Origin of the sequence: Bacillus sp. SH5-2, assembly GCF_008368905.1 — a bacterium.
Lineage (GTDB): Bacteria > Bacillota > Bacilli > Bacillales > Bacillaceae_G > Bacillus_A > Bacillus_A luti.
The window spans coordinates 57,672-173,014 of record NZ_QOSD01000011.1 but is presented as its reverse complement, the minus strand read 5'-3'; the positions used below and the strand labels follow the sequence as shown (position 1 = coordinate 173,014).

The following is a 115,343-nucleotide window of genomic DNA, read 5'->3' as shown; positions in this document are numbered from 1 at the left end:
GCGTTAACGCCGCTGCTTTTGAAACCTTTGTCATTGTATCTGCTAATTTAGTTGGATCTACTGAACCGACTAAATCTTGAACACTTTTTAATTTATCATTTAACTCTGCTGCTGAATACGTCTTACTTAGAGCATTCGTTGTATTTTGTAAAACAAGATATCCGATTGCTCCGGCAAGTCCAGCTGCTCCACTACCGTCAACAGACAAACCGATTGCAACACCAATTGCAAAAATAAGTGCTAAATTATCAAAAATTGCTGCACCGGCCTGTGCCATAACAGGAATGTTAAATACATCATCTTGTCCTAAACGAAGCAATAATCCTGCTGCTGGTAGTACGGCGATTGGAAGCATCAATGCTTTACCAATACGTTGTAGAAACTGCAACATTTTAATTCCCCCTATCAAATTTATGAAATCGTTATCATTATAAGTACGCCTTAGAAAACGCTTTCTATTTACATAACCATAATAACATATAGTTGTATAGATGTGTAGTTTTTATTTTTGAATTTTTTATGGATAAATCTCCTATTTCCAAACTGTTATATAAAAGGAAAATTCTCCTTTTTTAATATACAGTAATCAAAATAAAAGACCCACTATATAACATGTAACTTTCGTTTTATCATTCCACTTTTTCATGTTATTATTTATTTCCGAGCATATCGGGAAAAGTAAACTTAGTTAATTCGAAATAGGAGCGTTGGTACTATGCAGTGCATTGAAACAAACAACTTACAACAGTTGTTGGAACAAGTAAAACCATATACAAAAAAAGGAAAGCTTGCTACTTACATCCCCGAACTAGGAAATGCAAATCCAGATGATTTAGGGATTGCCATTTTCCATAAAGAAACAGAATATATCCATGCTGGTAACTCACAAACACTATTTACTCTTCAAAGTATTTCCAAAGTAATTACACTTGCACTTGCCCTTTTAGATCGTGGAGAAGAATATGTATTTTCTAAAGTTGGAATGGAACCAACTGGTGACCCATTTAATTCTATTATTAAGTTAGAAACGACAAGCCCTTCTAAACCACTTAATCCAATGATTAATGCAGGCGCACTAGCTATTACAAGTATGTTAGCAGGAAAAAATAACGAGGAAAAAATGGAGCGTATCCTTCATTTTGTACGTGAAATAACAGATAATCCTACTATTAATTATTCTTCTAAAGTTGCTAATTCAGAATTAGAGACAGCTTATCTAAACCGTTCACTTTGTTATTATATGAAACAAAATGGAATTATCGATTGTGATATTGAAGAGCTTATGGATTTATATACTCGTCAATGTGCAGTTGAAGTAAACTGCATCGATTTAGCACGCATCGGTTTAATTTTTGCAATGGATGGATATGATCCATATAAGAAAAAACAAATTATCCCTAAACATATTACAAAAATCTGCAAAACATTTATGGTTACATGCGGTATGTACAATGAATCTGGTGAATTTGCAATTCGTGTTGGTATCCCTGCAAAAAGTGGTGTAGCTGGTGGTATTTTCGGCTGCGTAAAAGGCGAAATGGGAATCGGGATTTTTGGACCGGCTTTAGATGCAAACGGAAACAGTATCGCTGGTTTTAAAATTCTTGAACTTCTTTCTGCTCAAGAAGGTTGGAGCATTTTTTAATTCAGAGCTATCCTGCTATACTAGCAGGATTTTTTTATTTCATAAAAACCTCAACTTTATCAGCTATCCATGCCCTTACAAAAACCGTACTGAAAGTTTCTCTATATCATGCATATTTGCTCCCCCCTCCTGAATAATATAGTACAACCTAGCGCTATATGTGGAGGTGTGAAAGATGAAACTAATATTTCAAATGGGAAAACAGCCTGTTCTTGAAAAAACAATTCTCCTTTTTATATTGAGTATTGTAGAAAGCTTAAAGCTTAAAGTTGTTTCACTCGACGAAGCTCACCGATACATATTCAATTTAGAAGTACTTGAACTATTAATGGATCGGAACATCGATGATCAAGTACTTGAACTTATTCATTTCGGGATGGGACTTGAAGACATTCATCATGTGCTTCCTGAAGAACTTGAGCATACTATCGAGGAATTAAAATGGCTTTGTATCCAAGTATTAAGTGAGTACAGTATGCATGAAGAATCGGAACAATTAATTGAAGATATACGGTAAAAAAGCACCTATGTAGGTGCTTTTAATGTTTTTTCAAACTATTTTTATACGCCTCAATATTTACTGGTAGCTCTTCCTCTTCCAAAGTATGTTCATTTACATCTTTATGAATGAACGCACCTTTAGGTGGTTGATGATCATGCCCTTTTTTCTTATGATCAAATGCTTTCCCGCGTCCCATACAAATCCCCCTTTCTTAAAAGAAATCCGTATTAGTATGGAGAAAAGTACGTCGATATATGCAATCCCTTGCTGTATTTCCAAGGAAATACTCGAACCTTGTTTTCTACTCTCCTTACAACAACTGATCGATCCCAATAAAAATTAATAACACTCCTGCGATAACTGTCGCCCACTTTCCTAAGTATTCTGCTAAAAATCGTTTTCCTACATACGCAAATCCACTAATACAAATAAAACTAAACACCCCAGAAATAGTTGCTGTAAGCCATAGATTCAAGTTTGTTACCCCAGCGTCAAATCCACCTGCAATATTATTAATAGACAACGCAACCCCTAAAACAATCGCTTCTGAAAAACTAATTGTTTTAGAACCATCAAAATCTGCTTTTTCTGGATCACGTAAAATTCCCATAAGTACATTACCATCTTTAGAGCCTACGGTATTTCTTTCCCCCAAGAAAGGCTGGCACAAAATAAACACACCGATTATCCCTAAAACGATTGCTCCAATCAAGTTTGCTGTAAACTCTGAAATAAATAACGCAATCCAGTTCCCAAAAAATCCAGCTAATAAAGTAAATAAAAACCCAAAAAATGCGATGATAAAATTGTTGAACCACGAAATTCGAATTTTACGAATGCCATATGCAATCCCAACACCTGCATTATCTAAATTAGAAGCAATTCCAATTAAAAAAATTGAAAATAAACCTGCCGTACTCATAAACAGTCACCCCTTTTTCTCACTTTTCAATGCATCTTATGAAAATGTTGAGCAACTGTGCCTGTCTGTTTCATATACATGTAATAAATGCTCAACATTTTTTCAACAATAAAAAGGAGTGCCTTCGCTATGCCTAAAGAAAATCCAAATGAGCGGCTTAGTAAATTAATAAAAAAACTTTTAAAAGAACGTGCCCTATCTATGCGCCAACTCGGAATGCTTACAAATATTGATCCCGCAACAATCTCAAGAATTATGAATGGTAAACAACCGCCAAAACAAAAACATCTACAAAAATTTGCGGAATGTCTGCAAGTTCCACCCCAATTGTTATTTGATGAAATGTATCCGGATTCTCCTCACATTAATAAAGAAAAGATGGATATGTACACATCTCTTGATACAATTCAGCAAACTCTGCAATCTTCTAACTTATTCGATTTCGACTACACAACAACTCGTGTGAAACAAGAACTTGAAAACTATGAACGATATGCTCAAACAACAGAAGGTGAAAAGCGTATTCATGAAAGTTTCGCGAGCAAGTTAGAACAAATTGATAGTGCTGGTCCTTTCATTGAACAATTAACAGATATGTATCAACAATTTTGCAATGAAACTATTCCAAAAGAAGAGCGTGCAGTTCTTGGCGGCGCATTACTGTATTTCATTTTATCGACAGATATTATTCCCGACTATCTCTTTCCAATTGGCTATTTAGATGATGCAATTGCTGTTGAATTAGCAAAAGAGAAATTAATTGAACTAAAACGAAAGACATAGAAAAATAAAGAACTATTTCAGTTGTTTCTATTCAACTCTGAAATAGTTCACTAAAAAATCGTACAAGTATACATACCTGTACGATTTCAACATACTAATCTACTTCTTCGTATGACACCATTCATATATAAATGCTGTTATTACTTTTGTAAATTCGATTAACTGTTCCACTTCAACTTTCTCATTTATTGAATGAGCCTCTTCTAATGTACCTGGTCCGTAAATAACAGCTGGAATATGAAATTCACTAAACCAACCACCATCCGTTACCGTTGCAGACATATCTAAAATTGCATTTTTAGATAAAATTGATTCATGTACTGAGCTAAGTGTTTTTACAGCTGCATGTTCACTATCTACTTCTAAAGAAGGGAAAATTTCGCCACGATCCACAATCATTGATTCTCCGCCCCACTTAAATTGTGGTGGATTTTCACTTAGCCATGGATCAGCAGCTGCTACTTTCCCAATATATTCTTCAATTTCTTTTATTATTTGTTCATGCGTTTCATTTGGATAGAAGTGCACAGTTATCCACAATCGGCATTCATCTGCAATAAACGCCGCGTGTCTTCCACCTTCAATAACAGCTGGGTTTATTGTTGTTGTTCCAGATGGATAGCCTTCATATGTTTTCATAACCGCCCAATGACGCTCTAATTCTTGTAAGCTTTGCACAATTTTCATCATTTTTTCAATCGCACTTGCTCCAAATAAACGTCCGCCGGCATGAATCATTTGTCTACGTGTTGCATCATGAAACGTTTGCGGGCTTTTCACAGTAATCCATCCGGTGATTACGCCCCCCTGTCCTTGCATATGTAAATCACTTGTATCCACTACTACTGCAAAATCAGCATCGTAACCTCTTTTACAACATTGAAGCGTGCCCGCTTCTCCAACTTCTTCCCCAATTACTGATTGAAAGATTAAATCTCCAGGCAGTTCAATGCCTGCTTCTTGCAAAAGCTGAATAGCAAATAATGCTCCAGCTAATCCACCTTTCATATCAGCTGCACCGCGTCCAACTAACCAACCCTCTTTTATAAATGGCTCAAACGGATTTGTTTCCCACGCTTCCTCCGCTGACACTTCAGCTACATCCATATGCCCATTAATAATAAGACTTTTATGTGTTTCACTTTCTATGCCTTTTTTTATCCCAACAACGTTCGGGTCATTCGGATATACATCCCATTTATCAATGCTAAAATTTCGTTTTCTTAGAAACTCCGCAACAAATTCTTGCGCCTCATTTGTATTTCTCGCCGGTGGTGCAGGTGTTTCAAAACGAATTAATGTTTTTGTAAGTTCTAGCAATTCCTCTTTCCTTAAATCTATTTGTGTTAGCAACTGCGAAACTTCTGGATTCATCACTAAATTCCCCTTTGCATACGTAGTATGTTTCCAGCTTTATTTTCACAAAAAAAGAGACTGTTTACAATCTTACAGTCTCCAAATTACTCAATATTATAAACTTTCTACTTCTGTTGTATTTGTCTTTTCAGTATGTTCTACTTTCCGTGCCTTATTTCTTGTCGCACGGTAAAACAGTAAACAGACAATCATAAATGGGATACCACAATACAATGCCATTCTTTGTTCTGGAATAAAAGCCATACCAATGATTACCGTTACATTTAATACTAATGCAAGAAGTGGAACGAATGGGTACAATGGTGTTTTAAATTTCAAGTCCTTAACATCCCCGCCCTGCTTTACATATGTTCTTCGAGCCAATAAGTTAGACAAAGCGATAGACGCCCATACTAATATTGCCCCAAATCCAGCAATAGATAGTAGCCATAAATAAACTGTGTCTTCCGCATAAATGCCTGATAGCAATGAGAGACACCCTACAATCGTACTTACAATCAATGCATAAATAGGAACGCCGTTTTTAGATAACTTACCAAAAATCGGACTAATCATTCCTTGATTAGACATCGACCATAGCATACGAGAAGTTGCATATAATCCTGAATTTGCAACGGATAGTACCGCTGTAATAATAACGAAATTTATAATATCAGCTGCATAAGGAATACCAATTTTATCAAATACAACTACGAATGGACTTTCTATCACGCCTGCTTGCTGCCAAGGGAATAATCCCGCAAGAATGAAGATAGAGAGTACAAAGAACACAAGTATGCGCCAAACAGTATTATTAATTGCCTTCGGGATTGTTTTCTCTGGATTTTCACTCTCTCCAGCTGCAATACCAACTAGTTCCGTTCCTTGGAAGGAAAAATTAACTGCAATCATCGTAATTAAAATAGCTGATAAACCATTCGGAAACAGTCCACCGTAATCAGTAAAGCTAGAGAACATCGGTGCCGGTTCATTTCCTTTCATATCTAGAAAACCAAACATTGCTGCCCCGCCCAAAATAATAAATGCAATGATTGTAATTACTTTAATACTCGCAAACCAAAATTCCACTTCCGCAAAACTTCTTGAAGATAACGCATTAATAGCAAAGAGGAGCACCGCAAACACTACACACCAAATCCATGACGGTACATCAGGAAACCATCGTTTCATTAAAATACTAACTGCAATTAATTCAATGCCTATCGTAGCGGACCAGTTTAACCACGACATCCATCCGACTACATAACCCGCCGCAGGGGAAATGTGCTTTGTAGCATACGTTTGATAAGATCCTGCGTCAGGCATCGCAACAGCTAACTCTCCTAGACAGAGCATCGTTAAGTACATAACAAATCCTCCGACAAGATATGCTACAATCGCTCCTCCAGGTCCAGCTTCATGAATTGTATAGCCAGATCCTAAAAAAAGACCCGTACCAATAACGCCTCCAAGTGCAATCATAAATATGTGCCTACTTTTCAATTCCCTTTTTAATCCTTGATTTTGATCCATCATATAAATCCCCCCTTTTCACTTTGCAAATCTATTCAATGTAAGCGTTTTTAAATTTTTTATAGTAAAAATAATGATTTAAAAGAGCAAAAATACATATCACTTCTATTAATCACTTCCTGTTACTAAAAGGTCATCCCTCACTGTTATTAATAATTTTTGATCAGCGATGGCTTGTCCCTCTACTACTTCTAATGATTCGATATATCCACTGATTCCTATCTTAATTTCTACTTTCTGTTTATCTATTGTTTCAATGAGCGCTAATTTCTCCCACTCGTATACGTAAGAACTTTTTGTAACAAATAACTTCTCTACTTTCCCGTAACAAGGGCTATACACGCCTTCTATAACCGTCTTCACTTTATAAACTCCTCCTTCTTATTAATTGACACTGGAACGTTGCAGATTCTGTAAAGATTCCTACTCTCCCCTCTAGAGATTTTGAATATTATTTATGCAAAATACGTACCAATCTCTAATTCGCATATAAAATAAGAGTTTTGTACAAAAAAATCTGCATAACCGCAAAATTTTTCTATCATTTTAAAAGTTTTAAAAGAAAAATAGCAAAAAAATTTTGCGATTTTATGAGAATTTTAATAAAATTATAAAAAGTCAGTCTTCATAGGGTGAAACGAGGAGAAGATGATACATGCATACAGAAGAAATTAATTTCAAACAAATTATTGAAATGAATATGCTATATGAGACTTTACTCAATGAACTCGATATCGGGATTCATATTATTAATGAGGAAAGTAAAACAATTATCTATAACCGTAAAATGATGGAAATTGAATCAATGGATCGCTTAGATGTACTACATAAAAGTCCTTTAGAGGTATTTGCATTTGAAGAAAATAAAAATAGTACTCTCATAGAGGCATTAAAACTCGGAAAAACAAACAAAAATATAAAGCAAACGTATTTTAACAATAAAGGGCAAGAAATTACGACGATTAATGATACTTTCCCTATAATAGAGAATGGAAAAATTAAGGGCGCTATTGAAATATCAAAAGAGATAAGTCACTTAAAACAAACAGCAAGAATGGGCTCTTCTCGAAAACAAAATACTAAATTTACCTTTGATCACATAATTGGTGATTCTGGAGCCATTCAATCAATCATTGCGGAAGGAAAGAGAGTCATTCGTACATCCTCATCCATACTTCTCGTAGGAGAGACTGGGACTGGTAAAGAACTATTTGCACAAAGCATCCATAATGAAAGTCAGCGTTCAACAAAACCGTTTATTTCACAAAACTGTGCCGCTATACCTGATACCCTAATGGAAAGCTTATTATTTGGTACGAATCGAGGTGCCTTTACAGGAGCAATAGATAAACCTGGTTTATTTGAAGAAGCAAACGGAGGTACTTTGTTATTAGATGAAATCAACTCATTAAGTCCAACACTTCAGGCTAAATTATTGCGAGCTATACAAGAAAAAACAATACGAAGAATCGGAGGTACACAAGAAAAAGAGATTGATGTTCGTATTATTGCAACTATCAACGAAGATCCCTTCAAAGCCATTACACACGATCGATTAAGAGAAGACTTATATTACCGATTAAGCGTCGTTACTTTATGTCTTCCGCCTTTACGGGAACGAAAAGAAGATATTCCAGCTCTTGTTCATCACTTTATCGAAAAGTACAATATTCAATTCGGTCTCAATGTAACAGATGTAGATGTAAATACACGAGAATTCTTTTATGCATACGATTGGCCTGGAAACGTACGGGAGTTGGAACATATCATTGAAGGTTCAATGAACTTAATAGAGGATGAAAATATTATTACAGCGTTTCATATGCCCACTCGCTTTCGCGAACGAATAAAAAAGGAATTCAATCTGCAGCCTTCACTAACTGATCACAATACTGATGCACCTAAAACTTTAAAGCGCACAATAGAAGAAATGGAAAAGAACTACATCAATCAAATTTTGAAAGAGTATCACGGTAATATTTCACAAGCTGCAAAGTTTTTAGGATTAAGTAGGCAAAATTTACAATATCGAATAAAAAAACTGCATTTACACACTTAAAATGAACCTTTCTTATAGCGTTATAAATTGGTAAAATATGCTACAATAAACATATAACATACTAGAGAGGAACGATATATATGAGTAATGATAACAAGTTAAATCTATTACAATACTTATACTTTTTCCCTGCTATTCTATGTATGATTTTATTCATTAATACTGATACGAGCAGCTTTCCTTACGCAAAACTATTAGGAACAATTAGCGGCTCTTTTGCGGCTATTATGCTTGCTGCTTTTTGGAATTTGAAGCTACGTATGAAAAACGAGAAATCTTCTTAATTCCAAAATAATAAAAAAATCGAGCCTAATCAGCTCGATTTTTACTTATTATTAAAATTCAACATTCTCCAAGTACAACCCACTCGCCTCAGCAAGGCAATTAATTTGATTACGTTGTTTCGCTTCTAAAATGTTTGGAATTGCTTTCGCATCTAATTGTCCTAATCCAACTTCAATTAATGCCCCAACAATTTTTCGCACCATGTTATGAAGGAATCCGTTACCACTTACTCTAATTTGTACAAATCCAGCCTCTTCCATCACTTCAAGTGAATATACTTCTCGAACCATAGACTTTTTCTTTGATTTCGCATTTGAAAAAGCAGTAAAGTCATGTGAACCAACTAAATGTTTCGCAGCTTCTTTCATGCTTTTCACATTTAATTTTTTATTCACATGCATGCTGTATTTACGCATAAATGGATTCGTATGCTCTTCGTTCCAAATCTTATAAAGATATGTTTTTGCTTTAGAATTGTAACGAGCATGGAAGCGATCTTGTACTTCTTCTACATTCGTAATGCTAATATCATTTGGTAAATGTTGATTTAAATATTTTTTCACTTTATGTTCCACTAACTTCTCATCACTTTGAAAGTTAGCGACTTGATTCAAAGCATGTACACCAGCGTCTGTTCTACTACAGCCGATAATTTCAGTTTCTTTCCCGACCATTTCAGATATAACACTCTCAATTTTACCTTGAATCGTATTATCGTTATTACCGAGACGTTGCCATCCTTTAAAGCGAGCACCATCGTATTGGATCGTTAATTTATAATTGTGCATATTATTCTCCTTCATAGAAAATATTCCCTCATATCGTGAGGGAATATGAATAAACTCTACTTTCTAACAAGCTTCACTACATTTTCTACATGCGCTGTATGTGGGAACATATCAACTGGTTGCACATATTCCACCTCATAACTCTTCATTAACGCTTGTACATCACGTGCTAATGAAGAAGGATTACAAGATACATAAACAACTTGTTTCGGTTTCACCTTTAAAATTGTTTCCAATAATTTATCATCGCAACCTGTACGAGGTGGATCGACAACAATTACATCAGGACGCCATCCTTCTTTTACCCATTTCGGTAACCATTGTTCAGCTTTCCCTGCTTCATATTTCGTATTTGTGAATCCGTGGCGCTTCGCATTTTTTCTTGCGTCTGCAATCGCTTCTGGAATTACATCCATACCACGTACTTCTGCTGCATCATTCGCAAGCCAAAGACCGATTGTACCAACACCACAATACGCATCTACAATTTTCTCATTGCCTGTTAAAGCAGCTGCTTTTTTCGCTTCATCATATAAAACAACCGTTTGTTCTGGATTTAGCTGGAAGAATGCACGTGCTGATAATTCAAATGATAAATCACCAAGTGTTTCTTGAATTACTTCTTTTCCAGCTAATTTAAATGTTTTATCACCGAAAATAACAGATGTTTTACGCCAGTTTACATTTTGCATAATTGATTTAACAGCTGGCATCTGTTTTTGTACTTCTGCAATAAATTGTTCTTTATTTGGCAACTCTTCTTTTGTTGTAATAAGTGTAACTTGCACTTCCCCTGTTTGAACTGCAGTACGTGTTACAATTGTGCGTACTAAACCTTTTTGTTTTTTCTCATTGTAAATAGAAACATTTAATTTTTCTAATATACGTCTCACAACTTTTGTCGCTTCATTCGTTGCTTTATGTTGAATCATACAATGTGCAATATCAATTAACTGATGTGAATTTTGTTTATATAGCCCTGTAATAACCTTCTCGTCTTTACGCCCTACTTGTAATTGGCTCTTATTACGATAATGCCATGGATTTTCCATACCAAGCGTCGGACGAATTTTCTCTTCCAAACTGTTATTCATATACTTCTCAAATGCTTGTACAACGATATCACGCTTTTGATTTAATTGCTCTTTATAATCTAAATGTTGTAGCTGACAGCCACCACACTCCTCGTATACTGGACATGGTGCTTTCACACGATGTGGTGAAGCTTTACGAACTTTTTTCACTTTCGCTTCAGCGAAGCCACGCTGAATTTTCGTTGTTTCAGCAACAACTTCTTCTCCTGGTAATGCTCCTGGAATGAAAACAACTTGTCTCTTAAAATAACCAACGCCTTCTCCGTTAATCCCAAGACGTTTAATTGTCACAGGAAATGTTTGACCAACTTCCAACTTACTCTCATGTTGTTTTTGTATCATTATTACACCTCTACTCTATACTTTTCCATAAATATAACGCTGCATAACTGCAGTATGGTTCACATTCTTGTTTCACGTTTTCTAAAAACGCATCACTCGGTTTATCATCTAATTGAAATACACCTTGTACTGCACGCTGAATCCCGATGTCTGCTTTCGGAAACATATTTTTTCGTCCAAGCCCAAACATTAAAAAGTTTTGCACTGTCCATGCACCAATCCCCCTAATTGGTAACAATTGTGCTGCAACCCCTTCTTCGGTTTCGTTTTCTATTCTAGTTAAATCTAACTTACCACCTATAATACACTTTGCTAATCCTACCATATATTCAGCTTTTCGCTGACTAAATTTTTGCTCTCTCAATTCTTCAATTGAAATATTTGCTACTATTTCTGGAGTAGGGAAAAAGAATACACCGTTCTTCTCTGTTCCATATCGTTTTACAAATTGCTCTGTCAGCACAGTAGCAAATTTCAAATTTATTTGTTGATGAATAATACAGCGAAGTAAACATGCAAAATAATCGAATTCTAAAATAATTGGAGTATAAGCATATGTTTCAAATAGTGGACGTAATGATGTGTTTAAAAAATGATTTTGTATATCTTGAAACGAATCATTCCAATGAAAAATGGCCTTCATTCGTTTCATTACTTTCTCTGGATCTCCTGTCTGACTAGAAATCCAAAATTGTGGATTTTGCACAGTACCAATCCCTTGCAAGCGGACAACAATCTGTTCCTCATCTATACAAAGCGGGACATACATGACTTTCTCATCTAATTGAATGACGTTTAGTGGATCAAAAGATAAACGCTTTAACACTTCTTCAAAATGGTACGGATACTCTAGCGTAACATGTTCGCTCCACATACGTTTCCCCATCCTTTTTACACATCATTATAGCATGAGAAAACCGCAAGCATACATGCTTACGGTTGATTGCCTTTTACTAAGTCATCTAGACTTTTAAAATCATACCCTTTCTCGCGCAAATCATCAATGATTTTTGCAAGTGCTTCTGCATTATCTTTTGATATTGCATGAAGTAATAAAATAGATCCTGGATGAATCATCGTCATTACATTATTATGCGCATATTGCCATCCTCTTTGCTGATCCACTTTCCAATCTAGAAATGCGAGTGACCAAAATACATTATAATAGCCCATTTCTTTCGTAAGAGCTAATGTTCTTTCACTAAACACGCCTCGCGGAGGGCGTACATATTTCACTTCTTTTTGTCCAGTTACTTTTTTAATTTCTTCTGTTACACTCGTTAATTCTTCACGAAGTCTCTCATCATTTACCGCTGTGAAATCAGGATGACTCCACGAATGATTTCCAATAATGTGTCCTTCATTCTTCATTCTTAATAGCAAATCTTTTTGCGTTTTAATATAATGCCCTGTTACAAAGAAAGTTGCTGGTACTTTTTTCTCTTTTAATACATCTAAAATTTGGCCTGTGTATCCATTCTCATATCCATTATCGAACGTTAAATAAATATCTTTTTTCTTTGTATCCCCTAAATAAAATCCGCCATTTTTTTGTAGTAAATCTGTATATAATTTCCCTGCATCTGGTACTGTTTCATTTTTAGGACGTGGGATTCCCCAGTTATGTGGAGTATTTGTATAAGCCAATGCCGAAACTGGAACAAGTGCCATCATAATTGAAAAAATGAGACCTATATATAACCATTTATATTTCATAAATAGTCTCCTTTCCATATATAATCGTACCTGTAGTTTCTGTTGCTGTGCATTCTTTCATGCTGAACATGTTTTTCTATATATACCAAAAAATGCATCTCGAATCATTCGAGATGCATTTTTTTTACTTAAATACTGGTTCTTTAAAGCTCGCTAATTTTTCAAGTGATGTTTTATCAACATCTGCATGTAAGCTATTACCATGAGAGTCCATCGTTACAACTGCTTTAAACCCATCGATACGTAAATGCCACATTGCTTCTGGAATACCGAACTGTAAGAAATCAACATCTTTCACTTCTTTAATACATTCTGCATAATATTGCGCGGCACCGCCAATTGCATTTAAATATACGCCGCCATGTTCTTCCAATGCTGCTAATGTTTTTGCACCCATTCCGCCTTTACCAATTACAGCACGAATACCGAACTTCTTCATAATATCGCCTTGATATGGTTCTTCACGAATACTTGTCGTTGGACCTGCCGCTTTAATTTGCCAGTTGTCATTTTCATCTTTTACTACAACTGGACCACAATGATAAATAATTTGTCCATTTAAATCTACAGGACAATCGTTATCCATTAAATGCTTATGAATTGCGTCACGACCTGTATACATCATGCCATTAATCGTTACAACATCACCAACACGAAGTTCACGAATTTGCTCTTCTGTAATTGGGGCTTGCAATACAATCTCACGTTGCTCTGTTTTTTCTTGTACTTCTTGCTGAAGTGTATCTTCACCTTCTTGATATAGCCAATCCATAATTTCTCCTGTTTGAGGATGGATTTTCACACCTAGGCGACGATATGCCCAGCAATTATATGCAACAGATACATAGAAGCTAGCTGGCAGACGGTTATATACGCCAATTTTACAACCAAGTAAAGTTGTTTCTCCGCCGAATCCCATCGTACCAATACCAAGCTTATTTGCATTTTCTAATACGTACTCTTCAAGCTGTTTTAACTCTGGTACTGGATTGATGTCATCTAATGTACGGAATAATTGATTTTTTGCTAATTCGTAACCTGATGTGCGGTCTCCCCCGATACCGACGCCGATTACACCTGCACTACATCCTTGACCTTGCGCTTGATATACTGCATGAAGAAGACATTTACGAATCCCTTCTAAATCACGTCCTGCGCGTCCAAGTCCTTCTAATTCACACGGTAGGCTATACTGAATATTTTTATTCTCACAGCCACCGCCCTTTAAAATTAAACGTGCATCAATATAATCTTTTTCCCATTGCTCAAACTTAATAACAGGTGTACCTGGTCCTAAGTTATTTCCACTATTGTCACCAAAAAGAGAATCAACAGAGTTTGGACGAAGTTTACCATCTTTTGTCGCCCGCTCAAGCGCACTATAGATAGCTTCCTTCAGTTTTAGTTGATTCACACCAACTGGTGTATAAATTTTAAATGTTGGCATCCCTGTATCTTGGCAAATAGGCGAGATATTATCATCAGCCATTTTAATATTATTCGTAATTGTGCCAAGTGCCATCGCTGAACGAGTCCCTGCGTTTTCTCGTTCTTTCGCTTGTTGAATCGCACGACGAACATCTTTCGGTAAATTCGTTGACGTTTCAACAATTAGTTGATACATGCTTTCTTGAAGCTTTTCCATTGTTACTTCCCCCTCAATTGTGAACGCTACCAAAACGTTATGAGATGAAAATTCCATTGTTATACTCTTCAGCTTTTTATTTATTTCATGCTATTAAAGGATAAATGAAATTTTTCACAACTTGATTATACCTTTTTTTCTACCGTCCTTCTATTATCCGTACAGAAAAAGGCTACCAATTTTGTATTGGCAGCCTTTTTAATATATTATTCGTCTTTTTTAAATTGCTCACATTTTAATTCTAGTTCATCTAACATCGCAAGAAGACGATCCACATCTTCTAACTCTACTTCTTCAGGTTCAATTGTATCAATTACTTCAATGAACATATTTAAACGTTCTTTTAAATATACTAATTGTGTATCTTTATCTTGAATTGCTTTTCCCATGAAGGCACTCTCCTTTTAATTCGAGTTGCTTTTATTATACCGCAAAAATGATTGCTATGGGGATGAAATTTCATCAATTTTGTCACGGTCATCCGCTATAATGTAAGCCTTCTCTCTTTTTCCGCTAAAAAGTTTCACTTTATAAAAAGTACATATTCTTCTATTATAGAGAATGGACAAATTGTTATTTCAATAGTCAAAGGAGTATTTCATATGACGATATCACAAAAAATGAAGCCGATTACTCCTTCTTACGATCCATGGGAAGCGTATATGGACCTTGAAGAGTACGGCAAACTACTATTAACAAACGTTGAGTTTACAACGACGACGTTATGCAATATGCGTTGCGAGCATTGCGCTGTTGGTTACACATTACAGCCGAAAGATCCAAATCCGCTTCCGATGGAGCTTTTATTAAAACGATTAGATGAGATTCCTCATTTACGTTCTTTAAGTATTACTGGCGGAGAACCTATGCTTTCAAAGAAATCCGTCGATAACTATGTAACACCACTCTTAAAATACGCCCATGAACGAGGCGTTCGCACTCAAATCAATTCAAACTTAACTATAGATTTAGCACGTTACGAACAAATTATTCCTTATTTAGACGTACTGCACATTTCTCATAACTGGGGAACGATTGATGATTTTGTTGAAGGCGGATTTGCAATGATGGAGCGTAAACCTACTTATGAACAGCGTGCAAAATTATTTGAACGAATGATTACAAATAGTAAAGCTCTATCAGATGCTGGTGTACTCGTATCAGCCGAAACGATGCTGAATAAACGAACTCTACCACACATTGAACATATTCATCGTCAAATCGTTGAGGAAATGGGATGTAAACGTCATGAGGTTCATCCAATGTATCCAAGTGATTTCGCGAGTAATCTAGAGATTTTAACAAAAGCTGAAATTCGTGATGCAATTGAGCATTTACTAGAAATTCGCGATGAAAATGTATGGATGTTATTTGGAACTTTACCTTTCTATGCCTGCAGTGATGACGAACGAGATATTGCCACATTTAAAAAATTACAACAGAGCAAAAATGTAACAGTTCGTAACGATCCAGATGGCCGTTCTCGTTTAAACGTCAATATTTTTGATGGAAATATTATCGTAACTGATTTCGGTGACGTGCCACTTCTAGGTAACGTACAAACAAACACATTACAAGAAGCATACGACAAATGGAGCGCTTCAAAAACAGCAAAATCATTAAGCTGTCACTGTCCTGCAGTAAAATGTCTTGGACCGAATGTTCTTGTAAAAAACAGCTATTATCCGACAGAAGATTTCTTATCCAAAACAGCAAATATTACATTATAAAAAAACGTCAGCTTATAAGCTGACGTTTTTCACGTTATTGCGAGTGAGAAGATGAAATGAATTTAAAATATAAATGATCATGAATTGGAATTGCCGCTCCAATTCCTTGCGAAGTAATATTTTTCACAACAAGCCTTTTTTGATTTCCCTTTAATACAAGATATACTTCTCCGAATGTTACTTTCCCTTTTTCATTTACTGCTGGTGTATACGCATATAAATATCCAAGTTGACTCGGACTAATATTATACACACGCTCATGTCCTGTACCATAACCAATGGTCGTTTTAAATGAAAGCGGCAATTGTACCTTTTCAAGTGCTTTTAAAAGCATCATTTTTTTCACATCTGCAGCGTCTTTCATATCTGCTGTTAAATCGCCTTCAACCGTCTTTTGCGTTTCTTGCTTATAGCGTAGCGGATATAGGCGATCTCCTCCTCGATTATCATACACATTGCGATTTACTTGTTTATATTCCCAATTAATTGATGTATCTATCGATTCATAATTTAATGCCCATTGCCCTAAATAAATTTTTGCCCTGTACCCTACAGCAAGTGGTGCATTTGAAATTGTCGTTTCATTAAACATTCGAATTAAGTCTGGGTTTTCAATTTTAATATTTGCTGTTTTCAATAGTTCTTGAGCAAACTTACTCGGCTGCAAACGCGGTAAATCTTGTGCATCATTTGGAAACGTATTGTCTTTAGAAATATTTAAAACAGATGAAGGCATTTTTGTTTCTACCGTTGTCTTTGCAAAACTCATGTTAGGAAATAATAGAATAAACGAGACCATAGTTGAAAGACATATGCTGTATACTCGTTTCACCTGTCTGGCTCCTTCCTACGTAAAGGTATATATACTACTTTGTTTATTGTTTTCTCTGGGTACAATTGTTATGCCTATTTTTCATAATAAATAAAAACCAATTCCCATAATGACATATGCCGCCAATAAAGTGCCTCCTTCAAACCAGTTTGTATCTCCATCATTTGAAATCGCTATCGTTAAGAAAACAGCTGTAATCATAGAAACAAGTTCTGGTATCGTAAATACTAAAGGCATTTTTTGTGCAAAAAGCATCGAAAGAAGTACTAACACAGGAGCAACAAACATGGCAATTTGTAATGTAGAACCGACTGCAATCTCAACTGCAATATTTACTTTATTTTTATACGCCATAATAATTGCAGATGCATGTTCTGCTGCATTCCCAACAATTGCGACGATAATAACCCCTATGAATAGCTCTGACCAACCAAATGATTTTGCAACTGTCTCAAATGTATGCACGAGCGCCTCTGACACATAAGCTACCGCAATTGTTGCTATCGCTAAAATGAGTAGTGCTTTCCCTTTCGACCACTCTGGTTCTTCCTCATGAGCGACTTCATCACTTTTATGCTGATATACACCACGGTGCGTAACTAACTTAAATAGCAATGCAGCAAGGTACATAATAATCATAATGATCGAGACACCGATACTTAATTGATACGTCTTTCCAACGTCCATCTTCATTGAAAAAATCTCTGGAATAACAAATGCTACGACAACGGCAAAGATTAATAAAGCTGAATTATGCCTTGCATCATACACATTAAAACTTTGTCTTTTGTATTTAAGCCCTCCCACAAAGAAGGATAGCCCTCCTACTAATAATAAATTTCCAAGTACAGAACCCGTTAAAGAAGCTAACACCACCTCAATTAATCCTGCTTGAAGTGCAAAAATTGAAATGATTAGTTCAACAGCATTACCGAAAGTAGCATTTAATAATCCACCTATTCTAGGACCAGATACAATTGCCAAACTTTCTGTCGCTCTCCCCATAAAACCCGCTAACGCGATAATCGTAATACAATACACAGCGAACATAATTGTTTGAGGCCAATGAAGTGTTTTCCCAAGTACAGACAGTGGTACACCTATAAGCGCCACTATAAGAAATATTTTATTAAACATGCTTTTCATCCTTCCATCGTATGTATTTCTCCTCGATATTATTATTATTCTTCTCCTAACTTGTCCGATTTCATCACAATTGCGTTTAAAAAATCGAATTGAAGAAAACAGTATGAAAGATATTTAAATTATCTTGTTTAAACAGACAGAATTATAAATTGTGAAAAGGGGTTAAAATTATGCACTTAAAAGAAAAAATCGCAACTATTATTCAAGGTCAACGTACTGGTGTATTATCTACAGTACGAAATGAGAAACCTCATAGCGCCTTTATGATGTTTTTCCATGAAGATTTTGTACTGTATGTTGCAACAGATCGACAATCAAAAAAGATAACAGATATCGAAAACAATCCAAATGTACATGTACTACTTGGTCGTGAAGGAAAAAAATTAGATGAAGATTATATTGAAGTAGAAGGCTTAGCTTCCATCGAGGAAGACTCCACATTAAAAAACAAGTTTTGGAATAATGGCTTAAAGCGTTGGTTACTCGGTCCTGAAGACCCTAATTATGTACTAATTAAAATCAATCCCGATACAATTTATTACATCGATGGTGCCGGTACGACGGAGCCCGAGTTTTTACGACTATAAAATAAAACAAGCCCCCTTTAGGTGGGCTTGTTTTGTCGAAAAGTTCTTCTGAAAAAAACAATAAAATAGGTGGAACTTTCTAAAGATTCTGTTATATAATAGCAGTAACTTAAATAAACTGTATTAAAACAGATTGAGAGGAGAAATAAAATTGATGAAAAGAGAAGAACGCAAAAACATGATTGAGTTTATCGAAAAGAAAAAGGGGATTGAACGTGACGAATTATTATTTATGACGGACGATGAAGTAGAGCATATTTATAATGTAACGTACTTTTTATATGAAGAAATTGCAGAGTAGTATAATAATCCCCACCTTATGAAAAATATAAGGTGGGGATTATTTCGTTATCTATCCAGCTCTTTGCGAGGTGGTAAAACCCCATTCACTTTATACGTGAGAATGATTTTCATGTATAATAATGTACGATTGGAGGAATTTTACTATGAGTTCTTGGCTATTATTCGCACTACTATCAGCAGTTACCGCTGCCCTCGTATCTATTTTTGGAAAGATTGGTTTAGATGGAATCGATGCCAATGTTGCGACGACGGTTCGTTCTATTATTATGGCCTTATTTATGGTCGGAGTTATTATTATACAAGGTAAATTTCAAAATATCGGGGATGTTCTCTTAAATAAAAAAGCACTGCTATTTATCACATTAAGTGGGGTTGCAGGTGCTTCGTCATGGTTATTTTATTTTCTCGCCTTAAAAACAGGAAAGGTTTCTCAAGTAGCCCCTGTCGATAAATTAAGTGTAGTGTTTTCTATTATTCTCGCGATGATTATACTCGGTGAAAAGTTAAACTTTATGACCGGTATTGGTGTAATCTTCATTACAGCTGGTGTACTATTTATTGCTTTCAGCTAAAAAACCGCTATTAGCGGTTTTTCTTTTTCTTTATGTAAAACCATACAATACATGTAACAACTGCCGAAATGAGTAAAATCCATATTCCATAATGATGTAAACTATACTCAACGAAACGCCACTTCTCTCCTAACTTCCAACCAAGCCCGATAAAAACACTTATCCAAATGAGTGCACCACCGTAAGCATACAAACAAAAACGCCAAAGTGTTAAATTCGAAACCCCAGCAAAATATGCTGTTAAATGACGGACTCCTGGTATAAAATAACCAATCATTAAAAGAAATGGGCCGTATTTTTCAAATAAAACATGTGTTTTTTCAATGTGATGTTCTTTAATTCTAATTTTTGGTCCATATTTTTTTAAAACAGGAAGACCTAGTTTTAAACCTAATATGTAGCTTAATGTAATACCTAACATTGCACCAGCCATCCCACTTAGAAAAGCAGCAGTTCCTGACATAACTCCTTTTGAAACATTATAACCAACAAAGGTCAATAAAAACTCGTCTGGTATCGGTAATCCTACAATCCCACCAGCCAAAGCTATAATAATTCCAAAATACCCATAATGTGCGATTAACTCGCCAATATGTTGTTCCATTCGGAAGACACATCCTATGCACGATCGTTATTCCACATTGTGCCCTTTCTATCTTTAAGACAAACATGGTATACATATTCACTATACATTGTTTTTATAATGAACTCTACTTCTATTCATCTCTTTAAATGAGATAAAAAACGACTTTAATCAGTGAGAGTTTTGTTCATCTCCACTACTTAGTAGCTCCCACGAATCGAGCTGTTACGGACAGCCCAATTCCGACTTTATTCCCTTGTATTCACCTAATTTTGAGATGAAATTCTTACTACTTGCAAACAGCAGGATTAAAAAATAAAAATTCATATGCTTGTTTTTTTGTTACAATAAAGGAAAGTTACTTTTCGCAACGGTTTAACTCTCAGGAAAAATGATATATCTAGCAAAAACATAGTTTGGTCTATATAATGCAACTTCTACCTATAAAAAAACATGCGCCCTTTAACATACAACATCATTTTTCTAAATTATACAGGGGGAACGAACATGACCATTGAAAATCAATTTATCCAAAAGGTTTACTATAAAACATTTTTAACAGCAGAAACTTCTACTCCAGTATCGGAAGTACTTGGTGAAGCATATATAAATGAATCAAAAAATGAATTCTCAAACATTGCTAATGTCCGCTTTGCTCAAGGTGAATTTTATTACCAAAATAAAGACTTTGAAGCAGCCATATTTAAGTGGGACAAAGTAAATAACGAGCTTGCACTTTGGGCAACCAAAAATATTGCAGACGCTTATTTTGAACTAGGCTTCTTACCAAAAGCAGAAGAAATGTATCAATCTATTCAAACAGAAGATACGACTCTTACGATGGAAGTTTCCCTGCAACTCCTTTCTCTTTATATCGAACAAGATCGTTTAGGCCTAGCATTTAAAACCATTAGTGAGGCTGTTGCATTTCAACCTGACTATCCAAATATTACTGCCATTGCTCGCTCTTTCTATGAAAAACAGGAAGATTGGAATAATGCTATAGAGCTTGCAGTTCAAGAAGGAATTCGAACAAACTCATTACACTGGTTCGATACTTTAATTAATTATGTGAATCAAGGGTTTACGAAACAAATTAAACCAGAATATTTTTATGAGTCTTTAAAAGCTCTATATACAATTGATCAAGTACAATTTAAAGAACTTGTTATTACCCTTTGGAATAGCTACCAAGATGACACGTTGTATCTACCGTGGATTCAAACGATAAATCACTTATTCTTACATATTGAAACAGATAATAATGATGATTGGTCTGAAATTTCCTCTCGCTACCAAGAGACATACTTTGCATTAATTACTGGTGAGCATTTTATGCATGAATTACAAGGACTTGTACCAGATTTATTAACAAATTGGTTTAGCTTAACGAAAACAAAAGAGTCTCTAATTGTCACTGCGGCAGTGTTAGCATGGAATGAAGTTTCACCTACAACTTTAGAATCATTACTCGTAAAAAGTGCTGGCGCTTTACTTTCTAATTCATCCGCTGAAGAGAATGTAAATATGGAAACCGTTTCTCACTTATTCGAAACAATTGCTGTTTGGGCCGAGAAAAATGATGTAGATTTAAGCCATCAATTTACGCTACTCGTCCATGAACTATGCGATTTAAATGTTACACAACTACTAATAGCGGGCACTAGTGACCATGATAAAGCATCATTCGTCAATTCCATATTAGGAGAGAATATCTTAACTGAGACTTTAACAACTCCTATTCTATTTAAAGACGATAGCCAAACTGAAATAACAGAATTCAATGAGTTAGATGTACGAAATATACCGAACTTTGATGAGCTCCATCAAATAATGGCTACATCTTCCCAGTTAGAACTTGATAAAAAATGCATAGAAATTAAGCTACCAAGTAGATTTTTAAGAAAAAATAAGTTTGCATTTCTTGTTACACCATCTATTCAGGGGCAATTGGATAAAAATAGCTCCTATTTTGAATACTTACAAGCAGCAGATAGCCTCCTTTACGTATTGAATTCCGCTTCACCATTACATGGTGAAGAACTTGATACATTACTTTATTTACGTGAACAGGTGCCAAACTTAAAAATTCACTTCGTATTACATACGAATAATACGACTACTAATGAAAAACTAATTAGTAAACTTAAAGTTCATTTCCCAAATGCAAAACTCTTCCCATACTCTCCTTCACAAGAGAGTAGCCAGCAACTTGGGGATGTAACAGAATCTGTTCTCTCTAATCTTGCAAAACGCAATATGGAACAAGAACGTATAGAAAAACTAATATGGTTTACTCAAAAGACAATCACATACCTTGTGAATGAACGTGTGGAATTAGAAAATACATTAGTGAAAGCAGTACGCTGGAATAAGCATATCTCAGTAAAACTGAATGGATTTATTAACAATCTTACTGCTCTTGAAAAAGATAAAATTCGTTCGATTACAGAATCCTATCTATTAACGAAAGAAGAAATTACACGAGATATACATTCTCAAATCCCTGAATTATTACAGAGTTGCTCTGATCTTGTTCAAGAAGATAGTGATTTTAAATTAGTTCATGAAGAATTAAATACGGCAATGAACGAACGAATTCAAAAACATGTGCAACAAGTCCTTCTTCCTAAATTTACTGGGTCTATTCAAGAATGGATTGAAACAGCTCATAATGAATTTATTCAAGCACAAGCTTATTTAGATGAAATGAGCGAAACTTTCAATAAACTCTATAAAGAAGAACGTATGAAACTTCCTTGTGATTTCAAATTATTAGATGATTGGAATCGAGATGTTGTACGAATGACAAATCGAATTACAGTAACGGACATCAATATTTTATTACGCTTTACACCGACACAGTTTTTCTTAAAAAGTGCTGGAAAACTATTTGGTAATATGCAGAAAAACCAATCTATGCTCGCAAACAAATATAAACAATATATTGAAACAGAGGATTATACAGAAATTGCTCAAGCAATTTCAAAACAATTCTTCCTTCAATTTGAAGTATTTGAAGGGGCATTAGAACGTGATATCATGATGTTCTTTAAAGATCCACTTAGTATATTGAAACAAAATGTGGAAACAGCTCATCTTGAGATTGAAGCAGACGAACAAACATTGGCAACACTAAGAAGCAATCCAGAAACGTATCATGATCCTTTAGCATTATTTAAACTACAATTGCTACAACATAAGTTCGTTTTAAGTACTACTAAGAAACATGAACATGTCGTTGTATCCAACGAATCTCCTACTATTTAACAAAAAAAACCAAGCAAACTGCAATTTGCTTGGTTTTTTACTTTAATTTATTATTTTCATATGTTCAAATGGATAATAGATAGCTGCTAACTTTCCTAATACATCCGCTCTATCAATAAGCCCTAAACCATTCCTACTATCTCTGCTTATTAAGCGATTATCTCCCATAACAAAAATCTTATTTTTAGGAACTGTAATCGGTCCAAAGTCCTCTGTTAAATTCATAAGTTTTTTTTCCGCTTGTTTTTTATTACTATGTAAATACTCTTCATTTTTCACTTCATGATTCACATATAATTGATCGTTTCTCATCTCAATTATATCTCCAGGTAAGCCAATCACTCTTTTCACATAAAAATTATCTGTCTTCACAACAATAATATCTTCCCTTTCATAGCTTTCAAATTGTTTTGCTAACTTATTAACAATCACCTTATCCCCATCTTGTAGCGTTGGCCTCATAGATGCTCCTTTTACAGTCGTAGGAAAAAACACAAAAATTTTCGCCAAAAATACCAATAAACATGCAATTGCAATTGTTCCAAAGAATTCGCGCCAACGTTTTTTCTTTTGCATCATTCCACCATCTCATCATCTTTTTACTTTTATTATAAGTACTTCAACTAATAAATTTCCATAAAATTCTGAATTATATAATCATAATATTACAAATTTAAAAATAATAATATTCAAGAATGTATTATTCTGATATACTATAGCTTGCATTTATTCTATGTTTATGTACTTAGGAGGATTTTTTCTATGAAAGTTATGCTTAAAAATGAAAATACCGGCCAAATTAAACAAGCAAAAATTGGTTTTAGTTGGACTGTATTTTTCTTTGGTTTTTTCCCTGCTATATTCCGTGGAGACTGGAAATGGTTTCTAATCATTTTAGTCGCTGGCATGTTTACATTCGGATTCTCTAACCTAGTATTCTGCTTCATTTACAACAAACTTTACATCAATGATTTATTATCTAAAGGTTATAAAGCAGCTGATGAATATAGTCTTTCTGCTCTACAACAAAAAAATATAGTAGCATAGTAATAAAAAAGATACTCTCATATACAATACACATTTGAGCCGCGACATATGTAAACCAAATCCAAAGTGGTTCATACTTCAGTTTGCGTCCACCAATATCTGTAACACCAATAATGAAATCTGAAATCACAAACAATAAACCGCCAAACGCTGGTGCCCACCATATGCCTGAATTCCCGTAATATAAGGCGAATGCAAAACAAGCCATTCCTCCAACCCATAATCCGTATACAAGAGCTCCTATCGTAAACAGCTTATCCTGTTTTTCATTTCGGATAAAAAAGAACCATCCTATAATTAAAAAGAGTCCGTATACGAGTAAACCAATCCAAAAACCATTCCACGAAATTCCTGTTTGCAAAAATGCTTTTACATAAAAACAATGAGCAAGAGCAAAAGTAACCATCCCTCCAATTAGCCTGTGACCAATTGGAATCAACCCTGCCATAAACAAATCTCCTACAGTCGATAACGTCATACCAAGCGCAACCCACGTACTATATTCTGCCGATGGGTCTTGTAACCATATGAAAATGGCACTACCTGTTAAAGAAAAACTAAGAATAAGACGAATTGCTAAAGGCAACGGCATATTTTCCTTCGTTCTTTTTGTCTGCCGTATTGCATAAATCGCCCCCATGAAAAAAAGAATGATCTGTCCGATTAACACCATGTAAAGTACGTTCATAACATGTTCTCCTCAATAAATGCTTTTTGTATCTTTTTTCGCTATACCCAGCCTATTATCCTTTTTCTAAAAAAAGAAGAACAATACTGTTCTTCCATTTTAATCAATTTTCTATTCTCTACGCTACTTGTTTTTCTTCGTCCATCTTCTGCTTAGCTGGAGTACGATTTACTACAATAATTCCCGCTGCTACACATGCTAAACCGAATAACACAAATGAATGAATTGTTTCTCCTAAAATCATGCTCGATAATAATACACCAAATACAGGTATAAAGAACATATACATTGATACTTGTCCAACCTTGTTGTACTTCATAATTGTATTCCAAATGCAAAAACCAGCTGCAGATAAGAAAGATAAATAGATTAGCATAAGTATTGCATGTAAACTAAATGTAAATGGCATTGCCCCTACTTGAAATACTCCTATACATAACAAGCCTATTGACCCAAAAATCATTTGATATGCTGTCATATATCCGACATCTAACGTTTTGCTACCTTCTTTCGCCAATATATTCCCATATGAATACAGCATCGCTGCACTAAGAAGTAATAAGCTACCGATTCCGAAATGGAATGATAAACTACCATCACTTGGTATATTTACTAAAATGACACCACAAAAACCGATTGAAACCCCAATTATCTTTCTCATATTGAGAGCATCATCTTTATATAAAAAATGCGCGAGTAAAATTTGAAAGAATGATGATGTACCCGAAATAATAGCTCCTTCAATTCCTGAACTATAACTCATTCCAATATAAAAACATATATATTGAAGAAATGTTTGAAATAAACCAATTTGTACTAACTGTTTCCCCGTTCCTTTTTTGAAGTTCATATCTTTTCCTAACACTTTAAAAAAGCATAAGAGCATGACTCCTGATAAGAAGAAACGATAACCAGCGAATAATATTTGCTCTCCAACTTCTTGTGGCTGAATTCCAAGTTCAGCATAACTTAATTTAATGAAAGGGAATGCGCTCCCCCATAAAAAAGTTGCTACTATTGCAGCAATAAACACGCCAATCGGATGGGTAAAAAATTTCTCTGTCTTCACTTGTTGTCTTCCTTTCCGATCTTTTTATGAACAATATCCATATATACCAAAAGGACTGTGAAAACACAAGTTTTCTGTTTATACTTAAAACAAAAGCATACCATCTTTCAAAAACATATGTTATACTATAGAATAATTACAATATAATAACTATTAAAATTAGTTTCAACAGAAATGCTGCTATCCATTAATGGATGGCAGCTTTCGTCGTTTTATAGGGGTTTCGATTTTGATTCTTCTTCTCAATAAGAATTTGAAAGGGGCGAGTAATAATGAACTCGGAAGTAAAAACATTACCATCAAAACAAAACGTACCTACTCCATCTTGGATTCAAACATTAAAAAAGCACTATGAACTTATATTTGCAATCGCATCTGGTATTTTTATTTTAGTTGGCTGGTTACTCACAAAGAACGATGCAATACATGTGGGTATTACTTGCTATATCCTTGCTTATATAGTTGGTGGGTATGCAAAAGCGAAAGAAGGTATTGAAGATACCATTGAAGAAAAAGAGCTAAATGTCGAAATGCTCATGCTCTTTGCTGCTATTGGGGCTGCAGTAATTGGCTACTGGGCAGAAGGTGCTATTTTGATCTTCATCTTTGCACTAAGCGGTGCGATGGAATCTTATACATTAAGTAAAAGTCAAAAAGAAATTTCAGCGCTTCTTGATTTACAGCCTGAAGAAGCATTACGTATTTCAAATAGAACCGAAGAACGTGTTCCTGTTGGACAATTACAAATTAACGACATTATTTTAATTAAACCTGGCGAACGCGTTCCTGCTGACGGTACAATTCATAATGGTGAAACAAATATCGATGAAGCAGCTATTACCGGAGAACCTATTCCTAATGAAAAAAAACATGGCGATGAAGTATTTGCCGGCACTGTAAATTTACGTGGTGCTATCGAAGTTATAATTACGAAGCCGAGCGATCAAACACTATTTCAAAAGATTATTCGTCTCGTTCAAAGTGCACAAAGCGAAAAATCCCCATCACAACTATTCATCGAAAAGTTTGAAGGAACATATGTAAAAGGGGTACTAATCATTGTTGCGCTTATGATGTTCGTTCCACATTTCTTACTTGACTGGAGCTGGAATGAAACGTTTTATCGCGCTATGATCTTACTTGTAGTCGCTTCTCCTTGTGCACTCGTTGCTGCCATTACACCAGCAACGTTATCTGCAATTTCTAACGGAGCAAGAAATGGAATTCTCTTTAAGGGTGGCATACATTTAGAACGCCTCGCTTCAGTAAAAGCGATCGCCTTTGATAAAACAGGAACATTAACACAAGGTAAACCTACCGTAACAGATGTATATGTTCGAGAAGATATGACAGAAAAAGAAGTGCTTTCTATTACAGCATCAATTGAAAGTCACTCTACACATCCTTTAGCTGAATCTATTGTTAAATATGCACAACATGTGTATGACATTACATTAATAAAACCAGAAAATGTTGAAGATGTAACTGGTTTTGGGCTAAAAGGAATATTCGAAAACAAAGCTTATAAAATAGGTAAAGCTGATTTTATCGGTGAAGAAACAAAGACATTTCATAATGGTATTTCTGCCGCACTTGAAAAAGAAGGTAAAACTGTCGTTTATATTAGTGATGAAGAAGGTATTCTTGGACTTATCGCTTTAAAAGATACGCTTCGTCAAGAGACAATAGCTGCCATTCGTGATTTACAAAGCATTGGTGTTGAAGCCATTATGATTACCGGCGATAATGAGGAAACAGCAAAAGCAATTGCCTCTGAAAGTAATATAAAGGAATATTACGCATCGTGTTTGCCAGAAACAAAAGTTGAAACGATTAAAAAGTTAAAAGAAAAATACGGTACAGTAGCAATGGTCGGAGATGGTATAAATGATGCCCCTGCGCTCGCTACCGCTAGCATTGGTGTGGCAATGGGTGAAGGAACTGATGTAGCTTTAGAAACTGCAGACGTTGTACTTATGAAGAACGAATTATCTCGACTTTCGCAAGCAATCCGTTTATCAAAACGAATGAACCGTATTGTGAAGCAAAACGTAATCTTTTCGCTAGCTGTAATCGCAATGCTGATTTGTTCAAATTTCTTGCAATTTTTAGCTCTTCCATTCGGTGTTATTGGACATGAAGGAAGTACGATTCTTGTCATTTTAAATGGCTTACGATTATTAAAAGGAAACAAATAAAACGGGTCCCTCATAAAGGACCCGCTTTTTTTAATGGTAGCTATTATGCCCGTTCGCACTACCACTCGTTTTATGCTTTGGATGCGAACTGCTCTTTTGTTTATTGTTATTTTTATTGTTGTGGTTCTTTTTATTATTACTCATGAAATATCCCCCCTGTTCCCTTTTATTATGGAACAAGAGCTCATTTTTAATTACGGGAATTATTGTCACCCGTTCTATAATGATGGAGTAAACCATTAATTTCACCGCCAAGTAAAATTACCCATCCAGTTAAGTAAAACCATAACATTAAAATAATGATACCACCGAGACCACCATATGTATTGGCGTAATTCGCAAACTTATCTACATAATAAGCAAATGAGTACGATACCACAATCCACCCTACAGTAGCAAATGTTGCTCCTGAAATGACTTCTCTTCTTTTTAACTTTCGATCTGGTGCAAATGTATATAAAAAACTAAACAACGCAAATAGTACGAAGAAACTCGCTACTAATCGTGTAATACTCCACACGTAAGAAAAACTATCCGATAAACCAATTGCTTTAAATACCGCTGCCCCAATCACTTGTCCGAAAACTGGAACAATGAGTGCAAACACAATCATAAAAATGATCGCTAGTGTAAACACAATTGATAACGCTCTCGTTTTAATAAAAGAACGTGTTTCTGTTACATCATACGCACGGTTGAAAGCATTCATAACAGCATTCACTCCGTTTGAAGCAAACCATAGCATCGACAATAAACCAAATGATAATAAACCACCATTTTGCTCATTTACAACTTTATCTACGTTTACTTCAATTAAGTACATTGCATCTTCCGGTACGTACGGTTCTAATAAATTGAGCACACTTTCTGTTTGAAGGTCAATGAATCCAAGAAGCGTAATTAAGAAAACAAGCCCAGGAAAAATCGCAAGCAAGAAGAAATAAGCGAGCTGTGCTGCCAAGCCCGCTACATCATCGCGCATCGTTCGGTCATACAAATCTTTACCAAACGAATAAGTACGATGTCTCCTCACCTTTTCTAAGAATTTTTTCATATATGTTTAAACGCTTTTCTTCTCTTCTTTATCTTGCTTTAACTCAATGTACGCTTCAGTTTTTTTTTCCTCTACATTTGAGTCTTTCATAAATAATTCACGCGCTTCTTTCATACCACCATCTTCAGCTACTACTGGCTCTTCTTCTGCTTTCAGCTCATCTACCTTCGAAGATACAGCTTGAATTTCAATCGTTTCTGGCTTCTCTGCTGGCTCAACCTTTTTCTTACTAAAAATTTCTTTCGTTTCTTTTAACGTCTCTACAACAGACGGCGTTAATTTTTTAATTTCTGCTACTTTCGCTTTTACTACATTGAAGTCAGCAAGTTCGCGTCCTTTATCTGTAACAGTTTGCACTTTTTCTTTGATTTTTGCATTTTCACCGATTTCAATCATCTTTGTTTTTGCTTTTCCCGCAGTATTTTTTACTTTTTCACGGTTTTCTTTCTTCAACATAGATACAGCTACACCTGCAGCTACACCAATCGCAATGTTTCGAGCAATATTATTTTTCTTTGCCATATTCCTTCACCCTTTCATTTCTTATGTTAGAAAGTATTTCTTTCTAAGCTTCCTCATATTCCTTGTTCATTTCGAATGAAAGCTAATAGCTTTACACACCCTTCTGTTACAAGGTCATATACTTCTTGGAAATTCCCTGTATAGTAAGGGTCGGGAACGTCTGTCCAGCCACCGTCTGGAACAAAATCGGACAGCCTACCAATATAGCCTCCAGTTTTACCTAAACTTTTTAAATCTGCTATATTCTTGTTGTCCATGGCAATAATATAATCAAACTTTGTTAAGTCTTCTTTTTCTACTTGCCTTGCTTTAATTCCTTCAAAAGTGACTGCATTTTCTTTTAAAATTTTTTGTGTTCCTTTATGTGGCGGATGGCCAATATGCCAATCTCCAGTTCCTGCAGAATCAATGACAATTTTCTCTTCGAGTCCCTCTTTTACGACAAGATCTCGAAAAATCGCTTCTGCCATCGGAGAACGGCAAATGTTCCCAAGACAAACAAACAATACTTGAACCATATTTTTGTTTCTTCCCTTCTTGGTGCATTTCTTAATATATACTTATAGTATAAACAACCAATTATTAAATATAAAGGAAATCCCTACTAATTTAATAGGATTGAAAAGATTCATTAACGAAAATGATAAAAAATGTTAAGATAGCCTTATGTTATTTTAAAGGGGGACACTTCGGTGGATTTATCCGTAAAGTCAGAAGAAAACGTTGAATATATGGTTGAAGCTATTAAAGAAAAATTACGTATGGTTAATGCTGGAGCAATGAGAGCTGCTAGCTTTAATGAAGAAATGTACGAAGACTTACGTGACATTTATGAGCATGTTATGAAACGTGAAACATTCAGCATTAGTGAAATGCAAGCTATTACAGAAGAATTAGGTACATTAATTAAAAAGTAAAAAAGCCTCGCTTATGAGGCTCTTTTTTATTTCCAACAAATTCATGACAACTCTTCTCTTTCCCTCAACCAACTGTAAAATACTGTACAATAGAAGTAGAACCCCATCTTAGATTTTTCTCCATACATACTACTCACAAATAATAGCAACACTACCATTGCTAACTGTTTTTACTGGAGGTGCTTACTTATGAGCAATTGGTACAGTAAGACGAAAGATCAAATATTAACAGATTTTAAAACAAATGAACAAAATGGCTTAACAACCGAAAGCGTAGATGAACGTGTAAAGCAGTATGGATCAAATGAATTGACCGCAAAACAAAAGCGCACTTTATGGCAACGGATTTTTGCACAAATTAATGATGTCCTCGTATACGTCCTTCTTATCGCCGCCCTTATTTCTGCCTTTGTAGGAGAATGGGCCGATGCAAGTATTATCGCGCTCGTTGTCATATTAAATGCAGTTATCGGTGTTATCCAAGAGTCCAAAGCTGAGCAAGCTTTAGAAGCACTAAAGAAAATGGCAACGCCTAAAGCTATCGTAAAACGTGGCGGTGAGCTACAAGAAATTCCATCTGAACAAGTCGTTCCAGGTGATATTGTCATGCTCGATGCAGGACGCTATATCCCATGTGATTTGCGACTAATCGAAACAGCAAATTTAAAAGTTGAAGAATCAGCTCTCACTGGTGAGTCAGTTCCTGTTGATAAGGATGCACTTTATCATCCTTCTATGCAAACTGATGAACAAGTACCACTCGGCGATCAAAAAAATATGGCCTTTATGTCTACTCTTGTTACATACGGACGAGGTGTCGGCGTTGCTGTTGAAACTGGAATGAATTCACAAATTGGTAAGATTGCTACCCTTTTACATGAAGCAGACGATGATATGACACCACTTCAAAAAAGCTTAACACAAGTCGGAAAGTATTTAGGCTTTGTCGCTGTAGCTATTTGTATCGTTATGTTTCTCATCGGTTTTTTACAAGGACGAGATACGTTAGAAATGTTTATGACTGCTATTAGTTTAGCTGTTGCAGCTATTCCAGAAGGCTTACCAGCTATCGTTTCCATCGTTCTTGCAATTGGTGTGCAGCGCATGATTAAACAAAATGTTATCATTCGTAAACTACCAGCTGTTGAAGCACTTGGGTCTGTCACAATTATTTGTTCAGATAAAACTGGTACGTTAACGCAAAATAAAATGACCGTTACTCACTTTTATAGTGATAACACATACGATCGCTTAGAAAGTTTAAATGTAAATAACGATGCGCAGCGTCTATTGTTAGAAAATATGGTGCTATGTAATGATGCGTCTTATAGTAGTGAATCACAAACCGGGGACCCTACTGAAATTGCTCTTCTCGTTGCGGGAAGCTCTTTTAACATCCAGAAAGACGATTTAGAAAATAAGCATAATCGTGTTAACGAAGTACCTTTCGATTCCGATCGTAAAATGATGTCAACTGTACATACATACGATGAAAGCTACTATAGCATGACGAAAGGTGCTATTGATAAACTCTTACCTCGATGTACCCACATATTTAAAAACGGTAAAATCGAGGTTCTAACAGATGCTGATAAAAATCAAATATTAGAAGCTGCCGGGTCAATGTCTCAAGAAGCTTTAAGAGTACTTTCATTCGCATTTAAACAATACAATTCGAACGATGTGGATATAGAGCATCTGGAAGAAGACCTCATCTTTATTGGTCTTGTCGGTATGATTGATCCACCGCGTACAGAAGTAAAAGATTCCATTACAGAATGTAAAAAGGCCGGTATTCGCACAGTTATGATTACTGGTGACCATAAAGACACCGCATTTGCAATTGCCAAAGAACTTGGCATTGCTGAAGAAAAATCTGAAATTATGATAGGAACTGAATTAGATAACATTTCAGATACAGAACTAGCAAGCAAAATTAATCACTTAAATGTATTTGCTAGGGTCTCTCCAGAGCATAAAGTAAAAATCGTAAAAGCATTACGTGCGAAAGGGAATATCGTTTCTATGACTGGTGATGGCGTCAATGACGCTCCATCTTTAAAGCAAGCAGATGTTGGCGTAGCGATGGGTATTACAGGAACAGACGTTGCCAAAGGGGCTGCAGATGTAGTGTTAACAGATGATAATTTCTCATCTATCGTGAAAGCTGTTGAGGAAGGTAGAAATATTTATCGCAACATAAAAAAATCTATTCTCTTCCTACTCTCTTGTAACTTTGGAGAAATTATCACGCTATTTTTAGCAATTTTACTTGGCTGGGCGACACCGTTACGCCCAATCCACATTTTGTGGGTCAATTTAATTACCGATACACTTCCTGCACTATCACTTGGTGTTGACCCTGAAGATTCAGATGTGATGAAGGAAAAGCCACGACATGCGAAAGAAAGCCTATTTAGCGGTAGCATCCCTTTTCTTATTTTCAATGGGGCTGTCATTGGGCTTTTAACGCTAGTAGCCTTTATCGCCGGAGCAAAATTCTATACTGGAGATACAAATTTATTCCCTCTTTTCCCAGAGCAAATTGATGAAGATGCTCTATTACATGCTCAAACTATGGCATTTGTCGTTCTTAGTTTTTCTCAGCTCGTTCATTCATTTAACTTGCGTTCAAGAACGAAATCGATTTTTTCAATTGGGATATTTACAAATAAATATTTAGTCTTCTCCCTTCTTATCGGTGTTCTTATGCAAGTTTGTATCATCTCCATCCCGCCCCTTGCCAATATATTCGGTGTGCATGCATTAACGATGCGAGATTGGGGATTTGTTCTCTTATTAAGTATCATTCCGCTTGTTGTGAATGAAATCATTAAATTAGTGAAGAAAAACTAAAAGGCAATGAGGAATAGTCCTCATTGCCTTTTCATTTATCCTTGTAATTCTTTTTTGATGTTCTCTGTTAATGTAGCCATACGCTTGCGACTTTCTTCACGCTCACGTTTATTTTGCTCTTCAATTTGTTGTGTTTCTTGCATACCTCTTGAAATAATATTCCAAGTTTCCTCAAGTGTTTCCATCTTAATACTAGAAGAGCCTGATAATCTCGCCACTTCCACACTTTGCGTTGCAATATTTTGTGCATTTTTCTTAAGTAATTCATTTGTACGGCGATCCAGTTCAGCCATAGAATCTGCAACAAGCTTTTGACGCTTCGCATTTACCGCTTGAATGATACCATTTTTAAAGATAGGAATCGTTGTAATAAATGCTGTATTGATCTTACCAATTAATTTATTGTTACCACGTTGAATCATACGAATTTGTGGTGCTGTAAGTAAAGCAACCATACGTGCCTTTTCTAAATCATCAATACGCTGTTCTAAAATTTCAACAGAGTTTTTAAGCGACTCTAATTCAATACCTGCTAATTGATCATTATTACGTACACGCTCTTCATACATCGGAACTAGCTCTGTATTCAAACGATCTAATAACATTTCTCCTGCTACTACGTATTTTTCTAAGTCTAAGTAATATTTTAAGTTTTGCTCATATAAACCGTCTAACGTACCAATTGATTTTTTCATTTCATCTTGATACTTCGTAATTTCCACATACACTTTATCAATTTCACGGCCCATCGTTTGATACTTGCTAAAGATTTGTTCAATCATTTTATCTGCTTTTTTGAACATACGTGAGAAGAAACCACTTTTCTCTTCTGCAAAATCTTTGCTATCGAATCGGTCCATAATTTTACCAAGCTGTTTTAATAACTCACCAGAGTCTTCTATTTTTGATAGAGACATTGTATGTAAAATTTGATCTGCAAAGCGTGAAATTTCCATAGATGGTTCTTTTCCAAGCTCAATTAATTCTAATTGGTCTTTAATATCTACAGCATTATAAATACGCTGGACATCCGCATCTTGTCTAAGTTGCAAGCGAACATCTTGTGCTGTTTGCTCATTTAATTCTGTTTTCGAATCTAATACGACTGGGTTATTCATATGGTATTCTCCCTTTCCTTATAAAAATGGACGAAATAGTCCTTTTATTGTTTGTGATAAATTTTTATAGGCTGATGAACCATGAAACTCAAGATCGAAATTAACTTCTTCAAGCCAATGTGAATCAAATGCTCCCGCTTCAATATACGGTTCAATATCGTTTCTTCCCGTTGGATTGAAATGGAATACATCTACTCCAATTTGATTTAAAAATAGTAATAAAACAGCATCAGAACGAGTTAATTCTCCACTCTTCTCATTATTAAATATAACAATTTTCGGTACATCTTGTGAATAATCAAATTTCTCAAGCTGTTCTAAAATATTCGGTGGTATTTGAGAAAGTTGCGCGAAAACATATAGCGCTACATCTTGTTTCGTCTCTTTTGCAATTGGTTTACACATTTCACTTTCACACGTATGGATAATCGCTTCTGCAATACCATGTTGTAATCCTTCTGGCAATCGTTTATGCGGCCACCAATGACTATTCATAATTAAATCTGGATGTAATTTCCTCCCGCGGTCTAATGCATCTCGATAATGATATTGGAAATTCGCTTTTTGTTCTTTCGTAAACGGGAATGTATTGATTAATAAACTGTTATCAAATGATGTAACAGCTTTTAATCGTTGAAAATATTCTTTATCATTTTTTGACACACCTGATATTTTTGCAAATAAAGAAGGGATATAAATGTGTTTATTTTCAACAAAGAATGTCGGGCGTACAAACGCCTTTTCTTTCGTAATTAAAAAAAGTTCATCGTATGTTGTTTTTAACGTACGCGCTACAGGTGTATATGAACGGAATTGCCACGGTTTGTATAATAGTGAATTATCATGGTGAAGTACTTGCTCAATTTCCTTTGAAGCTTGATATGCTACCGTTGCAACGCGTTCACGACGGCGGTCGGGAAATGGTTCCAATGAAATACGACTTTGGTGTGATACGACAAAAGTTCTGCCGTCCTCATCCACATTCTCAAAGCCATCTTTTCCTTCTGGATGATAATAAAGTACATCGCAACCGAGCATAATAAGAAAATATAAGAAATATATACGACTCTCTGTCGCATCACCATACCAAACGATACGCGGCATTTGTTTCTTATAATTGATCGTAGAGAACCACTTCGCTACGTAATTTTCGCTTAATTTAATCATGTCGATTAAGAAACGACGGAAGCCTTCTGTCTTTAAAGATTGATTATGTTGTTTCTCATATAATTTCAATACTGAAATAAACGTCGTATGTATATAATGCTGTAAATCAGGATTGTCTACTTTCGGTAAAAGTTGTTTCCCAGATAAATGTGCCACTAACCTATTTACTGTTAGACCATTTGGTGCTTCTTGGTGTAATCCAAACACTTCTTGAATATGACGAAGTTTTTCCGAATCGATCACTTTGTTTAAATTTTGTTCATGTAAAACTTCGATTCCTTTCGTTTCACTATAATCAAATAGTTCATTAAAATATTCATCTACATCATTAGGAACGCCAAGGATTCGACATGCTATATAACTAAATTTCATCTCATTCTCTGTCAGCTCATATTGTGGACGTTTTTCTAAAAGTGTTTCAAATTGCTTTAAATCTGATTCATCTTTTAATGCATATGGTTGAAGTGTAAAACGTGAAAACACAACAGTTCACCTCCAAAAACATTTACGTTTTTTCTAAGTCTTTCTTCTATTATAAACTATTTTTGGTTATAAAAAATGGGCGCTCGTAAAACGAGCAAACCCATTTCAATTATTTATTGTCTTCTTTAGTAGCTGCAACTTCTTCTTTAGCTTGTCCAGAATTCTTCATGTAGTGAAGTATAAATGTTGCTCCGAATGCTACAACTAAAATAATGAAGAACACTGTATGGCTTATTTCAATATGAATAACAGACAATAACATTTTTGCTGCAATAATTAAGATTAGAATATATGCTGTCGTTTCAAGTTCTGGAATACGTTCTAACAATTTTAAGAATACACCAGCGATACCGCGCATCATTAAAATACCGAGCATTCCACCTAATAATAGAATCCAAACTTCATTTGATACACCAAATGCAGCAAGTACGCTATCTACAGAGAACGCGATATCCATTAATTCAACCATCGCAACTGTTCCCCAGAAGACACCAAACATTCTGAAGAGAATACTATTTTGGTTCATACCATGCGCTTCCTCTTCTTCTGCATTACCTTTTCTTTTATCAATGAAGTATTTAACTGAAAGCCAAGCTAAGTAAAGTGCACCTAACACCTTTACCCATGCTAATTTAATTAAGAACATCCCAATTCCAATCGCAATAAATCGGAATACATAAGCTCCAATAAGTCCATAGAATAATGCTTTTTTACGTTTTTCTTCTGGAAGGTGTTTTACCATTACCGCTAATACAAGTGCGTTATCAGCAGATAACAACCCTTCAAGTACAACAAGTGTACCGATTAATCCCCAAGATACTGGATCTTGCAACACTTTAATCCACATGTCCAAGTCGAAAAACTGAGCATACGTATCAAGGATTCCTTGCAAAATACTCATCTTACCTATATCCCCTATTCTTTGCTAGATTTATAGAAAGGTCAAAAAAAGGAAACGAATATCGTTTCCTTCCTATGCATCCAAGCCATACGCTCTTACAAGCGCACCTAAACCACCTTGGAATCCACTTCCTACTGCATTAAACTTCCACTGTCCATTATGACGGTATAATTCACAAAAGACAACTGCTGTTTCAATAGAGAAATCTTCCCCTAAATCAAAACGAAGAACTTCTTCATTCGTTTCTTCATTTGCTAAACGAACGAAAGCATTTCCTACTTGTCCAAAGTTTTGACTACGGCCTTCTCCATCATAAATTGTAACTGTAATCGCAATTTTATGAACATCTGCTGGAACCTTTTTCAAATCTACAACAAGTTGCTCATCATCCCCATCGCCTTCACCTGTACGGTTATCTCCTGTATGTAAAACAGATCCGCAAGGAGACTGCAAATTGTTATAGAAGATAAAATCAGTTTCCTTCGTACATTTTCCGTTCGCATCTAATAAAAAAGCAGATGCATCTAAATCGAAATCTGATCCACCATCATAAGATTTAATATCCCAACCAAGACCAATTACTGCTTTTGTTAAACCAGGGCTTGTCTTGCCTAAATCAATCTTCTGTCCTTTTTGCAATTGAATTACCATTTATATTCACCTCTATATTTTAATATTTAAAAATATATCCATCAGTAAACATCTGTTTCACCGATGGATATGTAAATCTATTACTCTACATCTAAACCGAAATTATTACATAGAGACGCTAATCCACCTTGGAATCCACTTCCGATTGCATTGAACTTCCAGTCACCTGCATGACGGTATAATTCACCTACTACAACAGCTGTTTCAATAGAGAAATCTTCTCCTAAATCGTAACGAATTAATTCTGCATTCTTTTCTTCATCTAAAATACGTACGAAAGAGTTAGAAACTTGTCCGAAGTTTTGGCTACGGCCTTCTCCATCATAAATTGTAATTGTGAAGCAAATACGTTCGATATGTGCAGGTACATTTTTTAAATCTACTTTAATCGCTTCGTCATCACCTTCACCGTCACCAGTTCGGTTATCTCCTAAATGCTCTACAGCACCATTCGCACCTTTAGGGTTATTATAGAAAATGAAATCCTCTGCACCTGAAACTTTACCGTTAGCACCTACTAAGAAAATACTAACATCTAAATCGAAATCGTTTTGTCCATCATAACGATTTGTATCCCAACCAAGTCCTACAAGAACTTTTGAAAGACCTGGATTCGTTTTGGTTAAGTCTACCTTTTGTCCTTTTTTCAATGAAATTGATGCCATATTCAATTCCTCCTCGGTTTCTTTTATTGATAACGTGATACAATCTCACTTAAGTTTTTATCTTGTGTGCCTTCTCCAACTGCTGAAAACTTCCATTCACTTCCGTGTCGATACATTTCACCTGCAATTAGAGTCGTTTTGCCAGCATAATTATCCGATAAATTATAGCGTGCTAATTCTTCACCAGTTTGCGGGTTTTGAATACGAATATATGCATTACGAATCATCCCGAAATCTTGACGACGATTTACACAATCATAAATATTTACGACGAATACTAAACGATTAATACGGCTCGGTACTTTATGTAATTCTACGAAAATTGTTTCGTCATCACCAGCGCCTTCACCTGTTAAATTATCTCCTGAATGAATAATACTACCACAAGTAGAAAGCTTGTTTCCGAAGTAAACTAAATCGTTTTTGTTTAAAAAACGATCCCCTTCTAACATAATAACAGATGCATCACAATCTACATTTGGTTTACTTCCAAATAATGAAGACAGAAACCCACCTGATTGCCCAATTGGATCCCAGCCTAAGCCAACCTGTAGTTTTGCTACTTTTGGTTGTCCTTTCGTTAAATCGATCTTTTGACCTTTTTCTAAAATAATAGGCATGCAGTTTCTTCCTTTCTACAAAGCATTTTCCAATACGGAAAATATTGTATTCTTCCCTTATATTGTAGCATTATTTACCTAGTGATAAAAAGGGTAAATTCTCAGTTATATGAAAACATTCATATAATTTACTTATGATGATGTAAGAAGTGGTAAATAGCACCAATCATTCCTGCACAATTACCGTTTTGTGCAAGTTCAATCTCACAATTACTATAAATCTCTTTGTTTAAATATTTTTCTACCTCTTCTTTTACTTCTTTTAAGAACTGATTTCCTCTATCAGTAATTCCGCCACCTATAACAATCATTTCTGGATTAAAAATATACGCAAGATTACTAATTCCAATCGCTAAATGTGTAAAGAAAACCTCAACTGCTTGCGTAACTTCCCTATCTCCTTTATCATACAGTTCGAAAATCGTTTTCCCATTCCAATCACCTTCTCCTTTATATTTTCGTACAAGATGAATTAATCCTGAAATGGAAGCAACCTCTTCAAACGTTTTCCCTTCTATTAACATATTTCCCCATTCACCAGCACTAAACGAATGCCCTCTATATAACTCTCCATCTATAAAAATTGCTCCTCCAATACCAGTTCCAAGAGTGAGCATAATAAAGTTTCTTTTATCTCTTCCAACACCGTTCCATTTTTCTCCGAACGCTGCACAATTCACATCATTGTCAATGGATACAGGAACTTTTAATACCTCTTGCAATCTATCAATAATAGGAATAGCAGCGTAGTTCGGAATATGATCCACTCCTCCCGTTACAACCCCTTTATTAACGTCAACAATTCCCGCCGTACTAATACCAATTCCCAAAATCGTATGTTCATTCATTAATTTTTTGGATAAAAGGATGAGTTTTTGAACGATTTGTTCCCCGCCCAAATGAATTTCTGTTGGAACTGCTTTATGCTTTAGTACTGTTCCTTTTTCTGAAACAATTCCATATTTAATTTGTGTACCACCAATATCAAATGCAATATATTCTTTCATCTGCTGTCACTTCCTCTACTGTAATGGGTGTAAAATTCCCACCACTCTACTATTATAAAGAATTTACACTAACTCTTTTCTCTCTTTAGAAATACACCACCTTTTTCTATATATAGTTTTTTTTGCATAAAACTCTTTTTCCTATGAAATATTACAAAGGGCTGTATTTTAGATGGAATATTAATTTTTCAGGAGGAAATCAATGACGAAAATCTTCATTTTAGCATCAACTCTTTCTTTATCTTTTTTTAGTGGTTTAAATATCGGTAATGCAGCAACGGAAAACTTCTCTCCAGCAACAAACGCGATTGTACAAAATAACGATCATTTCGCAGAAGGTAACTCAAAAGATAATAATAAACCACCAGGAAACGGTGGTTCTCAGGACGATAGTGGTTCTGGTGGCAATGGTTCTGATGGTAACGGTTCTGGCGGTAGCGGTTCTGGCGGCAACGGCTCTGGCGGCAATGGTTCTGATGGTAGCGGTTCTGGTGACAATGGTTCCGGTGGCAATGGTTCCGGTGGTAGCGGTTCTGGCGGCAACGGCTTTGGTGGTAGCGGTTCTGGCGGTTCTGGTGGCAGTGGTTCTGGCGGTAACGGTTCTGGTGGCAATGGTTCCGGTGGTAGCGGTTCAACGGTTCTGGTGGCAACGGTTCTGGTGGCAGTGGTTCTGGTGGCAACGGTTCTCGCGGCAGTGGCCCTCAAGGCGGCAACCGTGTTAAAGGCGATAGCAGTTCTCAGGGGGGAAATGGCTCTCAAGGCGGCAATGGTTCCCAAGGTGGTAACGTAAAAGATAACGCGAAAAAACAAGGCGATCAGTTACCTAATACTGCAACACATTATCCTGCATCTATTTTAATGGGACTTTCAACATTCCTAATTGGTATGTTACTATTTATTCGCCGTAAAAACGCAAAATAAAAACACATCCTTCCATCTAAAAAATACATGAAATAAATTGTAAAACTAAAAAGGACTTTGGATTGCATTTTATTATGCAGCCCGAAGTCCTTTTCATCATCCCTATCGAAAAGAGCATTAATACGCTTTTCCCCAATACACCATTTGTTTAGCTTCTTTACCACAACAAATACATTCATCAGCTAAATGTTCTTGCTCAAAAGGCATACAGCGAGAAGATACTCCAACTTCTTCTTTTAGTTTCTCTTCACAAGCCAATTCTCCGCACCACATTGCCTTAATAAATCCTTGCTTTTCATCAGCTACTTTTTTCATCTCTTCGAAATTCGTCACACTATACGTATTCTCATCACGAAATACTTTTGCCTTATTAAATAAAGAATTATGAATTTCCTCAAGTAATGATGGAATGCGTTCTTCTAATTGATCCATTGATATAAACTCTTTTTCCTTCGTATCTCTTCTTACAAGTACGACTTGATTCTTTTCTATATCCTTTGGACCAACTTCTAATCGAATTGGAATTCCCTTCATTTCATACTCATTAAATTTCCAACCAGGTGTTTTATTGCTAGCATCTACTTTCACACGTGCAACGTTTTGAATACGCCCTTGTAACTCTGTTGCCTTTTCTAACACACCTTCTTTATGCTGCGCAATCGGTACGATAACAACTTGTACTGGAGCAACTTTTGGTGGCATTACAAGCCCATTATTATCACTATGGACCATAATAAGTCCACCTATCATTCTTGTTGATACACCCCAAGACGTTTGGTGTACATATTGCCACTTACCGTTACGATCTAAAAATTTAATATCAAACGCTTCAGAGAAATTCGTTCCAAAGTTATGGGATGTTCCTGTTTGAAGTGCTTTCCCATCATGCATTAAGCTTTCAATCGTATAAGTTGCCTTTGCGCCCGCAAATTTTTCTTTGTCTGTTTTTTGTCCTTTAATTACTGGTATCGCTAAATAGTCTTCACAGAAAGAAGCATATAGATTTAAAATATTTAACGTTTCAGCTTGAGATTCTTCTGCTGTTTCATGAATTGTATGACCCTCTTGCCATAAAAATTCCGTCGTACGAAGGAATGGTCGCGTTGTTTTCTCCCAACGAACTACTGAACACCACTGATTATATAGCTTTGGCAAATCATTATAGGATTGCACAATTTTTGAAAAATGCTCACAGAATAAAGTTTCAGATGTAGGGCGTATACAAAGTCTTTCCGCTAACTTTTCATCCCCGCCATGTGTCACCCATGCTACTTCAGGAGCAAATCCTTCTACATGATCCTTCTCTTTTTGCAATAAGCTCTCTGGGATAAACATTGGCATATACACGTTTTCATGACCAGTTGCTTTTAACTTCTCATCCATAACTTTCTGTATATTTTCCCATAAGGCATAACCGTACGGACGTAGAATCATACATCCTTTTACACTCGAATAATCAACAAGTTCTGCTTTTTTCACAATATCTGTGTACCACTGTGCAAAGTCCTCTTCCATCTTCGTAATCGCTTGTACTTGTTCTTTTGCCATAGTCAGTCTTCCTCCTTCTAGAAAATACAAAAAAGCCCGCGTCCCTAAATAGGGACCGAGCTTTGCCGGCGTTACCACCCTGATTCATGCACAAAAATTGCGCATGCTCTCTTTTTGATAACGGGAAATTCCCGCTGCATATGCAGAACGCAAAGGTAGGTTCCATATCGCCTTTTTAAGAATCTTTCAGCCTAGCGGATTCTCTCTCTGCTAAAAAGGTTGAACATGTACTAGTCCTTTTTCATCGTTATAACGAAATAAATTTGTTGATTATCATAATACAAATTCTTTTTTAAAACAATAGCTAATTTTCTTACTTTTATATATTCTTTTCATTTTTTACAGTTTTATACGTAGCTTCTCCGCGTAATTTTCACAAGTTGATGTGCAATCATACCGATAAGTGTACCAATTAGGACGAAGAAACCAATAAATCCATATCCCATTCCTTCCCATCCACCAATAACCATCATTGTAACGGGAAAAGACGCTAAGCAAAGAAGTATTAAACTGAGTGCAAATATAATATCGAACTGCTTATCTGGAAACCGTTTCTTTAGTAAATACGAAATAGCAAATACAAGGATAATCGTAATTCCACCAATGATGTAAAAGATACTAAATCCATCTAGCCAATCCATAGCATTCCCTCCTTCCATTCATTCCCTTATACTTAATTATATGTTTAATTTTTCTGAAAATAAATAATAAATTTTATTCAAAAACATATTTTTATTACTAGGTATTAATAGTAATATATAGTAATAGGTTTTATATAATTAGGAGGATTACTTTATGGATAAAGCATTAACGAATCGTGTCATCATTTTATCATTCGACTGTTTATCAGCTTTAGATTTTCCTATACTACAAAAATTACCTCATTTCCAATCTCTAATAAAAAAGGGCGCAATTGTGGAAAAGGTAGAGCCCATCTATCCTTCTGTAACCTATCCAAGTCACTCAACAATCGTAACTGGTAATTACCCTAATAAACATGGTGTTGTTAGCAATACGTTACTTCAACCTGGACGTGAATCACCAGATTGGCATTGGTACCGAAAATCAATACAAGGAACAACATTATATGATGAAGCACATAAAGCAAATTTAACGACAGCTGCCCTTCTATGGCCTGTTACCGGCAAAGCAAATATTGATTACAATTTACCAGAAATCTTTCCAAATAGACCGTGGCAAAATCAAGTTTTAGTTTCATTATTTAGTGGTAGCCCGCTATATCAATTAGATTTAAATCGTCGTTTCGGCCATATACGAAATGGATTGTCACAACCTGAACTCGATGATTTCGTACTTGCTTCTGCTGTGCATACAATCCAGACGAAAAAGCCTAATGTCATGTTTGTACATTTCACCGATTTAGACACCCAAAGACACTATCACGGCTTTGAATCCAAAGAAACAATAGCCGCAATCCATAGACATGATGAGCGACTAGGGAAAATCATTCAAGCTTTAAAAGAAAGTAACCTATATGAAGAGAGCACTATTATCGCTCTTGGTGATCATAGCGCTTTAAGTGAAAACAAATCCATTCAATTAAATGTACTATTTCATCAAAAAGGGCTTATATCTATAAATTCAAAAGGAAAATTAGTAGACTGGAATGCTTATTGCCAAAGTTGTGATGGGTCCGCCTATGTATATGTGAAAGACAAAAACGATACAGATACGATTCGAGAAGTACAACTACTCCTTGAAGAACTGCTTCAAAATAAACAAAACGGTATTGAATTTATACTTCATGATGAGGATGCCAAAGAATGCGGTGCAGACGGTAATTGTTTATTCATGTTAGAGGCACAAGAAGGGTATTATTTCACTGAGAATTATACAGGGGATTTTATAAAAAAAATTACAGAAAAAGATGTTACTCCTAATAAAAAGTATACATTTGGAACTCACGGATACTCTCCAACAAAACCTAACTATGAAACAATTTTTATCGCTGCTGGGAAAGGTATTCAAAGCGGCGTTACCATCCCGTATATGAGACTGATTGATGAAGGTCCAACTATCGCTAGACTACTTGGTTTACACTTAGGTGAAACAGACGGATCAATTGTAGAGGATTTACTTCAATTGTAAAGAACTGTGTATATATGTAAACTTTACGTAAAATTCATCACTGTTTCTCTTTTTATAATTTTTATTTTTGTACACTGTTAGTAGAACAAATTTAAGGGGGGAACATTATATGAAAAAAATGTCCAGACAAGAAAAAAGCTGGATATTATACGATTGGGCGAACTCGGTATATTCGCTCGTCATTACAACTGCATTATTTCCAATTTACTTTAAAGCAGCTGCAAAAGAAGCTGGATTATCCGGTGCAACTTCAACAGCCTATTGGGGATATGCAAACTCGTTCGCAACACTTTTAATTTCTATACTTGCTCCTATTCTTGGCACAGTTGCTGATTATAAAGGATTTAAGAAGCGATTTTTCACATTCTTCTTTGGACTCGGCATCGTATTTACAAGTATGCTAGCAGTCGTTCCAACATCTCAGTGGTATTTATTACTAGGATGCTATATGCTCGCATTAGTCGGTTTTGCTGGAGCAAATATTTTTTATGATGCATTTTTAGTAGATGTCACTTCTGAAGATAGAATGGATCGAATTTCTACGAGAGGTTTCGCTTTAGGCTATATTGGGAGTACTATTCCTTTTATCGGTTGTATCGCTCTTATTATTCTTGCTCAAAAAGGAACTATTCCTTTATCCGTTGGCATTGCTAGTCAAATTTCATTCGCAATAACAGCTCTTTGGTGGGGATTATTTACAATTCCAATGTTAAAAAATGTAGAGCAAACGAACTATATTGAACGTCACCCTAGACCAATTACAATGAGCTTCAAACGCCTTGCTGATACTTTTAAAAATATTAAAGAATACAAAACTGTATTTATGTTCCTAATCGCTTACTTTTTCTATATTGACGGGGTCGATACAATTATTACTATGTCCACCGCTTACGGAACAGATCTTGGTATTAGTGCAACAAATCTATTAATCATCTTATTTGTCACACAAATTGTAGCTTGTCCATTCGCTTTATTATATGGAAAATTATCAGAAACATTTACAGGTAAAAAAATGCTATATGTTGGTATTATTATTTATATCATTATCTGCACATATGCTTATTTCTTAAAAACGACACTCGATTTCTGGATTTTAGCAATGTTAGTTGCCACTTCTCAAGGTGGTATTCAAGCACTTAGTCGTTCCTACTTTGCGAAACTAGTACCTAAAGAATCTGCAAATGAATTCTTCGGATTTTATAATATATTTGGCAAGTTTGCCGCAATTATGGGTCCAGTATTAGTCGGTGTTACAACCCAATTAACGGGAAAAACAAACGCTGGTGTCCTTAGCATTATTGTACTGTTCATTATCGGTGGATTCTTACTAACTAGAGTTCCTGAAAATAATACATCCGTTACACCACCTAGTCCAAAAACTAAAACGCTATAAGAAAAAGATCCTCTTCATATGAAAAGAGGATCTTTTTTATTTTTAACGATGCACCTTACAATGAAAGACTCTATTGCTTGTACAAAAATAATTTATCAACAGTTGTTCCTAATACTTCCGCTAAACGAAAAGCTAACGCTAAGCTCGGATCATATTTATTATTCTCAATTGCATTTATCGTCTGTCTTGAAACTTTACACTTATCAGCTAATGCACCTTGTGAAATATTATTTTCAGTGCGTAATTCATAAATTTGATTTTTCACATCTTTTCTCCTAACATGTAAAATCGTTTTTACAACATTAGTATATAGTCGGTACATTTCATTGTCAAAAGATCGTCATGAAAAAAGGGAGCAACTCCGCCCCCTTACAATAGCTATTTCGAAGCCAATGAATTCGTCATTTCCTCTCGATTAACAACATCTTCTTTCTTTATTTGCATACGTAAAACCGGACCTATTGCTAATAAAATAAGTGACATTGCTATACAAAATACGGTAACTAGTGAGGTCAGCTCCTTCAATCCTCCAGCTAGTGAAGTTCCAATTAACATTGCTCCCATAAACAACGGTAAAATCGTCCCATTTACTCTTCCAATCATATTTTCTGGTACAAGTTGAATCATAAGCGTACCGACAACGATATTAACACAAGCCAAACAAATACCTGTTCCAAATCTCATGAAACTAGTAATCCAAAATGATGTAGATAGCCCTTCTACTAAAAATGATATCGCTAATATGCTCATACCAAATACAAACATCTTTTTCGGATTCACTTTTGAAGCAAAAACTGCAGCAACAATCCCACCAATTAACATACCTATTCCATCAGCTGCTGCTAAATACTGAACTGCTTCCTTTTCCATTCCAAGGCGTTCTATTACAAGAAACACCTCTAATGGATTCGTTAGTCCAACTGCTAAACCCATAACAGTGAAAGTGATCGTAATCATACGTAAATTTCTCGTCTGAAGAACGTATTTCCAACCTTCTTTTATATCATTTTTTAATGAATCTCTCGCCACTTTCTCTTGTTCAACCCATTTTGGTAAAAATGAAAGGGCGATAGCAGATAACAAAAATAAAATAATTAAGCTATATAGTGACGTAAATAAACCAAGTTGTGTATACACAAGCGATCCTACCACTGGTCCAAAAATCATAAATAATGACTGTAATGTTTGGTTAAATGCAATCGCATTTGCTACCTGTTCTTCCTTTACATAGCGCTTAAATATACGCGAAGATGATGGCTGAGAAAACTGACCTACAATCGCGGAAATGAGTGTTGCAAAAAATATTGCTTGCCAATAATCCAGCTTTAACAACAAAACAATACCTATAATAGACAGTACACTTAACACATCTCCAGCAACCATCGTTCTTTTCGGATTCCAGCGATCAGCTAGCGCACCACCGATAAACGAGAAAATAAAAATAGGTGCATATTCCATAACCGATAACAACGAAACGGAAACAGGATCATTATTCGTTCGCTCCATTATGAAATACAAAAGGGCCATATTTCTGATCCAAATTGCAAATTGTTGTAAAATATCAGATGCCATAACGAGCATAAATGCTCTGTTTTTAAATAAAGCGTTCATTTTCATTCCCCTTCCACAAACCGACCGTCCGGTCTAATTTAATTTGTAAGAAAAGCAACTGACCTATTATTCAGCTGCCATTCCTTTTAACAATACATCTATTGCCTTTTTATAAATACGTTTCAACTCTTTATAATCTAACTCGTAGTAAAGTACTCCAAGCCCTGATAATAATCCATTCACAATATACATAAGATCGCGCGTATTATCTTCACGAAATTCTCCAGACTGTATGCCTGCTTCAATTAATTTCTCAAACATAACATATGATTCTCTAGTTAAAGCTAACAGTTCATCCAAAATCTCTTTACTTACAACTTGGCTCATAGAAAATTCCTCTATTGCATTTGAAATTGGTTGCTGTATGTCCTCTACATGATATTCCGCGAGACCATATAGTTTTTCAGTACTAGTACTATATAACTTCTCTTTTTCATTCCATTTTTCAAGCCAATCATACGTATGCTGTTTCACTACAAATAAAAATAATTCTTCTTTACTTTTAAAGTGATAATAAATACTGCCTTTACTTCGCTCTGTAATTTCACAAATCTCTTCCATAGATGTAGCTGCATAGCCCTGCTGTGAAAACAAACTTTCTGCTTTATATGCAATTTCTTTCTTTATCTCTTCTGCACTTCTTCTCATATTCACACCTCTTTAAACCGACCGTTCAGTCTAATGATAACAAATTAAAAACCTCTATTACAAGAGGCTATATTCCTTATTTAAGAAAACGTACTCTCAAACCACGTTCGGATCATATGTATTATTCCAATTTTAAATCCTAATTTAACAAGAAATATACCTCCCGCAGCTAATAAAAACAACATTACTTTCCCCTTGTTTTTCACTTTCGGTTCCCTTTTCATTTCCATTCCCCTTAGTATGTTAAAATTATTTAATCAAACGTTTGTTTAACTGTTTTTATGCATATGTAAGCCAACTAATCAAACGTTTGTTTAAAAAGAAATACGCCTATATAAGGCGCATTTTCATCAATCACCGCTACCACCGCAGCTTCCCCCACTATCTCCGCCAAAAGAACCTCCGCAATCATGTGAACCTCCATCATGCGAGCTATCATTATCAGATCCAGCAAAGAAAAATAGTGGCGATGAGTTGTTAGATGAGTTATGAATGCTATTTTGTTTTGTAAGATTTACCTTCTTTTTGTTTGATCGAACTGCTGTTACAATTGTTCCAACTACAACAAATAATAGTATGACAATAATAAATTCCATATAAAAGCCTCCCTTAGTCTTCGAATAATTGAATGGTTCTTTCTAGATTTTCAAGTGAAATGAAGCGCGATTCACGAAGGATTTCTTTTCCCTTATAAAATAATAAAACTGTTGGACCTGTAAATACGGCATATCGCCCCGCAATCTCTTGCATGTCTTGTAGCAATATCTCTATTTTCTCTACGTAATCATAATTCTCTAATACGTAATTTACTTTCCTTAACATAACATCACAAACACCGCAATTTTCCGTTTTAATAAATAGAAGTACTACTTGTTGTTTTTCAATATATGTCGCTAATTCTTCTATTGTTTCAAATGTATTCATCTTATCCCTCTTAGCGTAATTTACGAAATACTTTATCCTGATACATACGAAAAGCTGAACTATCTTTACTCTTTCTCTTTTCCATTACTTGCTGAAAACGTAGTGTTTTCGCTGTTAACTCTTCTTGTAACTTTTTTCTCTCCGCTTCATCATAACAGCAAGAGATTAAATCCTCTATTTTTAATATATCTTTTTGTAGTTCCATTTCTTGTGGAATCATTCCCGCGTTTTTTAAAATTTTATAGCTCATTCTAAGTTCTGGAGGTACCATTGAAAGGTCTTCTAATTGTAGTGGTTTTCCTTTTCCCGGAATATGATCGAGATCACCGTTCCGTATTGCTTGGCGAATTTTTTCTTCGGCAATGTTCAAAAACACATCCACATTACTCCCTCCCTTACATATTTTTACTATTATTTTACATGAAATTTCATTATCTTGCTACGCCATTCAAGATTGACTCCATACAGTTTTTTAAACAATATATAAAATTACTATTCCTTCTGATAAACCCGTTACAATCAAGGACGAAGTCAGAGGAATCCTAGCAAACATTATAATAACCTATTATAATTATATTCGATTTATAATATGAAGTTTATGTGAAGTTCATCTGAAGTTTACATGAATTTCCTTTTACTTCTATTGCCTTCCTATACTAATCACATTATCCTTTACATATAGGAATTATTTTCATTCCATTTCAAACTATCTATATATATAAAGAAAGATAGATAGTGGCCTATTAGGGAAAGGCATCTAGTATTATTACAAATATAAATATAACAAAAGAAAAAGCACGCTTATAAGCGCACCATAAGAGTGTTTCTTCATACACTTCTCATGTAAGAGTTCTCGAAAATCATGTTAATCACAAAGAAAAGGCATTAGCTTTTATAAGCTAATGCCTTTTCTTTATTCATATTGTTCAGCATTCCATTCTTCTATATTCCATATTTTCGTTATCCACGATTCATAGAAAGAAGGCTCATGTGAAACAATTAAGATCGTTCCTTTATATCGTTGTAACGCTTCCTGCAAAGCCTTCTTAGTTTCTATGTCCAAATGATTAGTCGGTTCATCTAAAATTAAAACATTACTTTTCGTTACGATCAATTCACAAAGTCGTACCTTTGTTTGTTCCCCTCCGCTTAATAAACAAAGCGGCTTTAATACATGCTCTTCTTTCAATCCACACTTCGCTAATGCTTGACGTACTTCTTTCTTTGTCATATCTGGTCGTTCTTCCCAAACTTTCTCTAACGGTGTTATTTCTGAAGCAAACTCCTCCTGTGCAAAATAGGCAGGATTTACTCGTTCCCCAATAGAAATTGAACCGCTTAGTGGCTTTATTTGACCTAATAACGTTTTTAACATTGTCGTTTTTCCGATTCCATTCTGGCCAACAATAGCTATCTTTTCTCCTTTCTTCACTTGAAAATCTAATTCTGGAAATAGCGGATTGCTATAGCCTATTCTCAATTTCTCACCCTGTAATATACGACTTACTGGCTCAGCATAAACATTAAAATCAAAACGGGACCGAGGTACATTATGAATCTTTTCAACCTTTTGCATTTTCTCCAATACTTTCTCTCGACTTTTGGCTTGTTTCGCTTTTCGAATTTTATTTTTTTGAATAAATGTTTCTAACTGGGCAATTTCTTTTTGTTGTTTCGCATACGCTGCTTGTAATTGTTTCTTTTGCAGTTCATAATTCTGTACAAAACTTCTATAACCACCTACATAACGCTTAACCTTTCGTTCTTCTAGATGATAAATAACGTTCGTAATATTGTTTAAAAATACTTCATCATGCGAAATGATGATATAAGCTTTTTCATACATTTGTAAATATGATTGCAACCATTCTATATGTGCCGTATCTAAATAGTTTGTTGGCTCATCTAACAATAAAACATCCGCTTTTTCTAAAAGAAGCTTTCCAAGTAACAACTTTGTCCGCTGCCCTCCGCTTAAATCTGAAATATCCTTCTTCATCCCTACTTCAAACAACCCTAAGCCTGTTGCCACTTCTTCAATTTCTGTATGAATTTGATAAAAATTAGAACTCTCCAATATCGTTTGTAATTCTCCATACCTTACTAACAATTTTGTTACTTCTTCTGCTTCAGCCATTTCCTCTGCGAGGTTTAACATTTCACATTCAATCGCATACAAATTAGAAAATGCACTTTGCAAGTATTCTTCAATTGTTATGCCTTCTTGTAAATCTATATGTTGCTGTAAAAACCCTACCTTCACATGCGGAAACCATTCAATGTTTCCGTCATCATGTATAATTTCTCCTGTTAACAGGCGTAACAGTGTTGATTTTCCAATGCCATTTTCTCCAACTAACCCAACATGTTCTCCCTTTAATAGTCGAAAACATGCATTATATAAGATGGTTTTCTCACCATACGAATGACTTACATTTTCTACTGTTAATATACTCATTTTTCTCTCTCCTTTACTTATCATCTATAAGCTAAATAGAGAGACCGACAGTATAAAGCCTTATTTAATTGTGTATATAAAAAATGGGTAAGGTGAATACACCTTACCCATTACATATTATCGTAAAAAAGGATTAAGGTTCTTTACCTGCTGTCTTCAATTTAGCTTAATTGTTAACAATGGGCAGACTTCTCCCGTCTTAAGCTAAAACCATTTGAAGAACAGTCGATAAAGTCATTTTATCCTTTCACTCCTTTAACATTTGTTATAGTAAGAGTATAAACTACTCTGTTATATTCTATTCTCTATTTTTTCTTTTGTTCCTTCTTCAAAATGATCTACTGTTAATGAATCCACTATTTTCTCGATAGATTTCAGCTTTCTCCTCCTATAAAAAAAGCCTCTTAACAGTAATTACACTAAAAACTGTCAAAAGGCTTTTTTCTATTTTTTCATATAAGGAGCTAATACTCTTAAAATCTCTTCCTTATCCTTCTTTAACTCAAGTGATGTTAACATATCCATCGTTCGCGGCCTAGGTAATTTCACTTGTACTTCGCCAACTATTGATGCTGGTCTTTGAGATAAAATAAATACGCGATCAGAAAGCAAAATGGCCTCATCTAAGTCATGGGTAACCATAACAATTGTTTGCTTTTCCTGGTGCCAAGAATTCAAAAGCCAACTGTGTACTTCCATTTTTGTAAATGCATCCAATTTTCCAAAAGGCTCATCAAGGAGCATAATCGGTTTTTCACATAAATATGTGCGAAGAAAGCTAATTCTTTGGCGCATACCACCAGACAATGCATCTGGGTAATGATCGGCATATTCATCTAACTCAAACTGCTTTAATGCTTCCATTCCTTCTGCCAGCCTTTGTTTTTTAGGCTTTCCTTCAATCTCCAACGGAAGAACAATATTTTGCAAAGCAGATCGCCACGGTAATAATAAATCTTGTTGCGGCATGTAGCTTACAACATCTTGCTCTCGTACGTGCTTATCATTATACGTGACGCTACCACTTGTTGGAGTTTCTACATGTGCAATCATGTTTAATAATGTGCTTTTCCCGCAACCACTCGGACCTACAAAGGAAACGAATTCTCCCTCTCGTATAGAGGCACTAATATTTGTTAATACATTCTTTCCATCGAAAGATTTTACAATATCTTTTATTTGTAATCCGCTCATTTTTCACTTGGAAGGAATTCATTTGTAAAGGCATCTTTTACATCGATTTTCTTTTTAATAACTTTGTTGTCATATAAGAAATTCATGTAATTTGTCCAAATTTCTTCCTTCTGTACTCCCCACGCTTTAGCATCATCTTGATACTTTGTGCTTAACCACTTTTGACTTTCTTGTACTAACTCTTTATTTACATCTGGGACAGCTTTAATTAAAATATCCGCGGCTTCTTTCGGTTCTTTAATTGCAAAATTATAACCTTCTGTCGTTGCAGTCATAAACTTTTTCACAAAATCTTTATCTTGCTTCGTATGTTTTTCACTCGTAATAATAATAGGACTGTAGAAATCAAGCGCTGGATCTAGGTCTTTTACCATAATCGTATTTAACTCTTTCCCTTGACGCTTCGCTTCAATTCCATCCCAACCGTAATAAATCCATTCGAAATCTGCATCTCGGCCAATTGATTTAAAGAAATCTGTTTGTCCTAAGATGATTTTTTCAACTTTATTAAAATCAGCTTGATGCTTATCCATAATTGTTTTTAACGTCGCTTCTTCCGCTGGTCCTCCCCAGCCTCCGTAACGTTTACCTTCAAAATCCTTCGGTGATGTCATATTATCTTTCTTAAGCGATGCAAAAGCTGAAGTGTTATGCTGAATAATTGCTCCTACAGACACAACAGGAATCCCTTCCACACGAGCTAACGTTACATTTTCTTGTGCACTTATTGCGAAATCAGCTTTTCCTGAAGCTATCATTTGTTCCGCTGTTACATTATCACCTGGCTGGATAATTTCTACATCTAATCCTTGCTTTTTATAATAATCTTTCGTTTGCGCTACATATAAGCCAGTATGATTCGTATTTGGAAACCAATCTAATACTACTTTTACTTTTTGATCTTTACTTGCACTTTCTTCTTTCTTCGCCGGATTACATCCAGCCACACCTACTGCTAATAAAGCAGCTAACATAACTTTTAAACCTTTTTTCATTTTCTGCCGTCCTTTCTATATATCCATGGTGCTGTTATTCTTGCCATAAACTCCACGATAAAATACAGACATAATGTCACCATGACGATAATCGCAGCAACACCAAATACTCGGGCAGTTAAAAAGGATTTTGTTGCTCTCGTAAGCATAACCCCTAACCCTTCACTTGCACCGAGCCATTCTCCGATAATTGCCCCCATTACGCTATATGTAACTGCAATTTTTAGACCTGAGAAAAAGTATGGGAGCACTGCTGGAAACTTTACTTTTTGGTAAACTTGCCATTTCGTTGCCTTCATTGTTTGCAACAATTTCAACATATTTTTATCCACTGTTTGAAAACCTTCTAAAATGCTAAGCGCAATTGGAAAGAAACAAACGAGTATGACTACCATTACTTTCGGTAACATCCCATAGCCGAACCAAATAATAAATAACGGTGCGAGTACAACGATTGGAATTGTTTGCGAAATAACGAGCAATGGATTTATTAAAATACGAAATAAAGGGATAACGTCCATAAGAATTGCAATGCTCGTCCCAATTAAAATCGCAAAAAACAGTCCGATTATAACTTCCTGCAGTGTTTGCATCGTATTTGGTAATAGTAAACCTTTCATTCCAATTAACTCTTGAACAATGGCAGAAGGCTTCGGTAAAATCCACGGCTCAATTTTAAATAATGAAACAGATCCTTCCCATATCGCAATGAGAAGGATAAGCCAAATAGTTGTAATAAGTTTAGATTGCTTCTGGTTTTGCATATTCATCACGGTACTTCCAAACCTTTTCATCTATCGTTACACCAGTGCTTGGACGATAGTGGATTTTAATCGAAGTAATCACTTCTTCTGCTCCAGCATCGACGCATGCTTGTTGTGCACGTTTAATGACATCAAGAAGTACATCTAATTCTCCTTCCAGCGTTGTTTCCATTGCTCCTACTTCATAACGAACTCCCGATTGTTGCACAACTTCAATTGCTTTATCAACAACAGAATATACATCTTTGTTCTTCGCTTGTGGTACTACTGAAAATGACATTGTAACTTGTTGTGACATAATAAAATCCCCCTTAAAAATAAGTTTTCAAAAAAAGAAAAGGCTTTCCTACCATGTAGGAAAGCCTTGTATACAAGTTATTCTATAATAACTTATGCTACATCACTTTAAAGTAACTCCCTACGCTGGCATTATCCAGATCAGGTTGAGGGTCGATGTATACTTACATCCTCTCAGCCAATTGGCTCCCCGGTTCTTAATTCGTTTTCATTGTAGCATGATTTATTTTATTGAACAAACAAAACCATGCATAATCATTTCATTATCTTTGAAAAATATCCAACTCGTTCACCATGAGCTAATAATTGCTGAATAAATTCTTTGTTAATTGCTGGCACTACCAGTTCTTTTTTCTTAATCCATTCATTCGTTCTACGAGTACCCATTACAATTTCGGATTGTTGTGCTCCATCACCTGCAACTTGCGAAGCAATTAGCTCTGCTATTACTTCATCTTCCTTTGCTAACTTAAGTCCAGTATCTATATATTGTGAGAGTGAAACCATTTCAAGATTATATCCACATTCCTCAATTAGCTGTATGAAATGTTCAAATTCAATTTGATTTGGATGGCATATATGTAGCGTTTCTCCTACAACTTTTGGATCTTGTAAATACGCTACAATTGATTTACTAGCAAAATCAATTGGTGTAAAATCGATTTTCCACTTCACATTTGGAGCTTGTCCAATGAGTAACATCGCTTTAATAAGACGGTAAAATGCATTCCCCTCAATATTTTGCTGGAATACACCTGTCTCTGAATGACATGCTAAATTACCTGCACGATAAATATTTCCTTGTACACCGCCTTTTAAAGCTCTACGTACAAGATTCTCTGCCTGCAATTTACTATCAGAATACACATTCTCTAACTCTACATCGTAATTAAAATCACCTGTTTCGATATATGTATCCCATTGCTCTATCGCTAATTCTATCGGAATACCAATTGTTGAAATAAAGTGGAATGACGCTCCTTCTTCTGTTAATGCTAGCATGCGGCTTGTTCCATGAACGTTTACATTTGTGAACTGAGCTACATCTCCAAAATGCCTTACATCTGCCCCACAATGAATTACCGTATCAATCTTAGAACGTATGAGTAGAAACTCTTCTTCACCCATACCAAGATACTCTTCTCCAAGATCACCAGGTACTGCCGTTATACGTTGTAACCAATCCTTACTTATATCATTAAAGTAACTTGTTAATGTATTAATAATTCTTTGTTGTATGTTTTGTGTCGGTCTTACTAAGCAATAAATATGCGCTGTTGTATCTTTTAGTAATTCATACAAAATATGGGAACCTAAGTAGCCTGTCGCTCCTGTTAAAAAGATTTTTGAAACTGTACCGCTTTTCACTTTTTTTATATGTGAAATTGGCCCTGGCTCATGAATTACTTTATATGCGCGAAACGCCTCTTCTTCCTCCACTTTCACTGCCCTTTGAATTTGTGCTAATCCATATATTGTTCTTTCCTGGAAGAAGTCTTGAATTGTTAAGTATGGAAAATCCTCTTTCAGTAAAGTTAAAACCCGTAACACCTTCAATGAATGTCCACCAATTGTAAAGAAATCATCATGAACACCTATTTTCGATATTCCTAATACATCACCCCAAGCTTGTGCTATTTTCTCTTCCTTCTCAGTAGATGGCGCAATGTATTCTTGTAGACGAACTGGTTCGTATTCTTCTTCCAGTTGTGCTAATCGCTTCAAATCAACTTTTTTATTCGGTGTAAGTGGCAATTCATTAATATAAATTAATTTAGATGGTACCATGTAATCTGGTAATCGTTCCCTTAAATCGTGTATTAAGGTTTCCATAGCAGCTTCATTAATCGTTGTATAGAAAGCAACTAAATAATGGCTACCTTCCTCACTTTTCTTTATAAACACAGCTGCATCTTTTATCATTTCACATTTCGCAATTGTGTTTTGGATTTCACCTAGCTCAATTCGGTGCCCTCTAATTTTCACTTGATTGTCTTTACGATGTAGAAACTCAATGTTTCCATCTTCCAATACTTTGACAACATCACCTGTTTTATATATCCTACTATCATGTTTTATATGGTGTGGAATAAATACTTCTTCTGTTTTTTCTGGTTTATTAAAGTAACCCTTCGCTAAACCCACTGATTCTATATATAATTCTCCAGGTATACCAATTGGACAAATCTTCATGTTATCATTTAATATCCAAACTTTATAATTATCCGCTGGTCTCCCAATTGGAATACTAGCAAGTTTGTCATTTAAATCCGCTGGAATTGGATATGTCGTTGTTGTAATTGTACACTCTGTCGGACCATACGCGTTATTTAGCTGAACATGAGTACCAATTCTCTCTCGCCATAATTTCACCACTTCAGCAGTAAGCATTTCTCCACCAACTGCAATTCTCTTTAATGAATCCAGCTTATACTTACTTTCATCTGGAAGATATGTTGCTACTTGTTGTAAGAAAATTGTAGCTAAACCTAAAATAGATGTTGCCTTTGTTTTATAAATCGCATTTGCAAAAGCATCAACTGACAGTCTTTGCTCATCTAATAATACATATACATTTCCACCACAAAATAATGATGCGAATAACTCCCAAATAGATGCATCAAAACTAAATGAAGGGAACTGTGCGAAAATATCTTCTTCACTTAATTCATAATGTCTTTGCATCCATGTACATAAATTCACTACTCCGCGATGTGCAAGCATAGTTCCTTTTGGATTACCTGTAGAACCAGATGTGTAGATCATATATGCAATATCATCAAGGTGGATAGACAAGTGTACATCCGTCTCCGGAAACTGTTCCATATCGTAAAGAGATAATTCCCGAATATCCTCAAACGGTACTTTCACTTCTTTCGTTAAAACTAATTTTGATTGGCTATCCTCAATAATATATTGTACTCGATTTGCTGGATAATCTGGGTCAATCGGAATATACGCCGCACCTGTTTTTAAAACGGCTACTATACTGACTACCGTATCAATACTTCTCTTCATAAAGATACCAACATAATCACCTTGTTTCACTCCGTTATGTAATAACATGTGAGCAATTTGATTACTTTTTTTATTTAATTGTTCGTACGTTAATGTTCCTTCCACTGAAGATAAAGCTATACGATTTGAAAACTTCCTTACGGTTTCATAAAACATCTCCGCAATACTTTTATTCGGGTATGGTACTTCTGTACAATTCAGCTCTTTATATATCGCTAATTCTTCATCTGTAATAATATTCATATCTACAACACATTGCGTTTCATTTGCAATACCTTGCTGAATTACATACTGAATTTGGTTCATATAGCGAAGCGCTGTTTTTTCCTCTAATTGCATTTCATTATAAGAAACTTCGAAGCAATTATCCTTGAATTCAATAATGTTTAATTGACTATTTCCATTTTCTTTTCCGACTGTAATTGCAGGTTTCCCCCACTTTTCTTCATCGTACTGTAACAACACCTTTTGTGCTTCTTCCATGCTTTCTAACTGCATTATTTGATCACTAATTTCTAATTTCAATTCTTCATAAGAAAGCTTTTGTGCAATTGTGATACATAATGGATAACTGCTATGTCCTATATAATAAGGAATGACTATTCGCTTTTCATTACTAATATGATGCATCCATATAAAAGCTGCTACTATTACATCTAATTTCTTTTGTTCAATCCTTTTGCTATCTTTTACTTTCCTTTGCTTATATTCGCTTACTTGAAAATCTTTCGGTATCATAAGCGGTTCATAATTATGTTGTAAAAATTGTTCATATCTCTCCATATATGAACGTTTTAACAAAATACTCATTCTGAATCCTCTCGCTCTCCATAATATAAAAATATAATGAAACTTTAATCATCGGAGGAAATCTTCCCCCAATGATTAAAATCACACTAAAATATCCTAAAATCCAAATATTCAATTATTATTTTTAGAGAGAAAGGTGCAGATTAATATCTACACCTTATATTGTAATATTAACTTTTAAATTCCCCAATTAACTCTTGTAACTCCTGTGAAAGCCAGCTTAAAGAAGTAGCTAATTCAGCTATATCTTGTACTGACATTTCCTGTTCTTTCATACTCTCTTCAATATTACTACTACTATTCGCATACGTATTTGCAATATGTGATAGTTCATTTACAACACGAACAATGTTCTGGCTATTTTGCAATATATCACTTGAATTGCTAGAAACAGCTCTAACTTGATTTGTAACAGATTGAGCTGATTTTGAAATTTTCTCAAAGAAGGAACCACTACTTTGAACGAGTGTAATTCCAGACTCTACCTCTTTTGAACCTTTTTGCATTGAAACTACAGCCTCTTCTGCTTCGGCCTGTGTTTCCCCAATTAATTTAGCTATATCTTTTGCTGATGCTTCCGTTTGTTCTGCTAATTTCCGCACTTCATCGGCAACAACAGCAAATCCTCTTCCAGCCGCTCCAGCACGTGAAGCTTCAATAGAAGCATTTAGAGCTAATAAATTTGTTTGATTTGAAATGCCAGTAATTACAGTTACAATATCACTAATTTCTTTTGATCTTGTTTCCAATGAATAAATAATAGAAGATAAATCTTGTACTGCATTTTGAATCAAACTCATTTGATTAATAATTTGTTCAATAACCCCATTACCCTCAATTGAATGTTGCTCCATACCTTCTGAGGCAACCGCAACTTGTTTCGCAGCCCCTGTTATTTCTTCCATCTTATTTTCCATTTCATGTACAATACCTAAGCATTGTTGTACAGAATTTTCTTGAGACTGGGCACCAGCTCTTAACCCTACCATAGAACTCGCAATCTCTTGAACTGCCATACTATTCTCCTCTGTACTTGCTGACAATTCTTGTGAAGAAGAAGAAACTTGTTCTGCCGTCTGTTTCACTTTATCTATAATTCCTTTAAACTTCTCGATAGTATTATTAAAATATGCATTAATAATACCAATGTCATCTGGTCTTTCTTCTAATTTAATACTTAAATCTCCTTCGCCCACTTTACGCAATCCTTCGCGTAAATCTCGCAATGGAGCAAGTGAATTGCGCACAATTAAGAATTGAATAACTGTCGCAATTAAAACTGAAATACAAATAAACATTAAACCTTGCATCGTAAATTTCTTCTTTGTACTAGGAACAATAGAAGCATCTACATCAGCCGCAACAATCGCAACAATGTTTTCTTCTCCATCTGTAATTGGCTCTAATATCGTTACCCATGACCCTAGCTCATCTTCATATATTTCAGTTATTTGGGCTTTTTTTGTGCTCATTACTTTATCGTATGCTTTCATCCAACGAGCTGGTTGTTCATAGTAGTCTCCTGGTTTTACTGGAACAGCATTTGCTAATTCCGTAGTCAAACCAACTACCTGCAGCTCACCTTTTGTATTTGTTTTTGCCCCAACAACATACGTTTGTCCAACACTTCTCAATTCTTTTGTAACTTCATCTAACTGCTCTGTTAACTTTTCTCTTTTCTCTCTCTGTGCCGTTGGGTCCTTCGCAACATCCCTCAATATTTCTGCATTTAATTTATGTAATACCGCATCTCCAGTTTCAAAAGACTGCCTTTCAAATAAAGACATCATACTACTTTGAAACATGTTAAAACTTAACGCCCCCATACTACCTACAAGCGTCAAAATAACGAGTACGGTTAACAATACATTTTTTTGAAGAAACGATAGCTTGTGCCAATATTTTTTCATTAACATCACCTTTCTAAATTAAACCCACCTAAAATTTAAATATTAAAATATTTTTATACCTAATCGATAACTGTTCTCAAATGGGTATAAATATAAAAAAAAGACCAATGAAAAAAGCATTGGTCAAGACCAACCCTATCCGTCCGGTAACTGGCTAGCATAGCCTTTCGACCTTAGCCCCTGTAGTTTTGCGTCCTCATGTTTCCATCAGTTTGCCTTTCTCGCTGAACGAGTTGAACGATATGGGAGTTCTATGAGAATTAAATTATTCTCTTTCAAAGATTACAACATACAGATTAAAATGTCCACTTATTTAGAGATATAAATACAAAGTTCCAATGTATTATTTTTTCGAAATAATTTCAAAAAATACATGAATGTTACTTTTTTTGTGTTATATAATAAAAAATGTAGAAAAATCGAGGTTTCTTTTGATTAATTATTTAATTTTCATTCAAATTAAACTATTCGAATATATCTTAACTTATGAATTTCGGAGGTAGTTTATCATGTTTTGGCTACAATTTCTTACCTTATTACTCTGTATTTTTATTGGTGCACGCTTAGGCGGAGTTGGTTTAGGAGTAATGGGTGGAGTTGGTATGGCAATACTTGTTTTTGTCTTCCACTTACAACCAACCGCTCCTCCTATCGATGTAATGCTTATGATTTTAGCAGTAATTACTGCTGCGGGTGCTTTGCAAGCTGCTGGAGGAATGGACTATCTTGTTCATCTAGCTGAGAAAGCATTACGAAAAAATCCAAAGCGTATTACTTTTTTTGCTCCAATTGTTACTTATTTATTCACACTATGTGCTGGCACTGGTCACGTTGCCTATTCCGTACTTCCTGTTATCGCAGAAGTCTCTCGTGAATCAGGAATTAGACCTGAACGCCCAATGTCAATTGCCGTAATCGCTTCTCAACAAGCAATTACAGCTAGTCCCATTTCAGCTGCCACAGTTGCTCTTTTAGCAATGTTAGCTGACTATAAAATCACTTTATTAGATATTTTAAAAGTAAGTATCCCCTCTACTTTCATCGCTTGTATGGTAGCTGCATTCGTTGCTAGTAAAATGGGGAAAGAACTAAATGAAGACCCTGAATACTTAAAACGATTAAAAGAAGGCATGATTCCTAAGCTTGAAGAGAAAAAAGAATTTGTAGGTGTAAAAGGTGCTAAATTATCAGTTATCCTTTTCCTAGTAGGAACTTTTCTTGTCGTACTTCTTGGTTCATTTGAAGTACTTCGTCCAGGATGGATGGTTGACGAGAAGTTAGTTCGTCTCTCCATGCCCAACACAATTGAAATGGTTATGTTAACTATCGCAGCTCTTATTATTATTTTCTGTAAACCAAATGTAGAAAGCATTGTTTCTGGTAATGTCTTCAAAGCGGGCGCAACAGCAGTTGTTGCTATTTTCGGTATCGCTTGGATGGGAGATACTTTCTTTAATGGAAACTTAAATATGATTCAAGGATCTATTCAGCATTTAGTAACAAGTGCACCGTGGCTATTTGCTATCGCATTATTCATTCTATCTATTTTACTGTACAGCCAAGCAGCAACAGTTCGTGCTTTAATGCCACTTGGACTATCTCTTGGTATTCCACCAGCATTACTAATTGCGATGTTCCCTGCCGTAAACGGATACTTCTTCATTCCAAACTACGGGACAATCGTTGCTGCCATTAACTTTGACCGCACTGGTACAACAGGCATCGGGAAATATGTACTAAATCATAGCTTTATGATTCCTGGTCTAATCGCAACCTTTACTTCTATCGGAATTGGAATGCTCTTAATATCAATTATGTTTTAAATAGAAAGCACAAACCTATATTTAAAAAGGTTTGTGCTTTTTTAATCAAACGTTTGTTTAAATATTTTTAACTGTCCATTCTTCCATTATGTTCTTTAATATTTGTGTGAAGTCCGCTGGGAAAAGATGACCCAAACCTTCTCTAACAATTAGTTTACAGTTCACATTATATTTCTCGAACATCGCCATTAATTGAAGCGTGTTTTCGTAAAACGGATCTTTATCTCCCATAACAATATATCCTTCTATATTCGTTATATCATTTGATACGACTATACTTTCAATCGCCTCAACATCTCGAATAGCGGGTATCACTGCAATAAATTTTTGAGTCGCTAACATATTCTTTAACGCTAACTCTATCGCTATATTTCCCCCTTGAGAAGCTCCCGCAAGGATGATGTCTTCCAAGTCATATTTATCTATAAAATCATTAAAATTTTTCATAATATCTTTTATAGCTATATCATGCTTATCCCAGCTATAAGAATTCATTCCATGTACTTGTGAGGATTGAGAAAAACCTAACATATACTCACGTAATATTTCTTCTCCATACCAATACAGTGCAAAATCATTTATGTTTGATCCTCTCCAATGTAAAGAAAATAGCCCTGTCTTCGCCTCTTCATTTCCATAAGTAAATAATTTCGGGTCGGCTGTTAGCTGCTGTTTCTTAAAGATTTCTTCACACTTTTTCACTATCATTTTAAAAGCAGCATTCTCTCGTAATCCCTTTAAATCTTCATCCTGCATAAGTGTATGTGGATTCCACCAAATCCCCTTTTGTAAAGCTTCATTTAAACTAACAATTGCTTCTTCATACTTCCCTTCTATTGAAAGTACACACGCTTCCCAAAAGCTAGTTTTATCCATCCTTTCAGGGAACTCTCTTTTCGCTTTATCTATGTATCTATAAATAACATCAAAGTCTCCTTGTTCGAATAAACGAAATAATTCATTTTGCAACTCTACAAACTGTTTACGTTTCAAAACAATCATCTCCCTTTTTCTGAATATCAATATCAGACAAAAATAAAAAGCTATGTAGCATTTTATTACTACATAGCCTTCTTCTACAAACTCTTACTTACTTCCTCTACTAGCTCCTTTGTACTTTCATAAGCAGATTCCGCTAAACTAATCGCAGAAATAATAGAGACTCCATCCGCACCTGCTTCTATAACAGAAGCAGTATTTTCAATCGTAATCCCACCAATACCGACAATCGGTATCATAATTCCTTGTTCTCTAAAATGGGCTAATCCTTTCGTTCCTTGAACAGCTTTCGTGTCTTTTTTTGTACTCGTTGGAAAAATAGGTCCTACACCTAAATAGTCAGCCCCATTTTCAATTGCCCAGCGTGCTTCTTCAATTGTATGTGTAGATACACCAATAATTTTATCACCCATTTTTTCACGAACAGATGTAATTCCCTCATCATCTTGTCCAACGTGAACACCATCTGCATCTAGTTCAATGGCTAATTCAACATCGTCATTTACGATAAACGGTACACCATACTCCTTGCAAAGTGCTTGCACCTCTTTGGCAAACTGTAAACGTTTCTCTCCCGTTAAAGCTCCTTCTCCCTTTTCGCGAAATTGGAAAAGTGTCACTCCGCCGTCTAACGCTTCTTTCAATACAGCTAACGGATCCTTCATGCAGTTATTACTTCCCATAATAAAATACACTTGCAATAGCTTAGACATTTTATCTATTTCAATGCGTGCCATTTCTTTCACTCCTCTTACTCTAACTCCTCAATCTTTCCATACTTCTCAATATCAGCTGAAGTTGTATTCGCTAATTGATTTAAAAATTCAATTTGGAAACTACCAGGTCCTTTTTCTACCGTTTTAGCCGCTGCTAGTTCCGCTGTTACTCCATAAAATGTTAATGCCGCCGCGGCTGCCTTTACGTAATCTTTTTCTACCGCTGTAAAAGCTCCTATTACAGAAGTTAGTAAACAACCTGTCCCCGTAACTTTCGTTAAAATAGGATGACCGTTTCGAATGAGAACAGTTCGCTCTCCATCTGTAACAACATCTTCTTTTCCAGTAATCACCGCAACTGTATTCAATTCATCTGCTGCCTGTTTTGCAATACTTACAACATTTCCTTGTCCAGCACCAGCGTCTACCCCTTTAATTTCCCATCTCTCATTAATAACGTTCGCTATTTCAGCTGCATTTCCGCGGATAATCGCTAACTCGATTTCAGCCGGAATATGTCTCGCAACTTCTGTTCGATAAGACGTTGCTCCTGCACCAACTGGATCAAACAGTACTGGTACATTGTTCACATTTGCTGATTTACCCGCAAGTAACATCGCTTCTACTTCTTCAGGACGAAGTGTCCCCATGTTTAATACTAACGCTCCCGCAATGCTAGCCATTTCTGCCACTTCTTCTTTTGCATACGCCATTACAGGCGATGCCCCTAACGCTAGCAAACCGTTCGCTGTAAAATTTGTTACAACAACATTTGTAATATTATGAACAAGCGGATTAGAATCTCTTACTAAATCCACTACTTTACTAATTTCTTGTACATTCATTTTTTTCATCTCCTAACTATAATGGTGGGAGATACACAAAAAGACACTTTGCGTACGCAAAGTGTCTGAATATGTGCTTTTACACTCTCCCTACGCTGGCATTATCCAACAGGTTCAAATGGTCAATGACGGATTAATAGTCATACTCTCAGTTTGCATCCACAAACTCCCATGTGTTTATTATTCATCTAATTCAAAGTCTACTCTTATTCTAATAAAATAACAAGTTCTTTACTTTTCCGTCCTTTAAAACGACAATACGGTCTGCATAACAAGAAACAAATTTTTTTTGCTATTTTAATAGAAACATCTTCAACACCATCTTTATTTCCATTCATCAAAAATCATTCAAACTTCGAGCGTAACTGAATCTCAAGAAAATGTATGCTATATTTAACGTATGGAAATTTGAAAGGATGTTTTTAATATGTCAAAAAGCGTTGTAATCGCTGAAAAGCCTTCCGTTGCACGAGATATTGCTCGCGTACTGAAGTGTGATAAAAAAGGAAACGGCTATCTTGAAGGTAGTAAATATATTGTAACTTGGGCTTTAGGTCATCTCGTTACATTAGCAGACCCAGAAAGTTATGATGTGAAATATAAAAAGTGGAATTTAGAAGATTTACCGATGCTACCGGAGCGTTTGAAATTAACGGTTATTAAACAAACTGGGAAACAATTCAATGCTGTGAAAAGCCAGCTACTTAGAAAGGATGTAAATGAAATTATTGTAGCGACAGATGCTGGACGTGAAGGAGAATTGGTCGCTCGCTGGATTATTGATAAGGTTCGCATTAATAAACCGATCAAACGTCTATGGATTTCATCTGTTACTGATAAAGCGATTAAAGATGGCTTTGCAAATTTAAAACCCGGTAAAGCATATGATAATTTATACGCTTCAGCTGTCGCACGTTCTGAAGCTGACTGGTATATCGGCCTTAACGCAACTCGAGCTTTAACAACTCGCTTTAATGCTCAGCTAAATTGTGGTCGTGTACAAACACCCACTGTTGCTATGATCGCGAGCCGTGAAGATGAAATAAAGAACTTCAAAGCTCAAACTTACTACGGTATCGAAGCTCAAACAACGAATCAGTTAAAACTAACTTGGCAAGATGCAAACGGTAATAGCCGTAGTTTTAATAAAGAAAAAATTGATGATATTGTAAAAAATCTAGATAAACAAAATGCCACTGTTGTGGAAATTGATAAAAAACAGAAGAAGTCATTCTCTCCTGGTCTTTACGATTTAACTGAATTACAGCGTGATGCAAATAAAAAGTTTGGTTATTCTGCTAAAGAAACATTAAACATTATGCAGAAGTTATATGAACAACATAAAGTGCTAACGTATCCTCGTACAGATTCACGTTACATTTCATCTGATATCGTTGGAACACTTCCAGAACGTCTAAAAGCTTGTGGCGTCGGAGAATATCGTCCTTTAGCACATAAAGTATTACAAAAACCTATCAAGCCTAATAAATCATTTGTTGATGATAGTAAAGTAAGCGATCATCATGCAATTATTCCAACAGAAGGATACGTTAACTTCTCAGCCTTCACAGATAAAGAGCGTAAAATTTATGATTTAGTTGTAAAACGTTTCTTAGCTGTTTTATTCCCAGCATTCGAATACGAGCAACTAACATTACGTACAAAAGTTGGCAAGGAAACATTCATTGCACGTGGGAAAACAATTCTACATGCCGGTTGGAAAGAAGTATATGAAAATCGCTTTGAAGATGACGATGTAATGGATGACGTAAAAGAGCAACTTCTACCTCACATTGAAAAAGGTGATACATTAACTGTAAAGTTAATTATGCAAACATCAGGTCAAACAAAAGCACCTGCACGATTTAATGAAGCAACTTTACTTTCAGCAATGGAGAATCCTACAAAATATATGGATACGCACAATAAACAACTTGCTGATACATTAAAATCGACTGGTGGATTAGGTACTGTAGCAACGCGTGCTGATATTATCGACAAGCTATTCAATTCGTTCTTAATTGAAAAACGTGGCAAAGATATTCATATTACTTCAAAAGGCCGTCAGTTACTTGATTTAGTACCAGAAGAGTTAAAATCCCCTACACTAACTGGTGAATGGGAACAAAAACTTGAGGCTATCGCAAAAGGTAAGCTGAAAAAAGAAGTATTCATTTCTGAAATGAAGAACTATACGAAAGAAATTGTTTCTGAAATTAAATCGAGTGATAAAAAATATAAACATGACAATATTTCAACGAAGTCTTGTCCAGACTGCGGCAAACCGATGTTAGAAGTAAACGGTAAAAAAGGCAAAATGCTTGTATGCCAAGATCGTGAATGTGGTCACCGTAAAAATGTATCCCGCACTACAAACGCACGCTGCCCGCAGTGTAAGAAAAAGTTAGAATTACGCGGTGAAGGCGCTGGCCAAATTTTCGCATGTAAATGTGGCTATCGCGAAAAACTTTCTACATTCCAAGAAAGACGTAAAAAAGAATCTGGAAACAAAGCTGATAAGCGCGACGTTCAAAAATATATGAAACAACAAAACAAAGAAGAAGAACCATTAAACAACCCATTCGCAGAAGCATTAAAAAAATTAAAATTTGATTAAACAAAAAGGTTCCTACCACTATCGGTAGGAACCTTTTATTTTAATGAATGATTTTACTTCCTTTTGCATTCTCAACGAATTTTTCACTTGATTTGTTAATTGGTGTTTTCAGTAATAGCGCAGCAACAATCATAACTACTACGAAAGCACTTAATACAAGTAAATCTCGCGTTACGATATCCCAAAGCATTCCACCTACTGTTTCACGAATTGCACTAATTGCATATGTGAATGGTAAGAACGGATAAATCGCTTGGAAGAACGGTGGTGTCATTTGAATTGGGAACGTACCACCCGATCCCGCTACTTGCAGTACAAGTAAAATAATCGCCATCGATTTCCCAACGTTTCCGAAAATAGAAACGAGTGAGTATACGATACAAACGAAGACTCCACCAATAAATAAACTAAATAACACAAACCAGAATTTATCGACTACGTACGTACCGAGTAAGAATATATCTCCCATGGATACGATAAACGCTTGTGAAAGACCTATCGTTAAGAATGTTAATAAACGTCCGAAGTAAACTTCATGGCTCTTATAATTCGCGCCCTCTTCATGTACTTCTACCGTTAATAATGAAACCATTAATAATGCGCCTACCCATAATGCAAGCACTGTATAAAATGGTGACATCGCTGAACCGTAGTTCGGCATCGCAAATAATTTATTCTCTTTTAAATTTACTGGATTCGCAAAGTAGTCACTTTGCTTTTCAACATCATTTTTCAATAAGCGTATGATGTCTTTTATATCCTCTTCTGATTCAAAATCACGAATTTTATCTGCTAACTCTTTAATCTTTTTCTCAGTAGCTGGCATTTCAGCTTTAATATCTGCTAGTTTCTTTCTACCGTCTACTAAGCCTTTTGATGAATCTTCTAGTAATTTTTTAACATCTGGAAGCTTTTTGTCTGCATCATTTAAAATTTGAGTTGTATTTTTCGACATCTCTTTTGTACGAGCAATTGCTGTATTGAAGCCTGGTACAATTTCTGAATCATACGTCGATAATACATCTGTTAATTGAGCTGATCCGCCCTTCGCAGCGTTGTTAATACTTTCAATTACATCTTTTGTAGGTTTCTGGCCATTGTTAAGAAGTGTAATTCCCTTATTTGTTGCCTCTACACCTTTTTGCAGACTACTTTTCGCTTTATTTAATTTCGCAATTCCATTATTAAGGTTTTTATCACTATTTACATCTGCTAAAACCTTATTTGTGCTTTCTAGAACAGGAATCATATCATCAATTAAACCGATTCCAGCTTGGAATTGACCATTTAAACTTTTTAAGGCTTCCTTCGAACCTTCTAAGCCATTAATACCTCTATTTTGTACATCCTCTAATGCTTTTTGAACACTAGATTTAGTACTTTCAAGACTATTCTTTGCTTTCTCATAATCCGCTTTTGCATTATCATACATTTCATTCGCATCTGCTTTAGCTTGATCTACTGTGCTAACTGCTTTTTTATAATCTGCTACAAATGTTTCATTGTAATCTTTTTCCGCTTGATCAATTAATGCATTTGCTGCATCTAACTTTTGATTTGCTACATCTGTTACATCTTTCTTTACTTCTTGTCCTGTACCAATAACATTTACGATATCTTTAATTCCGTTATTCGCATTTTCCATACCGCTTTTAAGCTTAGTTAAGCGATCCACTCGACCTTGGAAGAAGCTTTTTCCAAAATCAGTCGTGGCTGAGTTTTGAAGTTCAGTAAATATATTAATAAGATATGAAATATTTTCTGTACGAGCTTGCAGTTGATCTGATACTGCATTTAAATCTTTCTTTGCTTGCTCTGGATCAAACTGACCATTTTGCAATCCATTTACAACACTTTTCCCATAAGCTGTTCCTGCACGTGATGAGCTTAAAACATTATTTACTGTTTGATTAATATTTTGTGCTATCCCCTTATAACCATCACTATTCAACTTAGAAAGGTCCGGTCTTGCAGGGAATTCAGGTAATCCATTCATTCCAGAGAAATCAGGAATGTTTAAATCAACACCTGGATTCATTAAAAAGTCGGTAAATGCAGCTGCACTATCCATGACACCTTGTGCTACTACTAAATCATTTCTTATCGTTCCTGGAGCGTTTTTCAACGTTTGATCTTGATTCGCAAAGAACTTATCTAAATTTGCCAACGCTTCTTGCCCATCATTTATTACACTCTCTACAACAGGTAAATCTTTTTGTGCCACTTTCACAATATCTTCCGCTCGAGTCGCATCATCTAGCGCCTTATCCATGAGTGTATTCATTTCTGGGAACTGAGCTTCTAATTTAAATACAAGATCTTTTACTTTCTCGATACTCGGTAAGTTCGTTTCTAAATCGATTCCAAGGTCATTGAAGATTTTAAAAATCTCACCGTTTGCTGTTTTAACAAAGTTTTTACTAATCTCTTCTGTAAGACCCGATGCACCTTTCGCTGTAATCTTCGGTGCAATAGCATTTACCTTTTCATTTACGTAATAATCAATTTCTGGTTTCTGTGGATTTTCATTCAAGACTGTTGCAATCTTTTCCGAAAAATCTTTTGGGATAGTAATACTTGCAGAATAGTCTCCACGCTCTACTCCATAAATTGCTTGCTTTTCATCAACAAACTTCCACCCAAAATTTTTGTCCTTCTTAAGTGAATCTACAATTTCTTCCCCAATGTTAATATCTTTTCCTCTTAAATTTGATCCAACATCTTGGTTAGAAACTGCAATCTGGATTCCTTTCGTATTTCCGTAAGGATCCCAAGAGGCTTTAATGTTAAACCACGCATATAACGATGGTAGAACCATCAAACCTAATACAATAACAATCGCAGCCCAATGTTTGGCCACATTCCGTAAGTCTGTCTTATAAATACGCCAAATCTGTTTCATATAAGTTATCACCTAATCATATATTTTTCCTTCTTTAGAAAATGATACATACATTTTGCAATTATATCACTTTCTACATCGTGGATTAAACGAAAACATACTATTATTCCCATTAAATATTTCACTTACTTCATTATATAACGAAGTAAAAAAAGTATGCATACAAAATGACCAAATTAGTTTTACATTCAATAATAACAAATATATAGGAAATGTCATAAAAAATACAAGTATTTTCTCTTGGAAATACTTGTATTCCTAAAAAAAATCCTCACAGCTTTTCATCATCTGTGAGGATTTCTTCTATTATATATCTACTTGTACTTCTACACCGAAATGATCTGAAATTATCTTTCGGTTTGTACCATTAAAAATGACTTTTGAAGAACGAACCTTTTCACTTTGGTTACACAGTATTAAATCGATTCGCAAATTATGTTTATTTTCATCCCAACCAGCAATCTCGCCTTGGACAGTTGTTCCCTCATCCTTCTCTATCGCTAGTTCATATGTGTCATACAAACCTTTTTGCATCGTATACTCATAACCCTCGCCTTCCAAACGAGCATTGTTATTAAAATCACCCATTAAGAAGGCAAGCTCATTACTATCTACACGCTCCATCAAACGATCGATTTGACCTTTGAATGACTCTTCTTCATCATTCCACCAACCGAGATGGCAAGAGTAAAACGTTATATTCTTACCATTATAAGCAATTGTTGCACTTACAATTTTACGTGTTTTCCAATACGTTGTATCTTTGTTTTCTGATACAAAGAACGTATCTTCTTTTATAATACTATGTTTTGTTATAATCGCTAATCCTTCTTCATACACATCATAACCAATATGAGAGAAATCCCAAGTAATATTGTAATCTTTTACATGTAATGCTTTTAACTCTTCTAATAGTAAAAGTCCAAAATTATCTTCTTTCTTGTTACCGCATACATTTTTAGCCCCTATCGACTGACTTACTTCTTGCAATGCGATGACATCGTACTCTTCTTCTTGAATGACTTTAGCAAGATATTTTATCTTTTCCATTTGATTCTCTTCTTGCCAAGAGTGACAGTTTAAAGTTAGCAATTTCATATTATTACGCACCTAACATATCTTGAATGTCTGACTTTAATACGTCAGCTTTCGGACCATATACTGCTTGTACCCCTTTATCTTTTACAATAAGTCCTAAAGCACCATTTTGTTTCCACTGCGCCTCTGGTGCAACAACATCTAAATCTTTTACCGTTACACGTAAACGTGTCATACAAGCATCTACGTCAGCAATATTTTCTTTTCCACCTAATAAATCAATAACTTTTGTTGCTAGTGAACCATCTTGTACATTTCCTGTTCCTTCTGATGCCTCATCTTCATTATCAATATAGTTACCTGCACGTCCTGGCGTTGGTAAATTGAATTTTTTAATTAAGAAATTGAATAATGTAAAGTTCAGACCGAAGAATACTAATGAAACGATAACAAAGTTGATTAAGTCTCTTGTTAAACCTGCGTTAACCATCATTGGTGTACGAGTAATTAACTCAATAAATCCAAATGCGTGAACACGTAAATCAATTAAATCTGCTAATGCGAATGCAAGTCCTGTTGTAATAGCATACACAACATATAATACTGGTGCAATAAACATGAACATGAATTCAATTGGTTCTGTAACACCTGTTAAGAATACTGCTAATGCAGCTGATAAGAACATTGGTTTATATTTTGCACGTTTTTCTTTATCAACATTACGGAACATCGCGAAAGCAATACCCATTAACGCTGCTGTTGAACCGATAACTTGTCCAGCTTTGAAACGAGCTGGTACAACATTATTTAATAGATCGTTATATGCTTTTGTATCTCCACTTGCTAATAAGTTATTTAAATCTGTAATCCATGCAAGCCATAATGGATCTTGCCCTGCTACAACTTGTCCAACTTTTGAGCCAGTTAACATCGTATATGTTCCGCCTAGCTCTGTGTAGTTCATCGGAATCGTTAACATATGGTGTAAACCGAATGGTAATAGTAAACGCTCTAACGTTCCATATACAAATGGTGCAACAATTGGTGCACTATCCTTTGAAGCTGCAATCCAGCGGCCAAATTCATTTAATCCACTTTGAATGAATGGCCATAAAAGTGATAATACAATTGCAGTTACTGTAGACCAAACAATTACAACGAATGGTACGAATCGTTTTCCATTAAAGAATGCTAATGCCTGTGGCAGTTTGTTATAGTTATAATATTTGTTATATAAAGTAGCTCCTAAGAAACCTGTGATAATCCCTACGAAAACTCCCATGTTTAATGCTGGTGCACCAAGTACAGAAGTAAAGTAATCTTTTACAATTAAATCTCCTGCTAATACTGAAGAAACTTTCGCTTTTGAATCCGCTAACATTTCAGCGTTTACGCCAAATATAGCTCCTGTAATTCTGTTTGTTAAGACGAATGCTAGTAGCGCTGCAAATGCACCACCTGCGCGATCCTTCGCCCAAGATCCCCCAATTGCTACTGCGAATAAGATGTGCAGATTTGTAATAATTGCCCAACCGATGTCTTCCATTACGCGAGCGATTGTATGAACTGCGTTAATATCCCCAGCAGACATCCCAATTAACTTACCGATAGAAATCATTAAACCAGCTGCTGGCATTACAGCTACAACAACTAATAATGCTTTCCCGAACTTTTGCCAAAAATCAAAAGACGTAATTTTCATCTGTTCTTCCTCCCCTTTATTTATAACAACATAATGATTTAAATTATAATTTCTGTTTCCTTTATGAAAACGATCCCTCATTTTACTTTACTTTTATCTTTACGCAACCGTTTTCATAAATCTATTTTAATAAAAGCGTTTTCACTTTGCAATAGAAATTTATTTTTTTTCATAAAAAAAGATGCTCTAAGAGCATCCTTTTTTATTATGAAATGCGATAAACCCTTGTTTCATAAGGCTTTAACGCGATTGTAGTTAATTGTTCATGTTCCGCAACTTCATAGTTATTTAAAAGCAAACGTTTGCGTTCTAGTCCGAATGAACTCTCATTATACACAGCTTCCTCTTTTGAGATATTGCTAATTACAATGATTTTTTCATCGTTTAATGTACGAGTATATGCATAAATTTGCGGATCATCTTCTAAAAGTAAATCGTACGTACCGTAATTCAGTACATCGTGCTCTTTTTTCAAGGAAATCATTTTCTTATAGAAATTGAAAATAGAGTTCTCTTCATTCTTTTGCTTTTCAACATTAATTTCTTTGTAGTTTGGATTCATACCAAACCAAGTTGCACCTGTTGTGAAGCCAGCATTCATCTCACCGCTCCACTGCATAGGTGTACGTGAATTATCACGGCAAGAAGCCCATATAATTTCCATCATATCTTGATGTGATACACCCTCTGCAATTTTCTCGCGATATAAATTTTTAATTGCTACATCATCGTAATCTTCAATATTTGGGAATTGAACATTTGTCATCCCAATTTCTTGTCCTTGATAAATAAACGGTGTACCGTGCATAAAGAAATACATTGCTCCAAGAGCTGTTGCACTTTCACGCCAATATTGTTTATCATCTCCCCAAGTTGAAACGATACGTGGCTTATCATGATTCTCGATATATAAAGCATTCCATCCTTTATTTTCTAACCCTTTTTGCCATTTCGTTAATACCTTTTTCAGCCCTACAACATCAAGATCTTTCTTCTTTTCTGCATCCCATAAGCTTAAATGTTCGAATTGGAATACCATATTGAACTTACCTTGCTCTTCTCCAACCCAAAGCTCAGCATCTTCAATCTTAACGCCATTCGCTTCACCAACAGTCATAATATCGTACTTAGAAAATGTATTTTCTTTTAATTCTTCTAATAAAGGTTGAATGCCATCCACATTCATATGTTTATCAAAAGATGGTACATACTTTAGTTCTTTTGGATTTGGCATATCTTTAAAGCCATCTTCTTTTTTAATATGGCTGATCGCATCCACACGGAAACCATCAATTCCTTTATCAAGCCACCAATTAACTGTATCGTATAACACTTCGCGAACTTCTTTATTCTCCCAGTTTAAATCTGGTTGTTTACGCGAGAATAAGTGTAAATAATATTGTCCTGTTACTTCATCATATTCCCATGCCGAACCATTAAAAATACTTTCCCAGTTGTTTGGTTCCGCACCATCTTTACCATCATGCCAAATATACCAATCACGCTTCGGATTGTCTTTAGATGAACGAGACTCAATAAACCATGGATGTTCATCACTTGTATGATTAATAACTAAATCAATAATAAGCTTCATATCACGTTTATGAACTTCATCTAGTAAAGCATCAAAGTCTTCCATCGTCCCAAACTCATCCATAATATCTTGATAATCACTAATGTCATAACCATTATCATCATTAGGTGACTTATACATTGGACAAATCCAAATTACATCTATTCCTAAATCCTTTAAATAATCCAGTTTCGCAATAATACCTTGTAAATCTCCAATACCATCACCATTTGAATCCATAAAGCTACGTGGGTAAATTTGATAAGCAACCGCTTCTTTCCACCATGTTTTCTTCATAATAACCCTCTCCTTTTGCATCTCGATTTTTTATGCAAACGTTTTCGTAACACTATCATAACAAAATATGAATAGTTTGCAACGAGAATTTTTTACACTACTATTAAATATCTACATTCCATTACGAAATCATCCCCTATTTCATTGTTATTGCAGAAGTTTTATTATTGTCAGATCTGATTAGCTTACTTTCTTTAATATAAAATAAGACCATGATTATTGTGCATCTTCCACTTATCTTCTTTGTTTCACTAAATTTTGATGTAGTAGTATCAATATCCGTTAATGTAAAATTCTTACTTGTCACATGAAATGATTCCAAATATGAAGGTATTAAAAAAGGTGATCCCTATTTTCACACAGAGATCACCGCCTTAAGATTACATTATTTTTTAATACCCTTATAAGGGGGAACATTTCAACTTCCTTCTCCAAACAATTCCTTTTATTACCTATATATTTTAGCTTAGTTTCCCTGCTTCGTCTTTTTCCTCTTTCTTCTTCTCATGCAAACAGAAAGTAAAGGTACAACTAAAATAAAGATTGGAACGGCTACCATCCAATCTTTGGACGTAGATGGTTTTGAAATCATTTCTTTTTCTTTTTCTTCATAAGGAATTCGATGCCCTCTAATTAACAAACGATGTGTATTTACACCATAAGGAGTACATGTAATTAAAGTAGCGTAATCCTTATTTTCCACAATTAATAGATCATCTACTTCGTGCGGCAACACAACTTTAATTTGATCTACTTTATAAGCAAGGACCTTATCTAATGAATGAATATAAAAAACATCCGATTCCTTCATTTTATCTAAATCAGTAAATAATACTGCAGAAGGTAAACCTCGATGCCCCGTTAAAACAGTGTGTGTGCTTGTTCCGCCTACTGGTAATGAAGATTTATCTAAATGACCTACACCGCGACTCAAAACTGCCTCTGAGGTCCCTTGATAGATTGGAAGCTTCACATTAATCTGAGGTATCTCAATATACCCCATTGTATCGCCTAGATTTAAAGCATCTGCATAAGAATTTTGATCATCTTTTTGTTGTTCAGCAAATGGATCTGAAAATGTTTGCCCAGAGTTTTGAACTTGCTTATTATGCTCATCCGCCTCTTTTTCTCGACGTTCGAGCTCTTTCTTTTGAAGGGACTTTACAGCTTTATCATAGGAACTAACTTGAGAATAATGTGTTCTTGTCGCGAACCAATCGCTTACAGTTGGATACAAAAATATACCTAGTCCTAATAAAAAAATGCATCCAAAAAAGATATTTTGTTTCATAGTACCCCCTTTAAGTATTTAAAAATATTAAAAAGAGGAAAGCTATTCGCTTCTCCTCTTTTTATGCTATATCATTATCATTTTCTAAAACCTTAATTTTTCGCTGTATTTCTTCTGAAGAAAACAAATGCTGCTACAGCCATCAACACAAGACCTACTACAGTAAATAGCATTGTTCCCATACCACCTGTTGAAGGGAGTACCCAGCCACTTTTATTATTCTCTACTTTTAATGCAATAGTTTTGTGCTCCGCATTAATTGTTACATTAATTGGATCTCTTAATTTTTGATAAGAAGCTTTTGTACCGTCTTCTTTTTCATAAGTTGGTGCTTTCGTTTCAACTACTTGATAGTCTCCGTAAGGGAGGTTATTCCATGTGATAATACCATTTTCATCAGATACACCTTTTACTTCTTGCTTTCCTACTACTACCACATTACCTTTTTTATCTTGTAATTCGAATTCTGCACCTTGTAATTTCTTATTATCAGCACCATCAACTTTCGTCAACTCAATGCTACCAGCTGTTGGGACAACAATTACTGGCTTAGATTCTTTTTGATCTGTTATATTATTATTATTTTCAAAATCGATTGTCGCTTTATTTGGAATTTCCGTTCCAGCTGCTACGTCTTCTTTAATCTGTGATTTAATTTGTAAATGCAACTCTTTTTTCCCATTTAATTTTGAGAAATCTTTCACAGTCGCTGTTACTTTTTGACCTTCTACAACTACTTCTACCACACTTGAATCTACTTCTACACCATCGATGTACACAACTGGTTTTCCTTGAATTACTAATCGATTATCTAACGTATCTGTTACAACATACTGTTTATAGTCTTTAATATCTTCTGGAATTAATGTTTTAATATCATAGTTATAATCTGTTTGTGTATTAATCGGTAAGAACTCTAGATCCTTATTAATCTTTTTATCAATCGTTGGCTCTTCATAGTTCTTTACTTCCACAGTCTCTACTTTACCAGATGTAATTGAACCATCTTTATTAAGAGTACCTGATTCAGTAATTGAGAATTCATGTTTTGTTGGATCTGTAACATAACCTTTTGGTGCTTCTTTCTCTTGGAAATAATACTTACCATACTCTAAACCTTCTACACGAATTTTACCATCTGTACCTGTTACTAACTTTTCTTCAACTACTTTACCATCCTCTGTATATAAAGAGAATTCTACACCTGAAAGTACTTTACCTTTCGCGCCTGTTTTTGTTAGTTCTACTGCTCCACGTTTGATTTCATTCTTTGGATACATGTGAACATCGTAGTTTAGCACATCGCCCGTTTTACTTGTCATTGGAATGTCAACTGTATACGTATTTGGATTTAAGTTAACATGCTCTGGTCCAGCAACTTCTTTTACTTCATAACGTCCTAACGGTAAATTTGTAAATACTGCCTCACCTTTATCAGTTGTTGTCATTTTGATTGCTTCTGCGTTTGTTACAGGCTTTACATTTTCCTTTACAATCTTTCCATCATTTGAAATCTTTTCGAATGACGCAATTTGCTTAATTTCAAATGTTACACCTTTTAATGGACTAACCTTTTCAGGTAAAGTTTGATTCGCAGAACCATCACCTTCTACACCTGGATTCCCATTTTTTTCTTGTGCGTACTTATGAATGGTTAAAGAACCTGTATTTTTTGATGCTGCACTCACAAACATACTAGGCAACATAGAAAACGTTAATGCCAAAATTAAAAGCATACTGAAAATCTTTTTCATATTATTCTTCCTCACTATCTCTATAAATTTTTCAATTTAAAACTCTATTACTTATTCCTTTTATTTCGAACATATAAGAACACAACTAGTAACATTAAAATCCCACCGATGGAATAGAAAATGCCTGTTCCTATACCTCCCGTTTTCGGGATTTCCCACTGACTCTTTTGATTTTCTATTGTTATTTTGTGTACTGATGATCCGACTTCTACTGTAATTGGCTCTTTCAAAAGCATATAACCACCTGGGGCTTGTACTTCTTTAATTGTATATTTTCCAAACAATAATGGATTAGAAACTGCCTTACCATTTTCATCTGTTGTTAATTTCCCAATCTCTTTACCATCTTTGTCTAAAATCTGAAACACAGCATTTTTTAATTTCAGATTGACATCTGTAGCGTCGACCTTCGTAATTTCAATTACACCTTTTTCTAGCAATTCATTTTCAACGGTCTTCTCTATGGGCGTTTTTGTGTCTTTCGTTATTTCAAAGTCGTATGATTTATTATCTAGTTTATAACCTTCTGGAGCTTCGACTTCAACTAGCTTATATTCGCCAATTGGTAAATCCATTGCCTTAGCTTTTCCATCTTCATCCGATGTAATTGTTTGAATGACATGATTATCTTTATCTCGGACTTCGAAAACAGCACCTTTTAATGGAATGTTGCTGCCTTTTTCTACCTTCGTAACTTCTAACTCTCCAGCACCAACTATATCTTCAACTAGTCCAGCATCGATTGTCATATTATGTTCATCTTCACCAAGTTTGATCATTTCTGAATATCCATCTTTATCAACATTCGAATCAATTCTTTCATCGTTACCAACGTTTTTGTTTGTCCATTTGTAACCATCTGGCAACTTAAATCTCACTTGGTATTCACCCGGATCTAAATTTACAAACTTGTAATAACCAGGATTTCCTTTTTTGTCATTACCAGTTCTCGTCATACTAATAACTTTTCCATCTTTATCTAATAGCTCTACGACTACACCATTCACACCAGTGTTTCCGTCGTTTTGAATACCATCTTTGTTTTTATCTAGCCAGACGTAATCTCCTAATGAGCTCTTTTTCGAAGCTTGTAATTGTACACCCACTCGGTTTGGCTCTGCTGGTTGAATCCAATTTCCTGTTACATCATTTATCGCACTGTATCCAAATGAATTCCATGCAATTCCTGCCGAAGCATCCATATCAACAGGTGCACGCATTGACCATTCTAGTGTCGCTGCTTCGCCTGGATATACAAGCTTATTCTTATCAAATTCAAATTTAACTGCCGTTACTTTTGTTAAATCCGCCGGTGGCTCTAAAGACCAATTCGGATCATTTGCACCATCTGGATTCACAAAAGCATCATTTCCTTGAATTAAATCATCACGCTTAGGTTTTGAAACAGTCGTATAATAAATCTTAATGAAATCACCGTCAGTAAGTTGGATTGGTGATGTTAAGTATGGGGTCCATTTGCTACCACGCTCTTGTGAATGATTCTTCGTTTGTAAAACTGACTGGTCACCCTCCGCAGGGAATATATCAATTAAGACACCATTCCTAACAGCTACGGTCCCACCATTTTCAATTTTCAAGCGATATTTCACTTCTCCACCTGGTACTGTTGTTGCTACTTCTGGTGAACCTTTCCAGCTATCGTCTAATTCACCTTTTACATATTTAATTGATTTTAAAGATTGCTCTTCTTCAATCTCAACAGCATCTTGACTTTCAATAATTGGGTCATTTATATCATCATCACCATCAAGATCATTTTCATCTTTTCCTGTTGGTTGTCCCCACTTGTCTGCAGATACTATTGTTGAGACATTAGACATTAAGCCCGCCTTATTATAGTACTTGCCTGCCATCGCAAAGTTATTAACCTTTACTTTAAACTTAACAGTCACAGCGTCTCTCGGTGAAACATCTAATTCAGGGAAAGTCCATCGTAAAAGGGTTCTTCCTTTTTCTTTATAGTTCGGAATCGTTTCTACCTTTACTTTTTTTGCATCATAAGGTTTTCTATCCCATTCATCTTTAACGACAGCAAATGTCTCCGAACCTGGAACATATTCTAACCCCTTTGGTAACCAATCTACAATTATTGGTTGTTTTAAAGGTGTAGAACTCCAATCAACTTTACCAGTTAATTCAAATTCTACTTCTTCTCCCTTGATATACTTTTCTCCAGGCTTTGTTAACGCCTTTTTCTTAAAAGTAACCTTTGCTTCAGGATTTTCTTTTACTTTTACTTGTGCTGTCGCTTCTTTTATATAGTTTTTTCCATCAATATCATATGAAATGTGTGCGGTATTTTTCAAAATACCTTCTTTAAAGTTCGGATCATCCACTTTAAACATTAACCATGCGCCATAACTCATTTTAAAATCTGCAGGCACTTTACCAAATTCATATCGAATTCCGGTTACTTTATCACCTTCAAATAATGATAAAGAAGAAACATCTAACCATTCTCCGTTCGTATTACCACGAATCACTTTCCATTCTTTCCACTCTGGATTATTCTTCGTTTTGTATAAAATCTTATATTCACTTACACCTGAAAATGCACCTGTATGCATTCTCGTAAAATGAAGTTGTTCATCAAAACGGTCATCTTGAAGCACAAAATTATCAATTTCCTTAGAATATTGATTTTGAATGTTAGATAGTGTAAAAGCAATTTCTTCTTCTTTACTGTACTCAGACTTTTGGGCAGCCTTTCTCAGCTCTGAAAAAGCTTGCTCAGGAGGAATAACAGGAGGTTTTTTATTTGATATTTCAACATACGCATGTGTTTGTTTTGTTAATTCCTCTTCCCCTTTTGGCTTTAGTTTTGCCTCAACTCTATTTAGAACTTGTTGATTTTGATCCTCACCAAAATTTTCCTCTGGGAATTTAACCTTAACTTTAACAACTTTCTCGCCTTCTACATTTTTCAAATCCCATACGACTGTATGTGAATTCGCATCATATTTCCCATTATCACTAGCTGATATAAACTGGGCTTCTTTCGGTAGTAGATCTTTTATTGAAAGCGAATCAAGTGTAGTAGGTCCACTAACATGTTGAGCACGAATCGTGTACTCGACTTCTTCTCCTGGCTTAATCGTCCACTTATTAGCAGTTTTACGCATTTCCCACTCTGGTTTCTTAGGTGGTTCAGGTGGTACTTCTTTTTCATATGCTACAACCGTTACTTCATTAGAAGTTTTGCCTCCTTGATCAGATACAAAATCCGCTACAGCTGTAGCTTTCGTTCCATTTTTTGTTCCTTTAGGAAACTTCACTGTAATAGGGACTGCTTTAGAATCTCCATTGGGAAGGGGCTCTTTAAAGGTATAAATAACCGAATGCGTTTCTTTATCGTATACTGCATCCGTACCACTAATTTTCCCATGTCTTACATACTCGACTTCAGGTGGTAGTTTAACAACAATTTTTGCATCTTTATGCCCACCTTCTAACCCAAATGTACTTAAATCAAGTTGATATACAAAATCTTTATCTACATTTTTTTGCGAACCATCTCCGCCCTCAACCGAAAGCTTTAAGCTGACATTTGCTTCTTTGTCATATGTTTCTGCTGCTACAATATGTATAAATGGCTGTACAATAATTTGCATTACCATTAAACAAATGACAAATATACTAATCTGTTTACTCTTCATACTCACACCTCTCTATTAATCTCCTTAACAACAAAGAGATTGGCTATTTCTTCGAATACCATCCTCCTTCAGCCTAAGAACAATAAAATGGGCCATCTTAAAACAAATATCTTATTATCTGATAATTGGGCAAATAAAAAAGGATTGTCGAGTTGCAAATACAATTTGCAACTCGACAATCCTAGTAATAAGATTCATTACCTTAGACTCAAAGCTTTGCGACCTATTCTTTCAAATAGTGTGCCAAGATATTCCAATGTTACTATTCTATAAAAAAAATGATAATTTATCTACTATATTGTTTTATTTTACATAATAATTTTCAAAAAAACTTTTAATAAGCCACCATACATCTTACTTCTAAAATTTAAAATGACACTGTTCCTTCATAGTCTAAAGCTATGCTACATGTACATTATTACTCTATCTCTTTTATATTACACTTAACATACAATTCAAACACCCTTAAATATTTTTTCCATATATATATTATAGTACAAACAATCTTATATAAAAAAAGGAGCCATACTATGAAACAAACAAAATTAACAGGTCGTATCGTTATTCCTTCAGATCCTGACTATGACGTGGCCCGAATGAATTTGAATTTAAGTATTCCAAAACTCCCTTGTATTATTGTTTTTTGCCAAAATAAAAATGATGTGTGTAACGCCTTAAAATGGGCACGCGAACGTCATGTACCATTTCGCTTAAGAAGCGGACGTCATAGCTATGAAAATTTTTCTCTTTTAAATAGAGGACTTATTATTGACGTGAGTGAAATGCATCGCATTACTGTTAATACAGATAAATTAACAGCAACAATTGAAGCTGGTGCAAACCTTGGCACTGTTTATAAAGAGCTTTGGAATTACGGTGTGACAATACCAGCTGGTACAAGCGCAAGCGTTGGAATTGTTGGATTAGCACTTGGCGGTGGCATCGGTATGCTTTCACGCTTATTTGGATTAACATGTGACCAATTAATAGAAGTTGAAATGGTACAAGCGTGTGGTAAATTTGGAGCAAAAATCATTCGTGCAAGTGAACATGAAAACCATAACTTATTTTGGGCATGCCGCGGTGGTGGTGGTGGAAACTTCGGAATTATTACTTCTTTGACTTTTCGAGTACACCCTATCAAAAATGTATCAATCTTCTCCATTACATGGGAATGGGAAGATTTTATTGCTGCATTTCAAGCTTGGCAAAACTGGGCGCCTTATATAGACGAGCGTCTCACTTCATCAATTGAGTTATTCACAAAGCAACAAAACAAAATTGAAGCACAAGGTGAGTTTGTTGGCTCTCCCTCTGAACTCCATTCCTTATTATCTCCTCTTCTTGAAACTGGTACCCCCTCTCTCTTTATAGATGAAGTTCCTTATATAAAGGCTGTTGAATTTTTTAACAGTGGTAACATCCCTGAAAACTTCAAGCGCTCCGGTTCCTACGTATATAAACCTATTCCTCTTAAAGGAATTCAAATCATGCAATATTTTCTTTCTCATGCACCAAATAAAGATGCGAGTATTTGGCATCAATCACTTGTAGGTGCTGTTGAAAATATTCCGCCTACTGAAACAGCTTATTTCCATCGCAAAGCAATTATTGCTCAAGAATACATTACCTCTTGGAGATGTGATGATGAAGAAAATCGAAATATACGCTGGGTTAAAGATTTACGAGAAAGCTTAGATCCTTATACACTAGGTGACTATGTCAATTGGCCCGATATCGACATTAAAAATTGGCAAACTAGTTATTATGGCCCTAACTTTCAAAGATTGCGTAAAGTGAAAACCATATATGACCCTTGCAATGTTTTTCGTTTTCAACAAAGTATTCCACCCTTTCATACGTAAAAAAGGAAGAACAAAATACTGTTCTTCCTTTTTACATTGAAAATCGTTCAATTGTTTGTTTCAAGTCTGTTGCTTGTTTCTCTAAATCCTTTAATAATTGATCAATCGCTATCATATTTTTAGATTGTTGCAACGTCACAAGTGCTACTTCTTGTGAACCTGCTGATGTTTCTTCAGCAATTGCTGCTACAGCCTTCGTCTGTGCTCCTGTTTGATGAATATGACTCACTTGTTCGTTCATATAGCCACTAATTTGCTTGGTTGCATCGGCAACTTCCATAATACTTGATGACATTTCTTTTAAAATTAATTCGGTAGCTGCCCCGCGTTTCGCCTCTTCTTTAGCTGTTTTCACTTGCTCTGTCATTTTCAATGCGACTTGTTGTACTTCCTCTTGCATATTCCGCAATAACTGCGATATATTTCTTGCAGAATGATCGCTTTCATCAGCAAGTTTACGTACTTCTTCAGCTACAACTGCAAAGCCCCTTCCATGCTCTCCAGCACGAGCTGCCTCGATAGAAGCATTCAGTGCTAATAAATTCGTTTGACTAGCAATCTCACTCACAACAGAAACAATATGTTCTACTTGCTTCATTCGTTCTTCTAACTTCTGTACATTTTGCATCGAATCTTCATTTTCTTTTGCCAATGTTTGAATACCTTGAATTAAAGAGGTAAAGACACGTGTACTTTGCCCTAAAGCTTGAACCATTTCTAAAGACAACTCGTCAGACTGTTTTGCTTTTTCTTCTACTTCACTCGCAATAGAAGTTGTTGTATCAACAGCAGACACAATTGCCTGAATTGAAGCTGCTGATTGCTCAGCGCCAGAAGAAATCTCTGCAAGAGTTTCAGAGACACCTCGAGCTTGTTTTGTCGCTTCCCCTGTTTGCTTTCTAATTTGCTGAACTTGATTATTTGTATACGAAAATGTAGTATCAATATTTTTTACCATACCTCTTAAGTTCCCTAGCATCATATTAAATGCCACACTTAAAGATTTAATCTCATCATCTGTTTTTGGTAACGGGACATCTTCACGAATATCTCCATCGGCCGCCTTCCTTGCAGCCTCCTCTAATTTTCGAAGTGGTTTAATTAAAAAGATTGCTGCTCCATACGCTAAAATTCCAGACCATACTACACCTAATAACATAACGATAATATTATAAACAGTTTGACTTACATAACTTTGAAAATAATCGTATATCACGTAAATAAAAAATATACTTGTTGAATATGTAATAAAAGCTAAAACTGTAGTAAATAGCATAAGTTGTGTACGTAAGCCAAAGGAAAAAGTCTTCCTTTCTTTTTCCATCTCTTCTTTCCTCCTTATTTTAAGCAATATAGGTACTACCTATATATTATTATCCATATTTTCGTTATAGAAAGATATAAAGATTTTAAAAATCATTATTTCTTTGAATATCAAATTACACGAAAAAAATAAAGGATTCTGACAATTTGTGACTAATAACAGAAATAAGGGGCAACATTTGTAAAATATATTTTTGACTGGGGGTTTTGTATGATTCAAGTTCGAAATCTAATAAAATCATTTGGCTCACTTGATGTTTTAAAAGGAATTGATTTAGAAGTAAAAGAAAAAGAAGTTGTTGTTTTAATTGGCGCCAGTGGTTCTGGAAAAAGTACATTACTTCGCTGTCTTAATTTTTTAGAAATGTACGATGAAGGTGAAATTCACTTACAAGGTGAGCGAATTGATCCAAAACACTCAAATTTAAACAAAGTACGTGAAAATGTCGGTATGGTTTTTCAGCACTTTAACCTCTTTCCTCATATGACCTCACTAGAAAACATCATAGAAGCGCCTATTCATGTAAAAAAACTAGAAGCAGCAAATGCAAAGGAAATCGGAAACCAGCTTTTGCAAAAAGTCGGCCTACAAGATAAAGCAGATGTAACTCCCCACCTCCTGTCAGGTGGTCAAAAACAGCGTATTGCGATTGCACGAGCTCTGGCTATGAATCCTAAAATTATGCTATTTGATGAACCTACCTCAGCTTTAGATCCTGAACTTGTTGGAGAAGTATTGCAAGTTATGAAAGAACTTGCCGAAGAAGGAATGACTATGGTTATTGTTACTCATGAAATGAATTTCGCAAGAGATGTAGCTGATCGTGTCATTTTTATGGATGATGGAAAAATTGTAGAGGATGCTCCGCCAGCTCAATTCTTTTCAGCTCCGTCACATGAACGAGCAAAACAATTTTTACGTAACGTTTTATAATGTAACTTCTATTTCAAACGTAAAGAAATACATTCATACGGCGTACACATACTTGTCCAAATAAAGTATCTCAATAACATTTAAAACCATCCGTATGATCAATATTTAGGAGGGGTTTTATGAAAAGAAAATTATTAACTATTGTTGCGAGCATTACATTATGTACATCCTTCATACTAGGGGCCTGTAGTAAAGACAGCGCTACTACTTCATCAAGTGGGGAAAAAGAATTTCGTTATGCGATGAGTGGCTTATACAAGCCTTTTAATTATAAAGAAAATGATGGGAAACTTGCCGGATTTGATGTGGAAATAGGTGCGGCGCTTGCTAAAAAAATGAATATGAAACCTGCTCCTATTACAAATCCATGGGAAACACTAATTCAAGGTCTCCAAGCGAAGAAATATGATGTAATACTAGGCAGTATGGCAATTACAGAAGAACGCTTAAAAGCTGTTAATTTCTCAAACCCTTATTATCGCTCTGGTGCCCAAATCTTTGTAGCGAAAAAGAATACATCTATTTCTTCTCCAGAAGACTTAAAAGATAAAAAAATTGGTGTTGTAAAAGCTAGTACCTTTAAAGATCTTGTCGCAAAATATACAGATAAAATTACAGAATACGATAGTGATATTACTGCTCTTATGGATTTAGAACCTGGACGTGTTGATGCGGTAATTACAGATCAAATGGTCGGCCTACGTATGATAAAAGAAGGGAAATCTAATATTAAAGAAGCTGGAAAACCATTAAACCTTGATGAAATGGGAATTGCTATTCGCAAAGATGATAAAGAAATGGTTGAAAAAGTAAATAAAGCTTTAGATGAAATCATTAAAGATGGTACGTATGAAAAGATTAGTAAAAAATGGTTTGGGCGTAATATTCTTGGTGAAGAAGAAAAAACGAAGTAAATTAGCTAGTCAAATGTTTCATGAATTATGCCCCACTTTTTATCCCGCTATTTATGGGCAGCAAAACTCCCAATTGATGTGGGCTAATAATCAGTGGGGTATTTCATTCTCTACCAAAATCCATACAATATGAGGTGATACACATGTATGAAATTTTTATCTCTACTTATCCCACACTCTTAAAGGCTACTATTGTCACATTACAATTAACATTAACCTCCCTAGTACTCGGTTCATTAATTGGATTACTATTCGCTTTCTTTCGAATCTCTAACAATAAAGTGCTAAATAGCATTGCTCATGTATATATCGCCATTATCCGTGGTACACCTTTAATTGTTCAAATTGCAATTCTCTATTTCGGTATTACATCTGTTATTGTTTTCACCCCTTTTTGGGCAGGAGCAATTGCATTAGCAATCCATAACGGTGCATATATTACTGAAATTTTCCGCGGATCCATTCAATCCGTAGACAGGGGACAATTGGAAGCTGCTCGCTCTTTAGGTATGCCTTATCCTTTAGCTATGCGCCGAATTATATTACCACAAGCATTTCGTCTATCTCTTCCTCCTCTAGGTAATCAATTTATTATAGGATTGAAAGATTCTTCACTCGTTGCTTACGTAGGACTATCCGAACTATGGGGATCAGGTTTATCAATTGCTGCAGGTAACTTCCAACAATTAGATACATATGTAATCGTTGGTTTATACTATCTCGTACTCGTTCTTCTATTTACTTACTTTGTTAATCTTTTAGAGAAACGACTACAACGAAAAGAAACAAATTCAGTCCAAGTCAGTACAAAGAACAAAAAAGAAGTTTCCTTATAAGAAAAAGCAAGCCATCTCAGGCTTGCTTTTTCACTGCAAAAATATATCAACTTTTACTGATTTACTTTTTTAATACTCTCTTCTTCCTCTATATGTTCCTCACGATATGAAATATTATGAGGATCTAGTCCATTTCCTAAAGAACCATAAAAATGCTCTCTATGCGGATCAACTAATTCACTTCCTTGATAATACACACGTGGTGTATTCCATAGTGCTGCCAAAGCTTTTGTCATCGGCATTTCGTGATAGCGTTCCGGCCACATTTCTTTAATTTTCTCTTTTACTAACGGATAGTATTTAGAGCTCATAGCAGGGAATAGATGATGTTCTGTATGATATGAGAAATTGAAATGTAAAACGTCTACCCAGCGCGGCACTGTTACTGATAAACAGTTTGCTAACGGATCATTTACTGGAACAATTGGATTTAAGCGGTGATTTGTTGCAATATATGCCATTACAATAAAGTTAGCAATTAACAGCGGAATCACATATGCAAATAACCATTTTGCTGGTCCCATAATAAACAATAAGCTAATCCAAACAGTCCAAGGCAAAAGAAGTTGAAGCCATACAGATTTTTGATTGGATGACTTAAATTCCTTTATAAAATGAAAGAACATTCGAGTCGAATGCAATGTAAATTGAATTGTTAGTGACAGAAAACTAAAGAATGAACGTACATGTAGAGGCATGCGATATACCCAACTCAAAAACTTACTCTTTTTAAGCTTCTCAAGCGTTGGCCATGCATCAGGATCGTTCTCTTCATGCTGCGTGTGAACATGATGCGTTGCGTTATGCCACTTTCTCCAAAGTTTTGGTCCAGTTGATAACGGCATAAATGCAATCGCACCTAAGAAATCACGAAGCCATGCCTTTCTTACAACTGTACCATGTAAAATTTCATGCCCTAAAAATCCAAGTGAAGCAAAACATAATCCGAGAACAATCGCAATTCCTAGATTTGCCCACACATTCAATTCAAATACGCCAATCGTTATTAATCCCGACAATGCCACAAGTAAATAAGCCAGTCCACCAAATAAACGAGTAGGAACTGGTTTAAATGCTTTTTTTGGCAAATGTGGTGATACACGCGCTGCATACCACCCAAACGTATGAAGCTCCTTCATCCTTTTGCCCCTTTCTGTTGCCGCGCCTTGCGCAACTTACATATATCAATTCTTGCTTCCAGATTGATTTTACTAGATGATCAAAAAAGCATCTATTATAAGGAAAATATACTCACTCTATCGTCACTTATTTTTCGCTTTTATTATCAATGAAAAACATTTCTCTTTTTACTCTCTATCAACCTTTCCACATGATGAATCATAACAATAGAATTTCTATATTGTCAACAACTTTTATGACCTAGTAATAAAAGTTGGTTATATTTTTATAATTATACTTTATTCCACTAAAGAAAAAACATAGATTTTATAAGGTTTTATCAAATATATATCCAAATACCTTTCAGCAACAAAGACTCTATCTTATTCAATAATCCACTGTATAGTTAACAACTAAAATCCTCTGAATTTAGTTTCCCATAAATCCCTCCCCGTCATACCACCACTAAAGATAATTATATTGAAATAATTCCATCTTTTTTGTTAATAAAATAGAACCCTACTAAAACAACACACATGAATTCCATATAATATGGAAATATTAAAAGGAAAATTGTTCTAAATCAGGAGGTTTCCATAATGACAAATGATACATTCCCACAATTGCCGTTATCTTATTGGATTGAATCCACTCAGTTTCCTACTTTCCCCCATTTATCCGAAAATGTAAAAACGAAAGTTGCTGTTATCGGTGCCGGTATTACAGGTATAACCACTGCCTATTTACTAGCGAAAGAAGGCATCGACGTTGTGTTAATTGATTCCGGTCTTATTTTAAACGGGACTACTGGGCATACAACGGCGAAAGTAACAGCGCAACATGATCTTATTTATGCTGAATTAATAAATCATTTCGGTCTGGAAAAGGCCGGACTTTACTATGAATCAAATAGTCACGCGCTACAATTCATAAATGAAACCGTGCAAACATATAAAATCGACTGTAATTTCTCAAATGAAGATTCATATTTATATACAACTACTGATAATGGATTAAGAAATTTATCGAAAGAATATGAAGCCTATCAAAAGCTAAATATCCCTTGTGACTATGTTCAATCCCTGTCGATCCCGATTCCAGTACAATCTGCACTTGTAATGAAAAATCAGGCGCAATTCCATCCCCTCCTTTATTTGAAAACACTATTAGAAAAGTTTGTGGAGATGGGTGGCAAAGTTTATGAACAAACAACAGCTATGGATGTGGAGAAAGGAGATTCTCCACAAGTCATTACAAAGGCTGGCCATCGTATTACTTGCGAATACGTTGTCTCTTGTTCACATTTTCCTTTTTATGATGCTAGTAGCTTTTTCTTTACCCGAATGTATGCAGAACGCTCCTATGCTCTTGCAATAAAAGCAAAAACCGATTATCCAGGTGGCATGTATTTAAGTATCGATGATCCAAAACGCTCCTTACGCTATATAACAAACAATGGAGAAAAATTAATTTTGATTGGTGGAGAGAGTCATAAAACAGGGCAAGGAATAAATACAATGCTTCATTACGAAGCACTCTATTCTTTTGCTGAAGCAACTTTTGGAGTAGATGAAGTTCCCTATCGATGGTCAGCACAAGATTTAATCACTCTTGATAAACTCCCTTATATCGGACATATTAACGAACGGAATCCAAATATATTTGTTGCAACCGGGTATCGGAAATGGGGCATGACAACTGGAACTGCTGCCGCTCATTTACTCAAGGACTCCATTCTAAAAGTCCACAGCCCATATAAAGAGCTGTTTGCACCATCACGCTTTCATGCAACTCCAGATATAAAAACATTCCTCTCTCAGAACATAGATGTTGCTAAACATTTAATTGAAGGAAAAATTGAAACCGCATTACGTACACCAGAAGATCTTGAAGTTGGAGAAGGATCTGTTGTGCATGTCAATGGTAAACGAGCAGGTGCCTATAAAGATAAAGAAGGAAAATTGCATATCGTCGATACGACTTGTACACACCTTGGCTGCGAAGTTGAATGGAATAACGGTGATTGTACTTGGGATTGTCCTTGCCATGGTTCCCGTTTTTCAATTGATGGGGATGTTATGGAAGGTCCTGCAGATCAACCATTAAAACGAGTTGATAACGAATAAAACATACAATATGATTTATTCGTTATCATTTGTAGGCCTTATCGTAGCTATATGTATTTTCTTTACTCCTCCAAACGAAAAAGAGCACAAGCTTACTTGTGCTCTTTTTTGTATACTTCAAACAACATATCTCGAAATACTGTATTCAAAATTTCAATATCAATCCCTAATCGCTTTTCAATTCCTTTCACATATTGCCCATAGTAATGAATTTGTTCTTCTAAAAATTGATTTAGCACCTTAATTTTTAATCCAACATCTAATTCAGTACCTGCTTTTTTCTTTATTAACAACTTTTCAATTTCATCTAACACGCTACGTTCTAATGATAATTCTGTAATCAATCGATCAAATTCTACAGGTGGTAAAGTTGCTTTCTCTTCTAACCATTTACAAGCTAAAATAGGACGTAATACATAAAAGTACTTTTTCAACTTTACATTCTCACCTTGCAAAAATTCCCGATAATTTTTCGAAGCCATATGTAAGTAATGATATATCGTTGCTTTTGGATCAAAACCCTTTTCACTCATTTGCTGCAGCTTCTCTGGAAAATTAGAGTTTTTCGAATAAAAAATTGGTGATCGGATCCATTCGAGTAAAGCTGGGTTTGACTTTGCAAATAGTTGCAACGCCTTTTTAATATCCCATCCGCTTATATCTAAATCGTCACTAATCGGATATTCAATTACATCACGTTTATCATGAATGGATAAATACCATTCTACAGGGTGTATATAAACAAACCTAACATCATAATCACTGTCTTTCGACGGAAATCCCCAAGCTCGACTCCCTGATTCCACTGCAAATAAGATTTTCACATCATTCTCTTTTTCAATTCTTTCTAATTCCAATTCTATTTTCTCTCTCATTTCATATCCTCCCCATTTTTTGATCATTTCCCTGGAAATTCGACAAGTATACGGTCATTTTACTACATACTAAAATAGCTGTCAGAAATTTTCTGACAGCTTAACAAAACGCTTATTTTTTCTTTTCAATTACAATAGCCGCAATACGTTCAAACTCTTTTTGAATCTCCTCTTTATATGCATCAACTTTTGAAAAATCCATAGCGGCAATATAAATTCGTTCTAACTTATCACGAACTGATTTTGCTTTCGCTAAGAAAAACATTGCTTCATTCATTTTTGTTTTATACTGAATGGACACATCACGAATTTCTGTCGCATATTTCTCATCCGTCCCTGGAGCAACAATGAGATCATACATATCAATAATCTCATCACCTTCGCGACTTGGAAAATATTCATGCGGTGCAGTACTATCAAAAATTGCAAAACCTAATTCTCTTACGATAACCATATCAAGACTATTTGGATCAAATCCGCAATGGTACACTTCAACATCAAACCCTTTTTCCTCCGCTACCTTAGCTAATTTTTTAAGCATTGTTGATTTTCCAGAACCCGGGCGTCCTTTTATAAAATAACGATGTGGTAATCCTTCTGTTAAATTAGGAACAAAATCAACTGCTCCTTTTGGTGTTGCAGCTCCTAAAAAGCGATGCTTCACAGTCGATTGTTTCCCGCCTTTATTCGTAAATAACTTCTGAGTCAGCTCATCTGTTAGTTCATTTGCTTTATTAAAATCAATATTATTAATATATATTTTCTCCCACTCATCATGTATAACTAGTGCTTCTTTAAAACATGCGTAAGCTGATTGAAAAGCCTTACTCGCTTCTGAAACAAATCTTTCAATTTCTAGCTTCTGCTTTCTTAATTTATCTGAGTCCCAAGCCACTCCTAAATTTATATATTCTTCGACAACTCCTGGCATTTTCGGCTCAATAACATGCGGCGATGTCCCATCAACAATTCCTACTTTTAACTGCGGGATAATCACACCATCAACCGACTTATTATCAGAAGAACAATGTAAAAGTTCAATATCATAGCCTTTTTCAACCCATTCACGACCTATTGCCTTTATTAAAGAAGATTTCCCCGTTCCTGGACCACCTTTTAAAATAAATAACCTATCTAGCCCTTTTAAATTCTCTTCATATAAATTATGAAATCCTCTAGCTGTATTTCCGCCAGCATAATAATTCAATACATTCCCTGTCACTGCACTCACTCCTTCGCAGCATTCTATTTACATAAGCTACAATATGCAAGCAACTTTATTTGGGTGAATACCTATTTTGTATTGCACAAAAAAAGCAAAGATCATTACTGACCTTTGCTTCTATATTTTTTATTTAAATTAAGAAAAAATTGTCCTACCTTAGGACGTACCCAAGCTAAATAATCCTTTTCTTTCTTCTTTGTACAAGCTATCTCTTCCCCATCTACCATTCCGACAAGTTCTAGCTCTAACAGTTGCCTCGTGAATGCTAGCATATTTATTTCTTCAGCCGGATACTCTTCTTTCAATTTCTCCTCAATTTCTCCCAATAAAAAACCGTCACGCATCATTGCTAGTGCATCAATCCAAAGTGGCGGCATTTCATATTTTTCTCCTGTAATTGTATCTTTTACAATATAATTCTTTTGTTCTTTTCGAAATTGAATTGTGTGTAAACATACAGTCGAATTTAATGTTAATTCCATCATACCACCTCTTCCATAATATCTGCATAGAAAAAAGGATGCGCGTGCACCCCTTCTTATCTTTTCATAACACTACTAAACCGTTACATGAGCAATCCATCTCATGTCGATATTTTCCTCCATTATAAACGAAGTATTTTATAAAAAAAACCCTTCTTGAAACATTTTATAAAATGTTTATATTTACACAACAAGAACACTTTTCTGAAAAATCCTTTCTCCAAACATGTTAAACTGTCGGTAAAGAAATTTCTACTTTCGTTCCTACTCCCATACTACTTTGAATCGCGATACTCCCTTGATGTTCCTTAATAATTTTATATGTAATCATTAATCCAAGTCCTGTACCATCCTCCTTTGTTGTGTAAAAAGCTTTACCGATTTTCTCTAACTTCTCATTCTCTATACCAAATCCTTGATCTTCGACAGAAATACACAAATATCCTTTCGCTTTTTGATATACACGGATATGAATGTCTCCACCTTCTGGCATTGATTCTATTCCATTTTTAATGATATTTAATAACACCTGTTTTAATTGTTTATCATCACCGTTTATAGCCGGTAAATTCCCCTCTACTTGCAAATGAAATTTCACTTTATATTGCGTTGCATAACTTTCCATTAACTGCACAACATATAGAAGGATTTCTCGTATATTACACCATTCATAATTTGTTGGTTTCGGTTTCCCTAATAGCATCAATTCACTAACAAATCCGTTAATCCTTTCAATCTCTTGTAACATAATGTCGTAGCTCATCGTATCTTCAGGATTTCTTTCTTTTTGCATTTGCGTAAATCCTTTTAAAGCCGTTAATGGATTTCGAATTTCATGCGCAATTGTTGTAGACATAGTCCCAATTACAGCTAAATTTTCCGCCTCTTTCATATTGTTCATCATTTCAACCACTGTTCTGACATAAGATTGAAATCGTTTTAATAAAGAGTGCGAAATAATAAAAAAGAATGAACATAGAACAAGTGGAATCACAACTTTAACATCTTGTAATATTAAAGTGAAAAATACATACTTTCCAATTACACTAAAGGAAACTAAATAAAAATATTTTCTATTCACAAATATCGGTGCAAATAAAATTAAAAATATTTCAACCATATTTCCATTTTCAAACACACGATCGCTGTTTAAATAAATCATTAAATTATTAATAAGATCAATGAACATATACCCAATTAAAAACAAATATTTCACAAAATATACGTAACCTTTTTTTTGAAGATAGATCGAAATAGGAAATAAAGATACTACTAATATGTAAACACCTATTCCCATACCACCTTCTGGCCATCCTATCCTTGCTTCATTAATGTTCATAGCCGGATACACAAAGTAATATATAACGTCATATAAAAAAAATATAATATAAAACAATAATAAAAATACTTTTAAAGCTTCTCTTTCTTCATAAATCAAGCTTTTAATTTTGTTCATATGAATACTCCTCGCAATCAATGCAAAAATAACATTGTACATGCTAGCCCCTTAAATTATACGTATGAAATTGCTTTCAGAGCAATATGTAACCTTATAATAGTAAAAAGGAAGGGAATTTCCTCCTTCCTTTTACTATTACAACTTATATCCACCTTACCCTATCGTGTAGCAGTCCATCCGTAAAATTATTATGCCCTATTATAAAATCCTTCATATATAAATTTAAATATTCACCGTACTTACTTTCTGTATTTAATAATAACTCCTCGACATAATAAGCACCTTGTCCAAAGTGATCTAAAAGTAAGCTGCACAAGCCTGCATAAATTCCGCATCCTACTTGAAAGTAAGTTGCATTCGTTTTATATTTATGAAAAACTTGGCTACTATTCATCACGTTATACATATATGTCTCGCTATTTTCATAAACGAGTAACACACCGACTAGATCCTCTCCCGCAACCTCCTCTTCTGCTGGATTAAATACTTTACGATTCCAGTTCCATAAATCTTCTACTTTATCTAAGTTCTGTCTAATTATATTTGTTGTATACTCATTAATTCGGTACAGAAAACCTACTTCCATGTTGAAATTTTTCCCTAAAATTAGTACTTCTTCATGCGGCATTAAACAACCATAGAATTCCTTTTCTCCTAACTTCACTTTATACTCTGAAGCATATACATCCTCATAAAAATAAAGAGGACGATGATGACTCATATACATCGGATAGCTCCAAATCGCTTCGTCTAAAAATCGCTCTACCGCCCATGAAGCATAGAGTGTATGCGGCTTTATAAGTGCTGTATCATTCAAAAACGAAGTATCGTGTTCTACAATATAGCATGCACGCGGCTTTTCATTTGGCCGTTCCTTCATGAGTTCAACAACCATCCATTGCACAACACCTGGATTCATACCTGATCCTATAATCGCTTTTGTATTTGTAAATTTTTCTTTCTCCTTCTCAAACCTCGTATACCTTTCTGTAAGCTGAAATCCAAGCAAATTATCGTCCTGATCTACTGCCTCATTTTCCAAAGCTGAATTTATATAAAAAATTCCAAGTTCATTACAACAGCTTAATACCCTAATCGTATCTGCACCTGAAACATCAATAACAACACCCGTTCTTTTTTCTTTTAAATGTTGTTTAAATTTCACTACATCCTGAAGGTCTATTTCGTATAAAAACAATTGATTTTTCAAATTCGGAAACAATTCATCATAATAAGTCCTATCTTTTTGTTTTATATCAACCAAATGAAATGTAACCTTTTTTATCGCTTCATAAATTGGATCTTTTTCATTTACTATCGCTTGATTTAAAATGGATAAAACTGCCTTCGCTGCTCCACCAGCACTACCAAGCAATGTAACATTTTGAAACTGCTCCACAAACAAAACCCCTTTAGTAAATTAGTTGAGCAGTTCTTCCTCAAAAAATAAATTGAATACATCAAAAGGTAGCTCGTACATAATTTTTATGATGTAGCACAAGATTCCCTCTTCAAAAATCACACTAACATATTTATATTCAATTCATTTTCTCCCTCATATTCAAATCTCACTAAACAAATAGGCTCGACCTTTTCTTCTGCATATAAAAGAAAAAGCCAGCCCTTTCAACTAGCCTACGGACAATGGACAGATTTTACATGTTGCATATTTACATATAGTTTTGCATCACGAGCTTTTAATATTTCAATATGCCCTTCATCAATTTTCACCATTTTTCCAATTTTATTGGATTCCTCACCTAAATCGAATACCATAATTTTCCCAGCCATTTTAATAAGTTGTTCTTCAAACGTTCGAGCTAACGTAATATTTAACGGATTTACAGGGAGTTCGTTTTTATTGAGGGAATAAGGCACTTGGTTTTCTTTATACGGAATTAACCATTTCAAGTGTTTTAAAGATATATATACGGTTTTATAAACTGGACTATAAAAAACAATATAATCGTTCATTACACTTGTTACATACCCATGTATCGGGGCATTTCCTGCTACATAAATTTCTGTAAAAATCCCTTTAGAGGTGCTTAATACTTTTCTCAAAGAAATTGAAGGAGATTCCCTCTTAATTACAGAGTCCACATCAGGCTTTAATATTTCTTCATTGTGTCCCCTTAAAAATTTATAATACTGGACATGGTATAAAGATATATATACGTAGTCTTGTCCATTGTAAAGAACAACGATATCATTTCCTACATCAATTAATACTCCTTTAAATCTCTGTTCACCGATTAATTTAACATATATATTTTCTCCAATACTTTTGTTTAACTCATTCATCTATATCCTCCTTCCTATGAATTTCTATTTTCCTGTTTTCTAATTCTAAAAATAATCAGGGGCAATGTTCTGTTTAATGGTAAGAAATTCCTTTTCATACTATCTGAAATAAGAAATCATTCTTCACTTTCAACCATAATGCCCCTCTTATTTATTAAACATTATTCTTCTTCATTCTTTTTGTTCTTAACTATTTGACTCACACTCTTCACGTGGGAATGAATTACATAAATAACCTCATGACCGTTTACTAGTGTAATATTTCCATCATGTATATCACTTAATAAACCTTCCACACACTCTGGTCCACCACGATTAATCTTTATCCATTTATACTTCAAGTCATTTAATACATCTAAAAAAGTATCTTCTTCCGCATAGAAGCATGAATCATATTCTCCTTGTTCTTCTCTCACTTTTCTGATTAGACTCTTCACATGTTTCAGCTGATAATACACTAATTCTCCATGAGGTAATTGTAGTGTAAGGTAATCTTTTCCTAACACTAACAGTACACCTACTCGACTTTCCGGTCCGCGAAGATTTACTTTTACATTCTCACCGACTAAACCTTTGATTTGATCACAGCATAATGCATCCTCCAAATTCATACCCTCCTTTCTGTTTTATCTTCCTCTACTTGATTGTCTTAGTGCACGAGCTCGACTTGAATTATTGCTGTTTTCATTATTTTTCTCATTGCTACTCTCATCGCTACTCTCATCGCTACTCTCATCGCTCTCTCCACTTACTGGTGCATTATAATTAACACTCTTAATATGAGATAGTGCAATTAATACAACTTCTTCTTTAATAATCAATGTTACATAACCGCCAGAAGCATCTTGTAAAATACCTTCAATTTTCTCTGGTCCACCACGGTTAATTTTCACCCAGCGGTATTTGAAGCTTTGAAGTAACGTTTCAAAGTCTTCTGCAATGTCTTCTTCCGCCCATTCAACATCACCTATTCCACCATCTTTCGTATTTTGGGTAATGCTTTTCAGATGGCGAAGTTGATAGTAATGGTTCTCTCCTTTTTCATTCTCTAATCCGAAGTAGTCCGCACCTAATGATACTATTGTTCCTTTTTGAGATTCTGGTCCACCTCTGTTTACTCTTACATAAGATCCAATTAAGTCTTTCAAAAAATCCCAATGAAATAAACTCACGAGAAAACCCCTTCCATTAATTTATAAGCTTTTGCACTGATAGTATATGTATCTGTACAGGTTACGTTCTCTATGTTTGTCCTAGCTAGAAAAAAATATGCTTTTAACCTGGTAGACTACTACCTATCAAAATTTCATGGAACGCCAAGGGCTCTTTGGGCTTTTGATAGCTTTAGACAAAAAAATCCCGTATGAAGGTACATTTCTGCATATCTTCATACGGGATTTCCCAAAGTTTAGTCCTCGTCTTTAACATCCATATCTTCTGGAATTGGTTCGTTTAATATTTCTTCCACTAATTGTTTATATTTCTCCATTTGTTCTAAATGTGTATTGAATTGTTCTTTATTTAATAAATATTGTTCCCCATCGAATAGCGCACGAACTTTCTTTTGCTGAATTAACTCTTCAATATACGATTTTGGTAAATTCAAATACTCCGCAGCCTCTTCTACTGTTATATACAATGCGTTCATTCCTTTATTATTTTTTCATATATACTGTATCTTACTTTACCTTATTTTTGTAAACAAATAAAAAAGATTTTGTAAATACAATTTAAAAAGCAGGTAGATGCATTCCATATATTGTATACTAATAATAGTAAGAATTTTTTTAAATATAGAATGGTATTACCCATTTACACAAAGGAGAGTTAACATATGGCTACTCGTCACATCATTACAATGTTAGAAAAAACATTACAAGTTGAAACAGAAAACACAATTTCTCATTTAACTACATCTTTATCTGATCGTATTCTTTCTCAAAGCGCAGCAATACACGAAAGCAATTGTTACCGTACAATTAGTGAATGGTACAAAAATCATTTCTTATTCCAGCAAGATGATTTCCTTTGGGCTAAATACGCTTTTTATGACGCATATTGTGAGGCTATAAAAAAACAAGGACATCTTACAAAACGCGTCCGTCAAATATTAGAATCATTAGCTCGAAAACACGGAAAACAATACATCGCGTCTACATTAAATATGCCATTTCCTAGTGAAAGAGCTAAAGGGACAGCATAATTGAATCATGTTCCGCGTAAACAAAACATAAATTCATTGTTTTCTAGGAAGATTTCCAAATAAAACGTTCATGTCATATGAACTGATGAAACCGGTGTCATTATAATGATTGAAAATATAGTAAACAGGAAAACCCCCACTTACATCTCTCGTCATTCGAATAGAGAAGTAAGTGGGGATCCTAAACATTTCATTCGAAATTACTAACATTATCCTCGTTACCCAATTCATTTTTCCACTCTTTAAATTTTTCAATATCACTGCTAACTTGTTTAATGGCTAAACTAATTATCGCTACATCATCTATTAGCCCTAATCCTAAAATGACATCTGGGATTAAATCTATTGGTGATACAAAATATAAAATTGCGCCTACAATAGCAAGAAGTGATTTCTTCGGAATTTCGCGATACTCCCCTTTTCTCCAACAATTCATCATTTCAAATAACACTTGAAGATTATCCCAAACATCAGTTAAAGCACCTTTATTATTTTGAGATATTTTCACCCCTTTTTGTATTAAAGTTTGTATTTTACTTTCATCTTCTAAGTATGCACTAGCCCGATTTTGATACTTTTTATTTTCTTTTTCAAATTTTTCACTATCAAATTTCCCTTTAACATTTTTCTTATTAAACATATGTCATACACTCCTTTATCATTTAATTTGTATAAATAAAATAAAAATATGATGTAATAATACAGGACATATAACTAGCAAAAAACATATTCATACATAACAAAAATATGGAACGATTTCTTTCCGATAAAAGACACATCACTATTATATTTCCAATATTAAAAAACCAAGACGTTATCTTTCTAGCGCTAGTTCCTTTTACTACTATATCATTAAAATAATTGTAACCCCGCTCTTTTAAACTGCACATTATATTTTAGAAATACACGTGATGCTAGTATTGCCCATTGTTTAGAAAAGAAATTTGATTTAATTACAACGAACATTGAATTAGACACATTGAGTTTAGAAATAATCGAATGATATTAGTCTATGTAAATAAAACAGAGGAATCTAAGAAGATCCCTCTGTTTTATTTACTATTACAAATTATTTCATCATCTGCTTTATCAATTCTCGATTTCTCTTCTTAAATACTTCATTATGAGAAGAAACCATCCCGTACTCGCTTGCATCTGGTTGAATAAATTGTTTCGCTTTATTCACAGCATTTCCAGCATCTTGGAACGCTCCTGCAATTAAATGTAATTTCCCATCATGCTTTAATATATCTCCAGCTGCATATAATCCATCTACTGAGGATTCACTATTTGCATTCCCTGCAATATAAAAATTATCTATAATCGCAACGTCTAACTCACTATTTTCTAATAATGTAATGTCACGTTCATATCCATGATTAATAATAACTTCATCAATAGGTAAATGAGAAACCTCACCTGTCTCGTGATTCGTTAATTCTACATATTCAATCGCTTCATGATTATCACCAGCAATTAATTTTGTAATCGATGTATTAAAGAAACACTCCGCTGAGCTATTCATGAGCTGTTTTACTTGTGCTTCATGACCAGATAATTCTTCTTTTCTATATGTTAAATAAACTTTTTTTGCAATTGGTTCTAATTCATTTGCCCAATCAACGGCAGAATTTCCTCCGCCGGAAATAATGATTGTTTTATCTTTGAAACGTTTTAAAGATTTAACTGTATAATTTAAATTCGATACTTCAAATCGCTCAGCACCTTCAATTGATAACTTTTGCGGTTTCAATATACCACTGCCAGTTGCGACAATAACTGTTCTTGAATAATGTTCTTTCCCATCGCTTCCTTTTAATGTAAAAGTGCCATCTTTATTACGAATAATCGATTCTACTTTTGTATTTAATACAACTTCTGGCTTAAATGTTAGCCCTTGCTGTACAAGCTGTTCAATTAATTTATCACCTGTAACTGGCAATAGTCCACCTACATCCCAAATCATCTTCTCTGGATAAACATGTATTTTTCCACCTAGCTGTGGTTGAAATTCTATTATTTTCGTTTTCATCTCTCTGAGTCCACTATAAAAAGCTGAATAAAGCCCTGCAGGTCCTCCGCCTATCACAGTTACATCAAACAATTCTTCTCGATTCATTCGTGCTCACTCCTCAGCTACTAATCATTGATTATCATTCTCAATAAAATATAACCTGTTTCCGCAAAATTTACAATCAAAATTACTATTGACAATACACCTATATAAAATTATATTATTTAAAGAATCAATAGTGATAATCATTATCATTTTGTTAATAATTAGCAAATGTGAGATTACATCTTCTTTCATTAATATGGTAAATACTATATTGTGTGAAATCTCACATTCGGATGGTTAATAAACATTTTGTATTACCACTACTCTTTCAAAAGATTGCAGTTAAACAAATTATTATATACACATATCATCTATGTTAAAGGAGAAAGACGATGAAAAAGTTATTTATTTCACTAACAGTTCTTTTCGTTCTTGTTATGAGTGCTTGTAGCAATGGCTCTGCAGACAAAAAGAATGATGCAAAAGGTAGTAAATCAGAAACAATTACATACCAATCTGAAAATGGTAAAGTAGAAGTTCCTGCAAATCCAAAACGCGTTGTTGTTTTATCATCATTCGCTGGTAACGTAATGTCATTAGGTGTAAATCTTGTTGGGGTAGATTCATGGTCTAAACAAAACCCACGTTTTGATAGCAAACTTAAAGACGTTGCTGAAGTATCAGATGAAAATGTTGAAAAAATCGCTGAACTAAATCCAGATTTAATCATTGGTTTATCAAATATTAAAAATGTTGATAAGTTAAAGAAAATCGCTCCTACTGTAACATACACTTACGGAAAAGTTGATTACTTAACACAACATTTAGAGATCGGTAAGTTATTAAACAAAGAAAAAGAAGCAAAAACTTGGGTTGATGACTTCAAGAAACGTGCACAAGATGCTGGTAAAGAAATTAAAGCAAAAATCGGTGAAGATGCAACGGTTTCTGTTGTAGAAAACTTCAACAAACAGCTTTATGTATACGGCGAGAACTGGGGCCGCGGAACAGAAATTCTGTACCAAGAAATGAAATTAAAAATGCCTGAAAAAGTAAAAGAAAAAGCATTAAAAGAAGGTTACTACGCATTATCTACTGAGGTATTACCTGAGTTTGCTGGTGATTACTTAATCGTAAGTAAAAACAAAGATACTGATAACTCATTCCAAGAGACAGAATCATATAAAAACATCCCAGCAGTAAAAAATAATCGCGTATACGAAGCAAACATGATGGAATTCTATTTCAATGATCCACTTACATTAGATTTCCAACTAGACTTCTTCAAGAAGAGCTTTCTTGGTAAATAATACAAACATGAGGAATTCTTAATTTAAGAATTCCTCTTCCTTTATTCTATGAAAAGAAAAGATGTGAAACGAATGACACAAGAACATGACAATACACGTTCTATAGCTTTTACATACAAATTAACTTTAAGCATAATTGCATTCTTTCTTATTTTTATGGTGGCAATGGTATTAGGTGCTGCTGATACTTCAATAAAAGACGTATGGTTAGCACTCACTTCCTCCGCTAAAGGGGACAAATTATCTATTATTCGCGAAATACGTTTGCCACGTGAAGTTGCTGCTATTTTTGTAGGAGCTGGACTTGCTGTTTCTGGAGCAATTATGCAAGGATTAACACGAAATCCACTTGCAGATCCTGGATTATTAGGGCTATCTGGTGGAGCAAATGCTGCGCTTGCACTAACACTTGCTTTCAGCCCTTCCATCAGCTATCTTTACTTAACATTAGCTTGCTTTATCGGTGCTGCAGTTGGCGCAATTATGGTATTTGGAATTGGTATGGTGAAAAAAGGCGGGCTCTCCCCTCTTCGAATTGTATTAGCTGGTGCTGCCGTTTCAGCATTTCTACTCGCAATTTCAGAAGGAGTCGGCATTTACTTCAAAATTTCACAAGATGTATCACTTTGGACTGCTGGGGGCGTAATTGGAACTACTTGGAGCCAATTGAAAGTTATTATCCCCGTCATTTCAATTAGTATCTTTATCGCTATCTTACTAGCAAAAAAATTGACAGTTCTTAGTTTCAGTGAAGAAGTGGCTATTGGACTAGGTCAAAAAATTATTGTTATTAAAACCATTCTATTTATCATTATTATCTTACTTGCAGGTGCGTCTGTAGCCCTTGTCGGAAATATGGCATTTATCGGTTTAATGATACCTCACATGGTACGCCCAATTGTCGGTCCAGATTACCGATTTGTTATACCGATGTCAGCAATTGCTGGTGCTTCCTTTATGCTACTTGCAGATACAATCGGACGTACCATTAACGCTCCGTACGAAACACCAGTTGCCGCTATTGTCGCAATTGTAGGATTACCATTCTTCCTATTCATTGTACGTAAAGGAGGAAAAACGTTCTCATGATACCATCTATTTTAAGAAAACAACGTCTTATCATACTCGCTTTACTTATACTAACCATTACAACCATTGTAATTGGAATGGGGCTCGGTTCAGCATCTTTATCTTATGATCGACTACTCCCAACACTAATGGGACAAGGGACTTTTAAAGAGGAGTTCGTTTTATACTCTTTAAGACTACCTAGAATTGTCATTACATTATTAGCTGGTATGGCTCTCGCTTTATCAGGAGCTATTCTGCAAGGAATTACCCGGAATGATTTAGCTGAACCTGGTATTCTCGGTATCAACTCTGGGGCCGGTGTTGCTGTTGCTATTTTCTTTTTATACTTTCCAATAGATGTAGGTTCATTTCTTTACTTACTACCTGTCGTTGGATTTATCGGAGCATTTCTAACAGCTGTTCTAATCTACGTATTTTCATATAGTAAATCAACTGGACTTCAGCCGGTGCGATTAACATTAACCGGTATCGGTTTTGCATTTGCACTATCTGGAATGATGATTGTCCTTATTTCATCCGCAGATCGTATGAAAGTAGACTTTATTTCCAAATGGATTGCCGGAAATATTTGGGGAGATGACTGGATCTTCGTTTTAGCAATGCTCCCATGGTTAATCGTATTAATTCCTTTTGTTTTCTATAAAGCAAACCGATTAAATATTCTAGCATTAAACGAACCCGTCGCAATCGGCGTTGGAATTGAAATTGAAAAAGAACGTAGATACTTATTAGTTGCAGCCGTTGCGCTTGCTGCTGCAGCTGTTTCCGTAACAGGAGGAATTAGCTTTATTGGGCTGATGGCTCCTCACATCGCAAAATCCTTAGTCGGACCAAGGCATCAAATCTTCATGCCAATCGCTGTTTTAATAGGCGGATGGCTATTACTATTAGCAGACACAATCGGACGAAATATCGTTGAACCTAACGGCATCCCAGCAGGTATTGTCGTCGCTTTAATTGGTGCACCTTACTTTATGTATTTGTTGCTTAAAAAAGCGTAAAAAAACACCCTCAAGAATTTTTCTTGAGGGTGTTTTTTATTCTACTGCTGCCCATATCCTTCAAACTTCTTCGCCAAATTCTCCATCTCATCTTCTGGCAATAACTTCGGTTCTCCGACGCTTTTCGTTTGATAATAAATTTGTGCACAGAACTCAATCTCTTCCGCAACAGTAAACGCCATTTTTATATTATTTGCACCAGCAATTAAACCGTGATTGGCAAGTAACACGGCACGTCGATCAATCATACCTTCAAAAGCAGCCTCTGCTAATTGCTTCGTACCAAATGTTTCATATGGCGCACAGCGAACATTTGGACCTGCAAAAGCAATTAAATATGACACAGCAGGAAGCTCCCATCCCAATGACGCGATCGTCTTCGCGTAAGGAGAGTGTGTATGCACAAGCGCATTTATGTCTTCACGATTTCGATAATAAATAAGATGCATATCTAGTTCACTTGATGGTTTTCTCTCTCCCTCTACCACTTCACCATCTAAGTTTAATATAACTACATCTTCAGGCTTTGTTTCATAATACTCTAAACCACTTGGGCTAATCGCAACAAGACCTTGTTCACGATTGAAAATACTAATATTACCACCTGTCCCCTTTGTTAAACCGCTAGAAATCATTTTCTTTCCGTATGCTACAATTTCTTCTCTTTCTTTTTGTAATAACATATACATCCCCCTAAGTATGAAGCTTATGATGACTGACTTTGTATCTATCTACTTATTGAAATAGCTTTTTTAAGTTTTCGGTAAATGGTGCCTTTACAATCCCTTTTTCCGTAATAATCGCTGTTACATTTTCATGAGGCGTAACGTCAAATGCTGGATTATATACTTTACTTTCTTTCGGAGCAGAATATTGTCCGAAGCGATTAATCACTTCAGAACCATCTCTTTCCTCGATTGGAATTTCTTTTCCTGTCGGTGTTTTTAAATCAATTGTTGGTGTTGGTGCTGCTACATAAAATGGAATGTTGTAGTATTTAGCTAAAATAGATACACCTAATGTTCCAATTTTATTTGCTACATCACCGTTTGCTGCCACACGATCACATCCGACGATTACCGCATCAATTTTCCCTTGTGACATGACCATAGCTGCCATATTATCCGTAATGACCGTTACATCAATTCCCGCTCGCTGCAGTTCTAATGCTGTTAACGTTGAACCTTGTAATCTAGGGCGTGTTTCATCCGAATAAATTTTTAAGTCCCAACCTTTTTCTTTCGCTAAATACATTGGAGCTGTCGCAGTACCATACTTAGTCGTCGCTAAAGCACCTGCATTGCAATGCGTTAATACTCCCATTCCATCTCGGAATAAAGTTAGTGCATGTTCTCCAATTTGACGGTTAATTTCTTCATCTTCTCTATGAATCTCTTTTGCTTCTTCTAATAATCTATCTTTCAACTGCGAGATTGATAAGTGAGTATTCGCCGTCGCTACATTCTCCATTCTTTCAAGTGCCCAAAATAAATTTACTGCCGTCGGTCTTGATGTCGCTAAGTATGCGCATACTCTTTTTATTTCATCTATAAATCTTTCTATCATGCTTTCAGCAAATTCCTTTACCCCTAAGTACACACCATAGGCTGCTGAAACACCTATTGCCGGTGCTCCTCGTACTTTCATTACTTGAATCGCATCCCAAACACCCTCAGCCGTTTTAAAAGATTCATAGACTACTTCATTCGGTAATACTGTTTGATCTAATAATACTAAAGCATCCTCTTTCCACTGAATGGGTATTAATTGCTCTGCCATCATCTTCTCCCCTTATTTCGCACTATGCATTTGTTGTTTTAACGTTTCTACAAAACTGTTGCCCGTTTTATATTGATTCGCTTGTAAAATAAATTTCTTCGCGCTCTGAAGACAAATTCGCTCTGCTCTAGCACGTGCTTCATCATTCTCAATACAAGTAATATCCTTTACTTTCGCTAATCCAACAATACGACGAATTAACTCAAGACCTGTCACTGCCGCTGTATCCTCTAATACAGATTGTAAATAAACTTCGTTAAAGCCTTCTTCCTTCGCCATAATCTCTGTCACATGAATATCCCAAGCATTTAAAAACTTCTTCTTAAATAAATCAATTACCTCTATCATTGTAGTTTGTAGCCAATCCATATACGTATCTTTCTCAGCTCCGGACGGCATCGCTGCATCTGCATTCACCCAAGCGAACATTAAATTCGCCATTACATTCCCAACGTCATATCCCATAGGTCCATAAAAAGCAAACTCAGGATCAATCACCTTAGTAGAATCACCCTTCACAAAAACAGAACCGGTATGTAAATCACCGTGGAGCAACGCTTGCGCATTCGTCATAAAAGAAAATTTAAGTTTCGCTACTTCCATACGAAGCTCTTTATCATTATAAATATGCTCTCTAATCCATCCTTCATTTAATTGAAACAATTCGTTGCGCTTATTATGGTTTGTAAATGGCTCCGAATATACAAGGTCCTCTGTAATTTCACATAACTCAGGATTTATATAATTCTTCACAAGTTCCTTCTTCTCTTTATGATTCATTACAACATCTGATGTTAATAGAAGAGTATTTACCATAAAAGTAGTTAAATCATCCGCAAGTTTTGGAAACATTTGATGATTTATAAGTGCTGTACGTAATATTGTATGATCCGATAAATCTTCCATCACACAACAATTCATCACACTATCAAACAAATATACTTTTGGAACAAGCCCAGGTGCCAACTCTTCCTCTAACTGCAAAACATCTGATTCTATACGAATACGATTCGTCGACAACTTAAACTCATCTGAAATACGTGCTGTATCCCCGGCCTGCTTTACGATGACAGACATGGTCTCTTTTTCATCCCAAACGCGGAACACATAATTTAAATTACCATCACCTATTTCTTTACACTGTAACCCCTTTGCCTGTTCAAACTTAGACAATTTCTCTTGCACATATGCAATCACATCTTTAGCTTCCATTAAAAAATACTTCGTGAACTTAGACATGGTTTCCCCTCCACACTAATTGTAAGCGTTTTCTAAAAGCTATAAAAAATAGTAGATTAAATTTTTTTCAACTTATATTATATCTTCTTTTTGAAAGGTATATCTAGGTTTTATTATATCTTGCTAGCAATTGGAGTCAATGTTTCTAATTATCGTTGTAATATACTTCTTAATTATATATTTGAGATGACAAAAATTTTTCACAAAGATTCTGATTCATTTTATTTTATTTATCACACAATTCTTTGTAAAATGGAATTAAGCAATTCCTTTTCAAAACTACAACTTCTAAGAAATATTTCCTTCCTAAGATTTTATACTTACATCCTATCATTAACATACACACTACTCTTTCAAACACTCGTTGAAAATTACCTTTTTATTCTCTAACACCCTTAATTGAGAATAAATATTAATTAAATTGATATTTATTCTCTTGACAAAATAACCACTTCTATATGATAATTAATATCGAATTAGAATTATTATAGTTAATTAAAAAATATATTTTATGAGCACACTATTTTTTGATGCTCAAAACCAACATTTAGGAGGAATTTTAATATGTTATTAATCGGCACTGAAGTAAAACCGTTTAAAGCTAATGCTTACCATAATGGAGAATTTATCCAAGTTACTGACGAAAGTTTAAAAGGAAAATGGAGTGTAGTTTGTTTCTACCCAGCTGACTTCACATTCGTTTGTCCAACTGAACTTGAAGACTTACAAAACCAATATGCAACTCTTAAAGATTTAGGCGTTGAAGTATACTCTGTATCTACAGACACTCACTTCACTCATAAAGCATGGCATGATAGCTCAGAAACTATCGGCAAAATCGAGTACATCATGATTGGTGACCCAACTCGCACAATCACTACAAACTTCAACGTTTTAATGGAAGAAGAAGGTCTTGCTGCTCGTGGTACATTCATCATCGATCCAGACGGCGTTATCCAATCTATGGAAATCAATGCTGACGGTATCGGCCGTGACGCAAGCATTCTTGTTAACAAAATTAAAGCAGCTCAATACGTACGTAACAACCCAGGTGAAGTTTGCCCAGCTAAATGGCAAGAGGGTTCTGCAACACTTAAACCAAGCCTTGACCTTGTAGGCAAAATCTAAGGAGTTCGATCAAAATGATACTAGATGCAGATATAAAAACACAACTATCCCAATACCTTCAGTTAATGGAGAACGATATTTTACTTAAAGTAAGCGCTGGAGACGACGACGTATCTAAAGATATGTTAGCTCTAGTAGACGAATTAGCTACTATGTCATCTAAGATTACAGTAGAAAAAGTTGAATTAGAGAGAACACCAAGCTTTAGCGTAAATCGCCCTGGTGAAGACACTGGTGTCGTATTCGCTGGTATTCCATTAGGACACGAATTTACTTCATTAGTGTTAGCTTTACTACAAGTAAGTGGACGCGCTCCAAAAGTTGAACAAAAATTAATCGATCAAATTAAAAACATTCAAGGCGAATATCATTTTGAATCTTATATCAGCCTAAGTTGTCATAACTGTCCTGATGTTGTACAAGCTCTTAACGTAATGAGCGTTCTAAACTCTGGTATTACACATACTATGATTGATGGCGCTGCATTCAAAGAGGAAGTAGAAAGCAAAGACATCATGGCAGTACCAACAGTTTTCCTAAACGGCGAATCTTTCGGAAGCGGTCGTATGACACTTGAAGAAATTTTAGCTAAAATGGGTAACGGTCCAGATGCATCAGAGCTTTCTGATAAAGATCCATACGATGTTCTTGTTGTTGGTGGCGGCCCTGCTGGTGCAAGTGCAGCAATTTATGCAGCACGTAAAGGCATCCGCACTGGTATCGTTGCTGAGCGCTTCGGTGGTCAAGTAATGGATACTATGGGTATTGAGAACTTCATCAGCGTAAAACGCACTGAAGGTCCTAAGCTAGTAGCAAGCCTTGAAGAGCACGTAAAAGAATACGACATCGATGTAATGAATCTACAACGCGCAAAACGTTTAGAGAAAAAAGAACTTATTGAAGTGGAACTTGAAAACGGCGCTATTCTGAAAAGTAAGAGCGTAATCGTTTCAACAGGTGCTCGCTGGCGTAACGTTGGCGTACCAGGTGAAGCTGAGTTCAAAAATAAAGGTGTAGCATACTGCCCACACTGTGACGGTCCATTATTCATTGGAAAAGACGTAGCAGTTATCGGCGGCGGTAACTCTGGTATTGAAGCAGCTATCGACTTAGCAGGTATTGTTAAGCATGTAACTGTTCTTGAATTCATGCCAGAATTAAAAGCTGATGCTGTATTACAAGAGCGTCTTAACAGCTTACCAAACGTAACTGTTCTGAAAAACGTTCAAACGAAAGAAATCACTGGTACTGATAAAGTAAACGGTATTTCTTACATCGATCGTGAAACTGAAGAAGTTCATCACGTTGAATTACAAGGTGTATTCGTACAAATCGGTCTTGTGCCAAACACAGACTGGTTAGGCGAAACAGTTGAACGCGCTCGCGGTGAAATCGTAACAGACAAGCACGGCGCTACAAACGTACCAGGAGTGTTTGCTGCAGGTGACTGTACAAATAATCCGTACAAACAAATCATCATCTCTATGGGTTCAGGTGCAAACGCAGCTTTAGGTGCATTTGATTACTTAATCCGTAACTAATATAGACGTGAGTAAAAGACGCATTACCAATTAGGTAATGCGTCTTTTTATTACAATGTATTTACGTAGTCGTCAAAATCCTTCCAACATAGTATTGTATACGGCGACCCTATATCCAATACTACTTTTACATCCTCTGCCACTACTTGGATTCTTTTTAATTTGCTGTCTCTTTTTCCGGCCGGATAAATAGCAAGTTTTACAACTTCCTGTTTTCCCCCCTCATAAATCTTTATTTTCAATTCTAATTGGTCTATTTCTTCTTTTGAAGGAATCTCTTTTCCTTCCCAATCACACATTTCAAACAGAGGATACCGATCTCCATGCCATTCCTCAACAATCTCAATGATTTTAAGGATAATATAATTCCCTGATACTAATTTATAACTAACCGCATCCCCCACTTTTAAAGAAGTATTAGCTATAAATCTCTTCGGTACTTTTTTCGCTTCTGGCTGCGGAGAATTTAACTGTTCTCTTAATTTATTTAAAACTACTTCACGTTTCTTCTGTAATTTAGGTTCTTCTTCCCAGCAAGCTAGATCTGCACCGCTCTCTATTATTTGCAATGCCTCCTGTTTAACATTCTCTTGAAGTCTTCCTAACTTCCATTGCACGGAAGAAAATACTAACCAAAAAACAATCAGCTCTTCATCATCTAGTTCATGCTGGTATCCTTCAATTACAATCCTACTTGCTTCCTCATTCGAATAATCGTTTCCTAACAAATCCTTATACAGTAACTTAATCTCTTCAGCAATATCATCTGACAATATCGCTACTCCCCAAGCACCCATACATTAACGCTCCAATCCATACACTAAGAACCTCTCATTCCCATTCTTCTCATAAGCTCCTAGTAACCTTACTTCCTTCTTCAATTCAAACGCAGTCTGATTCTCCAAGAAGAAAATATAATCTTCAGAAGGGTAGTATAAAATAATATCCACTTCTCTCCCTGTTTCTTCTACCGAAAGCAAAATGTTATTTACTACGTTCATAAACACTTGTACTGAAAACGGATTAAAGAAATAAAATCGGTTATCACGTGGATCAATTTCGTATTCCTGTGCTAAACAGCATTCAAATTGAATTTTATCTTTACTGTTTCGTGCCTTTCGCGCATACCGATCACGATTACCCATCGCTTCGTTATAAAACTCTTCATTCATTTCAATTCCAACGGCTGAAGCACCACACTTATGGTGCATGTAAAAGTTTAATCTTCCTTTCCCGCATCCAAAGTCTACAATTCGGTCGCTACTTCTTATTTCATATTGATTCAATAACTCATCTAATCCGCTATATGGCGTCGGTTCATATCGGTGATAATGCATAGACTTGTTAAACCCTTTTTGCTCACCGACTGTTTTTATATTTAAAACTGCATCATAATATTGTTCGTTCATTGATTTTCTCCTATTAAGAAATGGTACTTATTATTATACACCATGTACTAGAGAGCAATTTTTTATCGACTTAATTGGTACGTGAAATTATATAGATGGTTTTTTCAATATATCGATGTTTCGACAAGGAATATCGATATACCGACAATTCACAACAAAAAAACAGGAGCTCTCTAGCCCCTGTCCTCTAACACTTTCAATACTGTTTGTTTTAATATTTCTACCCCATCCATAATACAACTATGATCAAACTTCATATACGGATGGTGTAATCCAGGTTGTAAGTTTGCCCCTAGTCCAAGCATAACTGCTTTTAAATGCGGTCTTTTCACTGTGTAGTAATGGAAATCATCGCTTCCTGTCGTATAGAGTGGTCCTGTACATCTCTCTTCCCCATACACTTCGATAATACCTTTGCGCATGTAACGCTCTGCTTCTTCTGATACTTCTGCCCCTGGGGCAAGATCAATCCATTCGTATGAAGTTTTTGATCCCATCGATGCAGCAGATTCTATTACACACTCTATCTTTTTCTTTAATTCTTGTAATAGCACATTACTCTCTGCCCTTACATCTAAACTGAAATGACCGTTACCTGGAATAATATTTAGATTATCACCACCAGCTTGGCATCTCGTCATTTTCACCGAATATGAACTTTGTGGTGGTAACCATATATTTTTCAAACCGATATTAATCATAGAAATGACATCAATCGCATTCACACCTTGATGAGGTCTTGCACCATGTGCGTCTTCCCCATGAATTGTTCCCTCTAAAAACCCTGCTGCTCCGTGACGAATAGATGGGGCAGCTTGTTTCAAAGGTAGTTCTTCAATCGGCCTTAAATGAACACCAAATAAGAAATCAGCATCATCCACAGCGCCCTTCTCTACCATCTTTAAAGAACCATTTCCTTTTTCCTCTGCCGGCTGAAAAATAAATCGAACCGTACCGCTTTTCCATCTCATATTCTTTAATTGTAAAATAAGCCCCATTACAATCGTCATATGAGCATCGTGACCACACGAATGATTCGCCTTAAATTCTCCATTCACTTCTTGCCAAAGTGCATCCATATCAGCACGGATCGCAATAACCGGATTCCCAGTACCAATCTCAGCGATTACGCCTGGGCAATCCTCAAATATTTTATATGAAATTCCTTCTTCTTTTAAAAAGTTAGTAATATACGCTGTCGTTTCATACTCTTTCCAACTCACTTCAGGGTTTTCATGCAAATGCTGAAAAATTTCAGTTAAACGCTCTTGTAGTTCTAATGTTTTCAAAGCTACATTCTCCTTCCCAAATTCCAAAACCATTCAGGTTAATTATACTTATGAAAAACAGATGTTTTTATGAACATATTGAATTTTAAGAAAAAAGTCAATTGTTTATTTTCAGTTGCTATTAATAACTTATTTTCACTCACTTTATGCAGAAAGAACATTCGTTATTTTCTGTTTTTTATTGACGCTTACATCAATTTTTAGTTATTATAATTTAATAACGTCTATTTTGCGACAATTCTAAAAATACAAACATATATAATGAGGAGGCAGTTTATGAAAAAAGAAATACCTTTTGGAGTAGCAATAATCCCTATTATCATTACAGTTGCAGTTATGATGGTTACAATTGTTGTATTAAAACAAAGCCCTCACGTCCCACTTATTATCGGTACAACCGTCGCTTCTATCGTCGCTTGGCGCTATGGCTACAAATGGAACGATCTTGAAGAAGCAATGTATAAAGGAATTCGTCTTGCATTACCCGCTATCGTTATCATTATTCTTGTAGGTTTAACGATCGGTGCTTGGATTGGCGGTGGAATCGTCGCAACAATGATTTATTATGGTTTAAAACTTTTAACTCCATCACTATTTTTAGTTTCAATTACCGTGATTTGTTCTATCGTTGCGTTAGCAATCGGTAGCTCCTGGTCTACAATGGGAACAATTGGCGTTGCTGGAATGGGTATTGGCCTTAGTATGGGGATCCCAGCTCCAATGGTTGCTGGTGCCATTATTTCAGGCTCTTATTTCGGCGATAAAATGTCACCGCTTTCAGACACAACAAACTTAGCTGCAGGATTAACAAATACAGATTTATTCGCGCATATCCGTCATATGTTATTTACTACAATCCCAGGTTTAATTATTACTCTTATCGTCTATGCGTTCTTAGGAAGAAGCTTCGGCGAGAACAATATTGATGCAAAAAGTATCGATCAAACATTACAAGTCTTGCAACAAAACTTTGTTATCTCACCTTTCCTATTAATCATACCCGTAGTCGTTATGGTATTGGTCGCTAAAAAAGTACCAGCTATACCAGCTATTCTCGTAGGTATTATTTTAGGATTTTTATCACAGGTCTTTATTCAAGGTGGTTCTGTCTCAGCCTCTGTCGGTGCACTCCAAGCTGGATTTGTCATAGACACTGGAAACAAGCTAGTAGACGAACTATTTAACCGCGGTGGCTTAGATTCGATGATGAATACAGTCTCTATGACAATTGTCGCTATGACTTTCGGAGGAGTATTAGAACATACAGGTATTCTTCGCTCAATTGTAAATCAAATTTTAAAGTTAGCGAAATCAGCAAAAGGGCTTATCGCTTCTACTATC

103 protein-coding genes, 3 pseudogenes, 4 riboswitches and 1 other annotated feature (2 of these 111 cut by a window edge) are annotated in these 115,343 nt (G+C 35.2%); of the genes and pseudogenes, 31 read left to right on the top strand and 75 right to left on the bottom strand.

Translation table 11 applies throughout. The features are described from left to right. Window positions 1-391: the beginning of an N-acetylglucosamine-specific PTS transporter subunit IIBC gene (gene nagE, locus DN410_RS09175; protein ID WP_149176253.1), read on the bottom strand. 1,103 nt of this gene lie to the left of the window's left edge; only the first 391 of its 1,494 coding nucleotides appear in the window; the start codon lies at window positions 389-391; its stop codon lies beyond the left edge, outside the window. A gap of 324 nt (window positions 392-715) precedes the next feature. Between nagE and glsA the strand changes: the two genes are divergently transcribed. Both glsA and DN410_RS09165 read left to right on the top strand, forming a co-directional pair. Continuing rightward, window positions 716-1,645 carry a glutaminase A gene (gene glsA / locus DN410_RS09170; protein ID WP_001149855.1) on the top strand — a complete coding sequence of 310 codons (930 nt, stop codon included), beginning with the start codon at window positions 716-718 and terminating at the stop codon, window positions 1,643-1,645. A gap of 175 nt (window positions 1,646-1,820) precedes the next feature. After that, window positions 1,821-2,162, top strand: a complete 342-nt coding sequence (locus DN410_RS09165) for a DUF3969 family protein (RefSeq protein ID WP_000766603.1) — start codon at window positions 1,821-1,823, stop codon at window positions 2,160-2,162. 22 nt (window positions 2,163-2,184) lie between these two features. Here DN410_RS09165 and DN410_RS27880 read toward each other — a convergent pair whose 3' ends face one another. Continuing rightward, window positions 2,185-2,343: a hypothetical protein gene (locus DN410_RS27880; protein ID WP_000532409.1), complete on the bottom strand. Its 159-nt coding sequence runs from the start codon at window positions 2,341-2,343 to the stop codon at window positions 2,185-2,187. 114 nt (window positions 2,344-2,457) lie between these two features. Next, a complete protein-coding gene (ytaF, locus tag DN410_RS09160) occupies window positions 2,458-3,069 on the bottom strand; it encodes a sporulation membrane protein YtaF (protein ID WP_149176252.1) in 612 nt (203 codons plus the stop codon). Between the two features lie 129 nt (window positions 3,070-3,198). Between ytaF and DN410_RS09155 the strand changes: the two genes are divergently transcribed. Continuing rightward, a complete protein-coding gene (locus tag DN410_RS09155; protein ID WP_149176251.1) occupies window positions 3,199-3,852 on the top strand; it encodes a helix-turn-helix domain-containing protein in 654 nt (217 codons plus the stop codon). A 99-nt stretch (window positions 3,853-3,951) separates the two neighbouring features. Here the strand turns inward: DN410_RS09155 and DN410_RS09150 are convergent, their stop codons facing one another. From DN410_RS09150 to DN410_RS09140, 3 genes are all read right to left on the bottom strand, one after another. After that, window positions 3,952-5,226: an acetylornithine deacetylase gene (locus tag DN410_RS09150; RefSeq protein ID WP_149176250.1), complete on the bottom strand. Its 1,275-nt coding sequence runs from the start codon at window positions 5,224-5,226 to the stop codon at window positions 3,952-3,954. 96 nt (window positions 5,227-5,322) lie between these two features. Beyond that, window positions 5,323-6,744 (bottom strand): amino acid permease, encoded by a 1,422-nt coding sequence (locus tag DN410_RS09145; RefSeq protein WP_149176249.1) that lies wholly within the window; start codon window positions 6,742-6,744, stop codon window positions 5,323-5,325. A 105-nt stretch (window positions 6,745-6,849) separates the two neighbouring features. Next, complete coding sequence (locus tag DN410_RS09140) at window positions 6,850-7,104, bottom strand: biotin/lipoyl attachment domain-containing protein (protein WP_071710459.1); 255 nt, start codon at window positions 7,102-7,104, stop codon at window positions 6,850-6,852. A gap of 292 nt (window positions 7,105-7,396) precedes the next feature. Between DN410_RS09140 and DN410_RS09135 the strand changes: the two genes are divergently transcribed. Continuing rightward, entirely contained in the window at window positions 7,397-8,800 is a 1,404-nt protein-coding gene (locus DN410_RS09135; RefSeq protein WP_149176248.1) for a sigma-54 interaction domain-containing protein, read from the top strand. Between the two features lie 80 nt (window positions 8,801-8,880). After that, entirely contained in the window at window positions 8,881-9,084 is a 204-nt protein-coding gene (locus tag DN410_RS09130) for a hypothetical protein (protein WP_149176247.1), read from the top strand. Between the two features lie 51 nt (window positions 9,085-9,135). Here DN410_RS09130 and truA read toward each other — a convergent pair whose 3' ends face one another. From truA to DN410_RS09100, 6 genes are all read right to left on the bottom strand, one after another. Beyond that, window positions 9,136-9,873: a tRNA pseudouridine(38-40) synthase TruA gene (gene truA / locus DN410_RS09125; RefSeq protein WP_149176246.1), complete on the bottom strand. Its 738-nt coding sequence runs from the start codon at window positions 9,871-9,873 to the stop codon at window positions 9,136-9,138. Window positions 9,874-9,929: 56 nt separating this feature from the next. Continuing rightward, a complete protein-coding gene (gene rlmD / locus DN410_RS09120; RefSeq protein WP_048563996.1) occupies window positions 9,930-11,309 on the bottom strand; it encodes a 23S rRNA (uracil(1939)-C(5))-methyltransferase RlmD in 1,380 nt (459 codons plus the stop codon). A gap of 10 nt (window positions 11,310-11,319) precedes the next feature. Continuing rightward, a complete protein-coding gene (locus DN410_RS09115) occupies window positions 11,320-12,183 on the bottom strand; it encodes a DNA-3-methyladenine glycosylase family protein (RefSeq protein ID WP_149176245.1) in 864 nt (287 codons plus the stop codon). Between the two features lie 59 nt (window positions 12,184-12,242). After that, the gene (pdaA, locus tag DN410_RS09110) at window positions 12,243-13,025 is read right to left on the bottom strand and encodes a delta-lactam-biosynthetic de-N-acetylase (protein WP_149176244.1); all 783 of its coding nucleotides are present in this window, start codon (window positions 13,023-13,025) and stop codon (window positions 12,243-12,245) included. 124 nt (window positions 13,026-13,149) lie between these two features. Next, on the bottom strand, window positions 13,150-14,670 hold the full coding sequence (gene fumA / locus DN410_RS09105) for a class I fumarate hydratase (protein WP_179958594.1): 1,521 nt from the start codon (window positions 14,668-14,670) through the stop codon (window positions 13,150-13,152). A 206-nt stretch (window positions 14,671-14,876) separates the two neighbouring features. Further along, window positions 14,877-15,059 (bottom strand): SE1561 family protein, encoded by a 183-nt coding sequence (locus tag DN410_RS09100; protein ID WP_000513558.1) that lies wholly within the window; start codon window positions 15,057-15,059, stop codon window positions 14,877-14,879. 213 nt (window positions 15,060-15,272) lie between these two features. On the opposite strand from DN410_RS09100, the gene yfkAB reads away from it, so the two are divergent. Further along, window positions 15,273-16,400 (top strand): radical SAM/CxCxxxxC motif protein YfkAB, encoded by a 1,128-nt coding sequence (gene yfkAB / locus DN410_RS09095; RefSeq protein ID WP_000156030.1) that lies wholly within the window; start codon window positions 15,273-15,275, stop codon window positions 16,398-16,400. Window positions 16,401-16,434: 34 nt separating this feature from the next. On the opposite strand, the gene DN410_RS09090 is transcribed toward yfkAB, so the two are convergent. Together DN410_RS09090 and cax are read right to left on the bottom strand one after the other, a co-directional pair. Then, the gene (locus tag DN410_RS09090) at window positions 16,435-17,232 is read right to left on the bottom strand and encodes a YfkD famly protein (protein ID WP_149176242.1); all 798 of its coding nucleotides are present in this window, start codon (window positions 17,230-17,232) and stop codon (window positions 16,435-16,437) included. Between the two features lie 81 nt (window positions 17,233-17,313). After that, window positions 17,314-18,369, bottom strand: coding sequence for a calcium/proton exchanger (gene cax / locus DN410_RS09085; RefSeq protein WP_149176241.1), 1,056 nt, complete (start codon window positions 18,367-18,369; stop codon window positions 17,314-17,316). A 179-nt stretch (window positions 18,370-18,548) separates the two neighbouring features. Here cax and DN410_RS09080 point away from each other — a divergent pair, with 179 nt between their 5' ends. The 3 genes from DN410_RS09080 to DN410_RS09070 all read left to right on the top strand — a co-directional run bounded on the left by DN410_RS09080 (window position 18,549) and on the right by DN410_RS09070 (window position 19,840). Continuing rightward, window positions 18,549-18,965: a pyridoxamine 5'-phosphate oxidase family protein gene (locus DN410_RS09080; protein WP_149176240.1), complete on the top strand. Its 417-nt coding sequence runs from the start codon at window positions 18,549-18,551 to the stop codon at window positions 18,963-18,965. A 154-nt stretch (window positions 18,966-19,119) separates the two neighbouring features. Further along, a complete protein-coding gene (locus tag DN410_RS09075) occupies window positions 19,120-19,266 on the top strand; it encodes a BH0509 family protein (protein WP_000817786.1) in 147 nt (48 codons plus the stop codon). Window positions 19,267-19,411: 145 nt separating this feature from the next. Beyond that, the gene (locus tag DN410_RS09070) at window positions 19,412-19,840 is read left to right on the top strand and encodes an EamA family transporter (RefSeq protein WP_149176239.1); all 429 of its coding nucleotides are present in this window, start codon (window positions 19,412-19,414) and stop codon (window positions 19,838-19,840) included. A 10-nt stretch (window positions 19,841-19,850) separates the two neighbouring features. On the opposite strand, the gene DN410_RS09065 is transcribed toward DN410_RS09070, so the two are convergent. Then, window positions 19,851-20,444 carry a DedA family protein gene (locus DN410_RS09065; RefSeq protein ID WP_149176238.1) on the bottom strand — a complete coding sequence of 198 codons (594 nt, stop codon included), beginning with the start codon at window positions 20,442-20,444 and terminating at the stop codon, window positions 19,851-19,853. Window positions 20,445-20,930: 486 nt separating this feature from the next. Here DN410_RS09065 and DN410_RS09060 point away from each other — a divergent pair, with 486 nt between their 5' ends. Next, window positions 20,931-23,693: a tetratricopeptide repeat protein gene (locus DN410_RS09060; RefSeq protein ID WP_149176237.1), complete on the top strand. Its 2,763-nt coding sequence runs from the start codon at window positions 20,931-20,933 to the stop codon at window positions 23,691-23,693. Window positions 23,694-23,735: 42 nt separating this feature from the next. Here DN410_RS09060 and lepB read toward each other — a convergent pair whose 3' ends face one another. Continuing rightward, complete coding sequence (gene lepB / locus DN410_RS09055; RefSeq protein ID WP_149176236.1) at window positions 23,736-24,272, bottom strand: signal peptidase I; 537 nt, start codon at window positions 24,270-24,272, stop codon at window positions 23,736-23,738. 183 nt (window positions 24,273-24,455) lie between these two features. Here lepB and DN410_RS09050 point away from each other — a divergent pair, with 183 nt between their 5' ends. Next, complete coding sequence (locus DN410_RS09050; protein ID WP_000867041.1) at window positions 24,456-24,740, top strand: hypothetical protein; 285 nt, start codon at window positions 24,456-24,458, stop codon at window positions 24,738-24,740. Between the two features lie 19 nt (window positions 24,741-24,759). Here DN410_RS09050 and DN410_RS09045 read toward each other — a convergent pair. Both DN410_RS09045 and DN410_RS09040 read right to left on the bottom strand, forming a co-directional pair. Continuing rightward, window positions 24,760-25,428: pseudogene (locus DN410_RS09045) on the bottom strand (lysoplasmalogenase); the annotation flags it as partial. 118 nt (window positions 25,429-25,546) lie between these two features. Beyond that, window positions 25,547-26,497, bottom strand: coding sequence for a DMT family transporter (locus DN410_RS09040; protein ID WP_149176235.1), 951 nt, complete (start codon window positions 26,495-26,497; stop codon window positions 25,547-25,549). Window positions 26,498-26,769: 272 nt separating this feature from the next. On the opposite strand from DN410_RS09040, the gene DN410_RS09035 reads away from it, so the two are divergent. Further along, on the top strand, window positions 26,770-28,695 hold the full coding sequence (locus tag DN410_RS09035) for a heavy metal translocating P-type ATPase (RefSeq protein ID WP_149176234.1): 1,926 nt from the start codon (window positions 26,770-26,772) through the stop codon (window positions 28,693-28,695). 190 nt (window positions 28,696-28,885) lie between these two features. On the opposite strand, the gene DN410_RS09030 is transcribed toward DN410_RS09035, so the two are convergent. From DN410_RS09030 to DN410_RS09020, 3 genes are read right to left on the bottom strand one after another with little or no spacing between them, the layout of a single operon-like run. Continuing rightward, entirely contained in the window at window positions 28,886-29,749 is an 864-nt protein-coding gene (locus DN410_RS09030) for a YihY/virulence factor BrkB family protein (protein ID WP_149176233.1), read from the bottom strand. Between the two features lie 6 nt (window positions 29,750-29,755). Then, window positions 29,756-30,271, bottom strand: coding sequence for a DUF4075 domain-containing protein (locus DN410_RS09025; protein ID WP_149176232.1), 516 nt, complete (start codon window positions 30,269-30,271; stop codon window positions 29,756-29,758). A gap of 53 nt (window positions 30,272-30,324) precedes the next feature. Then, complete coding sequence (locus DN410_RS09020) at window positions 30,325-30,789, bottom strand: low molecular weight protein-tyrosine-phosphatase (RefSeq protein ID WP_060629402.1); 465 nt, start codon at window positions 30,787-30,789, stop codon at window positions 30,325-30,327. 174 nt (window positions 30,790-30,963) lie between these two features. Between DN410_RS09020 and DN410_RS09015 the strand changes: the two genes are divergently transcribed. Together DN410_RS09015 and DN410_RS09010 are read left to right on the top strand one after the other, a co-directional pair. Then, window positions 30,964-31,188, top strand: coding sequence for a DUF1128 domain-containing protein (locus DN410_RS09015; protein WP_000366197.1), 225 nt, complete (start codon window positions 30,964-30,966; stop codon window positions 31,186-31,188). Between the two features lie 189 nt (window positions 31,189-31,377). Further along, window positions 31,378-34,044, top strand: coding sequence for a cation-translocating P-type ATPase (locus DN410_RS09010; protein WP_149176231.1), 2,667 nt, complete (start codon window positions 31,378-31,380; stop codon window positions 34,042-34,044). A gap of 35 nt (window positions 34,045-34,079) precedes the next feature. Here DN410_RS09010 and DN410_RS09005 read toward each other — a convergent pair whose 3' ends face one another. The 7 genes from DN410_RS09005 to DN410_RS08975 all read right to left on the bottom strand — a co-directional run bounded on the left by DN410_RS09005 (window position 34,080) and on the right by DN410_RS08975 (window position 40,656). Continuing rightward, the gene (locus tag DN410_RS09005) at window positions 34,080-35,162 is read right to left on the bottom strand and encodes a toxic anion resistance protein (protein WP_001064411.1); all 1,083 of its coding nucleotides are present in this window, start codon (window positions 35,160-35,162) and stop codon (window positions 34,080-34,082) included. An 18-nt stretch (window positions 35,163-35,180) separates the two neighbouring features. Beyond that, on the bottom strand, window positions 35,181-36,812 hold the full coding sequence (locus DN410_RS09000; protein ID WP_149176230.1) for a YceG family protein: 1,632 nt from the start codon (window positions 36,810-36,812) through the stop codon (window positions 35,181-35,183). A gap of 109 nt (window positions 36,813-36,921) precedes the next feature. Then, window positions 36,922-37,713, bottom strand: coding sequence for a TerC family protein (locus tag DN410_RS08995; protein ID WP_000025694.1), 792 nt, complete (start codon window positions 37,711-37,713; stop codon window positions 36,922-36,924). 72 nt (window positions 37,714-37,785) lie between these two features. Next, window positions 37,786-38,364 (bottom strand): TerD family protein, encoded by a 579-nt coding sequence (locus DN410_RS08990; RefSeq protein ID WP_149176229.1) that lies wholly within the window; start codon window positions 38,362-38,364, stop codon window positions 37,786-37,788. A gap of 80 nt (window positions 38,365-38,444) precedes the next feature. Next, window positions 38,445-39,029: a TerD family protein gene (locus DN410_RS08985; RefSeq protein ID WP_149176228.1), complete on the bottom strand. Its 585-nt coding sequence runs from the start codon at window positions 39,027-39,029 to the stop codon at window positions 38,445-38,447. Between the two features lie 23 nt (window positions 39,030-39,052). Beyond that, window positions 39,053-39,649 carry a TerD family protein gene (locus tag DN410_RS08980; protein WP_149176227.1) on the bottom strand — a complete coding sequence of 199 codons (597 nt, stop codon included), beginning with the start codon at window positions 39,647-39,649 and terminating at the stop codon, window positions 39,053-39,055. Between the two features lie 128 nt (window positions 39,650-39,777). Beyond that, window positions 39,778-40,656 (bottom strand): ROK family protein, encoded by an 879-nt coding sequence (locus tag DN410_RS08975; protein ID WP_149176226.1) that lies wholly within the window; start codon window positions 40,654-40,656, stop codon window positions 39,778-39,780. A 202-nt stretch (window positions 40,657-40,858) separates the two neighbouring features. Here DN410_RS08975 and DN410_RS28680 point away from each other — a divergent pair. Continuing rightward, window positions 40,859-41,577: pseudogene (locus DN410_RS28680) on the top strand (LPXTG cell wall anchor domain-containing protein). A gap of 117 nt (window positions 41,578-41,694) precedes the next feature. Here DN410_RS28680 and proS read toward each other — a convergent pair. Together proS and DN410_RS08960 are read right to left on the bottom strand one after the other, a co-directional pair. Next, complete coding sequence (gene proS, locus DN410_RS08965) at window positions 41,695-43,125, bottom strand: proline--tRNA ligase (RefSeq protein WP_149176225.1); 1,431 nt, start codon at window positions 43,123-43,125, stop codon at window positions 41,695-41,697. Between the two features lie 47 nt (window positions 43,126-43,172). Next, window positions 43,173-43,379, bottom strand: a binding site (T-box leader). 93 nt (window positions 43,380-43,472) lie between these two features. Beyond that, the gene (locus DN410_RS08960; RefSeq protein ID WP_149176224.1) at window positions 43,473-43,766 is read right to left on the bottom strand and encodes a YesK-like family protein; all 294 of its coding nucleotides are present in this window, start codon (window positions 43,764-43,766) and stop codon (window positions 43,473-43,475) included. 154 nt (window positions 43,767-43,920) lie between these two features. On the opposite strand from DN410_RS08960, the gene DN410_RS08955 reads away from it, so the two are divergent. Both DN410_RS08955 and DN410_RS08950 read left to right on the top strand, forming a co-directional pair. Then, window positions 43,921-45,234: an alkaline phosphatase family protein gene (locus DN410_RS08955; RefSeq protein ID WP_149176223.1), complete on the top strand. Its 1,314-nt coding sequence runs from the start codon at window positions 43,921-43,923 to the stop codon at window positions 45,232-45,234. Between the two features lie 109 nt (window positions 45,235-45,343). Then, window positions 45,344-46,627 (top strand): MFS transporter, encoded by a 1,284-nt coding sequence (locus DN410_RS08950; protein ID WP_149176222.1) that lies wholly within the window; start codon window positions 45,344-45,346, stop codon window positions 46,625-46,627. Window positions 46,628-46,697: 70 nt separating this feature from the next. Here the strand turns inward: DN410_RS08950 and DN410_RS08945 are convergent, their stop codons facing one another. The 14 genes from DN410_RS08945 to DN410_RS08875 all read right to left on the bottom strand — a co-directional run bounded on the left by DN410_RS08945 (window position 46,698) and on the right by DN410_RS08875 (window position 61,256). Beyond that, entirely contained in the window at window positions 46,698-46,949 is a 252-nt protein-coding gene (locus DN410_RS08945) for a helix-turn-helix transcriptional regulator (RefSeq protein WP_001974760.1), read from the bottom strand. A gap of 56 nt (window positions 46,950-47,005) precedes the next feature. Continuing rightward, on the bottom strand, window positions 47,006-48,238 hold the full coding sequence (locus DN410_RS08940) for an MFS transporter (RefSeq protein ID WP_149176221.1): 1,233 nt from the start codon (window positions 48,236-48,238) through the stop codon (window positions 47,006-47,008). 66 nt (window positions 48,239-48,304) lie between these two features. Then, window positions 48,305-48,886, bottom strand: a complete 582-nt coding sequence (locus DN410_RS08935) for a TetR/AcrR family transcriptional regulator (RefSeq protein ID WP_060629388.1) — start codon at window positions 48,884-48,886, stop codon at window positions 48,305-48,307. Between the two features lie 80 nt (window positions 48,887-48,966). Then, window positions 48,967-49,110, bottom strand: coding sequence for a histidine kinase (locus tag DN410_RS08930; protein WP_149176220.1), 144 nt, complete (start codon window positions 49,108-49,110; stop codon window positions 48,967-48,969). Window positions 49,111-49,236: 126 nt separating this feature from the next. Beyond that, window positions 49,237-49,482, bottom strand: coding sequence for a hypothetical protein (locus tag DN410_RS08925; protein WP_149176219.1), 246 nt, complete (start codon window positions 49,480-49,482; stop codon window positions 49,237-49,239). Between the two features lie 13 nt (window positions 49,483-49,495). Next, entirely contained in the window at window positions 49,496-49,810 is a 315-nt protein-coding gene (locus tag DN410_RS08920; RefSeq protein ID WP_149176218.1) for a thioredoxin family protein, read from the bottom strand. Window positions 49,811-49,820: 10 nt separating this feature from the next. After that, a complete protein-coding gene (locus DN410_RS08915; RefSeq protein ID WP_149176217.1) occupies window positions 49,821-50,192 on the bottom strand; it encodes a DnaJ family domain-containing protein in 372 nt (123 codons plus the stop codon). A 531-nt stretch (window positions 50,193-50,723) separates the two neighbouring features. After that, a complete protein-coding gene (locus DN410_RS08905) occupies window positions 50,724-52,268 on the bottom strand; it encodes an ABC-F family ATP-binding cassette domain-containing protein (RefSeq protein WP_149176215.1) in 1,545 nt (514 codons plus the stop codon). A 444-nt stretch (window positions 52,269-52,712) separates the two neighbouring features. After that, window positions 52,713-53,462 (bottom strand): ABC transporter ATP-binding protein, encoded by a 750-nt coding sequence (locus tag DN410_RS08900; RefSeq protein ID WP_149176214.1) that lies wholly within the window; start codon window positions 53,460-53,462, stop codon window positions 52,713-52,715. Continuing rightward, entirely contained in the window at window positions 53,459-54,457 is a 999-nt protein-coding gene (locus tag DN410_RS08895) for an ABC transporter substrate-binding protein (RefSeq protein ID WP_149176213.1), read from the bottom strand. Before DN410_RS08895 ends, DN410_RS08900 begins: the two co-directional genes overlap by 4 nt. Beyond that, a complete protein-coding gene (locus DN410_RS08890; RefSeq protein WP_149176212.1) occupies window positions 54,454-55,227 on the bottom strand; it encodes an ABC transporter permease in 774 nt (257 codons plus the stop codon). Before DN410_RS08890 ends, DN410_RS08895 begins: the two co-directional genes overlap by 4 nt. Beyond that, window positions 55,199-55,519, bottom strand: coding sequence for an MTH1187 family thiamine-binding protein (locus DN410_RS08885; protein WP_000082902.1), 321 nt, complete (start codon window positions 55,517-55,519; stop codon window positions 55,199-55,201). Before DN410_RS08885 ends, DN410_RS08890 begins: the two co-directional genes overlap by 29 nt. 100 nt (window positions 55,520-55,619) lie before the next feature. Then, window positions 55,620-55,721, bottom strand: a riboswitch (TPP riboswitch). Window positions 55,722-55,773: 52 nt separating this feature from the next. Then, a complete protein-coding gene (locus DN410_RS08880; RefSeq protein WP_149176211.1) occupies window positions 55,774-59,346 on the bottom strand; it encodes a non-ribosomal peptide synthetase family protein in 3,573 nt (1,190 codons plus the stop codon). 170 nt (window positions 59,347-59,516) lie between these two features. Beyond that, window positions 59,517-61,256 (bottom strand): methyl-accepting chemotaxis protein, encoded by a 1,740-nt coding sequence (locus DN410_RS08875; protein WP_149176210.1) that lies wholly within the window; start codon window positions 61,254-61,256, stop codon window positions 59,517-59,519. Window positions 61,257-61,398: 142 nt separating this feature from the next. Further along, window positions 61,399-61,483: riboswitch (cyclic di-GMP riboswitch) on the bottom strand. 282 nt (window positions 61,484-61,765) lie between these two features. Between DN410_RS08875 and DN410_RS08870 the strand changes: the two genes are divergently transcribed. After that, window positions 61,766-63,079 carry an anaerobic C4-dicarboxylate transporter family protein gene (locus DN410_RS08870; RefSeq protein ID WP_149176209.1) on the top strand — a complete coding sequence of 438 codons (1,314 nt, stop codon included), beginning with the start codon at window positions 61,766-61,768 and terminating at the stop codon, window positions 63,077-63,079. Between the two features lie 57 nt (window positions 63,080-63,136). Here DN410_RS08870 and DN410_RS08865 read toward each other — a convergent pair whose 3' ends face one another. The 4 genes from DN410_RS08865 to DN410_RS28365 all read right to left on the bottom strand — a co-directional run bounded on the left by DN410_RS08865 (window position 63,137) and on the right by DN410_RS28365 (window position 65,977). After that, complete coding sequence (locus DN410_RS08865) at window positions 63,137-64,072, bottom strand: alpha/beta hydrolase (protein ID WP_149176208.1); 936 nt, start codon at window positions 64,070-64,072, stop codon at window positions 63,137-63,139. An 83-nt stretch (window positions 64,073-64,155) separates the two neighbouring features. Further along, complete coding sequence (gene thiE / locus DN410_RS08860; protein WP_149176207.1) at window positions 64,156-64,815, bottom strand: thiamine phosphate synthase; 660 nt, start codon at window positions 64,813-64,815, stop codon at window positions 64,156-64,158. Window positions 64,816-64,829: 14 nt separating this feature from the next. Further along, a complete protein-coding gene (thiM, locus tag DN410_RS08855) occupies window positions 64,830-65,639 on the bottom strand; it encodes a hydroxyethylthiazole kinase (RefSeq protein ID WP_149176206.1) in 810 nt (269 codons plus the stop codon). A 70-nt stretch (window positions 65,640-65,709) separates the two neighbouring features. Continuing rightward, window positions 65,710-65,822: riboswitch (TPP riboswitch) on the bottom strand. 23 nt (window positions 65,823-65,845) lie between these two features. After that, window positions 65,846-65,977 carry a hypothetical protein gene (locus tag DN410_RS28365; protein ID WP_255446703.1) on the bottom strand — a complete coding sequence of 44 codons (132 nt, stop codon included), beginning with the start codon at window positions 65,975-65,977 and terminating at the stop codon, window positions 65,846-65,848. Window positions 65,978-66,066: 89 nt separating this feature from the next. Here DN410_RS28365 and topB point away from each other — a divergent pair, with 89 nt between their 5' ends. Continuing rightward, complete coding sequence (gene topB, locus DN410_RS08850) at window positions 66,067-68,256, top strand: DNA topoisomerase III (RefSeq protein ID WP_149176205.1); 2,190 nt, start codon at window positions 66,067-66,069, stop codon at window positions 68,254-68,256. A 40-nt stretch (window positions 68,257-68,296) separates the two neighbouring features. Here topB and DN410_RS08845 read toward each other — a convergent pair whose 3' ends face one another. The 7 genes from DN410_RS08845 to DN410_RS08815 form a co-directional block, all read right to left on the bottom strand. Next, window positions 68,297-71,158, bottom strand: a complete 2,862-nt coding sequence (locus DN410_RS08845; protein WP_149176204.1) for a YhgE/Pip domain-containing protein — start codon at window positions 71,156-71,158, stop codon at window positions 68,297-68,299. Window positions 71,159-71,464: 306 nt separating this feature from the next. Then, a complete protein-coding gene (locus DN410_RS08840; RefSeq protein ID WP_149176203.1) occupies window positions 71,465-72,256 on the bottom strand; it encodes an endonuclease/exonuclease/phosphatase family protein in 792 nt (263 codons plus the stop codon). 4 nt (window positions 72,257-72,260) lie between these two features. Then, a complete protein-coding gene (locus tag DN410_RS08835; protein WP_149176202.1) occupies window positions 72,261-73,898 on the bottom strand; it encodes a PTS transporter subunit IIBC in 1,638 nt (545 codons plus the stop codon). Between the two features lie 205 nt (window positions 73,899-74,103). After that, window positions 74,104-75,768 (bottom strand): glycoside hydrolase family 13 protein, encoded by a 1,665-nt coding sequence (locus tag DN410_RS08830; RefSeq protein ID WP_149176201.1) that lies wholly within the window; start codon window positions 75,766-75,768, stop codon window positions 74,104-74,106. Between the two features lie 466 nt (window positions 75,769-76,234). Beyond that, the gene (locus tag DN410_RS08825) at window positions 76,235-77,059 is read right to left on the bottom strand and encodes a class C sortase (RefSeq protein ID WP_149176200.1); all 825 of its coding nucleotides are present in this window, start codon (window positions 77,057-77,059) and stop codon (window positions 76,235-76,237) included. A 92-nt stretch (window positions 77,060-77,151) separates the two neighbouring features. Then, window positions 77,152-78,813, bottom strand: a complete 1,662-nt coding sequence (locus tag DN410_RS08820; protein ID WP_149176199.1) for a SpaH/EbpB family LPXTG-anchored major pilin — start codon at window positions 78,811-78,813, stop codon at window positions 77,152-77,154. 47 nt (window positions 78,814-78,860) lie between these two features. Next, window positions 78,861-82,490 (bottom strand): SpaA isopeptide-forming pilin-related protein, encoded by a 3,630-nt coding sequence (locus DN410_RS08815; RefSeq protein ID WP_149176198.1) that lies wholly within the window; start codon window positions 82,488-82,490, stop codon window positions 78,861-78,863. 163 nt (window positions 82,491-82,653) lie between these two features. Beyond that, window positions 82,654-82,745: riboswitch (cyclic di-GMP riboswitch) on the bottom strand. A 275-nt stretch (window positions 82,746-83,020) separates the two neighbouring features. On the opposite strand from DN410_RS08815, the gene DN410_RS08810 reads away from it, so the two are divergent. Next, window positions 83,021-84,355, top strand: a complete 1,335-nt coding sequence (locus DN410_RS08810) for an FAD-binding oxidoreductase (RefSeq protein ID WP_149176197.1) — start codon at window positions 83,021-83,023, stop codon at window positions 84,353-84,355. Window positions 84,356-84,386: 31 nt separating this feature from the next. Here the strand turns inward: DN410_RS08810 and DN410_RS08805 are convergent, their stop codons facing one another. Together DN410_RS08805 and DN410_RS28910 are read right to left on the bottom strand one after the other, a co-directional pair. After that, window positions 84,387-85,313: a methyl-accepting chemotaxis protein gene (locus tag DN410_RS08805; RefSeq protein ID WP_472926182.1), complete on the bottom strand. Its 927-nt coding sequence runs from the start codon at window positions 85,311-85,313 to the stop codon at window positions 84,387-84,389. A gap of 15 nt (window positions 85,314-85,328) precedes the next feature. After that, a pseudogene (locus DN410_RS28910) lies at window positions 85,329-85,514 on the bottom strand (HAMP domain-containing protein); the annotation flags it as partial. A gap of 375 nt (window positions 85,515-85,889) precedes the next feature. Between DN410_RS28910 and DN410_RS08800 the strand changes: the two are divergent. The 3 genes from DN410_RS08800 (at window position 85,890) to DN410_RS08790 (ending at window position 88,362) form a co-directional block, all read left to right on the top strand. Continuing rightward, a complete protein-coding gene (locus tag DN410_RS08800; RefSeq protein WP_149176195.1) occupies window positions 85,890-86,612 on the top strand; it encodes an amino acid ABC transporter ATP-binding protein in 723 nt (240 codons plus the stop codon). A 119-nt stretch (window positions 86,613-86,731) separates the two neighbouring features. Then, window positions 86,732-87,526, top strand: coding sequence for an ABC transporter substrate-binding protein (locus DN410_RS08795; protein ID WP_149176194.1), 795 nt, complete (start codon window positions 86,732-86,734; stop codon window positions 87,524-87,526). A 143-nt stretch (window positions 87,527-87,669) separates the two neighbouring features. Beyond that, the gene (locus tag DN410_RS08790; protein WP_255446700.1) at window positions 87,670-88,362 is read left to right on the top strand and encodes an amino acid ABC transporter permease; all 693 of its coding nucleotides are present in this window, start codon (window positions 87,670-87,672) and stop codon (window positions 88,360-88,362) included. Between the two features lie 53 nt (window positions 88,363-88,415). Here DN410_RS08790 and desB read toward each other — a convergent pair whose 3' ends face one another. Further along, window positions 88,416-89,501 carry a Delta(10) desaturase DesB gene (desB, locus tag DN410_RS08785; RefSeq protein ID WP_149176192.1) on the bottom strand — a complete coding sequence of 362 codons (1,086 nt, stop codon included), beginning with the start codon at window positions 89,499-89,501 and terminating at the stop codon, window positions 88,416-88,418. Window positions 89,502-90,080: 579 nt separating this feature from the next. On the opposite strand from desB, the gene DN410_RS08780 reads away from it, so the two are divergent. After that, window positions 90,081-91,607: an FAD-dependent oxidoreductase gene (locus DN410_RS08780; RefSeq protein ID WP_149176191.1), complete on the top strand. Its 1,527-nt coding sequence runs from the start codon at window positions 90,081-90,083 to the stop codon at window positions 91,605-91,607. 92 nt (window positions 91,608-91,699) lie between these two features. Here DN410_RS08780 and DN410_RS08775 read toward each other — a convergent pair whose 3' ends face one another. From DN410_RS08775 to DN410_RS08735, 9 genes are all read right to left on the bottom strand, one after another. After that, complete coding sequence (locus DN410_RS08775) at window positions 91,700-92,482, bottom strand: nucleotidyltransferase domain-containing protein (RefSeq protein WP_149176190.1); 783 nt, start codon at window positions 92,480-92,482, stop codon at window positions 91,700-91,702. Window positions 92,483-92,594: 112 nt separating this feature from the next. Beyond that, the gene (locus tag DN410_RS08770; protein WP_149176189.1) at window positions 92,595-93,704 is read right to left on the bottom strand and encodes a PRK06851 family protein; all 1,110 of its coding nucleotides are present in this window, start codon (window positions 93,702-93,704) and stop codon (window positions 92,595-92,597) included. Between the two features lie 104 nt (window positions 93,705-93,808). Next, window positions 93,809-94,189 (bottom strand): hypothetical protein, encoded by a 381-nt coding sequence (locus DN410_RS08765; protein WP_149176188.1) that lies wholly within the window; start codon window positions 94,187-94,189, stop codon window positions 93,809-93,811. 229 nt (window positions 94,190-94,418) lie between these two features. Beyond that, a complete protein-coding gene (locus DN410_RS08760) occupies window positions 94,419-95,645 on the bottom strand; it encodes an ATP-binding protein (RefSeq protein ID WP_149176187.1) in 1,227 nt (408 codons plus the stop codon). Between the two features lie 145 nt (window positions 95,646-95,790). After that, entirely contained in the window at window positions 95,791-97,053 is a 1,263-nt protein-coding gene (locus tag DN410_RS08755) for an S-adenosylmethionine decarboxylase related protein (RefSeq protein WP_370456788.1), read from the bottom strand. Between the two features lie 230 nt (window positions 97,054-97,283). Beyond that, window positions 97,284-97,952: a DUF2642 domain-containing protein gene (locus DN410_RS08750; RefSeq protein WP_149176185.1), complete on the bottom strand. Its 669-nt coding sequence runs from the start codon at window positions 97,950-97,952 to the stop codon at window positions 97,284-97,286. A 161-nt stretch (window positions 97,953-98,113) separates the two neighbouring features. Next, entirely contained in the window at window positions 98,114-98,557 is a 444-nt protein-coding gene (locus DN410_RS08745; RefSeq protein ID WP_149176184.1) for a spore coat protein, read from the bottom strand. A 21-nt stretch (window positions 98,558-98,578) separates the two neighbouring features. Continuing rightward, the gene (locus DN410_RS08740; RefSeq protein ID WP_149176183.1) at window positions 98,579-99,124 is read right to left on the bottom strand and encodes a spore coat protein; all 546 of its coding nucleotides are present in this window, start codon (window positions 99,122-99,124) and stop codon (window positions 98,579-98,581) included. Window positions 99,125-99,360: 236 nt separating this feature from the next. Continuing rightward, window positions 99,361-99,600, bottom strand: a complete 240-nt coding sequence (locus tag DN410_RS08735; RefSeq protein ID WP_000993177.1) for a helix-turn-helix domain-containing protein — start codon at window positions 99,598-99,600, stop codon at window positions 99,361-99,363. Window positions 99,601-99,786: 186 nt separating this feature from the next. Here DN410_RS08735 and DN410_RS08730 point away from each other — a divergent pair, with 186 nt between their 5' ends. Further along, the gene (locus tag DN410_RS08730; RefSeq protein WP_000235480.1) at window positions 99,787-100,155 is read left to right on the top strand and encodes a hypothetical protein; all 369 of its coding nucleotides are present in this window, start codon (window positions 99,787-99,789) and stop codon (window positions 100,153-100,155) included. A gap of 190 nt (window positions 100,156-100,345) precedes the next feature. Here the strand turns inward: DN410_RS08730 and DN410_RS08720 are convergent, their stop codons facing one another. Together DN410_RS08720 and DN410_RS08715 are read right to left on the bottom strand one after the other, a co-directional pair. After that, window positions 100,346-100,795, bottom strand: a complete 450-nt coding sequence (locus DN410_RS08720) for a YkvA family protein (protein ID WP_149176182.1) — start codon at window positions 100,793-100,795, stop codon at window positions 100,346-100,348. A gap of 429 nt (window positions 100,796-101,224) precedes the next feature. Beyond that, window positions 101,225-102,274: an NAD(P)/FAD-dependent oxidoreductase gene (locus tag DN410_RS08715; RefSeq protein ID WP_149176181.1), complete on the bottom strand. Its 1,050-nt coding sequence runs from the start codon at window positions 102,272-102,274 to the stop codon at window positions 101,225-101,227. Window positions 102,275-102,606: 332 nt separating this feature from the next. On the opposite strand from DN410_RS08715, the gene DN410_RS08710 reads away from it, so the two are divergent. Genes DN410_RS08710 through DN410_RS08700 form a run of 3 tightly spaced genes read left to right on the top strand, consistent with a single transcriptional unit; the run spans window position 102,607 to window position 105,617 of the window. Beyond that, on the top strand, window positions 102,607-103,524 hold the full coding sequence (locus tag DN410_RS08710) for an iron-hydroxamate ABC transporter substrate-binding protein (protein WP_149176180.1): 918 nt from the start codon (window positions 102,607-102,609) through the stop codon (window positions 103,522-103,524). 48 nt (window positions 103,525-103,572) lie between these two features. Further along, window positions 103,573-104,613 carry a FecCD family ABC transporter permease gene (locus DN410_RS08705; RefSeq protein ID WP_149176179.1) on the top strand — a complete coding sequence of 347 codons (1,041 nt, stop codon included), beginning with the start codon at window positions 103,573-103,575 and terminating at the stop codon, window positions 104,611-104,613. Beyond that, on the top strand, window positions 104,610-105,617 hold the full coding sequence (locus DN410_RS08700; RefSeq protein ID WP_149176178.1) for a FecCD family ABC transporter permease: 1,008 nt from the start codon (window positions 104,610-104,612) through the stop codon (window positions 105,615-105,617). Before DN410_RS08705 ends, DN410_RS08700 begins: the two co-directional genes overlap by 4 nt. 41 nt (window positions 105,618-105,658) lie before the next feature. Here DN410_RS08700 and DN410_RS08695 read toward each other — a convergent pair whose 3' ends face one another. From DN410_RS08695 to mtnK, 3 genes are read right to left on the bottom strand one after another with little or no spacing between them, the layout of a single operon-like run. Beyond that, a complete protein-coding gene (locus DN410_RS08695; RefSeq protein ID WP_000926562.1) occupies window positions 105,659-106,300 on the bottom strand; it encodes an L-fuculose-phosphate aldolase in 642 nt (213 codons plus the stop codon). Window positions 106,301-106,352: 52 nt separating this feature from the next. Beyond that, entirely contained in the window at window positions 106,353-107,396 is a 1,044-nt protein-coding gene (mtnA, locus tag DN410_RS08690) for an S-methyl-5-thioribose-1-phosphate isomerase (RefSeq protein ID WP_149176177.1), read from the bottom strand. A gap of 12 nt (window positions 107,397-107,408) precedes the next feature. Further along, window positions 107,409-108,635, bottom strand: a complete 1,227-nt coding sequence (mtnK, locus tag DN410_RS08685; RefSeq protein ID WP_149176176.1) for an S-methyl-5-thioribose kinase — start codon at window positions 108,633-108,635, stop codon at window positions 107,409-107,411. A gap of 564 nt (window positions 108,636-109,199) precedes the next feature. Between mtnK and ahpC the strand changes: the two genes are divergently transcribed. Then, complete coding sequence (gene ahpC / locus DN410_RS08680) at window positions 109,200-109,763, top strand: alkyl hydroperoxide reductase subunit C (RefSeq protein WP_000924420.1); 564 nt, start codon at window positions 109,200-109,202, stop codon at window positions 109,761-109,763. 14 nt (window positions 109,764-109,777) lie between these two features. Then, on the top strand, window positions 109,778-111,304 hold the full coding sequence (gene ahpF, locus DN410_RS08675; RefSeq protein WP_000599491.1) for an alkyl hydroperoxide reductase subunit F: 1,527 nt from the start codon (window positions 109,778-109,780) through the stop codon (window positions 111,302-111,304). 50 nt (window positions 111,305-111,354) lie between these two features. Here the strand turns inward: ahpF and DN410_RS08670 are convergent, their stop codons facing one another. From DN410_RS08670 to DN410_RS08660, 3 genes are all read right to left on the bottom strand, one after another. Continuing rightward, window positions 111,355-112,101 carry a hypothetical protein gene (locus DN410_RS08670; RefSeq protein ID WP_149176175.1) on the bottom strand — a complete coding sequence of 249 codons (747 nt, stop codon included), beginning with the start codon at window positions 112,099-112,101 and terminating at the stop codon, window positions 111,355-111,357. Window positions 112,102-112,104: 3 nt separating this feature from the next. Beyond that, window positions 112,105-112,713, bottom strand: a complete 609-nt coding sequence (locus tag DN410_RS08665; protein ID WP_149176174.1) for an SAM-dependent methyltransferase — start codon at window positions 112,711-112,713, stop codon at window positions 112,105-112,107. Window positions 112,714-112,886: 173 nt separating this feature from the next. Next, window positions 112,887-114,002 carry a M20 peptidase aminoacylase family protein gene (locus DN410_RS08660; protein WP_149176173.1) on the bottom strand — a complete coding sequence of 372 codons (1,116 nt, stop codon included), beginning with the start codon at window positions 114,000-114,002 and terminating at the stop codon, window positions 112,887-112,889. Window positions 114,003-114,278: 276 nt separating this feature from the next. On the opposite strand from DN410_RS08660, the gene nhaC reads away from it, so the two are divergent. Beyond that, window positions 114,279-115,343, top strand: the 5' portion of a protein-coding gene (gene nhaC, locus DN410_RS08655; RefSeq protein WP_149176172.1) for a Na+/H+ antiporter NhaC. The gene runs 357 nt beyond the window's last position; 1,065 of the gene's 1,422 nt are visible here — the first part of the coding sequence; its start codon is at window positions 114,279-114,281; its stop codon lies off the right edge, out of view.

Bases quoted from the DNA above. Each gene is read 5' to 3' on its own strand.
- DN410_RS08930 (WP_149176220.1), bottom strand. From the start codon at position 49,110: ATGAAAAGGGAACCGAAAGTGAAAAACAAGGGGAAAGTAATGTTGTTT.
- DN410_RS08940 (WP_149176221.1), bottom strand. From the start codon at position 48,238: ATGAACGCTTTATTTAAAAACAGAGCATTTATGCTCGTTATGGCATCT.
- DN410_RS09060 (WP_149176237.1), top strand. From the start codon at position 20,931: ATGACCATTGAAAATCAATTTATCCAAAAGGTTTACTATAAAACATTT.
- DN410_RS09035 (WP_149176234.1), top strand. From the start codon at position 26,770: ATGAACTCGGAAGTAAAAACATTACCATCAAAACAAAACGTACCTACT.
- DN410_RS28365 (WP_255446703.1), bottom strand. From the start codon at position 65,977: ATGAATGGAAATAAAGATGGTGTTGAAGATGTTTCTATTAAAATAGCA.
- DN410_RS09165 (WP_000766603.1), top strand. From the start codon at position 1,821: ATGAAACTAATATTTCAAATGGGAAAACAGCCTGTTCTTGAAAAAACA.
- DN410_RS08670 (WP_149176175.1), bottom strand. From the start codon at position 112,101: ATGGGTGCTTGGGGAGTAGCGATATTGTCAGATGATATTGCTGAAGAG.
- DN410_RS08835 (WP_149176202.1), bottom strand. From the start codon at position 73,898: ATGAAAATTACGTCTTTTGATTTTTGGCAAAAGTTCGGGAAAGCATTA.
- DN410_RS08750 (WP_149176185.1), bottom strand. From the start codon at position 97,952: ATGAATGAGTTAAACAAAAGTATTGGAGAAAATATATATGTTAAATTA.
- DN410_RS08820 (WP_149176199.1), bottom strand. From the start codon at position 78,813: ATGAAAAAGATTTTCAGTATGCTTTTAATTTTGGCATTAACGTTTTCT.
- DN410_RS09005 (WP_001064411.1), bottom strand. From the start codon at position 35,162: ATGAATAACCCAGTCGTATTAGATTCGAAAACAGAATTAAATGAGCAA.
- DN410_RS08735 (WP_000993177.1), bottom strand. From the start codon at position 99,600: ATGAACGCATTGTATATAACAGTAGAAGAGGCTGCGGAGTATTTGAAT.
- DN410_RS08985 (WP_149176228.1), bottom strand. From the start codon at position 39,029: ATGGCATCAATTTCATTGAAAAAAGGACAAAAGGTAGACTTAACCAAA.
- DN410_RS27880 (WP_000532409.1), bottom strand. From the start codon at position 2,343: ATGGGACGCGGGAAAGCATTTGATCATAAGAAAAAAGGGCATGATCAT.
- ahpF (WP_000599491.1), top strand. From the start codon at position 109,778: ATGATACTAGATGCAGATATAAAAACACAACTATCCCAATACCTTCAG.
- DN410_RS08790 (WP_255446700.1), top strand. From the start codon at position 87,670: ATGTATGAAATTTTTATCTCTACTTATCCCACACTCTTAAAGGCTACT.
- DN410_RS08795 (WP_149176194.1), top strand. From the start codon at position 86,732: ATGAAAAGAAAATTATTAACTATTGTTGCGAGCATTACATTATGTACA.
- DN410_RS09075 (WP_000817786.1), top strand. From the start codon at position 19,120: ATGAAAAGAGAAGAACGCAAAAACATGATTGAGTTTATCGAAAAGAAA.
- DN410_RS08800 (WP_149176195.1), top strand. From the start codon at position 85,890: ATGATTCAAGTTCGAAATCTAATAAAATCATTTGGCTCACTTGATGTT.
- DN410_RS08900 (WP_149176214.1), bottom strand. From the start codon at position 53,462: ATGAGCGGATTACAAATAAAAGATATTGTAAAATCTTTCGATGGAAAG.
- topB (WP_149176205.1), top strand. From the start codon at position 66,067: ATGTCAAAAAGCGTTGTAATCGCTGAAAAGCCTTCCGTTGCACGAGAT.
- DN410_RS09150 (WP_149176250.1), bottom strand. From the start codon at position 5,226: ATGAATCCAGAAGTTTCGCAGTTGCTAACACAAATAGATTTAAGGAAA.
- DN410_RS09100 (WP_000513558.1), bottom strand. From the start codon at position 15,059: ATGGGAAAAGCAATTCAAGATAAAGATACACAATTAGTATATTTAAAA.
- DN410_RS08925 (WP_149176219.1), bottom strand. From the start codon at position 49,482: ATGGAATTTATTATTGTCATACTATTATTTGTTGTAGTTGGAACAATT.
- DN410_RS09145 (WP_149176249.1), bottom strand. From the start codon at position 6,744: ATGATGGATCAAAATCAAGGATTAAAAAGGGAATTGAAAAGTAGGCAC.
- DN410_RS08780 (WP_149176191.1), top strand. From the start codon at position 90,081: ATGACAAATGATACATTCCCACAATTGCCGTTATCTTATTGGATTGAA.
- fumA (WP_179958594.1), bottom strand. From the start codon at position 14,670: ATGGAAAAGCTTCAAGAAAGCATGTATCAACTAATTGTTGAAACGTCA.
- proS (WP_149176225.1), bottom strand. From the start codon at position 43,125: ATGGCAAAAGAACAAGTACAAGCGATTACGAAGATGGAAGAGGACTTT.
- DN410_RS09130 (WP_149176247.1), top strand. From the start codon at position 8,881: ATGAGTAATGATAACAAGTTAAATCTATTACAATACTTATACTTTTTC.
- thiM (WP_149176206.1), bottom strand. From the start codon at position 65,639: ATGAATGTACAAGAAATTAGTAAAGTAGTGGATTTAGTAAGAGATTCT.
- DN410_RS08730 (WP_000235480.1), top strand. From the start codon at position 99,787: ATGGCTACTCGTCACATCATTACAATGTTAGAAAAAACATTACAAGTT.
- DN410_RS08825 (WP_149176200.1), bottom strand. From the start codon at position 77,059: ATGAAACAAAATATCTTTTTTGGATGCATTTTTTTATTAGGACTAGGT.
- DN410_RS08695 (WP_000926562.1), bottom strand. From the start codon at position 106,300: ATGTTATTACAAAAAGAAAGAGAAGAAATTGTAGCATACGGAAAGAAA.
- glsA (WP_001149855.1), top strand. From the start codon at position 716: ATGCAGTGCATTGAAACAAACAACTTACAACAGTTGTTGGAACAAGTA.
- DN410_RS08700 (WP_149176178.1), top strand. From the start codon at position 104,610: ATGATACCATCTATTTTAAGAAAACAACGTCTTATCATACTCGCTTTA.
- cax (WP_149176241.1), bottom strand. From the start codon at position 18,369: ATGTTTAATAAAATATTTCTTATAGTGGCGCTTATAGGTGTACCACTG.
- mtnA (WP_149176177.1), bottom strand. From the start codon at position 107,396: ATGGCAGAGCAATTAATACCCATTCAGTGGAAAGAGGATGCTTTAGTA.
- DN410_RS08890 (WP_149176212.1), bottom strand. From the start codon at position 55,227: ATGAATATGCAAAACCAGAAGCAATCTAAACTTATTACAACTATTTGG.
- DN410_RS08870 (WP_149176209.1), top strand. From the start codon at position 61,766: ATGTTTTGGCTACAATTTCTTACCTTATTACTCTGTATTTTTATTGGT.
- DN410_RS08760 (WP_149176187.1), bottom strand. From the start codon at position 95,645: ATGAACAAAATTAAAAGCTTGATTTATGAAGAAAGAGAAGCTTTAAAA.
- DN410_RS08975 (WP_149176226.1), bottom strand. From the start codon at position 40,656: ATGAAAGAATATATTGCATTTGATATTGGTGGTACACAAATTAAATAT.
- yfkAB (WP_000156030.1), top strand. From the start codon at position 15,273: ATGACGATATCACAAAAAATGAAGCCGATTACTCCTTCTTACGATCCA.
- DN410_RS08775 (WP_149176190.1), bottom strand. From the start codon at position 92,482: ATGAGAGAGAAAATAGAATTGGAATTAGAAAGAATTGAAAAAGAGAAT.
- thiE (WP_149176207.1), bottom strand. From the start codon at position 64,815: ATGGCACGCATTGAAATAGATAAAATGTCTAAGCTATTGCAAGTGTAT.
- DN410_RS08715 (WP_149176181.1), bottom strand. From the start codon at position 102,274: ATGAATCGAGAAGAATTGTTTGATGTAACTGTGATAGGCGGAGGACCT.
- DN410_RS08810 (WP_149176197.1), top strand. From the start codon at position 83,021: ATGAAACAAACAAAATTAACAGGTCGTATCGTTATTCCTTCAGATCCT.
- rlmD (WP_048563996.1), bottom strand. From the start codon at position 11,309: ATGATACAAAAACAACATGAGAGTAAGTTGGAAGTTGGTCAAACATTT.
- DN410_RS09010 (WP_149176231.1), top strand. From the start codon at position 31,378: ATGAGCAATTGGTACAGTAAGACGAAAGATCAAATATTAACAGATTTT.
- DN410_RS09030 (WP_149176233.1), bottom strand. From the start codon at position 29,749: ATGAAAAAATTCTTAGAAAAGGTGAGGAGACATCGTACTTATTCGTTT.
- DN410_RS09025 (WP_149176232.1), bottom strand. From the start codon at position 30,271: ATGGCAAAGAAAAATAATATTGCTCGAAACATTGCGATTGGTGTAGCT.
- pdaA (WP_149176244.1), bottom strand. From the start codon at position 13,025: ATGAAATATAAATGGTTATATATAGGTCTCATTTTTTCAATTATGATG.
- DN410_RS08955 (WP_149176223.1), top strand. From the start codon at position 43,921: ATGGATAAAGCATTAACGAATCGTGTCATCATTTTATCATTCGACTGT.
- DN410_RS09135 (WP_149176248.1), top strand. From the start codon at position 7,397: ATGCATACAGAAGAAATTAATTTCAAACAAATTATTGAAATGAATATG.
- DN410_RS09050 (WP_000867041.1), top strand. From the start codon at position 24,456: ATGAAAGTTATGCTTAAAAATGAAAATACCGGCCAAATTAAACAAGCA.
- truA (WP_149176246.1), bottom strand. From the start codon at position 9,873: ATGCACAATTATAAATTAACGATCCAATACGATGGTGCTCGCTTTAAA.
- DN410_RS08995 (WP_000025694.1), bottom strand. From the start codon at position 37,713: ATGAGTATTTTGCAAGGAATCCTTGATACGTATGCTCAGTTTTTCGAC.
- DN410_RS09070 (WP_149176239.1), top strand. From the start codon at position 19,412: ATGAGTTCTTGGCTATTATTCGCACTACTATCAGCAGTTACCGCTGCC.
- DN410_RS08710 (WP_149176180.1), top strand. From the start codon at position 102,607: ATGAAAAAGTTATTTATTTCACTAACAGTTCTTTTCGTTCTTGTTATG.
- DN410_RS09115 (WP_149176245.1), bottom strand. From the start codon at position 12,183: ATGTGGAGCGAACATGTTACGCTAGAGTATCCGTACCATTTTGAAGAA.
- DN410_RS08920 (WP_149176218.1), bottom strand. From the start codon at position 49,810: ATGAATACATTTGAAACAATAGAAGAATTAGCGACATATATTGAAAAA.
- DN410_RS09155 (WP_149176251.1), top strand. From the start codon at position 3,199: ATGCCTAAAGAAAATCCAAATGAGCGGCTTAGTAAATTAATAAAAAAA.
- DN410_RS08845 (WP_149176204.1), bottom strand. From the start codon at position 71,158: ATGAAACAGATTTGGCGTATTTATAAGACAGACTTACGGAATGTGGCC.
- DN410_RS08830 (WP_149176201.1), bottom strand. From the start codon at position 75,768: ATGAAGAAAACATGGTGGAAAGAAGCGGTTGCTTATCAAATTTACCCA.
- DN410_RS08980 (WP_149176227.1), bottom strand. From the start codon at position 39,649: ATGCCTATTATTTTAGAAAAAGGTCAAAAGATCGATTTAACGAAAGGA.
- DN410_RS08960 (WP_149176224.1), bottom strand. From the start codon at position 43,766: ATGGATTGGCTAGATGGATTTAGTATCTTTTACATCATTGGTGGAATT.
- DN410_RS08990 (WP_149176229.1), bottom strand. From the start codon at position 38,364: ATGGTAATTCAATTGCAAAAAGGACAGAAGATTGATTTAGGCAAGACA.
- DN410_RS08885 (WP_000082902.1), bottom strand. From the start codon at position 55,519: ATGTCACAACAAGTTACAATGTCATTTTCAGTAGTACCACAAGCGAAG.
- DN410_RS08765 (WP_149176188.1), bottom strand. From the start codon at position 94,189: ATGGAATTAACATTAAATTCGACTGTATGTTTACACACAATTCAATTT.
- DN410_RS08720 (WP_149176182.1), bottom strand. From the start codon at position 100,795: ATGTTTAATAAGAAAAATGTTAAAGGGAAATTTGATAGTGAAAAATTT.
- DN410_RS08815 (WP_149176198.1), bottom strand. From the start codon at position 82,490: ATGAAGAGTAAACAGATTAGTATATTTGTCATTTGTTTAATGGTAATG.
- DN410_RS09065 (WP_149176238.1), bottom strand. From the start codon at position 20,444: ATGGAACAACATATTGGCGAGTTAATCGCACATTATGGGTATTTTGGA.
- DN410_RS08665 (WP_149176174.1), bottom strand. From the start codon at position 112,713: ATGAACGAACAATATTATGATGCAGTTTTAAATATAAAAACAGTCGGT.
- DN410_RS08945 (WP_001974760.1), bottom strand. From the start codon at position 46,949: ATGTACCGACTATATACTAATGTTGTAAAAACGATTTTACATGTTAGG.
- ahpC (WP_000924420.1), top strand. From the start codon at position 109,200: ATGTTATTAATCGGCACTGAAGTAAAACCGTTTAAAGCTAATGCTTAC.
- DN410_RS08880 (WP_149176211.1), bottom strand. From the start codon at position 59,346: ATGAGTATTTTGTTAAAACGTTCATATATGGAGAGATATGAACAATTT.
- DN410_RS08905 (WP_149176215.1), bottom strand. From the start codon at position 52,268: ATGAGTATATTAACAGTAGAAAATGTAAGTCATTCGTATGGTGAGAAA.
- DN410_RS08805 (WP_472926182.1), bottom strand. From the start codon at position 85,313: ATGGTAAAAAATATTGATACTACATTTTCGTATACAAATAATCAAGTT.
- ytaF (WP_149176252.1), bottom strand. From the start codon at position 3,069: ATGAGTACGGCAGGTTTATTTTCAATTTTTTTAATTGGAATTGCTTCT.
- DN410_RS08950 (WP_149176222.1), top strand. From the start codon at position 45,344: ATGAAAAAAATGTCCAGACAAGAAAAAAGCTGGATATTATACGATTGG.
- DN410_RS09020 (WP_060629402.1), bottom strand. From the start codon at position 30,789: ATGGTTCAAGTATTGTTTGTTTGTCTTGGGAACATTTGCCGTTCTCCG.
- DN410_RS08935 (WP_060629388.1), bottom strand. From the start codon at position 48,886: ATGAGAAGAAGTGCAGAAGAGATAAAGAAAGAAATTGCATATAAAGCA.
- DN410_RS08895 (WP_149176213.1), bottom strand. From the start codon at position 54,457: ATGAAAAAAGGTTTAAAAGTTATGTTAGCTGCTTTATTAGCAGTAGGT.
- desB (WP_149176192.1), bottom strand. From the start codon at position 89,501: ATGAAGGAGCTTCATACGTTTGGGTGGTATGCAGCGCGTGTATCACCA.
- DN410_RS08705 (WP_149176179.1), top strand. From the start codon at position 103,573: ATGAAAAGAAAAGATGTGAAACGAATGACACAAGAACATGACAATACA.
- DN410_RS09080 (WP_149176240.1), top strand. From the start codon at position 18,549: ATGCACTTAAAAGAAAAAATCGCAACTATTATTCAAGGTCAACGTACT.
- DN410_RS08875 (WP_149176210.1), bottom strand. From the start codon at position 61,256: ATGAAAAAATATTGGCACAAGCTATCGTTTCTTCAAAAAAATGTATTG.
- mtnK (WP_149176176.1), bottom strand. From the start codon at position 108,635: ATGTCTAAGTTCACGAAGTATTTTTTAATGGAAGCTAAAGATGTGATT.
- DN410_RS08840 (WP_149176203.1), bottom strand. From the start codon at position 72,256: ATGAAATTGCTAACTTTAAACTGTCACTCTTGGCAAGAAGAGAATCAA.
- lepB (WP_149176236.1), bottom strand. From the start codon at position 24,272: ATGATGCAAAAGAAAAAACGTTGGCGCGAATTCTTTGGAACAATTGCA.